This window comes from Corynebacterium jeikeium, from assembly GCF_028609885.1.
In the GTDB taxonomy this organism is placed as follows: domain Bacteria; phylum Actinomycetota; class Actinomycetes; order Mycobacteriales; family Mycobacteriaceae; genus Corynebacterium; species Corynebacterium jeikeium.
The window spans coordinates 1322218-1437560 of sequence record NZ_CP063195.1; the positions used below are offsets into that span (position 1 = coordinate 1322218).

The 115343-nt window shown below is 62.0% G+C and carries 100 protein-coding genes and 2 pseudogenes (2 of these 102 only partly in view); 24 read left to right on the forward strand and 78 right to left on the reverse strand.

The features are described from left to right. The 7 genes from CJEIK_RS05865 to CJEIK_RS05895 all read right to left on the reverse strand — a co-directional run. Window positions 1–1959: the 5' portion of a ribonuclease J gene (locus CJEIK_RS05865; RefSeq protein WP_034964967.1), read on the reverse strand. 138 nt of this gene lie to the left of the window's left edge; the window shows 1959 of its 2097 coding nt (coding positions 1–1959); the start codon lies at window positions 1957–1959; its stop codon lies off the left edge, out of view. Window positions 1960–1966: 7 nt separating this feature from the next. Then, window positions 1967–2869 carry a 4-hydroxy-tetrahydrodipicolinate synthase gene (gene dapA / locus CJEIK_RS05870; protein ID WP_011273672.1) on the reverse strand — a complete coding sequence of 301 codons (903 nt, stop codon included), beginning with the start codon at window positions 2867–2869 and terminating at the stop codon, window positions 1967–1969. A gap of 92 nt (window positions 2870–2961) precedes the next feature. After that, the gene (thyX, locus tag CJEIK_RS05875; RefSeq protein ID WP_005295157.1) at window positions 2962–3714 is read right to left on the reverse strand and encodes an FAD-dependent thymidylate synthase; all 753 of its coding nucleotides are present in this window, start codon (window positions 3712–3714) and stop codon (window positions 2962–2964) included. A gap of 3 nt (window positions 3715–3717) precedes the next feature. Then, window positions 3718–4503, reverse strand: a complete 786-nt coding sequence (gene dapB / locus CJEIK_RS05880) for a 4-hydroxy-tetrahydrodipicolinate reductase (RefSeq protein ID WP_005295159.1) — start codon at window positions 4501–4503, stop codon at window positions 3718–3720. Window positions 4504–4544: 41 nt separating this feature from the next. Next, window positions 4545–6839, reverse strand: coding sequence for a polyribonucleotide nucleotidyltransferase (locus tag CJEIK_RS05885; RefSeq protein WP_005295161.1), 2295 nt, complete (start codon window positions 6837–6839; stop codon window positions 4545–4547). Window positions 6840–7056: 217 nt separating this feature from the next. Then, window positions 7057–7326 (reverse strand): 30S ribosomal protein S15, encoded by a 270-nt coding sequence (rpsO, locus tag CJEIK_RS05890; RefSeq protein ID WP_005295163.1) that lies wholly within the window; start codon window positions 7324–7326, stop codon window positions 7057–7059. A 119-nt stretch (window positions 7327–7445) separates the two neighbouring features. Beyond that, entirely contained in the window at window positions 7446–8426 is a 981-nt protein-coding gene (locus tag CJEIK_RS05895; RefSeq protein WP_011273677.1) for a bifunctional riboflavin kinase/FAD synthetase, read from the reverse strand. 30 nt (window positions 8427–8456) lie between these two features. Between CJEIK_RS05895 and truB the strand changes: the two genes are divergently transcribed. Continuing rightward, on the forward strand, window positions 8457–9383 hold the full coding sequence (truB, locus tag CJEIK_RS05900; RefSeq protein WP_011273678.1) for a tRNA pseudouridine(55) synthase TruB: 927 nt from the start codon (window positions 8457–8459) through the stop codon (window positions 9381–9383). On the opposite strand, the gene CJEIK_RS05905 is transcribed toward truB, so the two are convergent. The 8 genes from CJEIK_RS05905 to rimP form a co-directional block, all read right to left on the reverse strand. Further along, a complete protein-coding gene (locus CJEIK_RS05905; protein ID WP_005295171.1) occupies window positions 9380–10111 on the reverse strand; it encodes a 4'-phosphopantetheinyl transferase family protein in 732 nt (243 codons plus the stop codon). The genes truB and CJEIK_RS05905 overlap by 4 nt on opposite strands. Continuing rightward, complete coding sequence (locus CJEIK_RS05910; RefSeq protein ID WP_005295174.1) at window positions 10108–10929, reverse strand: metallophosphoesterase family protein; 822 nt, start codon at window positions 10927–10929, stop codon at window positions 10108–10110. The genes CJEIK_RS05905 and CJEIK_RS05910 overlap by 4 nt, the downstream gene beginning before the upstream one ends. A gap of 52 nt (window positions 10930–10981) precedes the next feature. Further along, the gene (locus tag CJEIK_RS05915) at window positions 10982–12295 is read right to left on the reverse strand and encodes an MATE family efflux transporter (RefSeq protein ID WP_005295177.1); all 1314 of its coding nucleotides are present in this window, start codon (window positions 12293–12295) and stop codon (window positions 10982–10984) included. Continuing rightward, window positions 12295–12720 carry a 30S ribosome-binding factor RbfA gene (rbfA, locus tag CJEIK_RS05920; protein ID WP_005295180.1) on the reverse strand — a complete coding sequence of 142 codons (426 nt, stop codon included), beginning with the start codon at window positions 12718–12720 and terminating at the stop codon, window positions 12295–12297. Before rbfA ends, CJEIK_RS05915 begins: the two co-directional genes overlap by 1 nt. A gap of 61 nt (window positions 12721–12781) precedes the next feature. Further along, window positions 12782–15550 (reverse strand): translation initiation factor IF-2, encoded by a 2769-nt coding sequence (gene infB / locus CJEIK_RS05925; RefSeq protein WP_077536107.1) that lies wholly within the window; start codon window positions 15548–15550, stop codon window positions 12782–12784. Window positions 15551–15690: 140 nt separating this feature from the next. Next, window positions 15691–16035 (reverse strand): YlxR family protein, encoded by a 345-nt coding sequence (locus tag CJEIK_RS05930; RefSeq protein WP_077536109.1) that lies wholly within the window; start codon window positions 16033–16035, stop codon window positions 15691–15693. Window positions 16036–16068: 33 nt separating this feature from the next. Next, complete coding sequence (gene nusA / locus CJEIK_RS05935; RefSeq protein ID WP_077536111.1) at window positions 16069–17082, reverse strand: transcription termination factor NusA; 1014 nt, start codon at window positions 17080–17082, stop codon at window positions 16069–16071. A gap of 9 nt (window positions 17083–17091) precedes the next feature. Beyond that, on the reverse strand, window positions 17092–17667 hold the full coding sequence (rimP, locus tag CJEIK_RS05940) for a ribosome maturation factor RimP (protein ID WP_005295196.1): 576 nt from the start codon (window positions 17665–17667) through the stop codon (window positions 17092–17094). Between the two features lie 48 nt (window positions 17668–17715). Between rimP and CJEIK_RS05945 the strand changes: the two genes are divergently transcribed. Next, complete coding sequence (locus CJEIK_RS05945) at window positions 17716–18639, forward strand: hypothetical protein (protein ID WP_248623861.1); 924 nt, start codon at window positions 17716–17718, stop codon at window positions 18637–18639. Here CJEIK_RS05945 and CJEIK_RS05950 read toward each other — a convergent pair. After that, a complete protein-coding gene (locus CJEIK_RS05950; RefSeq protein WP_005295203.1) occupies window positions 18605–20395 on the reverse strand; it encodes a proline--tRNA ligase in 1791 nt (596 codons plus the stop codon). The genes CJEIK_RS05945 and CJEIK_RS05950 overlap by 35 nt on opposite strands. A 69-nt stretch (window positions 20396–20464) precedes the next feature. Between CJEIK_RS05950 and yaaA the strand changes: the two genes are divergently transcribed. Next, on the forward strand, window positions 20465–21190 hold the full coding sequence (gene yaaA / locus CJEIK_RS05955; protein WP_005295205.1) for a peroxide stress protein YaaA: 726 nt from the start codon (window positions 20465–20467) through the stop codon (window positions 21188–21190). On the opposite strand, the gene cobA is transcribed toward yaaA, so the two are convergent. Beyond that, window positions 21187–21918, reverse strand: coding sequence for a uroporphyrinogen-III C-methyltransferase (gene cobA / locus CJEIK_RS05960; protein WP_005295208.1), 732 nt, complete (start codon window positions 21916–21918; stop codon window positions 21187–21189). The genes yaaA and cobA overlap by 4 nt on opposite strands. On the opposite strand from cobA, the gene CJEIK_RS05965 reads away from it, so the two are divergent. Continuing rightward, the gene (locus tag CJEIK_RS05965; protein WP_005295211.1) at window positions 21917–23287 is read left to right on the forward strand and encodes a protein adenylyltransferase SelO family protein; all 1371 of its coding nucleotides are present in this window, start codon (window positions 21917–21919) and stop codon (window positions 23285–23287) included. The genes cobA and CJEIK_RS05965 overlap by 2 nt on opposite strands. On the opposite strand, the gene mqo is transcribed toward CJEIK_RS05965, so the two are convergent. Beyond that, window positions 23284–24756, reverse strand: coding sequence for a malate dehydrogenase (quinone) (gene mqo, locus CJEIK_RS05970; RefSeq protein ID WP_011273686.1), 1473 nt, complete (start codon window positions 24754–24756; stop codon window positions 23284–23286). The genes CJEIK_RS05965 and mqo overlap by 4 nt on opposite strands. A 118-nt stretch (window positions 24757–24874) precedes the next feature. Between mqo and CJEIK_RS05975 the strand changes: the two genes are divergently transcribed. The 3 genes from CJEIK_RS05975 to CJEIK_RS05985 are packed head-to-tail and all read left to right on the forward strand — an operon-like array spanning window position 24875 to window position 28139. After that, entirely contained in the window at window positions 24875–25918 is a 1044-nt protein-coding gene (locus CJEIK_RS05975; RefSeq protein WP_005295215.1) for an alpha/beta hydrolase, read from the forward strand. Further along, the gene (gene mtr, locus CJEIK_RS05980) at window positions 25911–27281 is read left to right on the forward strand and encodes a mycothione reductase (protein WP_005295218.1); all 1371 of its coding nucleotides are present in this window, start codon (window positions 25911–25913) and stop codon (window positions 27279–27281) included. The genes CJEIK_RS05975 and mtr overlap by 8 nt, the downstream gene beginning before the upstream one ends. A gap of 18 nt (window positions 27282–27299) precedes the next feature. After that, window positions 27300–28139: an SDR family oxidoreductase gene (locus CJEIK_RS05985; protein ID WP_005295220.1), complete on the forward strand. Its 840-nt coding sequence runs from the start codon at window positions 27300–27302 to the stop codon at window positions 28137–28139. Here the strand turns inward: CJEIK_RS05985 and CJEIK_RS05990 are convergent. Next, entirely contained in the window at window positions 28131–29210 is a 1080-nt protein-coding gene (locus CJEIK_RS05990) for a DUF1648 domain-containing protein (protein ID WP_005295222.1), read from the reverse strand. The two genes, CJEIK_RS05985 and CJEIK_RS05990, sit on opposite strands and share 9 nt — an antisense overlap. Before the next feature lie 10 nt (window positions 29211–29220). Continuing rightward, on the reverse strand, window positions 29221–29592 hold the full coding sequence (locus CJEIK_RS05995) for a GntR family transcriptional regulator (RefSeq protein ID WP_005295223.1): 372 nt from the start codon (window positions 29590–29592) through the stop codon (window positions 29221–29223). Between the two features lie 213 nt (window positions 29593–29805). Here CJEIK_RS05995 and CJEIK_RS06000 point away from each other — a divergent pair, with 213 nt between their 5' ends. Then, entirely contained in the window at window positions 29806–30957 is a 1152-nt protein-coding gene (locus CJEIK_RS06000; protein ID WP_005295226.1) for an HNH endonuclease signature motif containing protein, read from the forward strand. Here CJEIK_RS06000 and CJEIK_RS06005 read toward each other — a convergent pair. From CJEIK_RS06005 to CJEIK_RS06025, 5 genes are read right to left on the reverse strand one after another with little or no spacing between them, the layout of a single operon-like run. After that, window positions 30954–31505, reverse strand: a complete 552-nt coding sequence (locus tag CJEIK_RS06005) for a carboxymuconolactone decarboxylase family protein (protein WP_005295228.1) — start codon at window positions 31503–31505, stop codon at window positions 30954–30956. The genes CJEIK_RS06000 and CJEIK_RS06005 overlap by 4 nt on opposite strands. 25 nt (window positions 31506–31530) lie before the next feature. Next, on the reverse strand, window positions 31531–32400 hold the full coding sequence (map, locus tag CJEIK_RS06010) for a type I methionyl aminopeptidase (protein ID WP_005295232.1): 870 nt from the start codon (window positions 32398–32400) through the stop codon (window positions 31531–31533). 11 nt (window positions 32401–32411) lie between these two features. Beyond that, window positions 32412–34292 carry a penicillin-binding transpeptidase domain-containing protein gene (locus CJEIK_RS06015; RefSeq protein ID WP_005295234.1) on the reverse strand — a complete coding sequence of 627 codons (1881 nt, stop codon included), beginning with the start codon at window positions 34290–34292 and terminating at the stop codon, window positions 32412–32414. A 20-nt stretch (window positions 34293–34312) separates the two neighbouring features. After that, complete coding sequence (locus CJEIK_RS06020; RefSeq protein WP_005295237.1) at window positions 34313–34963, reverse strand: response regulator; 651 nt, start codon at window positions 34961–34963, stop codon at window positions 34313–34315. A gap of 11 nt (window positions 34964–34974) precedes the next feature. Further along, the gene (locus CJEIK_RS06025; RefSeq protein ID WP_011273696.1) at window positions 34975–36069 is read right to left on the reverse strand and encodes a sensor histidine kinase; all 1095 of its coding nucleotides are present in this window, start codon (window positions 36067–36069) and stop codon (window positions 34975–34977) included. A gap of 115 nt (window positions 36070–36184) precedes the next feature. Between CJEIK_RS06025 and CJEIK_RS06030 the strand changes: the two genes are divergently transcribed. Together CJEIK_RS06030 and CJEIK_RS06035 are read left to right on the forward strand one after the other, a co-directional pair. Beyond that, window positions 36185–37105, forward strand: a complete 921-nt coding sequence (locus CJEIK_RS06030) for an FtsX-like permease family protein (protein WP_231913266.1) — start codon at window positions 36185–36187, stop codon at window positions 37103–37105. Next, entirely contained in the window at window positions 37102–37824 is a 723-nt protein-coding gene (locus CJEIK_RS06035) for an ABC transporter ATP-binding protein (protein ID WP_005295245.1), read from the forward strand. The genes CJEIK_RS06030 and CJEIK_RS06035 overlap by 4 nt, the downstream gene beginning before the upstream one ends. On the opposite strand, the gene ispG is transcribed toward CJEIK_RS06035, so the two are convergent. The 3 genes from ispG to dxr form a co-directional block, all read right to left on the reverse strand. After that, a complete protein-coding gene (gene ispG, locus CJEIK_RS06040) occupies window positions 37817–38977 on the reverse strand; it encodes a flavodoxin-dependent (E)-4-hydroxy-3-methylbut-2-enyl-diphosphate synthase (protein WP_005295248.1) in 1161 nt (386 codons plus the stop codon). The genes CJEIK_RS06035 and ispG overlap by 8 nt on opposite strands. Before the next feature lie 91 nt (window positions 38978–39068). Continuing rightward, window positions 39069–40313, reverse strand: a complete 1245-nt coding sequence (locus CJEIK_RS06045; protein WP_005295251.1) for a M50 family metallopeptidase — start codon at window positions 40311–40313, stop codon at window positions 39069–39071. Then, entirely contained in the window at window positions 40298–41488 is a 1191-nt protein-coding gene (gene dxr / locus CJEIK_RS06050) for a 1-deoxy-D-xylulose-5-phosphate reductoisomerase (RefSeq protein ID WP_034965084.1), read from the reverse strand. Before dxr ends, CJEIK_RS06045 begins: the two co-directional genes overlap by 16 nt. A 143-nt stretch (window positions 41489–41631) precedes the next feature. Between dxr and CJEIK_RS06055 the strand changes: the two genes are divergently transcribed. After that, the gene (locus tag CJEIK_RS06055; protein WP_005295258.1) at window positions 41632–42033 is read left to right on the forward strand and encodes a DUF2631 domain-containing protein; all 402 of its coding nucleotides are present in this window, start codon (window positions 41632–41634) and stop codon (window positions 42031–42033) included. A gap of 71 nt (window positions 42034–42104) precedes the next feature. On the opposite strand, the gene rlmN is transcribed toward CJEIK_RS06055, so the two are convergent. Continuing rightward, window positions 42105–43202, reverse strand: a complete 1098-nt coding sequence (gene rlmN / locus CJEIK_RS06060) for a dual-specificity RNA methyltransferase RlmN (protein ID WP_011273702.1) — start codon at window positions 43200–43202, stop codon at window positions 42105–42107. Between the two features lie 78 nt (window positions 43203–43280). On the opposite strand from rlmN, the gene CJEIK_RS06065 reads away from it, so the two are divergent. Beyond that, window positions 43281–43685, forward strand: a complete 405-nt coding sequence (locus CJEIK_RS06065) for a LapA family protein (protein ID WP_005295264.1) — start codon at window positions 43281–43283, stop codon at window positions 43683–43685. Here CJEIK_RS06065 and CJEIK_RS06070 read toward each other — a convergent pair whose 3' ends face one another. The 5 genes from CJEIK_RS06070 to rpsB form a co-directional block, all read right to left on the reverse strand. After that, a complete protein-coding gene (locus CJEIK_RS06070; RefSeq protein WP_011273703.1) occupies window positions 43686–44564 on the reverse strand; it encodes a phosphatidate cytidylyltransferase in 879 nt (292 codons plus the stop codon). A 19-nt stretch (window positions 44565–44583) separates the two neighbouring features. Then, complete coding sequence (gene frr / locus CJEIK_RS06075) at window positions 44584–45141, reverse strand: ribosome recycling factor (RefSeq protein WP_005295269.1); 558 nt, start codon at window positions 45139–45141, stop codon at window positions 44584–44586. 61 nt (window positions 45142–45202) lie between these two features. Continuing rightward, the gene (gene pyrH, locus CJEIK_RS06080; protein WP_005295274.1) at window positions 45203–45985 is read right to left on the reverse strand and encodes a UMP kinase; all 783 of its coding nucleotides are present in this window, start codon (window positions 45983–45985) and stop codon (window positions 45203–45205) included. Between the two features lie 97 nt (window positions 45986–46082). Next, window positions 46083–46901, reverse strand: coding sequence for a translation elongation factor Ts (gene tsf, locus CJEIK_RS06085; RefSeq protein ID WP_005295278.1), 819 nt, complete (start codon window positions 46899–46901; stop codon window positions 46083–46085). A 171-nt stretch (window positions 46902–47072) separates the two neighbouring features. Next, window positions 47073–47906: a 30S ribosomal protein S2 gene (gene rpsB, locus CJEIK_RS06090; RefSeq protein ID WP_005295280.1), complete on the reverse strand. Its 834-nt coding sequence runs from the start codon at window positions 47904–47906 to the stop codon at window positions 47073–47075. 660 nt (window positions 47907–48566) lie between these two features. Here rpsB and CJEIK_RS06095 point away from each other — a divergent pair. Next, window positions 48567–48962, forward strand: coding sequence for a M23 family metallopeptidase (locus tag CJEIK_RS06095; RefSeq protein ID WP_273657786.1), 396 nt, complete (start codon window positions 48567–48569; stop codon window positions 48960–48962). Here CJEIK_RS06095 and CJEIK_RS06100 read toward each other — a convergent pair. The 12 genes from CJEIK_RS06100 to betT (CJEIK_RS06155) all read right to left on the reverse strand — a co-directional run bounded on the left by CJEIK_RS06100 (window position 48937) and on the right by betT (CJEIK_RS06155) (window position 63724). Then, window positions 48937–49842, reverse strand: coding sequence for a tyrosine recombinase XerC (locus CJEIK_RS06100; protein WP_005295284.1), 906 nt, complete (start codon window positions 49840–49842; stop codon window positions 48937–48939). The genes CJEIK_RS06095 and CJEIK_RS06100 overlap by 26 nt on opposite strands. A 17-nt stretch (window positions 49843–49859) precedes the next feature. After that, on the reverse strand, window positions 49860–51050 hold the full coding sequence (dprA, locus tag CJEIK_RS06105; RefSeq protein ID WP_005295287.1) for a DNA-processing protein DprA: 1191 nt from the start codon (window positions 51048–51050) through the stop codon (window positions 49860–49862). Further along, entirely contained in the window at window positions 51047–52588 is a 1542-nt protein-coding gene (locus CJEIK_RS06110; RefSeq protein ID WP_005295289.1) for a YifB family Mg chelatase-like AAA ATPase, read from the reverse strand. Before CJEIK_RS06110 ends, dprA begins: the two co-directional genes overlap by 4 nt. 3 nt (window positions 52589–52591) lie before the next feature. Continuing rightward, window positions 52592–52987 (reverse strand): YraN family protein, encoded by a 396-nt coding sequence (locus CJEIK_RS06115; RefSeq protein WP_011273704.1) that lies wholly within the window; start codon window positions 52985–52987, stop codon window positions 52592–52594. A 141-nt stretch (window positions 52988–53128) separates the two neighbouring features. After that, window positions 53129–53434 carry a DUF2469 domain-containing protein gene (locus tag CJEIK_RS06120; RefSeq protein ID WP_005295294.1) on the reverse strand — a complete coding sequence of 102 codons (306 nt, stop codon included), beginning with the start codon at window positions 53432–53434 and terminating at the stop codon, window positions 53129–53131. A 4-nt stretch (window positions 53435–53438) separates the two neighbouring features. Further along, window positions 53439–54065 carry a ribonuclease HII gene (locus CJEIK_RS06125; protein WP_005295298.1) on the reverse strand — a complete coding sequence of 209 codons (627 nt, stop codon included), beginning with the start codon at window positions 54063–54065 and terminating at the stop codon, window positions 53439–53441. Between the two features lie 20 nt (window positions 54066–54085). After that, window positions 54086–54850: a signal peptidase I gene (lepB, locus tag CJEIK_RS06130; RefSeq protein WP_005295301.1), complete on the reverse strand. Its 765-nt coding sequence runs from the start codon at window positions 54848–54850 to the stop codon at window positions 54086–54088. Window positions 54851–54968: 118 nt separating this feature from the next. Next, window positions 54969–55310, reverse strand: a complete 342-nt coding sequence (rplS, locus tag CJEIK_RS06135; protein ID WP_005295302.1) for a 50S ribosomal protein L19 — start codon at window positions 55308–55310, stop codon at window positions 54969–54971. A gap of 113 nt (window positions 55311–55423) precedes the next feature. Next, on the reverse strand, window positions 55424–57694 hold the full coding sequence (locus tag CJEIK_RS06140; protein ID WP_011273706.1) for a Tex family protein: 2271 nt from the start codon (window positions 57692–57694) through the stop codon (window positions 55424–55426). A gap of 19 nt (window positions 57695–57713) precedes the next feature. Continuing rightward, window positions 57714–59891 carry a choline BCCT transporter BetT gene (gene betT / locus CJEIK_RS06145; RefSeq protein ID WP_005295308.1) on the reverse strand — a complete coding sequence of 726 codons (2178 nt, stop codon included), beginning with the start codon at window positions 59889–59891 and terminating at the stop codon, window positions 57714–57716. Between the two features lie 6 nt (window positions 59892–59897). Then, entirely contained in the window at window positions 59898–61469 is a 1572-nt protein-coding gene (locus CJEIK_RS06150; protein WP_005295310.1) for an aldehyde dehydrogenase family protein, read from the reverse strand. 53 nt (window positions 61470–61522) lie between these two features. Further along, the gene (gene betT / locus CJEIK_RS06155; RefSeq protein WP_011273707.1) at window positions 61523–63724 is read right to left on the reverse strand and encodes a choline BCCT transporter BetT; all 2202 of its coding nucleotides are present in this window, start codon (window positions 63722–63724) and stop codon (window positions 61523–61525) included. Window positions 63725–63968: 244 nt separating this feature from the next. Here betT (CJEIK_RS06155) and betA point away from each other — a divergent pair, with 244 nt between their 5' ends. After that, the gene (gene betA, locus CJEIK_RS06160) at window positions 63969–65753 is read left to right on the forward strand and encodes a choline dehydrogenase (RefSeq protein WP_005295313.1); all 1785 of its coding nucleotides are present in this window, start codon (window positions 63969–63971) and stop codon (window positions 65751–65753) included. A 3-nt stretch (window positions 65754–65756) separates the two neighbouring features. Here the strand turns inward: betA and trmD are convergent, their stop codons facing one another. The 8 genes from trmD to ftsY all read right to left on the reverse strand — a co-directional run bounded on the left by trmD (window position 65757) and on the right by ftsY (window position 74569). Next, window positions 65757–66605, reverse strand: coding sequence for a tRNA (guanosine(37)-N1)-methyltransferase TrmD (trmD, locus tag CJEIK_RS06165; RefSeq protein ID WP_005295317.1), 849 nt, complete (start codon window positions 66603–66605; stop codon window positions 65757–65759). 2 nt (window positions 66606–66607) lie between these two features. Beyond that, complete coding sequence (rimM, locus tag CJEIK_RS06170; RefSeq protein ID WP_005295319.1) at window positions 66608–67171, reverse strand: ribosome maturation factor RimM; 564 nt, start codon at window positions 67169–67171, stop codon at window positions 66608–66610. Window positions 67172–67174: 3 nt separating this feature from the next. Continuing rightward, window positions 67175–68518: an NADP-specific glutamate dehydrogenase gene (gene gdhA, locus CJEIK_RS06175; RefSeq protein ID WP_005295321.1), complete on the reverse strand. Its 1344-nt coding sequence runs from the start codon at window positions 68516–68518 to the stop codon at window positions 67175–67177. A 250-nt stretch (window positions 68519–68768) separates the two neighbouring features. Next, complete coding sequence (gene rpsP, locus CJEIK_RS06180) at window positions 68769–69293, reverse strand: 30S ribosomal protein S16 (RefSeq protein WP_005295323.1); 525 nt, start codon at window positions 69291–69293, stop codon at window positions 68769–68771. A 231-nt stretch (window positions 69294–69524) separates the two neighbouring features. Beyond that, window positions 69525–71108, reverse strand: a complete 1584-nt coding sequence (gene ffh / locus CJEIK_RS06185) for a signal recognition particle protein (RefSeq protein WP_034965000.1) — start codon at window positions 71106–71108, stop codon at window positions 69525–69527. 115 nt (window positions 71109–71223) lie between these two features. After that, a complete protein-coding gene (locus tag CJEIK_RS06190) occupies window positions 71224–71562 on the reverse strand; it encodes a P-II family nitrogen regulator (RefSeq protein WP_005295327.1) in 339 nt (112 codons plus the stop codon). Next, complete coding sequence (locus tag CJEIK_RS06195; protein WP_034965003.1) at window positions 71559–72941, reverse strand: ammonium transporter; 1383 nt, start codon at window positions 72939–72941, stop codon at window positions 71559–71561. The genes CJEIK_RS06190 and CJEIK_RS06195 overlap by 4 nt, the downstream gene beginning before the upstream one ends. A gap of 203 nt (window positions 72942–73144) precedes the next feature. Continuing rightward, window positions 73145–74569, reverse strand: a complete 1425-nt coding sequence (gene ftsY / locus CJEIK_RS06200; RefSeq protein ID WP_034965005.1) for a signal recognition particle-docking protein FtsY — start codon at window positions 74567–74569, stop codon at window positions 73145–73147. A 129-nt stretch (window positions 74570–74698) separates the two neighbouring features. Between ftsY and CJEIK_RS06205 the strand changes: the two genes are divergently transcribed. Beyond that, the gene (locus CJEIK_RS06205) at window positions 74699–75994 is read left to right on the forward strand and encodes an alpha/beta hydrolase (RefSeq protein WP_005295334.1); all 1296 of its coding nucleotides are present in this window, start codon (window positions 74699–74701) and stop codon (window positions 75992–75994) included. Here the strand turns inward: CJEIK_RS06205 and lysX are convergent. The 16 genes from lysX to CJEIK_RS06285 all read right to left on the reverse strand — a co-directional run bounded on the left by lysX (window position 75963) and on the right by CJEIK_RS06285 (window position 98258). Then, window positions 75963–79211 (reverse strand): bifunctional lysylphosphatidylglycerol synthetase/lysine--tRNA ligase LysX, encoded by a 3249-nt coding sequence (gene lysX, locus CJEIK_RS06210; protein ID WP_050760833.1) that lies wholly within the window; start codon window positions 79209–79211, stop codon window positions 75963–75965. The genes CJEIK_RS06205 and lysX overlap by 32 nt on opposite strands. Before the next feature lie 22 nt (window positions 79212–79233). After that, a complete protein-coding gene (locus tag CJEIK_RS06215) occupies window positions 79234–82869 on the reverse strand; it encodes a hypothetical protein (RefSeq protein ID WP_172457281.1) in 3636 nt (1211 codons plus the stop codon). Between the two features lie 21 nt (window positions 82870–82890). Further along, window positions 82891–86379, reverse strand: a complete 3489-nt coding sequence (gene smc / locus CJEIK_RS06220) for a chromosome segregation protein SMC (RefSeq protein ID WP_077536113.1) — start codon at window positions 86377–86379, stop codon at window positions 82891–82893. 28 nt (window positions 86380–86407) lie between these two features. Then, window positions 86408–86809, reverse strand: coding sequence for a GtrA family protein (locus tag CJEIK_RS06225; RefSeq protein ID WP_005295346.1), 402 nt, complete (start codon window positions 86807–86809; stop codon window positions 86408–86410). A 6-nt stretch (window positions 86810–86815) separates the two neighbouring features. Further along, window positions 86816–88291 carry an alanine/glycine:cation symporter family protein gene (locus CJEIK_RS06230; protein ID WP_005295348.1) on the reverse strand — a complete coding sequence of 492 codons (1476 nt, stop codon included), beginning with the start codon at window positions 88289–88291 and terminating at the stop codon, window positions 86816–86818. Between the two features lie 115 nt (window positions 88292–88406). Beyond that, window positions 88407–89273 (reverse strand): bifunctional DNA-formamidopyrimidine glycosylase/DNA-(apurinic or apyrimidinic site) lyase, encoded by an 867-nt coding sequence (gene mutM / locus CJEIK_RS06235; protein ID WP_034965010.1) that lies wholly within the window; start codon window positions 89271–89273, stop codon window positions 88407–88409. Continuing rightward, window positions 89266–90000: a ribonuclease III gene (gene rnc / locus CJEIK_RS06240; RefSeq protein ID WP_005295354.1), complete on the reverse strand. Its 735-nt coding sequence runs from the start codon at window positions 89998–90000 to the stop codon at window positions 89266–89268. The genes mutM and rnc overlap by 8 nt, the downstream gene beginning before the upstream one ends. 24 nt (window positions 90001–90024) lie before the next feature. After that, a complete protein-coding gene (locus CJEIK_RS06245) occupies window positions 90025–90567 on the reverse strand; it encodes a YceD family protein (RefSeq protein WP_005295358.1) in 543 nt (180 codons plus the stop codon). An 18-nt stretch (window positions 90568–90585) separates the two neighbouring features. Continuing rightward, the gene (locus CJEIK_RS06250) at window positions 90586–91341 is read right to left on the reverse strand and encodes a DivIVA domain-containing protein (protein WP_005295361.1); all 756 of its coding nucleotides are present in this window, start codon (window positions 91339–91341) and stop codon (window positions 90586–90588) included. A gap of 59 nt (window positions 91342–91400) precedes the next feature. Then, on the reverse strand, window positions 91401–91886 hold the full coding sequence (coaD, locus tag CJEIK_RS06255) for a pantetheine-phosphate adenylyltransferase (protein ID WP_005295363.1): 486 nt from the start codon (window positions 91884–91886) through the stop codon (window positions 91401–91403). A 10-nt stretch (window positions 91887–91896) separates the two neighbouring features. Further along, window positions 91897–92466, reverse strand: a complete 570-nt coding sequence (locus tag CJEIK_RS06260) for an RsmD family RNA methyltransferase (RefSeq protein WP_005295366.1) — start codon at window positions 92464–92466, stop codon at window positions 91897–91899. A 63-nt stretch (window positions 92467–92529) separates the two neighbouring features. After that, window positions 92530–92757, reverse strand: coding sequence for an acyl-CoA carboxylase biotin carboxyl carrier protein subunit (locus tag CJEIK_RS06265; protein ID WP_005295369.1), 228 nt, complete (start codon window positions 92755–92757; stop codon window positions 92530–92532). Window positions 92758–92811: 54 nt separating this feature from the next. After that, complete coding sequence (locus CJEIK_RS06270; RefSeq protein WP_005295371.1) at window positions 92812–94977, reverse strand: ATP-dependent DNA helicase RecG; 2166 nt, start codon at window positions 94975–94977, stop codon at window positions 92812–92814. 3 nt (window positions 94978–94980) lie between these two features. Next, window positions 94981–96486 (reverse strand): DAK2 domain-containing protein, encoded by a 1506-nt coding sequence (locus CJEIK_RS06275; RefSeq protein WP_248623863.1) that lies wholly within the window; start codon window positions 96484–96486, stop codon window positions 94981–94983. Window positions 96487–96593: 107 nt separating this feature from the next. Beyond that, a complete protein-coding gene (locus CJEIK_RS06280) occupies window positions 96594–97262 on the reverse strand; it encodes a uracil-DNA glycosylase (RefSeq protein ID WP_005295374.1) in 669 nt (222 codons plus the stop codon). Window positions 97263–97271: 9 nt separating this feature from the next. Beyond that, entirely contained in the window at window positions 97272–98258 is a 987-nt protein-coding gene (locus CJEIK_RS06285) for a thiamine-phosphate kinase (RefSeq protein ID WP_005295377.1), read from the reverse strand. Window positions 98259–98319: 61 nt separating this feature from the next. On the opposite strand from CJEIK_RS06285, the gene CJEIK_RS06290 reads away from it, so the two are divergent. Next, window positions 98320–99465, forward strand: a complete 1146-nt coding sequence (locus CJEIK_RS06290) for a DUF3515 domain-containing protein (RefSeq protein WP_005295379.1) — start codon at window positions 98320–98322, stop codon at window positions 99463–99465. Between the two features lie 648 nt (window positions 99466–100113). Here CJEIK_RS06290 and CJEIK_RS06295 read toward each other — a convergent pair. Both CJEIK_RS06295 and CJEIK_RS06300 read right to left on the reverse strand, forming a co-directional pair. After that, entirely contained in the window at window positions 100114–101235 is a 1122-nt protein-coding gene (locus tag CJEIK_RS06295) for a D-alanine--D-alanine ligase family protein (protein WP_005295385.1), read from the reverse strand. 57 nt (window positions 101236–101292) lie between these two features. Then, the gene (locus CJEIK_RS06300; protein WP_005295387.1) at window positions 101293–102297 is read right to left on the reverse strand and encodes an NAD(P)H-dependent glycerol-3-phosphate dehydrogenase; all 1005 of its coding nucleotides are present in this window, start codon (window positions 102295–102297) and stop codon (window positions 101293–101295) included. A 164-nt stretch (window positions 102298–102461) separates the two neighbouring features. Between CJEIK_RS06300 and CJEIK_RS06305 the strand changes: the two genes are divergently transcribed. Further along, window positions 102462–103445: an NUDIX hydrolase gene (locus tag CJEIK_RS06305; RefSeq protein WP_005295390.1), complete on the forward strand. Its 984-nt coding sequence runs from the start codon at window positions 102462–102464 to the stop codon at window positions 103443–103445. A 3-nt stretch (window positions 103446–103448) separates the two neighbouring features. Here CJEIK_RS06305 and leuD read toward each other — a convergent pair whose 3' ends face one another. Both leuD and leuC read right to left on the reverse strand, forming a co-directional pair. Beyond that, window positions 103449–104045: a 3-isopropylmalate dehydratase small subunit gene (leuD, locus tag CJEIK_RS06310; RefSeq protein ID WP_011273736.1), complete on the reverse strand. Its 597-nt coding sequence runs from the start codon at window positions 104043–104045 to the stop codon at window positions 103449–103451. Between the two features lie 109 nt (window positions 104046–104154). Further along, window positions 104155–105576 (reverse strand): 3-isopropylmalate dehydratase large subunit, encoded by a 1422-nt coding sequence (gene leuC, locus CJEIK_RS06315; RefSeq protein ID WP_011273737.1) that lies wholly within the window; start codon window positions 105574–105576, stop codon window positions 104155–104157. A 58-nt stretch (window positions 105577–105634) separates the two neighbouring features. Here leuC and CJEIK_RS06320 point away from each other — a divergent pair, with 58 nt between their 5' ends. After that, complete coding sequence (locus tag CJEIK_RS06320; RefSeq protein WP_005295396.1) at window positions 105635–106369, forward strand: IclR family transcriptional regulator; 735 nt, start codon at window positions 105635–105637, stop codon at window positions 106367–106369. A 162-nt stretch (window positions 106370–106531) separates the two neighbouring features. On the opposite strand, the gene CJEIK_RS06325 is transcribed toward CJEIK_RS06320, so the two are convergent. Continuing rightward, window positions 106532–106810, reverse strand: a complete 279-nt coding sequence (locus CJEIK_RS06325; RefSeq protein ID WP_005295398.1) for a hypothetical protein — start codon at window positions 106808–106810, stop codon at window positions 106532–106534. Between the two features lie 123 nt (window positions 106811–106933). Between CJEIK_RS06325 and CJEIK_RS06330 the strand changes: the two genes are divergently transcribed. The 3 genes and pseudogenes from CJEIK_RS06330 to CJEIK_RS06340 form a co-directional block, all read left to right on the forward strand. Continuing rightward, the gene (locus tag CJEIK_RS06330; RefSeq protein ID WP_005295400.1) at window positions 106934–107626 is read left to right on the forward strand and encodes a DUF1707 SHOCT-like domain-containing protein; all 693 of its coding nucleotides are present in this window, start codon (window positions 106934–106936) and stop codon (window positions 107624–107626) included. Window positions 107627–107887: 261 nt separating this feature from the next. Next, window positions 107888–109588: a DUF262 domain-containing protein gene (locus tag CJEIK_RS06335; protein ID WP_005295402.1), complete on the forward strand. Its 1701-nt coding sequence runs from the start codon at window positions 107888–107890 to the stop codon at window positions 109586–109588. A 392-nt stretch (window positions 109589–109980) separates the two neighbouring features. Further along, window positions 109981–110319 (forward strand): annotated as a pseudogene (locus CJEIK_RS06340) (IS110 family transposase); the annotation flags it as partial. Window positions 110320–110351: 32 nt separating this feature from the next. Here CJEIK_RS06340 and CJEIK_RS06345 read toward each other — a convergent pair. Both CJEIK_RS06345 and CJEIK_RS06350 read right to left on the reverse strand, forming a co-directional pair. Continuing rightward, window positions 110352–111577, reverse strand: a protein-coding gene (locus tag CJEIK_RS06345) for an IS3 family transposase (RefSeq protein ID WP_115597273.1) whose coding sequence is annotated in 2 segments (ribosomal slippage) — window positions 110352–111301 and window positions 111301–111577 — 1227 coding nt in all. Because the reading frame shifts where the segments join, the coding sequence is not laid out codon by codon here. Between the two features lie 125 nt (window positions 111578–111702). After that, the gene (locus CJEIK_RS06350) at window positions 111703–112974 is read right to left on the reverse strand and encodes an MrcB family domain-containing protein (protein ID WP_011273740.1); all 1272 of its coding nucleotides are present in this window, start codon (window positions 112972–112974) and stop codon (window positions 111703–111705) included. 362 nt (window positions 112975–113336) lie between these two features. Here CJEIK_RS06350 and CJEIK_RS11405 point away from each other — a divergent pair, with 362 nt between their 5' ends. Both CJEIK_RS11405 and CJEIK_RS11410 read left to right on the forward strand, forming a co-directional pair. Then, the gene (locus CJEIK_RS11405) at window positions 113337–113552 is read left to right on the forward strand and encodes a hypothetical protein (RefSeq protein ID WP_439647595.1); all 216 of its coding nucleotides are present in this window, start codon (window positions 113337–113339) and stop codon (window positions 113550–113552) included. A gap of 408 nt (window positions 113553–113960) precedes the next feature. Next, window positions 113961–114269 (forward strand): annotated as a pseudogene (locus tag CJEIK_RS11410) (integrase core domain-containing protein); the annotation flags it as partial. A gap of 96 nt (window positions 114270–114365) precedes the next feature. Here the strand turns inward: CJEIK_RS11410 and CJEIK_RS06360 are convergent. Beyond that, the gene (locus CJEIK_RS06360) at window positions 114366–115043 is read right to left on the reverse strand and encodes a CAP domain-containing protein (RefSeq protein WP_011273743.1); all 678 of its coding nucleotides are present in this window, start codon (window positions 115041–115043) and stop codon (window positions 114366–114368) included. A gap of 282 nt (window positions 115044–115325) precedes the next feature. Here CJEIK_RS06360 and CJEIK_RS06365 point away from each other — a divergent pair, with 282 nt between their 5' ends. Then, window positions 115326–115343, forward strand: the start of a protein-coding gene (locus CJEIK_RS06365; protein WP_034965020.1) for a restriction endonuclease. Its footprint extends 882 nt past the window's final position; only the first 18 of its 900 coding nucleotides appear in the window; it begins with the start codon at window positions 115326–115328; the stop codon falls past the right edge of the window.

Consider the following 115343-nt stretch of genomic DNA (forward strand, 5'->3'; position numbering starts at 1 on the left):
AGCCATGCGGTAGGGATCGTTCTCGCCCTCGCCGGCCAGGTCGATCATGATGTTGTCGACCTTCTCCTGGATTTCCTTGAGCATGTCGCGGGCGTCATCGGAGAAGCCCTTGGCCTGCACACTCGGAACCTCCAGCGGACGACCGGTGCGGTTGTCGATGACGGTGGTGATGGAAATCAGGCCACCCTCAGACATGGTGGTGCGGTCTTCCAGAACCCCACTGTCGATATCGCCCATGCGGGTGCCGTCGACGTACAGGTTTCCGACGGTAATCTGGCCAACCACCTTCGCGTGGCCATTGTGCAGGTCGACAACCACGCCGTTCTGCGCCAGCGGAATGTTGTTCGGGTTCACGCCGGTGCTGATCGCCAGCTCCTTGTTGGCGCGAAGGTGGCGCCACTCGCCGTGTACCGGCATCGCGTTGCGCGGACGGGCGGCGTTGTAGAGGAACAGCAGCTCGCCGGAGTAGCCGTGGCCAGAGGTGTGCACCTTGGCGTCACGGCCAGTGATCACGGTCGCACCGATCTGAGACAGCATATTAATCACGCCGAACACTGCTTCCTCGTTACCCGGAACCAGGGAGGAGGACAGGATAATCAGGTCGCCGTCGCGGACGGTGATCTGACGGTGCTCACGACGGGCCATACGCGACAGTGCCGCCATCGGCTCGCCCTGGGTACCCGTGGTAATCAACACGACCTTGTGCGGAGCCATCTTGGAGGCCTCGTCCATCGAGACGATGGTGCCGCGAGGGACGTTTAGGTAGCCCATGCGCTCGGCGATCTCCATGTTGCGGATCATGGAACGGCCGTTGAAGGCAACCTTGCGGTTGGCCGCCACGGCGGCGTCCACGGCCGACTGCACACGGGAGACGTTCGATGCGAAGGAGGCGATAATGACGCGCTGCTTCGCGTCGCGCACCAGGCGCTTCAGTGTCGGCGCAATCTCCGCTTCAGAGCCAGAGACGCCCGGAGTGGTCGCGTTGGTTGAGTCACACAGGAACAGATCCACGCCCTCGTCACCGAAGCGGGACAGTGCCGGCAGATCCGTCGGTCGGCCGTCCAGCGGGGTCTGATCCAACTTGATGTCGCCAGTGTGAACCAGCAGGCCAGCGCCGGTCTTCAGGGCAATGCCCAGGCAGTCCGGGATGGAGTGGTTCACTGCAAAGAAGCGCAGGTCGAACGGGCCGCGGCTCTCATGGGAGTTCTCGTCGACCTCGATCAGCTTCGGACGCTGGCGGTGCTCCTGAGTCTTTGCAGAGATCAGCGCACAGGTAAAGCGGGACGCGATGATTGGAATATCCGCACGCTGCTTCAGCAGCCACGGGATAGCGCCGATGTGATCTTCGTGACCGTGGGTGATGACCAGCGCTTCCACGCGGTCCCACTTGTCCTCCAGGTAGCTGAAATCCGGCAGGATCAGATCCACGCCCGGCTCACCGGAGCTCGGGAACAGCACGCCACAGTCGATGATCAGCAGACGGCCTTCGTATTCGAAGACCGTCATGTTGCGGCCGATTTCGGAGATACCGCCAAGCGCGACAATGCGCAGGCTGCCCTTCGGCTGCTTCGGCGGCTTCGGCAGGCGCTGCGTCAGGTCCGCGCCCTGCATGGCCTTCAGTGCGCCCTTGCGACGGTCGCCACCGCGACCCCGGCCGCGGCCCTTTCCGCCTCCGTTGTTGTTGCGGTTGCCACCGTTGTTGCTGTTGTTGCCGCCATTGTTACCGTTGCCACGGCCACGACCACGGGAGCGACGGTTGCGGTTTCGGTTTCCTCCACCGTTTTTTTCATTGCCGCCGGAGTTGTTGTCGTTGTTGTTCTTAGCGACGCCACCGTCGTTGAAAACCGTTGCAGCCTCAGCGTTAGAGACAGCGGTGTTATCCGATTGTGCTTCCGCTTCAGCGCTCGGCGGAGCGGCCTTCCGAGTAACCTTGCGGCCTCGGGAACGTTGTTCAGTCATATTTTCCCTATACCCCTGCTGCTTGCAGGTCTTGAGCCAACTGATCCATCTCAGCGGCGGTTGGTTCGATAATGGGAAGACGCGGTGCACCCACGTCCTTCCCCTTTAGCTTTAGTGCTGCCTTCGCGAATGTCACGCCTCCGAGGCGGGCCTGTGCCTTCTGCAGCGGCTGCAGTTGCACTGCGATGCTACGAGCGGTGGCGATGTCGCCTGCGTCAAACGCATCCCTCAGCTGCTTGAGCTGTCGCGTTGCTACATGGCCAATCACAGAGATAAAGCCGGTGGCACCTGCGGCCAACCAAGGCAGGTTCAACGGGTCATCGCCCGAGTACCAAGCCAGGTCAGTATTCTCAATCAGCTCCATGCCTGCGGCCAGGTCTCCCTTTGCATCCTTGACGGCTGCGATCTGTGGATGATCGGCCAGTCGGTGCAGGGTTTCTGGCTCCACCGGGACTACGGAACGAGAGGGGATGTCATAGACGCACACTGGAATATCCACCGCGTCCGCAACAGTCGTGAAGTGCTGGTAGATACCCTCTTGGCTGGGACGAGAGTAGTAAGGAGTCACAACCAGCAGAGAGTCAGCCCCCGCCTCCTGCGATGCGCGAGACATTTCTACGGTGACAGCTGTGTCATAAGACCCGCTTCCGGCGATGAGCTTCACGCTGTCGCCGAGCTCGGATCGTACTGCTCTGAGCAGGTCAAGTTTCTCGGTCGCACCCGTGGTGGGTGATTCTCCGGTAGTTCCGGCCAAGACCAAAGAATCGCAGCCCTCATCCACGAAGTGGCCAGCAAGTGCCACACCCGCGTCCAAGTCGATGGAGCCATCCTTCTTGAAGGGGGTCACCATCGCAAGAGAGATAGTTCCGAAGTGCGCGGATCCCCTTGTTGCTGCGTTACCTGTACTCATGACTTCCCAGACTACCTTCCTTCGCGAGAAACTCACGTATTTGGTGTTAATTTCGGCGGGTTGTAGTTAACGGCTTTCGAGGCCCGATCGTCCTAAGATTCACCGACGTATGGGCTCGTCGCCATCTCTCCGCCGTCGTGCAACTGCGTGATCGAAAAGTCCTCGAACACGTTCGGCGCTACTTTCTGCAGCTCGCGCAAGCACGCGACGGCGATCCGCCGGATCTCCGGATCCGCGTGCTCGGCCGCACGCATAGCAATGAAGTGCCGCCAGCTACGGAAGTTACCGCTCATAACGAAGCGGGTTTCGATACAGTTCGGCAACACTGCCCGCGCCGCCTGTCGTGCCTGCTTTGTACGCAGCACAGCGTTCGGTTCCTCGGCGAAGTCCTCGCCCAGGCCATCAAGGATCTCTCGATAAGCGTCGTAGGCCACATCCGCTGCCTGCAGAAACAGCTTCTTCAAGTCCTCGTTGCCGGCTACCGCTTCGGGCACCACGACCCGTGCCTCGTCGGCGGGCACATACCGCTGCGATAGCTGGCTGAAGCTGAAATGCCGATGACGCATGATCTCGTGGCTGCACGAACGGGACACGCCGCGCAAGTACATCGAGGCGCTGGCATGCTCCAGCAGCGTGGTGTGGCCAACGTCCATGATGTGGCGGATGTAGGCCGCATTCGTCGCGGTATGCGGGTTGGGCTTATCCCACGTTTCGTAGCAAGCCCTGCCCGCGAACTCGACCAAAGCGGCGCTATCTTCCGCGTCGGTTTGCCAGTCTAGGTCCGGCACTGAATCGAAGGCAGTGTGACCCACCAGGTCGATCTGTAGAGGTGCAACTGTAGCCATGAACTAGGCCTTAGCACCGCCGTCAGAATTGCCGTTGGCATCACCGTCTAGCCCCAGGAACTTCTCCAAACCGATGGTCAGGCCCGGGTTCTCGGCAATCTTCTCCACTCCGATCATGATTCCCGGCACGAAAGACTCACGGTCGTAGGAATCCTGCTTCAGGGTCAGAGTCTGACCCTTGGTACCGAAAATAACCTGCTCGTGGGCAACCATGCCGGTCATGCGCACAGCGTGCACCGGCACTCCCTGTACGTCAGCGCCACGCGCCCCGTCCAGCGACTGCGCGGTGGCGTCAGGCTGCTCGGGTAGACCGGCGGCCTTACGAGCACGCGCGATGCCTTCCGCGGTGTGCACCGCAGTACCCGAAGGAGCATCCACTTTGTTCGGGTGATGCAGCTCCACGACCTCGGCGGATTCGAAGAAGGGCGCTGCGATTTCCGCAAACTTCATGGTCAGTACCGCGGAGATGGCGAAGTTCGGGGCGACCAGCACACCAGTATTCGGAGATTCCTGCAGCCAACCGCGAACAGTCTCGAAACGCTCTTCCGTCCAGCCGGTTGTACCTACGACGGCGTGAATGCCGTTGTTGATGCAAAATTCCAGGTTGCCCATAACTGCATCCGGAACGGTGAAGTCCACCACGACCTCAGCCTTGTTATCCACCAACGCCTGCAGGTCGTCACCGTGGTCGATAGCGACCACCAGCTCGTGGTTAGCGTCGGCCTCAACGGCGGCTACAACGGCGCTGCCCACGCGCCCGCGGGCGCCCAAAACACCAATGCGAGTCATAGATCAATGTCTCCTTAAAGTAGCTCGTAAATAGCTAGCGGCTAGTTGTCTTCGACCAGGACCAGGGAGATCTTCCCGCGGTTATCGATGTCCGCGATCTCCACCTCGAGCTTGTCGCCCACCGAAACCTCGTCCTCAACCCGCTCGATGCGGCGATCGCCACCCAGGTTGGAGATGTGGATCAGGCCATCACGACCCGGCAGCAGGGAAACGAATGCACCGAACGCGGTGGTCTTCACCACCGTGCCCAGGAAGCGGTCGCCCACCTTCGGCTGCTGCGGGTTGGCGATGGCGTTAATTTTCTCCTCTGCCTCGCGTGCAGACTCGCCGCCAACGGCGGAGATGAACACCGTGCCATCATCCTCGATGGTGATATTTGCGCCGGTCTCCTCGGTGATCTGGTTGATGGTCTTGCCCTTCGGGCCAATGACCTCACCGATCTTGTTCTGCGGGATATTGATACTGGTGATGTGTGGGGCCAGGTCACTCATATCGTCCGGAGAGTCGATGGCCTCTTCCATCAGCTGCAGGATCTCCAGGCGAGCAGTACGTGCCTGCTGCAGCGCCTCCGCCAACACGTCGGAAGGAATGCCGTCCAGCTTGGTGTCCAGCTGCAGGGCCGTCACGAAGTCGGGAGTACCCGCAACCTTAAAGTCCATGTCGCCAAAGGCATCCTCGGCGCCCAGAATGTCGGTCAGGGTGACGTACTTGTCCTTGCCGGCCTTGCCAACCTTTCCAGTCACCAGGCCCATGGCAATACCCGCCACCGGCGCCTTCAGCGGTACACCGGCGTTGTACAGGCTCAGGGTCGAGGCGCACACGGAACCCATGGAGGTCGAGCCGTTGGAGCTCAGAGCTTCGGAGACCTGGCGGATGGTGTAAGGGAAGTCATCGCGGCTGGGAATGACGGGCGTCAGTGCGCGCTCCGCCAGCGCACCGTGACCAATTTCGCGACGCTTCGGGGAGCCCACGCGGCCGGTCTCGCCAGTGGAGTACGGCGGGAAGTTGTAGTGGTGAATGTAGCGCTTCGAGGTCTCCGGACCCAGCGAGTCAATCTGCTGCTCCATCTTCAGCATATCCAGCGTGGTTACGCCCAGGATCTGGGTCTCGCCACGCTCAAACAGGGCGGAACCGTGAGCTCGCGGGATCAGTTGGACAACGATGCCCAGGTCGCGGATCGTGGTGCTGTCGCGGCCATCGATGCGGAAGCCATCCTCTAGGATGCGGCGACGCACCACTGCCTTGGTGACCTCGTTGTGAGCCGCACGGATCTCCGCCTCGCGCTCCGGGAACTCCGGCAGCAATTCATCAACGTTAGCCTGCATGTTCGCAGCCAGAGCCTCGTCGCGCTCCTGCTTGTCAGCAATGGCCATGATGTCTTCCAACGCATCCAGCGCTTCCGCCTGGACAGAGGCGAAAACGTCCTCGCCATAGGGCGGGAACAGCTCAAATTCGCGGGTTTCGGCGTCCACAGCCTTGGCCAGAGCGTTCTGCGCCTCACAGAGCGTGGCAATGAACGGCTTAGCGGCCTCGATACCCTGCGCCACAACCTCTTCGGTCGGTGCCGGTGCGCCCTCGGCGATGCGCTCGACGACGTTATCGGTGGCTCCAGCTTCGACCATCATGACCGCAACGTTCGGCTCGCTGCTGCCTGCACCCTTGCCGCGCCCGCGTCCACGGCCACGGGCAGGCTTCACGGGCTCGGTCACGCGACCGGCTACGACCAACTCGAAGATGGCCTTCTCTTCCTGCTCGCGCGTCGGGAATGCAACCCACTGGCCCTCCGGGTGGTCGGAATCGACAACCAGCGCCATGCGCACGCCACCCACCGGGCCGGAAACCGGCAGGCCGGACAGCTGGGTGGAGGCGGAAGCACCGTTGATGGCCAGCACGTCGTAGCGATCCTTCGGATCCATCGACAGCACGGTCACGATGACCTGCACCTCGTTGCGCAGGCCGCGCACGAAGGTGGGACGCAGCGGACGGTCGATCAGGCGGGCGGCCAGGATCGCATCCGTGCCCGGGCGACCCTCGCGGCGGAAGAAGCTGCCTGGAATGCGACCGACGGAGTACATGCGCTCTTCCACGTCCACGGTCAGCGGGAAGAAATCGATGCCCTCGCGCGGCTGGCGGGAGGCGGCGGTGGTGGACAGCAGCATCGTGTCCTCGTCCAGGTAGGCCGTCACTGCCCCATCGGCCTGGCGGGCCAACAGCCCGGTTTCAAAGCGGATGCTGCGGGTGCCGAAGTCACCGTTATCAATGGTGGCCTCTACTTCCCACACACCGGCATCTGGGTCAACGAGCTCTGCTTGGATGTTCTGCTTCTTCGTACTCATAATGGGGTTTCGCAATCGCCTTTCTGCGTTACCTTGCGTTGCACTCCACGACGGTTGTCTGTTCGTCTGGTCTTCGGTGCCGACGCCACCGACGTGGAATTCTTCTTTAACTATCTGATTGGCTTTTAGGTTTTAACCGGGCTCAACACTAGCACGAAATAGCACAAACGCCCGCCACCTCGTACTTTGCGAGGTGGCGGGCGTTTGTCTTAAAGCTTTAGCGACGCAGACCCAGGCGCTCAATCAGGGAGCGGTAGCGGTCAACGTTGTTCTCAGCCAGGTACTTCAGCAGGCCCTTGCGGCGACCAACCAGCAGCAGCAGGCCACGGCGGGAGTGGTGGTCGTGCTTGTGGTACTTCAGGTGCTCGGTCAGCTGACGGATGCGAACGGTCAGCAGTGCGATCTGAGCTTCCGGGGAGCCCGTGTCGGTCTCGTGCAGGCCGAACTCCTTGAGAGTCTCGGTCTTCTGTTCCTTGGACAGTGCCATGGATGAATCTCCTTGATAGTTATTTCAGTCCGCGCGAAAGGTTTAACCAGCGACTACCGCAGACCACAGTCGCTAGACCTGGGGAGTCTACCACGCCCAGACACCAGTTCCCAAAACGCTTATCCCAGCGCCTTGCGGGTATCGGTGACGTCCCGGCCAATGGCCTCGATCAACTCGTCTAGGGAGTTGTACGTCTCCATTCCCCGCAGGTGGTGTACGAACTCCACCGCAATGTCCAGGCCGTATAGGTCGGCATCGTGGTCCAGGATGAAGCTCTCCACACTGCGCGGTTCGTGGCCGAAGGTGGGGTTAGTGCCGACGGAGATCGCAGCCGGCAGCCGCTCGCCCACCGGCATGGTGCCGATAGTCGCACCAGTGGAAATTCCGTGCCCCGGCAGAATCGTCACATAGCCGGCGTAAACACCGTCGGCGGGCAACGCGAACTTCTCGGCGAAGTACAGGTTGGCCGTGGGGAACCCCAGCGCCCTACCGCCGCGGCCGGCACCGTGGGTCACCTCCCCGGCCACCCGGAAGTGCCTCCCTAGCGCCTCATTAGCGCCGTCTACGTTGCCTTCGGCCAGGGCCTGGCGGATCCACGTAGAGCAGACCACGTGGTCGCCGTCCTCCAGCAGTTCCAGCACGTCCACCCGCATGCCTCGAGCAGCGCCCAGTTCGCGCAGGGTCTCGGGCGTGCCCGCCGCCTTGTGGCCGAAGGTGAAGTTATCCCCCACCACCACGGCCTTGGCGTTCAGCATCTTCACCAGCACCTGGTCGACATATTCCTCCGGCGACCAGCTGGCGATTTGCTTGGTGAACGAGACGACGACCACGTGATCAATGCCGTACTCGTGCGCTAATTCCGCGCGGCGACGCACACTCGATAGCAACGGTGGCACCGCATCTGGCTTAAACACAACGGTCGGGTGCGGGTCGAAGGTGAACATCACGCTCGGAACTCCCCGTTCGCGCGCCAACTCCACCGCACGCTGTAGTAGCTGTTGGTGCCCGCGGTGCACGCCGTCGAACACGCCGATGGTCACAACGGTGCCACCGGCTGCCAGGTGTTCAGGGATTCTGTCCAGTCCGTACCAGATACTCACACGTTGCATGCTAGTCGATAGGCTGTGGGTATGAACCAACGCAGTGCCCGTTCCGTCCTGAGCCGTTCCGGGGTCGTCCTCGTAGATAAGCCCTCCGGCCCCACGTCGCACGACATGGTGGCTAAACTTCGCCGGATCATGGGAACGCGCCGAATCGGCCATTCCGGAACCCTCGATCCAATGGCCACTGGGTTGCTAGTTGTGGGCGTCGAAAGAGGAACAAAGTTCCTGGCCCACGTCGTCACTCACGACAAGCGCTATGAGGCAACCGTCCGTTTAGGGGTCGCCACCCACACCGATGATGCACAGGGCGACGTGCTTTCCACCGCCTCTCCCCAAGACCTGCAGGCGCTCACCGAACAGCAGGTCCGCGAGGCCTTCGCTGCGCAGCGGGGCGACATCATGCAACGCCCGACCTCGGTTTCTTCCATCAAGATTGACGGCAAGCGCGCCCACGAGCTTGTCCGGGAGGGCCACGACGTAGTGTTGCCCGAGCGTCCCGTCACGATCTTTTCGTTGGAGGTGCTCGATGTTGTTGTTGATGACGCCACCTCTTGCATCGACGCCCGCATTTCCGTGCACTGCTCCAGCGGTACATATATCCGGGCGATTGCCCGGGACGTCGGCGAGGCTTTGGGCGTGGGAGGTCACCTGACACAGCTCCGCCGTACCTCGGTAGGCCCTTTCGACGTCTCCGAAGCACGGACGTTGGAGCAGCTCGAGGAGGATCCAAGCCTGACCCTCAATCTGGACGAGGCTATGGTGCGTTGTTTCGATACTCGCGAGATCAGCGAATCGGAGGGCGTTGACCTATCCCTGGGCAAATGGCTGAAACCCGTCGGCAACAAGGGGGTACGCGCCGCGGTCACTCCATCTGGGCAGGCCATCGCACTGGTCGAAGAAAAGGGCAAACGAGCTTCCAGCGTGTTCGTCGCCCGCCCAGCAGGTATGGACTAACGCGCCGGAACGGCCGCGGCGGTGATCACGTAGCCGTTGCGTATCGTCCAGCGCCCCTGGATGAACGGAACCGGAACCGGGCGCGCCAACAAGTAAGAGGTGAACGTACCGTCGGGGCGCAAGTCGATGTCCGCCTGATCGAAGTCCAGGAAACGGTGCGTCAACGGGAACCAGGTCTTGTACGTGGCTTCTTTCGCACTGAACAGCACGGTATCCAGCAGCTGCAGATCTTCGGAGCGCATCGCCTTGTGGATGCGGCGCTGCTCGCCCAACCTGGCGATCGAATTAAACACGCCCTCCGGCAACGGGCGAGCCACCTCTACGTCGATGCCCACCGACGCCCAACGGTCGGATGGAGCAAGCAATGCCGCGCGGAAGCCCTCGGTGTGAGTTAGGGATCCGGAAATTCCCTGTGGAAACAGCGGCATGCCGCGCGGCCCGCGCAGAATCGGCGAGTGTGCGTCCCTGAAGTTCTTCAGAGCCTGGTGCGCACACCAGCGTGAGTCGCCAAAGTCGGCCTTGCGCCTGTCCACTGCCCCATCTACCAGCGCCTGTTCCTCCGCCGAGAGGGTATAAAACTGGGTCAGGTCCCCTTGTATGCTATGCAATTCTGCGCAGGCCGTACCCTGGGGCAGCAATCCGCGCGGAATGGTGGGCTGCTGGGAGCCGAAAGATTCTACAATGGCCAGATCTCCTGGCGCCGTTGCGAGTGTTACGTCGTGTCTCATGCTGTCACCTCCTCGACGAGTACTGGGTAGGGCCACAATTTCGTTTCCAAGCGGGGTGGAAGGCTAACCTTCCTCTCCCTCGGATAACCGAGTGAGACCTCCGTGTGCGTTACATTGCCGAGCGAGAATTGTACCGGAATGTGCAAATGCCCATAGACCACCGTTTCCGCCCGATAACGCTGGGGCCATTCCTGCGTGTGCCGCGTTCCCGACCACAGGCCGATCTCCTGGTGCCGGACGTTAGCCATCGCTTCCCTCGCCAGCGGCCAGTGGTTCACCAGAATGGTCGGTCCCTCCACAGACGCCAGGCGGCGCACCGAATAACGCAGCCGTTCTCGGCACCACAAAATCACGTCCTCATACGGCGCAATTGCCAGGTCATCCATGAGGACAATGCCTTTATCACGGGCTGCCGCCAGCGCTGCGGTGGGCGTCATAGTCGGGTCGCGCCACGAGTGATCGTAAAGAGTAAACAGCGGCACCACGGTGTGGCCCGCGAACATCGGGAAGGGATCCTCCGGGGTAAGTACTCCGAGGCGCTGGGCAGACGCGATAACGGCATCGTATTTAGCTCGGCCGTGGATCGCATCGCTGCTGCGGCTATAAATCTCGTGGTTGCCGGGGGTGTAGATAACCTGAGCGAAGCGGCTCTGCAGCAGCCCCAGGGTCCGCTCGATGGTAGGCAGATCCTCTGCGATGTCCCCGGCCACAATGAGCCAGTCGGCGGGGTTCGTAGGCTTAACGTGCTCGCGAACCAGATCCAGATTGCCGGGGGCGCGCACGTGTAGGTCGCTGACGGCCCATAGGGTTCGGGTCATCGGGCGCTTCCCCCTCTTTTCAATCAAGTCACAACGATTAACAAGCTTAACACTAGTTAATCCACTTATCACCAGCGAAGCGCCAGGTGACGAAAGCCAAACGGATCAAAATAAAGCTGAAAAGGCCCCACCAGATGCCAACCAAACCCCAGCCAAAGATCCAGGAAAGCCACACCAACGGAATAAAACCGGCCAGTACCGAAACAATGGTGGCGGTACGCAAAAAGGCTGCATCTGCCGCCCCGAGCAGTACCCCGTCCAGGGCAAACACGATACCGCCAGCCAGCACCAACAACACCAACAGCCACCACGGACCGCCGATCGTGGCCAGCACATCGGCATCAGCCGTAAAGATGCGCGGGATAACGTTGGCGCCCGCTGCTAGCCCAGCAGCAAGCACCAGGCTGGCAGCAACGGAGAAGCGCAACACGGAGACGCCGACCTTGCGGGCCGTCGCAGCCGAGCCTGCGCCCAGTGCCGCGCCTACTAGCGCCTGGGCGGCAATAGCCACGGAATCCAGCACCAAAGTCAGGAAGTTCCACAGCTGCAGCAACACCTGATGGGCAGCCAGCGGAGCCGGCCCCATACGACCAGCCACCGCGGCTGCAGAAATGAAAGCAACCTGGAAGCTCAGGCTGCGTAGGATCAGGTCCCGCCCCATCACCAGCTGAGACTTGATTACCGCCCAGTTCGGGGCCAGGGACTTGCCGTCCCCCTCCCCGCGCCAATAGACCACTAGTGCCCCGATGAAGCAAGCGGCAATGATGACTTCCCCCAGCACGTTGGCATATGCCGAGCCGACCAGCCCATATCGACGCACGGCTAAAGGCACCATTGCTGCCATCGGGATCACCCCGGCCAGCGTGAACCACAGCGGCAGCTTCGTATTAGACATTCCCCGGAGCCAGCCATTCCCCGCCATGGTGCACAGCGCCGGAATAATCGACGCGCACGTCACCCGCATCCACTTCGTGGCTTCGGAGACGACGGTGGCGTCATTAGAAAAGAAGCCCATGATCACCGGGGCGAAGGCGAAAACAACGCCAGCCAACAACGCGCCCACGGCCAGGGCAACCCACGTCGCCTGCACTCCCTCGTAGATCGCATCGGAACGGCGGCCGGCGCCATAGTGACGCGCGGCGCGGGCAGTCGTGCCATAAGAAAGGAATGTCAGCTGGGTAGTGACAGTGCCCAACACCGTCGCGCCCGCAGCCAACGCGGCCAGATCCGTCGCCCCCAGACGCCCCACGACCGCCGTGTCGAACAACAGGTACAGCGGGGTGGCCGCCAATACAACAAGAGCCGGCCAGGCCAGCCCCAAAATATTGCGGGCATCGGCCTGGCCGGAAGAAGCGTTGGCAGTCACTACGGCTTGTACGGATCCTCGTCGCCTGCCGGGCGGGCACCCGCAGACTGAGCGCGCAGTGCCTCGTCCTGAGCCTTCGCCCGGGCTAGCAGCTCCTCGAAGTGCGCAGAGGCCTCCGGAACCGTATCCAAGCTAAAGCTCAAGGTCGGAGTGAAGCGCACGCTCAGCTGATCGCCGACGATCTTGCGCAACTGTCCCGTAGCCTTGGCCAGCGCCGCCTCCGCCGTAGCGGTATCCGGCTCTGCGTCCACGGTCTTGCCACGCACGGTGTAAAACACCGTCGCGTCGTGGAGGTCGCCGGTAACGCGCGCGTCCGTGATGGTCACGAACTCCAGGCGCGGGTCCTTAATCTGCCGCTCGATGGCCGTGGCAACAATCTGCTGAATGCGCTTAGCCATGCGCGCAGCACGCGCGTGATCAACCATTAACTTCTCCTTCTCAAGACCTAGGCCACTAAACAGTTCCAGTTTTCGAGGTGCGCGGCTTTTAGGTGCGCGGCACCTCGACCAGCTCGAAGACTTCGATGATGTCGTCGACCTGAATGTCAGGGTACGACAGCACCATACCGCACTCGTAGCCAGCGGAGACCTCGGTGACGTCGTCCTTCTCGCGGCGCAGCGACTCGATCGTCGTCTTCTCCGCCACGACGTTGCCGTCGCGGACGAGGCGCGCCTGGGCGTTGCGGCGGACCTTGCCGGTCTCCACCATGCAACCTGCAATGAGACCCACAGAGGAAGCCTTGAAAATCTGGCGAATCTCCGCCGTACCGATCTGCTTCTCCTCGTAGATGGGCTTCAGCATGCCCTTCAACGCTGCCTCTACCTCCTCGATCGCCTTGTAGATGATCGAGTAGTAGCGGATATCCACACCCTCGGCGTTGGCCACTTCAGTGGCCTTGCCCTCTGCACGGACGTTGAAGCCGATGATCACCGCGTCGGAGGCGGCGGCCAGGTTGACATTGGTCTCCGTCACAGCACCGACACCACGGTCGATGATGTTCAGATCCACCTCGTCGTCGACCTCGATCTTCAGCAGCGCGTCTTCCAGCGCCTCGACCGTACCGGCGTTGTCGCCCTTCAAGATCAGGTTCAGAGTGTTGGTTTCCTTCAACACCGAATCCAGATCCTCCAGGGAGACGCGCTTGCGGCTGCGTGCAGCCAGCGCGTTGCGACGGCGAGCGTCACGGCGGTCCGCGATCTGACGGGCGGTGCGGTCTTCGTCGACAACCAGCAGGTTATCGCCGGCACCGGACACGCTGGTTAGGCCGAGCACCTGGACCGGACGGGACGGGCCAGCCTCCTGAACGTCGTTACCGTGTTCGTCGATCATGCGACGCACGCGGCCGTAGGCGTCACCAACGACGATGGAGTCACCGATGCGCAGGGTACCGCGCTGCACGATGATCGTGGCAACTGGGCCACGGCCACGGTCGAGGTGTGCCTCGATGGCCACACCCTGGGCGTCCATGTCCGGGTTAGCGCGCAGATCCAGCGAAGCATCAGCCGTCAGCAGAACAGACTCCAGCAGCTGGTCGATGTTGGTGCCCTGCTTAGCAGAGATGTCCACAAACATCGTCTCACCGCCGTATTCCTCCGGAATGAGGCCGTACTCGGTCAGCTGGCCACGGATCTTGTCCGGCTGAGCGCCTTCCTTATCGATCTTGTTCACCGCGACCACGACCGGAATGTCGGCGGCCTTAGCGTGGTTAATCGCTTCCACGGTCTGCGGCATCACGCCGTCATCCGCAGCGACCACCAGAATCGCAATATCGGTGGACTTTGCACCGCGAGCACGCATAGCAGTGAACGCCTCGTGACCCGGGGTATCCAGGAAGGTAACCAGGCGGTCTTCGCCTTCCATGCTCACGGACACCTGGTAGGCACCGATGTGCTGGGTGATGCCGCCAGCCTCGCCGGAACCGACGTTGGCCTTACGGATCGTATCCAGCAGGCGGGTCTTACCGTGGTCGACGTGACCCATGACGGTAACCACCGGCGGGCGCTGGGCCAGGTCTTCGTCCTCGCCCTCGTCCTCACCAAACTGCAGGTCGAAGGACTCCAGCAGCTCGCGATCCTCGTCCTCTGGGGAGACGACCTCGACCTTGTAATCCATTTCTTCACCGAGCAGCATCAAGGTTTCGTCAGATACCGACTGGGTAGCGGTCACCATCTCGCCCAGGTTGAAGAGTGCCTGGACCAAAGCTGCCGCATCCGCCTTAATCTTCTCAGCAAAGTCCATCAGGGATGCACCACGAGCGAGACGAATCTTCGCGCCCTTGCCGTTAGGCAGCTTCACGCCGCCAACGACGCTCGGCGCCTGCATTGCCTCGTACTCGTTACGCTTCTGACGCTTCGACTTGCGTCCCTTGCGCGGTGCGCCACCTGGACGACCGAATGCACCTGCGGTGCCGCCACGACGCCCACCGCGACCACCGCGCGGGCCTCCCGGACCACCGGGACCACCTGGACCGCCGGGGCCACCGTGACGTCCACCGCGACCACGGCCACCACCGAAGTTGTCGGACTTCGATGGCATCTGAGCCGGGTTCGGGTGGCTTGGCATCATGGCCGGCGACGGACGACGGCCACCGCCCTGCTTAGCTCCGCCCGGCTTCGGGCCGGCCTTCTTAGCACCACCCGGACGGCTGCCCGGTCGTGGCATGTCGCCCGGGCCTGCCTGCCCACCGCGCGGACGCGGTGCAGGGCGCTCGGCAGGGGCACCAGAGGAGAACGGGTTATTGGCCACACGCGGTGCGCGACCACCCGGCTTCGGGCCCGGCTTTGCACCCGGCTTGGCACCACCCGGCTTCGGCCCTGGCTTTGCACCCGGCTTCGGGGTGGGCTTTGCAGCAGTCTTCGGAGCAGGCTTAGCTCCCGGCTTCGGGGCAGGCTTCTCCCCCGGCTTCACAGTGGAGGTAGGGCGGGTGCCAGCTCCCGCAACCGGGTTAGTGTTCTTCACTGGCTGCGGCCCCGGCTTGGGGCCCGGCTTTGGCCCCGGCTTCGCAGCAGCCTTCGGAGCCGCCTTGGCAGCAGGCTTCGGCCCCGGCTTTGCTGCAGGACTCGGGGTAGTTGCACTTTCCTTGGCGGACTCTTCGCCCACCCCATAGTGCTTCTTCATCTTCTTCACGACGGGCGGCTGCACCGTCGAAGAAGCGGTCTTAACGAACTCGCCCTGTTCCTTCAGGGTGGCGAGCAACTCCTTGCTCGTCACTCCGAGTTCCTTGGCCAACTCGTGTACGCGTAGCTTTCCGGCCACTACTCTCCTTCATGTTTGCGGAGCCGTAGTGCGCTTTAGCGTGCAGGTGTGCCTGCAGCCGGGCTACTTACGACTCCCGTACTTGTAGATACTCATCGCTGATGCTGCTTCATCGCGTGCTCATCAGGGTTGGTTGTTCTTCATGTCGACGTAACTTCCTCGTCTTTACTTGTCACTGTCACTGGCAGTGTGACGATGTATTCACGTACAGGGTCTGCATCCACGCTGGCGGATACCCTCAACGCACGGCCAAAGGCCCTGCGCTTAACGGCGATTTCCCATGCCTCCACTGTGGGTGTGATCCATGCGCCTCGCCCGGGAAGTTTCCGACCCGGATCGGGGACAACCTGGAACCCACCCTCGGCGTCTTCCGCACTTTTCCGCACAACGCAACGCAACAGCTGATCTATTCCCATCACCTGCTTCGTTGCAATGCACGTCCTCAGCGGAATGTGCTTGCTCGTGGGACATTCACGGGATACCACTGATCCAGTGTATCGCGCCGGCCCCTAAAACAGTTAACTGGGCGTGTCCTCCGCCGCAGCGTCCGTCTCCGAGCGAATGTCGATCTTCCACCCGGTCAGGCGCGCAGCCAGACGAGCGTTCTGTCCCTCACGGCCGATAGCGAGGCTCAGCTGATAGTCAGGTACGACAGCGCGGGCGATTTGCATCTCCGGGTCGGTGACCTTCACACTGACGACCTTCGAGGGCGACAGTGCATTGCCGACAAACGTCGCCGGATCGTCGGAGTAGTCGATGATGTCGATCTTCTCCCCGCCCAGTTCCTGCATGATGTTGGAGACTCGCTGGCCGCGCGGCCCAATGCAGGCACCCTTGGCGTTTAGCCCCTTGACCGTCGAGCGCACGGCGATTTTGGTGCGGTGTCCAGCTTCGCGTGCGACGGAAACGATTTCCACGGAGCCGTCGGCGACCTCCGGAACCTCCAGGGCAAATAGTCCCTTCACCAGCTCCGGGTGCGTGCGGGACAGGTTGATCTGCACCATGCGGTTGGCATTGTTGATCACGTCCGTAACGAAAGCCTTCACACGCATGCCGTGCTCCAGCTCTTCGCCGGGAATGTGCTCGGCGGGCAGAATCTGCCCGTCTTGGCCGTTCGCCTCAGTACCCAGGTGCACGATGGTCACGCCACGCTCGTTGGCACGGGCGTCGGCGGAAACCACACCGGAGACCACGCGGTAGCGCAGCTCTGCATACTCGTCGTAGCGGTTCTGCACGCGAGCGGATTTGATGCGGAAGCGGATGGCTTCGCGCACAGCCAATGCGCCGTCGCGTCCGAAATTTTTTGGAGTGTCGTCGATGCGTCCGGTGACGTTTCCCTCTTCGTCCTTTTCCACCTGGTAGATAGTCACTTCGCCGCTAATCGGGTCGATGTCCACATCGACCGGACCGGTGAAGTGGCTCTTCGCCCGGTACGCCTCGCGCAGCCCGCGCTTAACCCCCTCCAGCAGGTCGTCGAAATCCACCGACTCCTGCTTTTCGACTGCACGCAGTGCGGCCATATCAATATTCACTTGTTACTCCTAGTCTTCAGCCGGACTATCCTGTTGATCTTCTGCACCGGGCAACCCGTAGGCGTCAATAGCCAATCCGACAAGATCGGCTTCGGCGGCGGGTGCCTGTGAGAATTCCACTTCTACCACCGCACCAGCTACATCTGCGAATCGCACCCGGCGAACGCTGGGCTGTTTCTTATCTGGTGTGATCAAAACGACATCTTCGCCTTCTACCTGCGCGATGCGCTCCACCCCGTCGGCCAACCGCACGAGGCGCCCGATGTTGCGCACCCAGTGCCGTTGCTCCACGAGAGGGAAGTCGACGCCAGGTGTCGTCAGCTCCAGGGTGTATCCAGCTCCGAAGCTCATCTCCCCTGATGCTTCGGCGTCATCCAAGTGTTTAGATACCTCGCGACTCAATTCTTCCAACTGGTCCAGATCCGGGCGCTCGGCACGGGGGTCGGCTGTATCCACTGCGATCCTGATCGCCGACTTCGCTCCGGCCTTCGTGATCTTGATGCCCTCAATCAGAAGCCCAAATTCGTTTACCAATCCCCGCAGCGAATCTTCGAGCTGCTCCTTGTTTGGAAATGCCATGACCATGCAGTCTAGCAGCACCGGCCTTCTAGTAGACTTCTAGTCTTGATGAATATGACCAGCTCTCGCCCGCTCCTCACTCGCCGCCATTTCCTGGGGGTTGGCACGCTCCTCGGCGCCAGCCTGACGATTTCCGCCTGTGACTTCGGCGAGGAGCCGCAGGCCAATGAGCAGCTCATCGAGCTCGCAGCGGCACTGCGCAGTGCTCAGAAAAATTTTCAGGCCAAGCGGGCGAAGAAGTGGTCCGGGTTCCTCAGCAAGCAGTACGACCTGGTCACGGAGGAAACCCTGCGCCAGTGCGGCACCGATAGCGAGGGCAACGCGCCCCAAGGCTGCCAAGAAAAAATTTCCGAGACCAAGAACGCGCCCAGGAAAGCTGTTTCCCTGGACAAGGCCTACGATCGCGCCCTCACAAGCGAGCTGGGAGCACAGGCGTCCCTCATCGCCGGGCTATTCGCCGCCTACAAGGCCGCCGGCGACAACGAGCGTCCTAACCACCCCACCGAGGTCAGCGCTGAGGTCGTCGACGGCTTTTCTAACCCGGATGTCGATGTGGCAGCAGAGTTTCGTACTTTGTTGACGCTTACTTACGGCGCGATCTACGCCTCGGGCGTCGCGCTGGCCAAGAACCCCGAGGTCCAAGTACATTCGCAAATCCAGTCCACGGCCAATCAGTTGCGTGTGCTCCGCAACCTTACAACTGACGTCTTGGAAGAGCTAGGCTCGGAGACCCCCACCCCGGAGCCCGGTTACACACAGGGCGAAGCCGATGCGAAACAAAACGCCGCAGAGTACTTCCACCCCACTCTGCTTCCCATCACCACCCAGCTTCGCCGCATCACGGAGCTAGCTACCAACGAACAGGCCGTCGGCTACGCTGCCAGCTGGGTAGAGGCCAATGCCTGGGCTGAAGCCGCCCTAGAGCGGCTCCAGAGCAAAGACCCTAAGGACGTGCCTCTCCGCGGAGAGCCCGCTTAGCCTCCGGCAGTGCGTCCGTGTAGTCGACCTCGTAGGTCTCACCGGTCAGGCGGTTGCGCAGCTCTACCTTGCCGTCGGCGAACCCGCGGCCAACAACAACCACCAGGGGCATGCCCAGCAGTTCGGAATCCTTGAACTTCACTCCGGGAGAAACCTTAGGGCGGTCGTCGAAGAGGACCTCCAGCCCATCGTTGGACAGCGTCTCCACCAACTCCACTGCGGCCTCACCCGCGGCTGCGTCCTTATTGGCGATCACAACGTGCACGTCGAAGGGAGCCACGGATGCCGGCCAGCGCAGCCCGGAATCGTCCAACATCTGCTCGGCGATCACGCCCACTAGTCGGGAAACCCCCACGCCGTAGGAGCCCATCGTCGGCACGGAGCGCTTGCCGGACTCGTCCAGGATCTTCACGTCGAAGGCTTCGGTGTACTTGCGGCCCAGCTGGAAGATGTGGCCGATCTCGATGCCTCGGGCTAGCGCCAGGGTGCCCTTGCCGTCCGGCGACGGGTCGCCTTCCAGCACCTCGGCGGCCTCCACGAAGCCGTCCGGAGTGAAGTCGCGGCCTGCCACCAGCCCCACTACGTGGCGGTTCTTTGCATCCGCACCGGTGATCCAGGAAGTTCCGTCCACTACGCGCGGATCGGCCAGCACGCGCACGCCGTTCGCAGCCAGTCCCTTTGGTCCTACGTAGCCCTTCACCAGGAAGGGGTTCTTCTTGAAGTCCGCCTCGTCGGCCAGCTCCACCTGCGCGGGCTCCATAGATGCCTCGAGGCGCTTCATGTCCACCTCACGGTTACCCGGAACCAGAACGCCGGCCAGGGACTCGCCCCGCGGCTTGCCTTCCTCATCCAACGTCGGGTCGTTGACCTTGATCACGATGCACTTCAGCGTGTCCGCGGCTTCCACGGCACGGCCGTCGATAGTGATGCCCTCGCTGTTGGCCCATTCCACCAGCGCTTCGATGGTTTCACTATCCGGGGTTTCGTACTCCTTCGCCTCCGGCTGGCCTTCGATCGGCTGAGCCGGCGGTACCTGCGTTACTACCGCCTCGACATTCGCGGCGTAGTCGCTCTCGGTGGAGCGCACGAACGTATCCTCGCCGTTAGCCGCAACGGCCAGGAACTCCTCGGATGCGGAGCCGCCCATAGCGCCAGAGGTCGCAGAGCAGATTGCGTACTTGATGCCCAGACGGTCAAAAATGTTCTGGTAGGCCTTGCGGTGCAGCTGGTAGGACTCTTCCAGCCCCTCGTCGTCCATGTTGAAGGAGTAGGAATCCTTCATGATGAACTCGCGGCCACGCAGGATGCCGGCGCGCGGGCGCTCCTCGTCGCGGTACTTCGTCTGCACCTGGTACAGGATTACGGGGAAATCCTTATAGGAGTTGTACTCGGACTTCACAACCGAGGTGAACATCTCCTCGTGCGTCGGCCCCAGCAGGTAATCTGCGTTCTTGCGATCCTTCAGACGGAACAGCGCGTCACCGTACTCGACCCAGCGACCGGTCGTATCGTAGGGCTCACGCGGCAGCAGCGCGGGGAAGGAAATTTCCTGCGCGCCGATTGCGTTCATCTCTTCACGTACGACCGCTTCGATATTGCGTAGAACCCGCAGGCCAAGTGGTAGCCATGAGTACACGCCGGGGGCCACGCGGCGGATGTATCCCGCGCGTACCAGCAGCTTATGGCTGGGCACCTCTGCGTCTGCGGGGTCGTCACGCAGGGTGCGCAAGAATAGTTGTGACATCCGAGTAATCATGAATCATGACTTTACCTTTCCCCCTTTTAACTTGTGTCGTTTGGTAGGGGTTTTAGCTAGTCTGTGGGAATGCTGATTGTGCTTCCTCCGTCCGAAACCAAGGCGCCCGGTGGCTCGCTGCCCGCCGGAGAACCGCTGCACTTCCCGGAACTCGACCCCATCCGCGAGGAAATCACCCGCGATCTGGTCGCCCTGTGCACCGAGGATCCGGAGGCAGCAATGCAGGTCCTGGGCCTATCCAACAAGCAGTACGGCGAGGTCGAAGCTAACCAGCTGCTGCGCACTGCCCCGACGATGCCAGCCCTTCACCGTTACACTGGCGTGCTCTACGACGCGCTCGATGCGTCTTCTCTTTCTGACGCCACCACGCCTCACCTAGCCATCGGCTCAGCACTGTATGGCCTGGTCATGGGTGGGGATCCGATCCCCCACTACCGGCTTTCGGGCGGCACCAAGCTCACCCCCGGAACCACCATGAAGAAGCGCTGGGGTTCCGCCATCACCGAAGCACTGCAACAAGCAGAACAGGAGCACGGCCTGGTGGTGGACTTGCGTTCCGGGGCATACCAGCAGCTCGGCAAGCTGAAGACTGCGGTAACTGTGCGGGTTGAATCCGTGCGGCCCGATGGCAGTCGCAAGGTCGTCAGCCACTTCAACAAGCATTACAAGGGCTTGCTTGCCCGCGCGCTGGCTCAGGATCCCAACGGCACCAATGCCGCCGAAGTTGCCGATATCGCGCGCGCGGCCGGTTTCACCGTGGAGCAAGACTCCACGGAACTCACTCTCGTCGTCTAGAGGCCCGCAACCTCGCCGATCACGTACACCGCCGGCGAGCCGATCGCGTTGGATTCAAAGGTTTCGGCCAGAGTGGCCAGAGTACAGCGGAATCCTCGCTGCTGGTCAGTGGTGCCCTCCTGAATCACGGCAGCCGGCGTGTCTGCGGCCAATCCCCCAGCCTGCAGCTCCGCGGCGATCGCGCCGACGTTCCGCACACCCATGATCACGCACAGTGTGGCCCCCGAGGCCGCCAGCGCGCGCCAGTCCACCAGGCTGCTCGAATGATCCGGCGCTACGTGGCCAGAGACTACGGTAAACGCATGCACCACACCCCGCTGGGTCACAGGTACGCCTATGGCCGCGGGCACGCTTACGGCACTAGTGACGCCCGGGATCACCTCGCAAGCCACGCCCGCTGCAGCGCAGGCCTGCACCTCCTCGAAACCACGTCCGAACACGAACGGGTCCCCGCCCTTGAGCCGGGCAACGGTCTTTCCTGCCCGAGCGTGCTCCACCAGCAGCTCGTTGGTCTTTTCCTGGCTGACCTGCCTGGAGTATGGCAGCTTAGCCACGTCGATAACTTCCTTGGTCTCCACGTCGCACAGCTTGTCCAACTCGCTAGCGGGGCCCAGGTGGTCGGTCAGGATCACGTCGGCCGCCTGCAACGCGCGCATTCCACGCACCGTAATCAGGTCCCATGCCCCCGGCCCGCCGCCGATCAGCACCACTTTCCCTGTGTCACTCATGGCAATTCAGCCTACCCCTACAATGGGCAGCACTATGAATACGTTCGCCGAACAGTTCCCGGAACTCGCTCTCCCCTGCACCGGGGAGGCCTTCCCAGAACCGCAAATTCTCGTGCTCAACGAGTCCCTCGCCGCCGAGCTTGGCCTGGATCCGCAGTGGCTTCGCAGCCCTGAGGGAATCGCCTTCCTCACCGGCCAGAACGGAGGCCATGCACTCGGCTACGCCGGCCACCAATTCGGCCAATTCAACCCACGCATGGGCGACGGCCGCGCACTGTTGCTATCCGAGCACACGGATCCCCAGGGCAAGGTATGGGACATCCACGCCAAGGGCTCTGGTCGTACCCCCTTTTCCCGTCAAGGCGACGGTCATTATCCCCTTGATTCCGCCCTCAAAGAGTACGCCTTCGCCGAGTCCCTTCACGCCCTGGGTATCCCCACCGCCCGCTCGCTGGCGGTCCTTTCCACCGGCCGCACCGTGCGGCGAAACCACTTCCACCCGGGCGCGGTTGGTGTGCGCGTCGCCAGTTCCCATATTCGCATCGGCACCTTCCAATACGCCGCGCTCATGGGTCCACAGGTCACCGAACGCCTCGTCGATTACACACTCGCCCGCCACTTCCCGGATGCCTCGTCGCCGCTCGATCTTTTTGACGCCACCGTCTCCCGCCAAGCCCAACTTGTCGCATCCTGGATGCGCTTCGGCTTTATCCACGGTGTGATGAACACTGACAACATCGCAATTTCAGGGGAGACCATCGACTTCGGCCCGTGTGCCTTCATGGATTACTTCGCCACCGACACGGTGTACAGCTCGATCGATACCCGCGGTCGCTACGCTTACGCCCAGCAGCCCGCCGTCATGATGTGGAACCTTGCACGCCTAGCTGAGGCTCTTGTGCCGCTGGTGGATGAGGGCGTCAAAAAATTTACAGAGCGCCTGCAGCGCTTCCAACTGCAATATGCCGCGGCGTGGGACGAGCAGATGGCGGCCGCGCTGGGAGCCCCCAATTGCGCCGAACAGTTGCTAGACCTGCTGCAGGTCGCGGCTCCTGACTACTGCGCGTTATTGGCTAACTTGACCCCGGGCGAAATCCCCCAGGGCTTGGAGCACACCCCGGGCGCCGCAGAATGGACCGAGCGCTGGACGGCGCAGCACCCTCAACCGCGCAACCCCATCTACCTGCCCCGCAACCACGGCATGCAGGCGGCGCTTGAACAGGCCGAGGCTGGTGACCTTAGCCGCTACACGCTAGCTCTGGAGGCGCTTCGCAGCCCGTTCGAATGGGACGATAAATACGAAAAACTCGGCCTCCATGCGGCGGTGCCGCGCGAGGAAGCCGAGTTCACGACCTACTGCGGTACTTAGACCAGCTTCAGGGCCTTCTGGGAACGATCCCACTGCTCGTTGAACAGGTTGGCATCCTTGGACAGGCGGGTGCCGTAGGAAGGAATCATCTCCCGCAGCTTCGGTGCCCAGTCGGCGATGCGGTTGCCGAAGCAGCGCTCCAGCACCTCCAGCATTGCGGACGGAGCAATGGAAGCGCCCGGGGAAGCGCCCATCAGGCCGGCGATGGAGCCGTCATTGGAGTTGATCAGGGCGGTGCCGAACTCCAGAGAGCCGAACTTCGGCGCGCCGATCGGCTTGATGACCTGCACGCGCTGGCCGGCGGTGACCAGTTCCCAATCCTCGGCACGTGCCTCCGGCATGTACTCACGCAGGGATTCCACGCGGGCTGCCTGGTCCTTCAGCACCTCCTCGATCAGGTACTTGGTCAGGCCCATCTCCTGTACACCCACGCCCAGGTAGGACGGGAGGTTGCCCACACGGAGGGACTTAAACAGATCCAGGTAGCTACCCTTCTTCAGGAACTTCGGGGTCCATCCGGCGTACGGGCCGAACAGTAGACCCTTCTTGCCGTCGATCACACGGGTGTCCAGGTGCGGCACAGACATCGGCGGGGCACCGACAGATGCCTTACCGTAGACCTTGGCCTGGTGCTGTTCCACCAGCTCTGGGTTGGTGCAGCGCAGCCACTGGCCAGACACTGGGAAGCCACCGTAACCCTTAATCTCCGGGATGCCAGCCTTCTGCAGCAGCGGCAGAGCCATGCCGCCGGCGCCTATGAATACGAAGTTCGCGGTGACCATGGAGGTGTCGCCAGTGTGCAGGTTCTTCGTGGTGATCTTCCACTTAGAACCGTCGCGGTTGATGTTCTTGACCTCGTTGCCGAAGCGAACCTCGACGCCCTGAGCGGTGACGGCGTCCAGGTACTGGCGGGTCAGCGCGCCATAGTTGATGTCGGTGCCTTCATCGAACCAGGAGATCGCAACCGGGTTGTTGAAGTCGCGGCCACGGGCCATCAGCGGCAGGAACTCGGCGAACTTCTCGTCGGAGTCGCTGTACTGCATGTTCGGGAACAGCGGGTGGTCCTTCAGCGCCTCGTAGCGGGCCTTTAGGTAATCCACCTGGTCCATGCCCTGTGCGAAGGAGACGTGCGGAACCTTGTTGATGAACTCGGACGGGTCGCCCAGCACGTTCTGCTCGACCAGGTAGCTCCAGAACTGGCGGGAGACCTGGAACTTCTCGTTCACACCGACGGCCTTGGAGATGTCGATCTTGCCGTTGACCTCAGGGGTGTAGTTCAGCTCACACAGTGCGGAGTGGCCGGTACCAGCGTTGTTCCACGGGTCGGAGGATTCCGCACCAGGGGTGTCCAGACGCTCGATGATCACCTGGCTCCAGTCCGGCTGCAGCTGCTTCAGCATGACGGACAGGGTGGTGGAGATAACACCCGCACCAATTAGTGCGACGTCCACAGAATCTTTATGTGCCACTATCTATTCATTCCTTCAAAGGCGAAAAAAGTCAGACCGTTATTGTGTCATATTTACTCTACGCCTATAGGCCGATGTTTCAACGATCTTTACCTATCCGTGGCGCTAGCATGGGTACATGCCTAATAGCTCCGCATCTCTCGCCTCCGCCGCAGATCTTGAATTTCTTCCCGATGAGCTGGGCGAAGGCTTCGGCCAATGCTTCCTCGAGCTGGGCGACGACCCGGATGGCGAGTCCCCCATTCGTTGCACCCTGGTGCGTTACTGCCCGGATGCGCCCGACGATTCCTTTTTCTCTCGCCCCGCCATGCTTTTTGTCCATGGAATGACGGACTATTTCTTTCAGGACCATGTAGCCCGCCATTTTCACGACTCCGGCTTTGCCGTCTACGGTCTGGATCTGCGCAAGTGCGGTCGCTCCTGGCGCGAGGGGCAAACCTGGCATCACGTCAGCGATCAGTCCCTCTACGACGTCGATCTCTCCACCGCCACGTCTCTGCTCGCCGCCGCCCACGCCGCGGTCGTTCCTGTTGGGCACTCGACCGGCGGGTTGGACGTCACGATGTGGGCTCATCGCCTTTTTGACGCCGGTTCCCCCCTACACAATTCCATCGCCGCCATCGTTTTGAATTCGCCGTGGTTTGGCCTGCAGTTCAACCCGGCCGTTCGCTTCGTCATCAATCGAGTGTTGCCGATCGTCCACAAACTGAAGCCCAACATGCTACTTCCCGGTGGGATCAACCCGACTTACGGTAGATCCCTGCACGTCACCGAGGCAGGCGAATGGAACTATAACCTGCGCCTCAAGCCGCTCGAGCCACGCCCGAAGTATCTGCAGTGGCTCCTGGGCGTGGCTCGCGAAATCCGCCGCCTCCACTCCGGCAAGGGCGACACAGGCGTGCCCACGCTGCTGCTGACCAGCCACACCCATCACTTCTCCAAGAAGCTATCCCGCGAGTCCTACAACGCCGACCTCATCCTCATGCCGAGCCAGATGTGGCAACAGGCCTCCAATGCCTCTTCCCTGTCCACCACCGTCGTCATCGAGGGCGCGCTGCACGACGTGTTCCTCTCCCGCCCCAAGGTCCGCGACCAAGCCTTCGCCGCCACCGACGAGTGGCTTAGCGACGTATTCAAAGAAAGGAAGGTCCACCGTGCCTGATTTCGACCTCATCATCGTCGGCACTGGGTCCGGCAACTCCCTACCCAGCCCCGCCAACGAGCACCAGAAAATCGCCATCGTGGAGAAGGGCACCTTCGGCGGCACCTGCATCAACGTGGGCTGCATTCCCACCAAGATGTTCGTGCACACCGCCGACGTCGCCCGCAGCTTCTCCGAGGCCTCCCGCCTGAGCCTCACCGGCGAGCTCCAGCACGTCGACTGGAAGGACATCCAGCGCCGCGTCTTCGCCGACCGCATCGATCCCATCAGCGAAAGCGGCGCTGCCTACCGTGCGGGCGACGAAACCCCGAACATCACCCTGTTTGAAGGCACCGCCCGCTTCGTTGGCCCCCGCACCCTGCAAATCGGCGACGGCCCCACCATCACCGGCGCCAACATCGTGCTGGCTACCGGCGGCCGCCCGCGCATCCACCCCGTCCTCGCCGACGTGCGCTACCGCACCAACGAGGACATCATGCGCCTCGATGAACTGCCCGAGTCCCTTATCGTCGTCGGCGGTGGCATTGTCGCCGTGGAGTTCGCGGCCATGTTCTCTGGCCTTGGCACGCAGGTTACGCTCATCAATCGCTCGGAGAAGCTGTTGCGGAAGCTGGACGCCGACGTCTCCGAAGCCTTCACCACCCAAGCCAAGCAACAGTGGACCAACCACCTGGGGCGTACCATCACCGCCGCCGAAGAAACAGCCGATGGCCAAATTTCCCTCACCCTTGATGACGGAACCACCGTCACCGGCCAGGAGGTGCTGGTCGCAATGGGGCGGGTCAACAATTCGGACACATTGGACTGTGAAACGGGTGGCGTCAAGACCCGAGAAGACGGCCTAATCAAGGTCGACGAATACGGCCGCACCAGCGCCGACGGCGTGTGGGCGCTAGGCGATGCGTGCAACGACTTCGAGCTCAAGCACGTCGCCAACGCGGAGGCACGCGTGGTGGCGCACAACCTAGCTCACCCCGACGACCTGCGGAAATTCAACCACGACGTGGTACCCAGTGGCGTGTTCACTCACCCGCAGATCGGCGTGGTGGGCATGACCGAACAGGAGGCCCGCGAGACGGGCCGCCCCATTACTGTGAAGATCCAGAAATACGGAGATGTGGCCTACGGCTGGGCGATGGAAGACACCACCGGATTCTGCAAAGTCATTGCCGACCGCAACACCGGCGAGATTCTCGGCGCGCACATTATCGGCCCGGAGGCAAGCTCGCTGATCCAGAGCTTCGTCACCGCCATGACCTTTGGGATTAATGCCCGGGATTTCGCCGAAAAGCAGTATTGGCCCCACCCTGCTCTGACAGAATTGGTCGAGAACGCCCTGCTGGGGTTAGATCTCGAAAACTAACAAAGGAGCCTTTTCGCCATGTTTGCAGTAGTTACCGGAGCAGCCTCAGGTATCGGCCGGGAGGTGGCACTGCAACTAGCTGAACGCGGCTATGCGGTGGCCATCAGCGACCGCGACGAGGAAGGCCTGGCCACTACTGCCAGCGACATCACCTCCCGCGGGGGCACAGTCGCCGACCAGCGCACTGTAGACGTAGCCGACGTGGAGGCAGTGAAGGCCTGGGCGGACGACGTGGTCGCAACCCACGGTGCCCCGGACCAGGTGCACCACGTGGCAGGCATCGCCATCTGGGGTGATGTGCGCCAGATGCCGCACGAAAAGTGGCAGCGCGTGATCGATGTGAACCTTATGGGTTCCGTGCACATGGTGGAGGCCTTCGCGCCGAAGCTCATGGAGAGCCAGCCGGTTCGACGGCGCCGCCGCGATCGCCGGAAATTCGTGTTCGTCTCCTCCGCCGCGGGCATCATCGGACTGCCGTGGCACGCGGCCTATTCTGCTTCCAAAGGTGGCGTGCTGGGCATGTGCGAAGTGCTGCGCTTCGACCTAGCCCCTTACGGCGTGGATGTACACGCCGTCGCCCCGGGCGCGGTGGACACTCCCCTGGTTCGCACCATCGACATCCACGGCGTGGATCGCTCCAAGAAGCGCATCCAGAAGGCAACGGCACTGTTCCAGGGCCACGCCGTCACCCCCGCCAAGGCAGCTCAAAAAATTTTGAAGGGCGTGGACAAGGGCAAGTACCTCATCAACACCAGCCCCGACATCCCTGTAGCCCGGTGGGCGCAAGTAAACGCCCCCTGGGCCTACAAGGGCGTGATGAAAGCGCTTAACGCTGGGTTCCGATGGGCGTCAAAGTAAGAAGGGCAACGAGATTGAAGCGAGCAGCACGAGCGCAACAAAAGCGAGGAACGCCTTGCCCTGCCAGTGGGCGTAGTTGAAGTCCACCCCCACCCCGTGGCGCTTGTCGACCATCACGGCCGGGTCGTCCGGGTTGTGGTAAAACATGCCCCACTTGTAGTGCTCGTCGTTGTCCCGACCCTCGCCGCTCGTGTTCGCTAGCGCGGACTGCTTCCTCGCCAGAGCCACGACCATGGCCAGACAAACCGCAAGCACGAGCACGAGCGAACCGATTATGGCCGGAGCCACCCAGTCCGTGTGCAGCACGGTCACAACCTGCAGGCTAGCGAGCATGATGGCCCCCGCAACGTTCATCACCGCCAGCCACATCGCCGTATGACGCCGAACAATCTTCTGCGAAACCTTCCCCCGCAGCGACGTATCCGCTCGGGCCGGCACGCTAACGCGCAACAGTGCGACCGTAATCAGCGCAAAAAGCAGCACCATTCCCACACCAAAGAACGTCGGGAAGAACACCGAACCCACAGATTTGTTATCCCAGCTATCGGGTTCGAAACCACTGCCGAAGTGAGTGGCGAAGCGCTCGGGAATATCACCCCACCGCGCGGCCACGTACCCAGCCGCGACGGCGAGCACAGCCAGCGCTGCCCAGGTGAAGGCCCATGCACGTTGCGGGAGTGTGTCCTCTGCCGGCGTGATCTCCCCGGCCACGACCGTGCGCACGCCGTCGAACCAGCCCTCCCGCTGCTTGGCCTCGCGTATTGGCTGCCCAGCCTGGTTGAGATTCCACATGAAGAAGCCCACCGGTACGAGGGTCAGCATTGCGCCAGCCACTGGCACCACAGCGGCCGGTATCGCCAGCAGCGCAGAGGCCACAGTCGCCGCAACCTGGCGTTTAAGGAACGTACCCTCTTGTCGCCGCACAACATCGTCGCCCCAATGATCCTCCGGCACGCGCACGCCCAACCGAACACCCGGCGACGACAGCTTCGGCGTGTACACCAGGATCAGCCCTACAAGCAGCGCTGTTACGCAGAACACTCCTGCTAGGAATGGATCGAATGCAATCATGATGGTTCTCCTATTCCCACTTCACCGCGAGGTCGTCAACCGTCGCGCAAATGTCATCTGTCTTGAAGCCTTGAGCGAGCGCCCGCCACACCGTGGCTCGGAGGTCCTCACGCAGTTGTTCACGCTGCTGCGCACTAGGCCGTTTAGGCCGGGTAATCACGGTGCCCGATCGCGCCGCCGTGAGCACTAGCCCGTCTTCTTGCAGCTGGTCGTACGCCTTCTTCACTGTTGCGGGATTGACGCCATATTCCACCGCCAACCGCCTCACCGAAGGCAAGGGTTGTCCGTCTTGCAGTTCGCCGGAGATGATCCCCGCCACGATGCCGTCGTGGATCTGTTGAGCGATCGGCACGGGCGAGTCGGGCTCCACGATGAGATACATGGGACGAGAACCTCCTTCAGAATCTGTATCACTAATACTAGCACAAACTGTATCACCATGAGTGACACAAAAGACCGCTATGCCCGCTGTTCGATTTTTCAGCTTCTGCGAAAGGGGGTTGTCCGAAGCGGTTTATATAATGCACGCACAAGCCGGGAAAAATTTTTGGCTGCACCACAAAACAACCTCCGAACAGGCAATAAGGGGAAAACCATGTTCGAGCATTCCACCACCACACCCTGCTGGCGCATCACCGACCCGAACGATCCGCTAAGCGCCGCCGCGTGCGAAGTTAACCGCGGGCACGTGAACCTCGCCGTGGCCTGCACGCCCGAGATGAACGAGTGCGTCATCGACGTATCCACCCGCCTGGCTGTGCGCCTCGGACTAACGGAATACCGCGCAGTCACACTGGTGGAGATCGGCCACATGTTCCGCCGCTTCCCCACCATCCTCGAGCTCGCCCGTTCCGGTGCTTACTCGCTTGACCTGCTGCGATGCATGGCGGAGTGCCTCAGCCCCGTGAAAGCAGACGTCCCCGAAACCTTCGAGGAAAAAATTTTTAAGGCGATCTCCCCTACCGTCCCCAACCAAGCAATGCTTGCCCGGGCAACCATCCGCGGCCGCATCGAGCAGGTGATCCGCAAACACGATCCCCAGGCCCTGCCGGAGGAGCCGAAGGATGAGGATGCGGGCTCGTCCGCGCGCCTGGACATCGACGATCGCCCCGATACCACCACTGTTTTCTTCTTGACGCTACCTAAGCTCGAGGGGCTGGAGGTGCTCAAAGCGGTCAACAGTGTGGCCAAAAGCAATTCTTGCTCCCGCGCCGAGGCACTAATGCGCTTGGTTCGCAGGCAGACCAAGGCAGAAATCACACTGAACCTTTATCAGAGTACGGATCAGCCAGATGCCCAGATCTGGGCCGCAGGTGGTTGGGTCAGTTCAAAGGCCACGCAGAAGTGGAAGGATCGCGTCACACACGTCCAGTTCCCCGGTACCACGAGCAACGAGGGCTACTCCCCTACGCCTTTGGTGCGGGCCAGCGTGGAGGGGCGCGACGGAACCTGCCGCTTCCCTGGATGTTCGGTGCCCGCACATAAGTGCCAGTTGGACCACGTACAGCGCTATAACCATGAACACCCACAGGCAGGTGGCCCTACTTCCACCTCAAACCTCCATTGCCTTTGCACCAAGCACCACAACGCGAAGACGACTGGCTCCTGGGACGTCACCATCCATCCCGACGGCAATGAAACTTGGACTAGCCACGGTGACGGGCACACCGTCATGACGGCACCCAACGGGCCGTTGGGGCGAGAAACCTTTGCCCAACGGGCGGAGAATCGCCGGCGGGCGGCCTAGCGCGGCTCGTCGACTGAGACTCCCATGACATCCAGCGCCGTGGCCAGGCCGTCGTAGTTGGTGACCAACATGACGAACGCGACCTGCTCGCGCTCGCTCAGCAGACCCCGTAGCCGCTGGGCCATGTCGTCGGAAAGCCCGCGGTCGCGGACGAGCTGCTCGGCGGCGTCCAGCAGAGTGCCGTGGCGCCCGGTGCGGCCGTGTTCGGGCTGGAACAGGGCGTCAATATCCTTGACCCCAACCTTGGCTGCGAGCGCACGGTGCTGGTCGGCTTCGTAGGCGCTGCCGCGCAGGTAGGCGACGCGCAGGATGATCATCTCGGTTTCGACGCGCGAAAGGTAACCGAAGGGCATCATCGAGCCGCCGTACAGCAGCCAAAAGAAGAACAAGCGCGGGGCGCGGCCAATGGTGGCGAACACTCCGAGGTTCTTCTTTTTGGTGACCCGGGCGCCCACGCGCGTGGCGAAGGCGCCAAACGGGCCGAGGCGACGCAGGTGTTGTTTACGTGCAACGGGGCCAGGCCCCAAAGGTGTAGTTTTGTCTCCCATACTTCTGGGAGGTTAGTCGGGCGGATTAGCTCTCGCTGGGAATTGTCAGAACCTCGTAGCCGTCCTCGGTAACGACGAGGGTGTGCTCGAACTGCGCGGTCCACTTGCGGTCCTTGGTTTGGACGGTCCAGTCGTCATCCCAGACCTCGTAGTCGAGGCCGCCGAGGTTGATCATCGGCTCGATGGTCAGGGTCATACCCGGTTCCAGCAGGTCGGTGTACATGGTGGGACGGTCGTAGTGCAGCACAACTAGGCCGTTGTGGAAGGTCGGACCAACGCCGTGGCCGGTGAAGTCCTCCACGACGTTGTAGCCAAAGCGCTTTGCGTAGCTTTCGATCACGCGGCCAATGATGTTGATCTGGCGGCCTGGCTTGACGGCCTTGATGCCACGCCACATGGCCTCCTCGGTGCGCTCGACGAGTAGGCGGTGTTCCTCGGAGACGTCGCCAGCTAGGAAGGTCGCGTTGGTGTCGCCGTGCACGCCGTTCTTGTAAGCGGTGACGTCGATGTTGACAATGTCGCCGTCCTGAATCACGGTGCTGTCCGGGATGCCGTGGCAGATGATCTCGTTGAGGCTTACGCAGCTGGACTTCGGGAAGTGGCGGTAGCCAAGCGTGGAGGGGTACGCACCGTGGTCGCACATGTACTCATGCGCCACCCGGTCGACCTCGTCGGTGGTCACACCGGGGGCGACGGCAGCTCCTGCTGCCTGCAACGCATCGGCGGCGATGCGGCTGGCTTCGCGCATCTTCTCGATAGTCTCGGGCGTCTGCACCCACGGCTCGCCGATGTTCTCCTGCACGCTGTCCTTCCAGGCGTACTCCGGCCTTTCGATGTGGGCCGGGACGGAGCGGATGGGCGTGGGATTACCGGGGGTCAATGGTGCTCGAGTCATGGGTCCCTATCTTACTCTTGACGCCCTTCCGCCTCCGCGGCCGGGCCATCCAGATTCTTGAAGAAGTCGGCGGTCACGGAAGTAGCGTGCTCGGATCCGCCGCCAAGGACAATGAGGGTGGCAAAGGCCAAGTCTCCGCGGTATCCGGCGAGCCAACTGTGGGACCCCTCGTTGATCTCGGCCTCACCAGTCTTGGCGTAGACCTCGCCGGCGCCAGCCACACCCGAGCCCGAGCCGTTGGTGACCACGGCGCGCATCATGCGGCGGAGCTCCTGGATGACCTTCGGATCCAGCTTCTTCTTCGCGTCCTTCTTGGCCTCGTCGTTTTTGGCCTCCGTGTGGTGGTTGTCTCCGGCGATGAGGTACGGGGTAGGCGCCTTGCCCGCCGCCACAGCGGAGGCCACCATCGCCATGCCGAAGGGGCTGGCGAGGTCAAGGCCCTGGCCGTAACCAGCTTCAGTGCGGTCAAGCATCTTCTCCCCCTCGGGCACGGAGCCGGTAATAGTATCCAGCCCCTCGATGTCGTAGTCCGCGCCGAGACCAAACTGCGCCGCGACGTCCTTCAACTCCCCCGGCTTTAGCTTGGTCGAGATGTCCGCGAAGGTGGTGTTACACGACTTAGCGAAGGCATTCTCCAGCGGGGTGCTCCCCAGGGAGAAGCTGTTGTAGTTGGTGACGATACGCCCGCCGATATCCTGGGTGCCGGGGCAACCGACGATCGAATCCGGAGTAAGCCCCTGCTTCTGCAAGCCGGCGTATGCGGTGAGCATCTTGAACGTCGAGCCCGGCGGGTACTGCCCCATCAGGGCAACGTTGCCGTCCTCATCGGCCTTCTCCGACTGGGCGACCGCCAGCACCTCGCCGGTCGATGGGCGCATAACCACCATCATCACCTTGGAATCAGCGCGGGTATCCACGGCCTTTTGAGCTGCCTCCTGCACCTTACGGGACAAAGAGACGTGGACGCTCGGGGAAGACTTCGGATCTTCGCCGCCGACCTTAGCCACTTCATTGCCTTCACTGGTGGCGGCGACGACCTTCCAACCACTCTCCCCCTGCAAATCGTCCTCCACCACGCTTCGTACGCGAGACATGATGTCGGGGGCAAAGGAAGGATCGGGTCGCACTAGGGAGGGTTCCTCATTAAGGCGTATACCTTCGACCTTGCCGAGGACCCCTTGCAAGCGCTTACCCTGAGCCTGGTTGACGGTCAGTACGGAATACTCCCCGTCTACATCGGCAGCCTCCTCGGCCTTCTTCTCAGGGTCGATGCTGGGCACGGATTTATCGCCACCCCGCAGCGAATCCAACTCGCCGGCGATGCGCCGCATGGTGCCCAAAACACTAGAAACCTTTGACGGATCGACGAGGACCCGATACTGGGTTCCCGGCTCCAGCAGCACCGCACCATCGGAACCCACCACGTTGGCGACGGTGGCGGGAACGCTACGCAGCTCCAGATGCTGGTTGGCACCCAGCTCCGGGTGCAGCACGGCAGGCTGCCAGCGCACAGACCAGTCGTCGCCAGTCCGGGTGAGGTTCATCGAGGAGTCATAGGAAAACTCGCGTCCGCCCGGCAAGTCCCAACGCATCGAATACTGCGCGGTGGCCTGGTTGTCCTGGGTATTGACGCTCTTCAGCTCCGTCTGCAGGCCCTCGGCCTGCAGAGACTGCCATGCCTGCTCGATAGCCTTCGTCGCTTTGTCGGGGTTATCGGTCTCCCCTCCGGCCTGTGAGGCTTCGCCCGGGTTGGATAGGGCGGCTAGGAAGGCCTGGGCGGCGTCATCAGCAACATCGGGCTTAGGTGTACAAGCCGCAGCGCCCAGCACCAGGCCGACCGTCGTAACGGCTGCGGTGATGCTCCGGCGAGGGGTCCAAGAGGTGGTGCGCATAGGCACAGAGAATAACAGGGTTAATCGATGATTCCGCGTTCCCTCGCCACAGCGACGGCAGCTGTTCTGTTTTTCACATTCAACTTTGAAAAAACGTGCGCCATGTGGGACTTCACGGTCGCTTCGGTAAGGACGAGGTCCTTTGCAATCGCCCGGTTAGACTTACCCTGGCTAGCGAGCACAAGCACCTCCTGCTCGCGGTTGGTCAGCGATTCGAAAGGGTTAGCCAGCCGGCCGCGGAGCTTGCCCATGATGTTCTTATTCATCACCGTCTGCCCGCGGGCTGCCTGGCGAATCCCCTCGGCCAACTCATCGGGGGCGCAGTCCTTGAGCAGGTAGCCCACCGCGCCGGCGGAAATGGCACCTAGGACGTCGCTATCCGTGGAGTAGTTCGTCAGGATCAGCACCTGCGGAGCGGGCTTGCGCTTACGGATCGCGCGGGTGGCGCGCACTCCCCCGGACTCGGCGCTCTCGCTGCCGGGGCCTTCTCCGAAGCGCAGGTCCATAAGCACCACATCGGGCTGCTCCTCGGCACAGATGACGACAGCGCGGTCGGGGTCCCCTACGGAGGCCACGATCTCCACGTCCCCCGCGCCGCGCAGCATCGCTTCGATACCAGCGCGCACGACGGGGTGATCGTCGCAGATCAAGACACGTAGCTGGTCTGGCACTGTTTAAACTCCTAGAGAATCGGCACCTGGATGGATACGCCGCAGCCAGCGCCCGGCGAGCTTTCCACGTGCATGGTCGCGCCGATCAGGTTGGCGCGGCGCCGCACGCCAGCCAGGCCTACCGGCGACAGGCTCATCCTCTCGGCGGCGATCTTGCTCACTAGCTCTTCGTCCATGCCCCGGCCGTTGTCCACGACGTCGAGGCTGAGCAGGTCGCTCTGGTAGGTCAGGGTGACCCGGGCGCGCGTGGCCTCCGAGTGCTTCACCACGTTAGAGACGAGGGACTGCGCAATGCGGGTGAGCTCCTGCTCCACCTTCTCGTCCAGGTCGTAGGGTTCGCCCTCGACCTCGAAGCTCAAAGCCTCGCCAAGTGGCGTGCCGGAGCTTACGCGCGCTAGGGCGATTGGCAGGTCGCCGCCGACCAGTGGCCCGGGCTGCAGCGCGGCGATAATGCGCCGGGTTTCGGCCAGGTTGTCCTCGGCAGTGGTACGGGCGAGACGCAGATCCTCCAGAACTTCCGGATCCTCCACCCGCTTCTCTACAGCCTGCAGAATCATGTGGATGGAGCTTAGCCCCTGGGCGATCGTGTCGTGAATCTCCCCAGCCAAACGCGTGCGCTCGCCCATTTCGCCTGCGTGGCGGCTGGCCGCCTCGCGAGCGCTGGCCTCGTCGCGCAGCTCCTTGAATCCCACCCCGACGACCGTAGCGACCACGGCGGCAACGATCGGCCCCAATGCCTCGCCACCCTGATAGACCGACAGAGTGGTCACCACTGCATTACACACGATCGCCGGCCACAGGGGTAGCACGCCCACGCACAGGAAGAACAGCGCGAATGCCATGAAAACGGCGCTCGGCGCCACCAGCAGCAGGCACGCCCAGGTCGCTATAACCAACGTCAGCCATAGCCATGTGGGACGCAGCCACAGCCCCATGACGTAGATGAAGCACAAGGCCACCGCATTCCACGACCAGCCGTCCCTGACAATTACTACGGCCATCAGTAAGGCCATCAGCAAGTGGAGCCCCATACTCAGGTAAGCCCAGGCGCGGTTCAGCGCAACGACTTTATTCGACTTGGAGTCCGGCTTTTCTCTGTGCATCATGATCGCTCCCAAGTCTAGCGACCGAAAGGTGCTGTCCGCCTCCACCAAAAGTATGAGGCGAAGACTACTCCTTAGCCCGATGTGTCCCTTCTATAACGCGCGAAGAATGGGAACCATGCTAAGCACGAAGTCGTTAACCCCGATCCGGGGATTCATGTTTCAGGGGATGCGCGAACTGCGCGTATCCCGTGGCAAGACGGCGCTCATTATCACCACCGTCCTGCTAATTACCGCTATGGTCACGCTCCTGAGCTCCCTGTCGGCGGGCCTGAGTTTCCAGTCCGCCTCCGCCTTGGAGCACAAGGTCGGAAGCGATCGCCAACTCGTGCTGAACGATGCCGGCGGCACTGTGAACTTGAGTACTGGTTCTCTTACTGACGCCCAAGTCAGCGAAGTTGAGAGCCGTGGTGGAGAGGTCGTCACGATGGCCCGCTCGAAGGATGAAGAAGGTCAAGCTTTCATCGCAATGTCCTACAAGGGTGACAAGCCCAGCGAGGACCTCTACCTCGAGCACCAGCCAATCCACTGGATGAGTACCAGCGAGGTTGAGAACTTGCCCGGCGCCTCCGCCTTCGGTGTCGTTGCCGCGGATGCAGAGCCAGTCGACGGCGCGGTCATGTTGAAGGGCAAGGATGCCCTGGAAGCCAGTGCCTCCTACAAGGGCGAGCAGTCCTCCCTGAACCTCATGATCGTGCTGCTCTACGTGATCTCCGCCCTGGTGCTGGGTGCGTTCTTCACCGTGTGGACGATGCAGCGCCTGCGCGGCGTGGCGATCACCGTGGCGCTCGGCGGCACGCGCTCCAGCATCCTGAGCGACGCGGTCGGCCAGGCTCTGGTCGTGCTCTTCGTGGGCATCGCCGCAGGCACCCTCCTCACCGTCGGCGTCGGAGGGTTCCTAGATGGCATCCCCATGGAGGTCACCGCCAATACAACCCTCGTCCCGGCTACCATCCTGCTGGCCGCAGGCCTGCTCGGCGCCGGCCTGTCCATCATCCCCGTAATGAAGGTCGATCCGCGAAAGGCAATGAACTCATGATTTTCCCAGCACTCGAAGTAAAGAACATCTCCCTCGAGATCACCGACGGAACCACCAAGCGCAACCTGCTGACGGACGTCACCTTCAACGTGGACCCTGGCGAGGTCGTAGGCATCACCGGCCCCTCCGGCTCCGGTAAGTCCACCCTGCTGTCCATCATCGGCTGCTTGGAGACCGCCACCTCCGGCTCCGCCACCCTTCACGGCGCGGACACCCTTGAGCTCGGCACCGTCTCCGGCCGCCAGGCCGCGGAGATCCGCCGCCGTCACCTGGGCATCGTGTTTCAGCAGCCGAACCTGCTGCCGGCGCTGACGGCCAAGGAACAGCTCCTAGTGATGAGCCGCTTGGATAAGCCATTCGGTATCAGCGGCAAGACGTGGCGTCAGCAAGAACAAAAGGCCGAGCGTCTGCTCAAGGAAGTTGGCCTGGAAGGGCGAGAGAATGCAAAGGTCCCCGAGCTATCCGGTGGCCAGCAGGCCCGCGTAAACCTGGCTCGTGCCCTGATGAACGACCCGGCGCTGCTGCTGGTGGACGAGCCGACCGCGGCGTTGGACACCGCCAACGCGAAGCGAGTCACTGAGCTGATCGTGGACCTAGCACGCGAGCGCAACACGCCAGTGCTGTACGTCTCCCACGACCAGGAGCAGCTAGCCACGCTGGACCGTCGCATCGAGCTGGTCGACGGCAAGGCCAGCGAAGTAAAGATGGCGACTACTTAGTCACCCGCACCTCGGCCTTCTGGCCCTCGACGGCCTCCAGGCCCTCCTCCTCGGCGATGCGCATAGCTTCCTCGATGAGGGTTTCCACAATCTGATCCTCCGGCACGGTCTTGATGACCTCGCCCTTAACGAAGATCTGGCCCTTACCATTGCCGGAGGCCACGCCCAGGTCTGCATCGCGGGCCTCGCCTGGGCCATTCACGACACAACCCATGACGGCAACGCGCAGCGGGAACTCCATGCCCTCCAGGCCCGCGGTGACCTCGTCGGCCAGCTTGTACACATCCACCTGCGCGCGACCGCAGGAGGGGCAAGACACGATCTCGAGCTTGCGGGGGCGCAGGTTCAGCGACTGCAGGATCTGGTCGCCGACCTTGATCTCCTCCACCGGGTCCGCAGACAGGGACACGCGGATCGTGTCGCCGATGCCCTCGGCCAGCAGAGCTCCGAAAGCCACAGAGGACTTGATGGTGCCCTGGAAAGCCGGGCCGGCTTCCGTGACGCCCAGGTGCAGCGGGTAGTCCGTCTGCGCGGCAAGCTGGCGGTAGGCCTCCACCATCACGACCGGGTCATTGTGCTTCACAGAAATCGCAATGTCGCCGAAGCCGTGCTCTTCGAACAGGCTTGCCTCCCACACAGCGGACTCGACCAGCGCCTCTGGCGTGGCCTTTCCGTACTTCTCCATGATGCGCTTATCCAGGGAACCGGCATTGACGCCAATACGGATCGGAATGCCCGCATCCCCGGCCGCCTTCGCAACTTCTTTGACCCGGCCATCGAACTCCTTGATGTTGCCGGGGTTCACGCGCACTGCAGCACAGCCCGCGTCGATGGCGCTGAAGATGTACTTCGGCTGGAAGTGTATATCCGCGATCACCGGGATCGGGGACTTGGCGGCGATGGCAGGCAGTGCCTCGGCATCCACCGTCTTCGGGCAAGCCACGCGGACGATGTCGCAGCCGGAGGCAGTCAGCTGGGCGATTTGCTGCAACGTCGCGTTAACATCGTGCGTCTTCGTGGTAGTCATCGACTGCACCGAGATCGGGTGATCGCTGCCGACCCCTACCCCGCCGACCATGAGTTGGCGCGTCTTGCGCCGCGGAGCCAGCACGGGGGGCGGACCGTCGGGAATACCCAGGGAAATACCAGACATGTACGAAGACAACCTTTCAGTCGTGAATGCCGTTCAAACTCTTTCCAAGTCTACGCTCCGTCCAGCGGGCGCAAAGGTGGGCGTCACTTAACTAGAAAATACGGATCGGATTAACCACATCGGCGACGATCACAATAATGCCAAACACCAGCAGCACCGCTGTAGCTGCGTACGTCAACGGCATCAGCTTCGTGTAGTCGGCGGGACCTCCCGGCTGCTTGCCGCGCAGTCGGCGGAAGAAATCGCGGATCTTTTCGTAGATAACCACGGCGATATGCCCGCCGTCCAGTGGTGGTAGTGGCACCAGGTTGAAGGCGGCCAGGAAGAGGTTCAGGCTCGCCAGAGTCATGAGGAAGCTCATCCACTGTTGGTACTGCACCAGCTCACCGCCGACGCGGGAGGCACCGACCACACTCATCGGGGAATCGTCCTCGCGGTTGCCGCCGAAGATAGACTCCACCACCCCAGGCACGCGCTGCGGCAGGCCAATCAGGCCATGGAAAGTGTCGTTGACCATACCGCCCGTGAAGGACAGAGTGCCACCCACCGCGCTGGCGGGGTTGTACTGGTTGATCACGAAATCCGGGCGCTTGGCGCGGATGCCGACGGCGCCGGAGGTCATGGTGTTGCCGGCGGTATTGACGCGCTCGACCAACTCGATCTGCAGGTCGAGGTTTTTGTGCTGCCCGTTGCGGTCAACGACGGCCGGAACCGTGATGCGGTCGCCGACCTGCTTGCCATCGTCGGCGGCGCGCTCGGCCTCGTCGGCGATGGCCTTGGTGAACTCTCGGAAGTCTTTCGTCTCTTCGCCGTTCACGGAGAGGAAAGTATCCCCAGTCTGGACGCCGGATTCCGCCGCTGGCCCCTCGCCCGTGCACTTGGCGAGCGTGCCATCCGAGTTCTGCTTCGCCGGTGCACACTGGGTGGATTCGACGGTGGGAGTAAAGACCACGTTGCGGTCCGGCAGGCCCCAGGCCAGCGCCACCCCGTAGAGAATGCCGAGAGCCAGCAGGATATTCATGATGATGCCGCCGAGCATGACAAAGATTCGCCGGTGCGCCGGCTTGTCGTACATTGCGTACGGGCGCTCCTCGTCAGTCATCTCGTCGAGCTTCGTCATGCCGGCGATGTCGCAGAAGCCACCTAGCGGGACGCCCTTCAGGCCGTACTCGGTGTGGCCCTTGCGGAAGCTAAAGATCGTCGGGCCGAAGCCGATAAAGTATCGCCGCACGCGCATGCCGGACATGCGGGCAGCGATGAGGTGCCCCGCCTCGTGCAGGGCGATGGATAGGGCAATGCCTAGGGCGAAGAGTAGGATCCCTAGTCCGAAAGCCACGTGGCCATCCTTTCGTGCGCCTTGGCGCGGGCTTCGCGCTCTGCCGCCAGCACATCTTCAAGATCGTTGGGTTCGGCGGACAGATGCTGGCAAGCCTCCATGGTTGCCGCAACAGTATCCACAATCCGGGGGAAGCTGAGCCGACCGTTGAGGAACTCTACGGCCGCTTCCTCGTTCGCAGCATTATAAACCGCGGGCATCGTTCCCCCGGCAGTGACTGCCTGGCGCGCCAAGATCACGGCCGGGAAGACTTCGTCGTCCAGTGGCTCAAAGTGCCAGTCGGTTGCTTCGGTAAAGTCCAACTTGGGCTGTGCATCGGCAATGCGGTCTGGCCAGCCGAGGGCGAGGGAGATCGGCAGCTTCATCGACGGCGGGGATGCCTGGGCGATCGTCGCCCCGTCGATGAAGGTGACCATGGAGTGGACAATCGACTGCGGGTGTACCGTCACGTCGATCTTTTCGGCGGGGATGCCGAACAGTAGGCTGGCTTCGATCAACTCCAGCCCCTTGTTCACCATTGTGGCGGAGTTCAGAGTGTTCATCTGCCCCATCGACCAGGTCGGGTGGTTCGCCGCCTGCAGCGGGGTGACATCCTCCAGCTGGGCGCGAGTGTAGCCCCGGAAGGGACCACCCGACGCAGTAAGCACAAGCGAGTCGACCTCGTCCACCCGCCCAGAGCGCAGGCATTGAGCCATCGCGGAATGCTCGGAATCCACGGGAATCAGCTGCCCCTCGTCCGCCGCCTTTAGCACCAGCTGGCCGCCGGCGACGAGGGATTCCTTGTTAGCCAAAGCCAGCTTCGCCTTCGTTCCCAAGGTGGCCAGCGTTGCGTCGAGCCCCAGAGAACCAACCAGGGCGTTCAGAATGACGTCGCACTCCCCCAGTTCCGGCCCGACAGCCTCAACCAATTCGCGGGCAGAATCCTTGCCACGGATGCAGTGGGCGCCGAACTCTCCGTCCAGCCACTCCGCCGTGTGCTCGGAAGCCACCGCCACACGCCCGAGGTCCAGCCCAAAGTCGCGGACCTGCTGCGCCAGCACGTCCGGCTTGGAGCCGTGCGCGGAAATGCCAACCAGCTCGAAGCGCTCTGGGTTATCCGCCATCACCTCCAGCGCTTGGGTGCCGATGGATCCGGTGCTGCCTAGTACTACTACTCGCGTTTTCACGCGGTCTATTCTATTTCTTTTCTTGGTGACGCCCCGTCTCCCCACCTAAATTGGGTACTTTCCTGGCCACGCCTGTACACGGATAGGGACATTCTTGTCCTGATGTGTCAAAATAGCGGGGATAGAATTTTTTTGACTTTCAGGAGGAAACGGTGGCGCACCACTCTAAGGAAGCTGAAGTTTACAACGGCGTATCCACTGCGGACGTTCCGTCTGCGGCCTGGGGCTGGAGCGAGCTTCCGCGTCGCGGAATCATTACCGCCGGTGTCATCGGCGGCCTGTTCTTGCTGGGCATGCTTTTCGGCAACCACAAGGGCAACGTTGAGAATATCTGGCTGATCGTGTTGGCAGTCGTGGTCTTCCTCGGCGTTGGTCTGTGGGTGGCCCGCCCGACTTTCAAGCAGCGCACGACCGTTACCGCTCGCAACAAGCCCGAGGGCCATGTGGAGCCGGTGTGGTCCGCTGACCAGCTGAACCTGACGGGTGCTTACGCCGACCTGAGCGACGATGAGCTGCGTAGCCAGAACATCGACCCGGCTACGCTGAACCGCTAACTCTGACCGGCTAGTTTATAGCCCCAAGAATTTTTTAACTGCGCAGGCTCTTTTAGAGTCTGCGCAGTTTTTTATCGCTCTTCTGCCGCCAGCTGACCACAGGCAGCCGCGATCTCCTGCCCCTTGGTATCACGCACAGTGCAAGGCACCCCCTGGGCTTCCACTCGCCGGACGAACTCATCCTGCCGATCCTTCGGGGAAGCATCCCACTTGGAACCTGGCGTGGGGTTCAGCGGAATGAGATTGACGTGCACCTTCGTGCCCAACGCACCGCGCAGCTTCTTCCCCAGTAGGTCCGCGCGCCAGGGCTGGTCGTTCATGTCGCGAATCAGTGCGTACTCGATGGAGACACGACGCCCAGAGGTATCCGCGTAATAGCGCGCGGCGTCCAGGACCTCCTCCACCGACCACCGGTTGTTCACAGGAACCAGCTCGTCACGCAGCTCATCGTCGGGAGTGTGTAGGGAAACAGCCAGGCGAACCTTCATCTCCTCGTCCGCCAGCTTGCGGATCGCTGGGGCCAGCCCGACAGTCGACACGGTGATGTTGCGTTGTGAAATGCCGAAGCCATCCGGCGCGGGTGCGGATACCTTGCGGATGGTCTCAACCACGCGCTTGTAGTTGGCCAATGGTTCGCCCATGCCCATGAACACGATGTTGGACAGGCGGCCGCCCTCCTCCTGCATCGTACTTGCCGCGGCACGAGCTTGCTCCACCATCTCACCGACGGAGAGGTTGCGGTCCAGTCCGCCCTGACCGGTCGCACAGAACGGGCAGGCCATACCGCAGCCGGCCTGAGAGGAAATACACAGAGTTGCGCGCCCCGGGTAGCGCATCAATACGCTTTCCAGCATCGTGCCGTCGTGCAGCCGCCACAGCGTCTTGCGCGTCTCCCCATCGTCCGCATCCATGTTGCGCATGGGCTGCATCAGCTCAGGGAACAGCGCCTCCTTCACCGCGGCCCTCTTGGACTCGGGCAGATCCGTCATCTCCATCGGGTCGCCCTGCAAGCGGCCGTAGTATTGACGCCGAATCTGATCCGCCCGGAACTTCGGCAGACCGAGCTCCTGTACACGCTCCTTGAGCGTCTCCTCATCGAGATCCGCCATGTGTACCGGCGGCATGCCCCTTTTAGGTGCTGCGAACTGAAGTTTTACTGGTGTAGCCATGATGCGACCCATTATTGCACGTAACGGGGGTAACCCTCACATTGCAAAAATCTGACCCCAACCAGGTTATGCCGTTGAATGGGAAGCATGAGCGACAACAACCAACCGAACTCTGTCCCCCAGCCGACCAATCCAAAACCGGTTAACACTCCCCAGAACCCTCCGACCACGCACACAAAACCTGTAACTGGAGCGCCGGCGCAGGAACCGGCGTCACCAAAAAAGAACAGCGAGCACCGCGAGGTAAAGAAGACCCTGGCGGGAACGACGTGGGTGGGCCTCATCATCGGCGTGCTGCTGCTGATCCTATTGCTGGTGTTTATCCTGCAGAACCAGGAATCCGCGGAACTACAGCTACTGGGGTGGACGATGACCTTCCCGATCGGCGTGGGCATGCTGATCGCCGCAATTGTCGGAGCATTGATCATGGCGCTGGTCGGCGGCGTGCGCATCGTGCAGTTGCGCAAACAGGTTACCCAGTAACTACACTCCGCTGAGCATATTCAGCACGACCCAGGTAATCATCGCCGACGGCAACATACCGTCCAGGCGATCCATCAGGCCCCCGTGGCCCGGCAGCATGCCGGACATGTCCTTGATTCCAAGGTCGCGCTTGAACTGTGATTCCACCAAGTCGCCGAGGGTAGCGCAGCAAGCCAGACCGGGCCCCAGCAGCAGGCCGACCCAGAACGGGCCGGAAAGCAGCAACGTCACGCAAGCCACGCCGATGGCAGTGGACAGAATCACCGATCCGACAAAACCCTCCCAGGACTTCTTCGGGCTCACGGCAGGTGCCATTGGATGGGTACCGAAAAGCACACCTGCGATGTAGCCGCCCACGTCGGATCCCACAACGCACAGCATGAACGTGACGATAAAAGCCCAGCCGTCGATGTGATCGCGTTGCATTCGAGACAGCATGGCCGCGAAGCTGCCGAACAGAGGGATCCACGTCAGTACGAAGACGCCCACCGCCGTATCACGGAGATAGTTATGTGGCGGCGAAGAGCGCCCATAGTGGAACAGGCGCGTCACCATCAACAACAATATGCTGATGACGAAACCCGCTAGCGCGCCTGTCGGCCCAAAGGGCCACGAAAGCCAGACGATAACCTGCGCGCCTAAAAAGAGGACGGGCAGGTTAAGCACATAACCGCCCTCGTAGAGTCGGCGCCAGACTTCATAAACCGCCAGAGACAGGGCGAGAGCCACCAGCGGATACCAAGCGAATGGCGTGAAGAGCCCCGCAATGGCGATGGCACCGAGAATTACGCCAACGCCGATGGCCTGTTTAAGATCCCGGCCGGGACCATTCTTGGGTTTCGGGCGAGCAGCGATAAGAAATCGGCCTTTCGTGCGCAGGGGCTAGCGGAGTATCGAGTTAAACCTCGAGCAGCTCCTTCTCCTTGGCCTCGACCAGGGAATCTACCTGCTCGACGTAGCTGTGGGTGATCTTCTCCAGATCCTTCTCAGCCGCGCGGACCTCGTCCTCGCCGGCCTCGCCGTCCTTCTGGATCTTGCCCAGCTGCTCCATGCCCTTGCGGCGAATGTTGCGGATGGCGATCTTCGCATCTTCGCCCTTGGACTTGGCCACCTTGACCATTTCCTTGCGGCGTTCTTCGGTGAGCTGCGGGATCGTTACGCGCAGCACCTGGCCGTCGTTGGTGGGGTTGACGCCCAGGTCAGAGTTGCGGATAGCGTTCTCGATCGCATCCATGGTGGACTGCTCGTAGGGCTTGATCAGCAGCATGCGTGGCTCCGGGACACTGATGGTGGCCATCTGGGTGATCGGAGTGGGAACGCCGTAGTACTCGGCGACAACGCCGTTGAACATGGACGGGTTCGCGCGACCGGTGCGGATGGTCGTCAGATCCTCGCGGGCGTGCTCCACGGAGCTAGTCATGCGCTCTTCGGACTCAAGCAGAATATCGTCAATCATGATTAGGAATTTACCAGCCTACGGTGGGAAAAGTGTTAAGGGATCGGGTTGTGTTGGCGCTTTAGCGGGTGCTGACGTTGCCGTCGACCAGGGTGCCGATGCGCTCGCCAGCGACTGCGCGAGCAATATTGCCGTCGGTCAGCAGGTTGAACACCAGAATCGGCATCTTGTTGTCCATGCACAGAGAGAACGCGGTGGCGTCGGCAACCTTGAGGCCCTTCTCGATAACCTCCCGCGGGGTGATCTCGTGGAAGAGCTCCGCCTCCGGGTTGGTCCGCGGATCGTCGCTGTACACGCCGTCGACGGCCTTGGCCATCAGCAGCACCTCACAGCCGATCTCCAGAGCGCGCTGGGCGGCAGTGGTGTCGGTGGAGAAGTATGGCATACCCATGCCCGCACCGAAGATAACGACCCGCCCCTTCTCCAGGTGACGGGAGGCGCGCAGGGGCAGGTAGGGTTCGGCGACCTGGGTCATCTGGATGGCGGTCTGTACGCGGCAGTCCACGCCCTCCTGCTCCAGGAAGTCCTGCAGGGCCAGGCAGTTCATGACCGTGCCGAGCATGCCCATGTAGTCGGAGCGAGAGCGATCCAGACCGCGCTGCTGGAGCTCTGCGCCGCGGAAGAAGTTGCCGCCGCCGATAACCACGGCGACTTCCACGCCGGACTTGGAAACCTCCGCGATCTGCCGCGCCACGTTCTGCACGACGTCGGGGTCGATGCCGACCTTGCCGCCGCCGAACATCTCACCCCCCAGCTTCAACATAACGCGCTTGTAGCCTTCGCGGTTTTCGGCTGTAGTCACCGGGGAATCTCCTTTGTCGACGTGTTTTGCACTGCTGGCCATACTACCCCACCCAAGGCATGGAAAAAGGCCCCGGCACCCTTTCGTGTGCCGGAGCCTCTACCGAAAAAATTTTCGGAGTGTACAGACTGTGCAGTCTTTAAGCCTGGCCAACCTCGAAGCGCTTGAAGCCCTTCAGGGTCACGCCGGCCTCGTCCATAACCTGCTTAACAGACTTCTTGGACTCGGTGACGGACGGCTGATCCAGCAGGCAAACATCCTTGAAGTAGCCCTTCAGGCGACCCTCGATGATGTTCGGCAGAGCCTTCTCCGGCTTGCCCTCTTCGCGAGCGGTAGCCTCGGCGATCTCGCGCTCCTTAGCAACGGTCTCAGCCGGAACCTCGTCGCTGCTCAGGTACTTAGCCTTCAGAGCGGCAACCTGCATAGCGGCAGCCTTGGCTGCACCCTCGTCGTCGCCCTCGTAAGCGACCAGCACGCCAACTGCCGGCGGCAGGTCGGCGGAGCGGTGGTGCATGTAGACAGCAACCTTGTCGCCCTCGATAGTGGTGGCGCGCTTCAGCTCCAGCTTCTCGCCGATCTTTGCGGACAGCTGCTGCAGAGCGTCAACAGCCTTCTGGCCGTCAACCTCAACTGCCTCGAGCTCCTCGCGGGAGTTGGCCTTAGCCTCAGCTGCAGCAGCAGCGACCTTGTCTGCGAACTCGATGAACTCAGAGTTCTTAGCAACGAAGTCGGTCTCAGCGTTGACCTCGATCATGGTGTTGCCGGAAACGGCAATCAGACCCTCGGAGGCGGAGCGCTCTGCGCGCTTGCCGACGTCCTTAGCGCCCTTGATGCGCAGGATCTCGATGGCCTTGTCGAAGTCGCCAGCGGCTTCTTCCAGGGCCTTCTTGCAGTCCATCATGCCGGCGCCGGTGATCTCGCGGAGCTTCTTAACGTCTGCAGCGGTGTAGTTCGCCATGTGGGGCGATCCTCCTTCTGGTGGAAGTGTTCATAGTGGCTGAAATAACAGTTTCTATATTCAGTCCTGGTTTCCAGCCTAGGTTACAAGTAACGCCCACGCCCGTCGGACACGGGTCTTAAACTGTGTCCCATACGGGGGTGGGCGCTAATTCGCTAGCTCTAAAGCAGCTTAGGCCTCGGTGTTGCCCTCGGCCTTAGCTTCAGACTGAGCCTCAGCCGGTGCCTCTTCGGCGGGAGCCTCGGTCCTCTCAGCCTCAGCCGGTGCCTTGTCGGCATCGCCGGCAGCTTCCTTGGCTGCAGCCTCCTGGCGCTCAGCGCGGGCCTGGCGGCCAGCCTCTACTGCGGAGGAGATGATGCTGGTCAGCAGGTTTGCGGAGCGGATTGCGTCGTCGTTGCCCGGGATCGGGTAGTCGACAACATCCGGGTCACAGTTGGTGTCCAGGATTGCGACAACCGGAATGTTCAGCTTCTGCGCCTCGGAGACAGCGATGTGCTCCTTGTTGGTGTCGACGATCCACAGAGCGGACGGGGTCTTGGTCATGTCCGCGATACCGCCCAGGACGCGCTCCAGCTTGTTGCGCTCGCGGGTCAGCATCAGAACTTCCTTCTTGGTGCGGCCCTTGTAGCCGTCCTCAGCTGCGTCCATTGCCTGCAGCTCCTTGAGACGGTGCAGACGCTTAGCAACGGTCTGGAAGTTGGTCAGCATGCCGCCGAGCCAGCGGTGGTTGACGTAGGGCATACCCACGCGCTCCGCCTCGTTGGCAACGGCTTCCTGAGCCTGCTTCTTGGTACCGACGTACAGGATGTTGCCACCGTGGGCAACGGTCTCCTTGACGAACTCGTATGCTTCGTCGATGTAGGTCAGGGTCTGCTGCAGGTCGATGATGTAGATGCCGTTGCGGTCAGTGAAGATGAAGCGCTTCATCTTCGGGTTCCAACGACGGGTCTGGTGACCGAAGTGGACACCAGCGTCCAGCAGCTCGCGCATAGTAACAACAGCCATGGTGTTACAGGGGCGTATTTCTTCTAGCCGACCATTTGGTCGGCGCCGCCCCTTCCTCGCTTTCAAAGTTTAGGGTTTGACGGTTTTCTTCACGATGCACTCGACACTCACTGTACGTGCGTGGCTTGTGCACCATCCTGGCAGATAGTCCCCGGTGTAGCTGTGGTTCGCCATGTTCGCCCGCTTCTCCTAGCGGGACCGTGCTGGTGAGCCAATAGGTGGGGTGCGAATATCTACGCGTAGTCAGTAGCCTTACTCCGCCTCTCGACCTTCGCGAAACCGAGCGCACCTTCTTAGAAGGGTGCGGCAGACGAATCCGGACATACTGCGCCTGCTACCCTACCCCTACTCACGCTGCCAAAACAAGTCCCATTCCCGCGCGTTTTGCCGTTTCTGTGGACAACTTTTAGTTATCCACAGGCTCGCCGGTTCGCCCTTTCTTTTTGGTGACGCCCCTACGCATCATCTGTAGACATGATCCTACGGCTTGACCGCGCCATATCCTTTACGCTTGCGCTGGCTTTCCTCTGCGTAGGCATTCCGCCTACCCCCTTGACCTTTGCGGCTTCCCAGCCTGATGCTGCCCAGCCTGCCACTCCCCGACCCGATACGTCCCACCTCGTCCGATCCCATCGGTTGCCAACTGCCAAGGATGCACAGGTGATCCGCGACGCGGACATTCCCGATGCTGTATGGGAACCGGGTCACCGGGGCGTGGATCTGCAGGCATCTCCCGGGCAGGTGATCGTTGCCAGCCGAGGAGGAAGCGTTGCCTTTGCAGGAGTCGTCGCAGGCACACCGGTGGTCTCCATCAGCCACGCGGACGGTATCCGCACCACCTACGAGCCCGTCGTGGCGCGCGTGCGCACTGGTCAAAAAGTGCGCCGGGGCGAGGCCATCGGCGTGTTGGCGGATGCCGCCGCTTTGCCTGAATACGCCCGAAAGTCGCCGGGGCTGTCCTGGGGCGCGCGATTCGAAGGCAAGGGGCGGGTGTACATCGACCCGATGACCCTTCTCGGTTCGGTGCGGGTCAGGCTCTGGGATGCGCCTGGTTAAATACGGCCTTCAGCCGCTCGGTGCCAACGTGGGTGTAGATCTGTGTGGTGGACATGTTCGCGTGGCCAAGGAGCTCCTGCACCACTCGGAGGTCTGCTCCGCCTTCTAGGATCGCCGTGGCTGCGGAGTGCCGTAGCCCGTGAGGAGACAGGCGCGGGCCAGGGCCGGCCTGGGTCACACGGTTCACCACGGTGCGAACCTGTCGGGGATCAATGCGCTTGCCACGGACACCAACGAAGAGGGCCGGAGTTTCCTTTGCCATGTCTTCGCGCACCTCTAGCCACTTTTCCAGGGCTGCCACCACGGTTCCTCCGAAGGGAACAACGCGGGTCTTGTTGCCCTTACCCGTCACACGGAGGAGGCGGTTGGAGAAGTCCACGTCATTCACGTCACAGCCCGTCAACTCGGACACGCGGATGCCGGTGGCGTACAGCAGTTCAACCATGGCCCAGTCGCGGATGGCGCTAGGCGTGGCGGCATCCCCCTCGGGTTGCAAACCATTGAGCATGTCGGAGGCCTGGTCAGAGCGCAGCACACGCGGCAGCGTGCGCTGCGGCTTTGGAGCCTTCAGCGCGGCAACGGGGTTGGCCTGTACGAAACCGCGGTGTGCAAGGAATGCTCCGAACCCCCGCATGCTGGAGGCAAGTCGGGAGAGACTGGCCCGGCTCGCTCCGTTGTCCACCGCCCAGCCCAGTACGTCGCGAGCACGGTCCAGGTCAAACTCCTCGATGCGCTCCAGGCCCTCTAGTGCACTGTCGAGGTTCTGTCGGTAGGCGCGGATCGTGTTTTCGCTGCGTCCGACCACGTGGCGCAGGTGCTGCTCGTAGTCGTCCAGCGCAGACCACAACGGGGTGGTGCCAGCGGGACGGGAGTTACTCATGTGACCAATCTAGCGGGTCACTCGACCCTAATCCAGCGGTCCGCCTCCCTTCGGAGCCTGCCCATTGCCTCCAGGTCACGCAGGCAACGGATCACCGTGCGGGCGGGCAAACCGGTGGCTTCCACTAGTTGCGGCAGTCTGCCTTCGGGACCTTTGCCGCTCGGCAAGGCTGCGGCGTCAATAATGGCGAGGTGCTCCCAGCTTGGCAGGAACGAACGATCCTCCTGGCCTAGCCCCAGCGCCATCTGCTCACCGAGAGGGGTGAGCTCCTCGATCAGGTCGCGGGCACTAACAGCCAGAGTTGCACGGGCTGTGCGGATACGATCCAGGCACCCGAGTGAAGCGTGGGAGGTGACGGGGCCGGGGACGGCGAAGATGGGCTTCACGAAAGCCTCGGCCCAATTCAAGGTATTGAGAGCCCCGCTGCGCTGAGGAGCCTCGACCACCAGGGTCGCCTGCCCGAGCGCCGCTGCTAGGCGGTTACGGGTGAGGAAGCGATGGCGGGCAGGCGGGGTGCCCGGCGGATACTCGCTGATGAGCATTCCGCCGGAGCCTACGATCTGCTCAAACAGATTCGCATGCGCCTTGGGATAGGAAACATCGAGCCCGCAGGCCATGACCACGACGGTGGGCATCTTGGAATCGAGGGCCGCGCGGTGGGCGATTGCGTCGATGCCGATCGCACCCCCGGAGATCAGACTGAAGCCCGCATCCGCTAGATCCCCAGCGAAGGACCGGGTGACTTGCTCGCCGTAACGTGTAGCAGCGCGAGTACCCACGACCGTGACCGAACGGCGCACTAGGGTATCTAGGCGCGCATCTCCGCGTACCCAAAGGGCGAAGGGTGCGGCCGCCTGGCCGCGGACAGAAGAATCGTGATCTGCACCCGAATCAGCCATTCGCACAAAGCTAGCCGTGAGCTCGGCGGGCCACTCGTCATCCTCCGGGGTGACCAGCCGCCAGCCGCGGGCGGAAGCTAACTCTGCGTCACGTGTGGGATCTTGCTCGTAGCGCTGCGACGTCGAACCTGCCAGCGCCTCCGACAGCTTCCCGCCCCGGCGCGCCAAGGCGGCTGCGACAGCCTGCACCTCCGCGGGACCGGCCTGCTCCCAGCCGTCTGGCCAGAGCATGTCCAGGACATCGATGCGCGAGGCCTCTATGACTCGGCGCACGTAGACCCACTCCAAAAAATTTTCCTGGGTCGTCATCGCTGCACCTCTACCAATTCTCTGTCTGCTCCAAAGAGTTCCACCGCATCGCTGATGTGTCCCAGGTGTGGAGCGGAGGCGCGGTCGAGATCTGCAAGGGTCCATGCGACCCGTATGGCTCGGTCCACTCCCCGCTGTGTGATGGTGCCGGTGCGCAGCATGTCCTCCAGTAGAACGGAGCCGGATTCATCCACGCCTACCTGCCGCAAAATTTTTCCGGGCACTAGTGCGTTACTGGCGGTACCCCACCGCTGGCGGGCACGCTCCCTGGCCTCGGCGACACGTTCGGCGACAGCGGCGCTGGTCTCCCCCGGACTGCTAAGCGCCTCAATCTGGGGTCTGCCCGTTGTAGTGGCGAACACGTCCACTCGGTCGCGCAGCGGTCCGGAAAGCTTCGCCTGGTACCGCAGCCGAGCCCCGGAAGGACAAGTGCAGTCTATCGGCAGCTCTGCGCCACACGGACAGGGGTTGGCTGCCATCACCAGTTGAAAGTCGGCGGGGAAGCTGGAGATCCGATTTGCTCGCATGAGCTCCACTCGGCGCAGCTCCATGGGCACGCGCAGGCTCTCTAAGCTATCCCGGCGCGCCTCGCTGACCTCGTCGATAAACAGCACCCCGTGGTGGGCTAGGCTCACGGCCCCGGGCACGGGCACGCGCCCGCCGCCGATAAGTGCCGCCGGGGTCACGTTGTGGTGCGGGGCGATGAAGGGCCGCTGCCCCGCGAGCACCTCCGGCAGGCTCCCTTTCGCCCCGGCTAGAGAATGCACGCTCGCGGCCTCCACCCGCTCGGTATCGGTCATGGGCGGGAGTATCCCCGGCAGGCGTTCGGCCAGCATTGATTTGCCGCTGCCCGGCGGCCCCGTCAGCATCAGGTTGTGTCCCCCGGCCGCGGCAACCTCCACCGCGCGGCGGGCGGCGGGCTGTCCCACAACCTCCGCCAAGTCCCCCGCTTGCCGAGGCGGGGCGTACTCCCCCGGGCACGCCTCCGGTAGCTCTCCCCCGCGCAACCAGTCGATAACCGTACCCAGGTTCGGGGCCACCAACACGCTCACACCCCCATCGCTCGCTGCCGTTGCCTCCGCCGCCTCCGCTGCTTCGCTCTCGTTTCCCACGGGGACTACGACAGTGGAAAAGCCCTCCATCGCAGCGGCCAAAACCAGTGCGAAAACTCCCTGCACCGGGCGGATCTGGCCATCCAATCCCAGCTCCCCCACCAGGATCGTTTGTGCCAGCCGCCCCGCCCCCAGTGCGTCGTCTGCCACCGCGGAGAGCATTGCGCACACCATCGCCAGGTCATAGCCGGCCCCCTGCTTCGGCAGCCCAGCGGGCGACAAGCTCATCACGGTCCGCGACCCCGGCCACCCCACACCGGAGTTCTTCAGTGCCGACCGGATGCGATCCTTCGCTTGCACCACCGCAGTATCCCCCATACCCACGATTGATATGCCGGGCAGTCCTCTGCTCACGTCGCACTCGACGGTGATCACCGTCCGCTTGGTCCCCTCCAGCGCCATCGACTGCGCATGTCCCACGGCCATCGGTCACCACACCCCCTCAACGTGCTCACGCACCCCGTCTGGCCCTACGTCGATCACGTCCACACGCAGTCCCCCGGAAAACTGCACCCCCTCGCGATTCTGCTCCAGCCACAGTCCGGCAAGCGTGCGAATCCGCCTGAGCTTACGCGGCCCTACCGCCGCCACTCCGCCCCCGTCGGAGGCCGAGGTGCGATACTTCACCTCGATGAAAGCCAGGTCATCTTCGGGTGTTCGCGCCACCAAGTCCAGCTCGCCATAGCGGGTATAGAAGTTGCGGTCTAGCACCTCATACCCCGCCCGGTGCAGATACTCAGCCGCCAGGTCCTCCCCCAGATTCCCCACTGCTCGCCTATTCGCCGCCGTCACTCGTCGCCCCTCCCCTTCTTGGTGATCCGGCACCGGGTCTTTACTCCCGGCACCTGGTTCACAAGTGTGGGGCATTATCCCCGTGGGGTGGCGTCATAAAAAGAAAAGAAGATAACAAAAGCCCAGGTGGTTGTGGATAACCCCTGGGCTGTGAATAAAAGGAAAAGGTGCAGGTCAGTCCGGCAGTTGCAGCTCGGGCTTGTCGAGCTCTTCGATGTTTACGTCCTTGTAGGTGATTACGCGCACGTAGCGCACGAAGCGGGCGGGGCGGTACATGTCCCACACCCATGCATCCGACATGCGAACCTCGTAGTAGACCTCCCCGCCGGAGTTGCGAGGGATCAGCTCGACAGCATTGGCCAGGTAAAAGCGGCGCTCAGTCTCCACAACGTAGGAAAACTGGCTGACCACGTCGCGGTACTCGCGGTACATCGACAGCTCTACGTTTGCCTCGTAGTCGTCTAGTTCCTCAGCGCTCACGGACTTACCCTCGATCCTTCCCTTTAAGCCACTGCTCGTGCGCAGCGGCCACGTTCTTGTAACTGTAACGGTGATAAGGGGTGCCACCGTGTAGGCTCACCGCAGTCATGTGCGCCTTGGTGCCATAGCCCTTGTGACTAGCCAAACCATACCCCGGGAATTCCTCGTCAAGCGTTCGCAACACTCGATCCCTGGAAACCTTTGCCAGCACACTCGCCGCGCTGATGCACTTCGCCATCTGGTCACCCTTCACCACGGGCAAGTGCGGCATGGGCAGGCCAGGGACCTTCACCGCATCCGTCAGCACATAGCCGGGCTGTACGTCCAAAGCAGCCACGGCACGCCGCATGCCGGAGACATTCGCGTGCTGGATGCCGAAGCGGTCGATGTCTTCGGCGCTGATGTGAATGATCGAGTAGGAAACGGCGACGTCACGGATGACGTCGTACAACCGCTCGCGGGTCTTCTCCGTTAGCTTCTTCGAGTCGGTCAGACGGTCCAGCCCCACCCCGTCCAGATCAGACGGCAGGATGCACGCTGCAATAGAGATCGGCCCGCAGCATGCGCCGCGCCCGGCCTCGTCCACGCCCGCGACAGGCCCTAGCCCTGCGGACTCTAGTTCGCGTTCCAACTTAACTATTGAGAGCGGTTCTAGCCCTGGATCGGCAGGGAGTCCACGCCTCCGATGCGGCTGAACGGCAGCAGAATGGACTCGACCTCGCCGACGATGTTCTCCACCGGGATGGTGCCCTGGTGCTCGTCACCCATGTGCGCGCGGGAATCCAGCGAGTTGGTGCGGTTGTCGCCCATCACCCAGACCGCGTCGTCCGGCACGGTCACCGGACCGAAGTAGTCGCCCTGGCATTCCTTGGAGCCCGTAGTCGGGTCGATCGGGTTCACTGGCGGGTTCATCGTGTAGGAATCATCGACCTTTTTGCCATTGACCATGATGCCCGGGTCACCTTCCTGGCACTGCACGGTCTGCCCACCGGTCGCGATCACACGCTTGACCAAGGTGTTCTCGTCCGGCGCGACGATACCGATGGTGGCGCCAAGGTTCTGCAATCCGCGCACCACACCGTTGGTGCTGCGGCGGGAGGTGTATTCCTCGTTCCAAGACTCAGTTCCGACAAAGACGACGACATCACCCGGGTCGGGCATCTTGTCGCCGCGGTAGGCCAGCTTGTTCACGAAGATGCGGTCGGGTGTGCAGCCCACGCAGCCGTGCAGCGTCGGCTCCATCGACTCGGAAGGAATCAGGTACATGCGGCCCACAAAGTTATTGAAAGCGCCCAGTACCAGCATCGTCACCAGGATGATGATCGGCATCTCGACCCACCAAGGGTAGGTCTTTTTCTCCTTCTTCTTTTTTGGTGACGCCCCCTGCTCCGGCTGCGCGGCAGCCTCATTGGGCACGTTAGGGTCGTTAGGTTCCTGTCGATGAGTCACAAAGAACGAGGATACCAGTGGGGCGAACAGCAAAAAACCCAGCCACGAAAGTGTGACTGGGTTGATAGCACTTAGGGGGTAAGTACTAGATGCGCTCCTTGATGCGGGCTGCCTTGCCGCGACGCTCGCGCAGGTAGTACAGCTTCGCACGGCGGACCTTACCGCGGGACAGGACGTCAATGCGGTCGATGTTCGGGGAGTGAACCGGGAAGGTACGCTCCACACCGATGCCGAAGGAAACCTTGCGGATGGTGAAGGTCTCGCGGATGCCGGAGTTCTGGCGGCGGATCACAACGCCACGGAAAACCTGCAGACGGGACTTGGAGCCCTCGATAACCTTGACGTGAACGTCCAGGGTATCGCCGGCGCGGAACTCGGGAATGTCGTCGCGCAGCTGAGCTGCGTCAACCTTATCAAGAATGTGCATGGATGAAATCCTTTTGCTCGTCTGGATAGAGGATCCTCGCGGCTTTTCGCGTGACGTGCGCGCCTACGGGTTCGTACCCACAACAGAAATTAACTTGAGTAGTATGACACCGACTAGTGGCTTTGTCCAAATCCTGCGTTCTTCAGCGCGGCGGCCATACTGCCCTGCGGGGCTTGATTGCGGGGTTTGGGCTTCCTCCGCGCACCCTTCTTCGGCTTGGACTTGCCGTTGGCTGTGGGGGCCTTGGGTTCGTCCTGCAGGCGCAGGGAAAGGCCAATGCGGTTGCGCGGAACATCCACGTCAACGACACGCACCTTCACCACCTCGCCGGAGCTGACCACGTCGTGCGGATCCTTGACGAATTGCTCGCTCATAGCGGAGACGTGAACCAGGCCATCCTGGTGCACGCCGATATCCACGAAGGCTCCGAAGGCCGCAACGTTCGTGACCGTTCCCTCTAGCACCATGCCCGGCTTGAGGTCCTTGATGGTCTCGATCCCCTCGGCGAGCGTGGCGGTCTTAAACGTCGGGCGCGGGTCGCGCCCCGGCTTGTCCAGCTCCGCCAGCACGTCCGTGACGGTGGGGATGCCGAACTTCTCGTCGGCGAAGTCCCCCGCGCGGAGCTTGCCCAGCACGGCGGAGTTGCCCACTAGCTGCACGACCTCCACGCCGGTGGCGTCCACGATGCGGCGCACCAGCGGGTAGGCCTCCGGGTGTACGGCTGAACCGTCCAGTGGGTCGGCAGCGCCGTTGATGCGCAGGAAGCCTGCGGCCTGCTCGAACGCCTTCGGCCCCAGGCGCGGCACCTTCAACAGTTCCTTGCGGGACTTGAAAGCGCCGTTCTCATCGCGGTAGGCCACAATGTTTTCCGCCAGGGTCGGGGTAACACCCGCCACCCGGTTCAGCAGCGGCGCGCTAGCAAGGTTAACGTCCACGCCGACGGAGTTCACCGCATCTTCCACCACGGTATCCAGCCCGGCAGCCAGCAGCGCCTGGTTAACGTCGTGCTGGTATTGCCCAACGCCGATGGACTTCGGGTCGATCTTCACCAGCTCCGCCAGCGGATCCTGCAGGCGGCGGGCGATGGAAACGGCCCCGCGTAGCGAAACGTCCATGTCCGGGAACTCCTGGGCGGCGACCTCGGAGGCAGAGTAGACCGAGGCGCCGGCTTCGGAGATTACGACGGTCTGAGGCTTGGTGCCGTCAGCCAGCCCGGCGATCTCTTTGGCCAACTTCTCGGTCTCGCGGCTGGCGGTGCCATTGCCAACTGCGAGCAACTCCACACCGTGCTTGTTCACCAGCGCGCTGAGGATCGTACGAGCCTTATCCCACTGGCCCGAGTGCGGGTAGACGACCACCGTGTCCAGTACCTTGCCAGTACCGTCCACGACGGCGCACTTCACGCCGTTGCGGTAGCCCGGATCCATGCCCAGGGTCGCCCGGTGGCCCGCGGGGGCTGCCAGCAGCAGATCCTTCAGGTTCTTCGAGAACACGCTCACGGCGGCCTCGTCGGCCTTCTCCTTCAGACGCATGCGCACATCCACCGCGGAGCTAACCGCCAGTTTCGTGCGCCAGCCGAAGCGCACGCATTCGGCGCGGAACTTATCGGCAGGATCGCCCTGCGCCTGCAGCCCGGTGCGATCGGCAATGATGCCCTGGTAGAACTCGTCGTCCTCCCCCGGCGCAAAGTTCACCCGCAGCACGCCTTCGTTCTCACCGCGCAGCAGTGCCAGCACGCGGTGGCTCGGCAGATCCCCGAAGGGTTCGTCGAACTCGAAGTAGTCGCGGTACTTCTGGCCTTCTTCCTCCTTGCCCTCAATCACGGCGGACTCGGCGCGGCCGCGCTTGAAGTATTCCTCGCGGATCTCCCCCACCAAATCCGGGTCAGTGGAAATGTCCTCGACCACAATGGCCCTGGCGCCGGCCAACACCGAGGTGGCGTCAGCAAAACCCTCCTGGACGTAGTCCGCGGCCAGATCGGGGCTGCCTCCGGCGAGCAGCTTCTCGACCAGCTCGCCCAAGCCGGCCTCGCGCGCGATAGCGGCCTTGGTGCGGCGGGACTTCTTAAACGGCAGGTACAGATCCTCGAGGCGGGCCTTCGTATCCACGGCCAGGATCTTTTCACGCAGCTCGTCGGTGAGCTTGCCCTGCTCTTCGATGCTCTTGAGGATGGTCTCCTTGCGGGCGGCGAGCTCGCGCAGGTAGTCGAGGCGCTGCTCGAGCTGGCGCAGCTGGCTATCGTCCATACCGCCGGTGACTTCCTTGCGGTAGCGGGCGATAAACGGCACGGTCGCCCCGCCGTCCAGCAGGTCGATGGTGGCCTGAACTCGGGGCTGGTCCACCTCGAGTTCGTGGGCAATGATGCTAGCGATGCAATCGGTCATTCCCCACATTCTAGAGGGGCTACTGCTTACCGAAGTCCTCGCCCCACTCGGGCGCATCGCTGGTGAACTCCGTCAGATCCCGCTCGCCGCTGAAGCCCTGCTGCATGTGCAGGTACTCCAGGTGGCGATCGAACAGATCCAACACGTTATTGATCAGCTGCGCGCGGGTGTAGCCGAACACGTCGAAGCCCAGGGAGCCGTTCATACCGAAAACCTCGAGGCGGACGTAGTTCTTGCCGTTGTCGAGTTTGTCCGACGCACCCTCGCGAACCGCGAACTCCGGGGTGGTGGAGATGACCGGGTAGAGCTGATAGCGGAAGACCGGGTCCTCCCCGAAAATCACGGACAGATCCAACTGGGGAACCTTGGTGTCCTTACTATCGGCGACCAACAACGTGGCGTCATAATCCCTAGCCCGCAGCGCCGTAGCGACCGATTCGAGGGCGGGCTTGGCAATCTGCACCACATAGCGGTGCGCGGTCTGCTCCGACGGCCAGGTAGAGGTGCGATCGAGACGGTTCTCCCAGTCCAGGTCGTTGCCAGAGGGCAGAGTGCGCCCGGAAATCGCGGAGTGCAGAGCGATGGCACGGGAATCCACCTGGGCGGTCTCCATGCGTATCGAACGCATCAAGCCCACCATGATCAGGTACACCACCACCATGAACGGCAAGCCCATGATCAGCGTGGCCATCTGCAGCGTGGCGATGCCGCCGACCTGCAGCATGGCGATCGTCAGCACGGCGACGGCACCCGACCACATCAGGCGCATCCACGGCGCACCGTCCTGCTGCGGGTCCTGCGAGATGGAGGAGAATTTCGCCATAACCAGTGCGCCGGAGTCCGCGGAGGTCACAAAGAACAGCAGGCCCACGAGGATGGCGATAAACACCACGATCGTGCCGCCGGGCAGGCCATCGAGCAGGGTGTAGAAGCCACGCTCCGGGGAGTCCACGGCGGTCTGCAGGAAGTCGTGATCCTTGCTATTCACCGCACGATCCAGCGCAGTGTTACCCAGGATGGAAGCCCACAGCGCGACGAAGATGAAGGGCACGCACAGGGTGCCGATGACAAACTGGCGGAAAGTGCGGCCACGGGAAATGCGAGCCAGGAACAGGCCCACGAACGGTGCCCAGGCCACCCACCAGGCCCAGAAGAACAGCGTCCAGTTAGCCATCCAGTCCGCAGTGGCGGCCGGGTCCTGGGAGTAAGAGAAGGTCTCGAATGTCCAGCGCGGCAGCCAGGCTAGGTAGTCGCCCATGTTCTTCACCACGGAGTTCAGCAGCCAGCCAGTGCGGCCGGTGAACAGGACGAACAGCAGCAGTGCGGTAGCGAGGTAGACGTTCGCCTCACTGAGGCGCTTAATGCCCTTGTCCACACCGGATACTGCGGAGATCGCTGCGACGCCCACTGCCAGCGCCACCAGGGCGATCTGCATGCCACGGCCTTCGGGCAGGCCGAACACCATGTTCAGGCCGAAGTTCAGCTGCACCACGCCGATACCCAGGGAGGCTGCCACGCCGAAGATCGTGCCGAGCAGGGCGGCGACATCTACCGCGTCGCCGATTGGTCCGTTCACCCGCTTGCCGATCAACGGGTACAGGGCGCTGCGGATGGCCAGGGGCATGTTCAGGCGGTAGGCGTAGTAGCCAAAGGCCAGGCCCATCAGCGCGTACAGCGCCCAGCCGGACACGCCCCAGTGGAAAAGAGTCCAGGCGATGGCCTCGTTGTAGGCCTGCTCCGTCATCCCCTCGCCCACCGGCGGGGTGGAGTACTGCGCCAGCGGCTCGGCCACGGAGTAGAACATCACGCCGATGCCGATACCGGCGGCGAAGAGCATTGCCGACCAGGAGAAAAGGCTGTACTGGGGCTTGGAGTGGTCGGGACCCAAGCGGATAGCGCCCGCCTTGGACAGGGCGATCCAGATCATGAAGATCAGCGCAATGGCAACGGTGGCGATGTAGAGCCAGCCCAGGCTCTCTGTCAGCCACCCGGTGATTCCCCCGACGACGGAATCGAAGTTATCGCTGGCGACGGCGGCCCAGATAGCGACCAGCAAAGTGATGACCATCGTGACCGCCACCACGGGCCAGTTGGCCTTGGGAGGCTCCCCACTGCGCGAGCGGTCCGCCCCCGCAGAGTACGTACCGACGATGGCCCGAGGGCCAGCTGACAGTCTGGCTCGCTTCTTGTCCGCCAACTTTTCCTATTCCTTAAACCACCCCGTCACCGCTGGCGCGATGTTGGTGTAGACGTGCTTGTGCTCCTGGTACTCGGCCAGTCCGGTGGGGCCGAGCTCGCGACCGTTGCCGGACTGCTTCATTCCGCCCCACTCCGCCTGTGGCAAGTAGGGGTGGAAGTCGTTAATCCAGATGGTACCGTGGCGCAGCTTACGTGCGACCCTTTCCGCCTTTCCGGCGTCAGTGGTCCACACGGCTCCGGCCAGGCCGTACTCGGTGTCGTTGGCGATGGCTACGGCCTCGTCCTCGGTGGTGAAGGTCTCGATGGTCACGACCGGGCCGAAGGCCTCGTCGTGCACGCAGTCCATCTCTTGCGTGCAGCCATCGATGATCGTCGGCAGGTAGAACACGCCCTGGGTCAGATCCGTGTTACCCGTGGCGTGGGAGCCCTGGTTGTCCTCGGCCGTCGGGATGCGCCCGCCGCAGAGGATCTTCGCGCCCTGCTCGCGGGCGCGGTCGACGTAGGACGCAACCTTGTCGCGGTGATCGGCGGAGATCAGGGCACCGGTCTCGGCGGCCTCGTCCAGCGGGCCGCCGACCTTGATCTTCTCGGCCTTGGCCACCAGAGCCTCGACGAACTGGTCGTGGATGGACTCCTCCACCACGATGCGGGAGCCCGCAGAGCACACCTGGCCGGAGTGAACGAACGCGCCGTTCAGTGCGTTATCCACCGCAGCGTCGAAGTCCGCGTCGGCGAAGATGACGTTCGGGTTCTTGCCGCCCAGCTCGAGGGCCACGCGCTTGACGGTCTCCGCCGCGTTGCGGGCGATCAGCTTGCCGGTGACCAGGCCGCCGGTGAAGCTGACCATATCCACATCCGGGCTCTGCGACAGCGGGTTGCCGCAGTTGGCGCCCGCGCCGGTGATCAGGTTAGCCACGCCAGCCGGCAGCCCCAGCTGGTCCAGGACCGTCATCAGCATCATGGCGGTGTGCGGGGTGAGCTCCGCCTGCTTCAGCACAAAGGAGTTGCCTGCGGCCAGGGCCGGGGCGACCTTCCAGGCCACCTGCAGCAGCGGGTAGTTCCACGGGGTAATCAGGCCGCATACGCCTACCGGTTCGGCGTCAATACGAGAGCGAACATTTGCATCGCCCGGGTCCACGACGCGACCGGCCTGGTGCTGGGCGAGAGTGCCGAAGTACTCGAAGGAGTTGGCGATGTCGTCCATGTCGATCTCGGACTCGGCCAGGCGCTTGCCCGTGTCGGCGGACTCGGCGCGGGCGAAGGCATCCTTGTTCTCGCGGATCTTGTCGGCGACCTGTAGCAGGAGCTTGCCGCGCTCGGCGGCGGGCACGTCGGCCCACACGCCGGAGTCGAAGGAGGCACGGGCAGCGGCGATGGCCTTGTTCGTGTCCTCGTCGGAGGCCTCAGAAACCAAGCCCACGGTGGAGTTATCGGCGGGGTTTGTGATCGTGCGGGTCTCGCCCTTTTCAGCCGCTACCCACTCGCCGTTGATGAACAGCGAGGCGGGAGCGCCCTCATTCTTGTGCACCCCGGCCAGCAGTTCGCAGGTGGTGGGGTCGAACAGTACAGCGTTCATGGTTGTGATTCTCGCTTTCTGTATTTGGCCTTTTAGTCCAGTTGGTCCAGGTTTTAGTCTTCAGTCCAGGTGCGCACGGGATCCGCGCCGTCGGACATGTCGGAGGTGCCCGGAAGATCGCGCTGCATGTGCAGGAACTCCAGGTGGCGCTCGTAGAGGTCCAGGACGTTATCGATCAGCTGCTCCGTGGTGTAGCCGTAGATGTCGTAGCCCAGCGAACCGGTGTTGTCGAAGACCTCGAGACGGTAGTAGTTCTCCCCATTACTGGTGCTGCGGGTGAAGCTCGGCACCGGGTGCTCCAAGGGGTAGATCTGGTAGCGGAAGTCTTGCTCTTCACCCAGGTGGATGGTGAGGTCCAGCTGGTTTACCGGCAGGTTCGGCACGTCGGCAGCCACCAGCGTAGTGTCGATTCCCTCGTCCTTCAGCTCGCGGGCAACGGCCTCCAGCGCAGGCTGCGCCACGTTAGTGAGGTACTCGTTGGCCTTGGCCTGGCTCGGCCAGGTGGATGCTCGAGACAGGCGCTTGCGCCAGGACTGCTTGTCCCCACCGGCACCGGAGCGGCCGGACATGGCGCTGTGCAGGGAGATACTGCGGGCCTCCGTGGCGTAGCTCTCCAGGCGCAGGGAGCGCCATAGTCCGAACATGATGAGGTAGATCACGATCGTGAACGGCAGACCCATCACGATGGTTGCCAGCTGCACTGTTTCGACGCCGTTAACTTGCAGCATGACCAGCGTCAGCACGCCGACCAGCACGGCCCAGAAGATGCGGGACCACTTGGCACCGTCCTGGCGGGAATCCTCGATCTTGGAGGTGAAGTTGGCGGTCACCAGCGCACCGGAGTCGGCGGAGGTGATGTACAGCAGCAGGCCAATCATGGTGCACAGGACGATCAGCACCGCGCCGCCGTTCATGTCCTGCAGCAGTGCGTAGAAGCCCTGCTCCGGAGCTTCCATGGTGTTGTTCGCGAAGTCCATGTCGCCACTGACAACGCGCTTCAGGGCGGTGTTACCGAACAGGCTCATCCACAGCAGGATGAACAGGAACGGAATTGTCAGTACGCCGACGACGAACTGGCGCAGGGTGCGGCCGCGGGAAATGCGAGCCAGGAACAGGCCGACGAAGGGCGCCCAGGCTACCCACCAGGCCCAGAAGAACAGCGTCCAGGCGCCCATCCATTCCTTGGTGGCCTCCGGATCCTCGGAGAAGGCAAACGTGTCCATCGTCATGCCCGGGAAGGAGGAGACATAGTCGCCGATGTTCATCACGAGGGCGTCAAGAAGGAAGGCAGTCTGGCCCGTGACGGTGACGTAGAGGACCAGCCCGATGGCCAGCAACACGTTGATCTCACTCAAGCGCTTAATGCCCTTATCCACGCCGGAGATGGCGGACAGGGTGGCGATGCCGACGGCGAAGATGATCAGGCCGGACTGGACGGCCACGCCCTGGTCCCAGCCGAAGATGAGGTGCAGGCCGTAGGTCAGCTGCACCACGCCGATGCCCAGGGAAGCTGCGATGCCGAAGACGGTGCCCAGCACGGCGGCGATGTCCACTGCACCGCCGATGGGCCCATGGATGCGCTTACCGATCAGCGGGTACAAGGCGCTGCGGATGGCCAGTGGCATGTTCAGGCGGTAGGCGTAGTAGCCGAAGGCCATACCCATCAGGGCATACAGGGCCCAACCTGTGATGCCGTAGTGGAACAGTGCCCACACGACTGCCTGCTCTGCAGCCTCGCGGGTCTGCCCCTCCCCTACTGGCGGCGCCATGTACTGAGTCACCGGCTCCGCGACGGCGAAGAACATCAGATCCACGCCAATGCCGGCGGCGAAGAGCATCGCCGACCAAGAAAAGAGGCGGAATTGCGGGCGGGAGTGGTCCGGCCCCAGGCGAATGTTGCCCGACTTCGAGAAAGCAACCACTAGGACGAAAATCACGGCTACCGTCGCGGTGACGATGTAGAACCAGCCGAGGTTCGTGGAGATCCAGCCGGTGACGGTGCCCAGGGTGTCCTTGGCCTGCTCGCGACCGAAGAAAGCGTAGAGGGCGACGGCCAGGATGCCGAGTGCCGAAACGATGAAGACGGGCCAGTTGGTCTTGGGGTCCGTTACTTCACCCGGCGAATAGCTATCACGGTCGTTAACATCAAAAGAGCCGACGATCACTCGCGGGGCAGAGGCTTTTTTCCTGCTCACGAGGCGCCGGGAGGCGCTTTCGGCCGCCTCCGGCTGGTGGTCGTTTTCGGGATTTGTCATGTAATTCTCCTCTTGTTCTCCACGATCGCTACTACGCCAAAGGGAGTTCATTTTCTCAGAAATACAATTCCCTAGAATACACAGGTCTTTCTAATTTTCCAGCATTACCCCTCACATAGGTGTCTATTTACACTTCACTAGTGAGGTATATTAATCATGCCTTTTACCTGCCATCTAGCGATCTGTAAAAGAAAATGGCATACTGGTTTACGTTCAGTCATTTAACTAGGAGGCGAGTGAATAGATGAGCTTCATTGACAAGCTGATTCCAGGAAAGAAGAACGACACCACAGGCCAGGTAATCGAAGACCGTCGTCGGGACATCGTCATCGTTGGCGGCGGTTCCGCAGGTTCCGTATTGGCCAACCGACTCTCTGAAGACTCCACCAAGGACGTCATGGTCCTGGAGGCCGGCCGCCCGGACTCCCTGTGGGATCTGTTCATCCACATGCCGGCGGCGTTCTCCTTCCCCATCGGCGACAAGCACTACGACTGGCAGTACGAATCCGAGCCGGAACCGGAGATGAACGGCCGTCGTATCTACCACGCCCGCGGCAAGGTGCTGGGTGGCTCCTCCTCCATCAACGGCATGATCTTCCAGCGCGGCAACCCGATGGACTACGAGAAGTGGGGCAAGCTGCCTGGCATGTCCAACTGGGGTTGGAGCCACGTCCTGCCCTACTTCAACAAGATGGAAACCGCTCTGGGCGCCGACGCTAACGACCCGCGCCGCGGCCACAACGGCCCGCTGAAGCTGACCCGCGGCCCGGCCACCAGCCCGCTGTTCCAGGCCTTCTTCAAGTCCGTCCAGCAGGCCGGCTACAACCTCACCAACGACGTCAACGGCTACCGCCAGGAGGGCTTCGCTCCCTTCGACCGCAACATCTTGGGCGGCAAGCGCCTCTCCGCCGCTCGCGCCTACCTGCACCCGGTCATGAACCGCAAGAACCTGGACGTGCGCACTCGCGCCTACACCACGCAGGTCATCATCGAAAATGGCAAGGCGGTAGGCCTGGAGTACCAGTGGAAGGGCCAGACCCACCGTGTCTTCGCCGACAAGGTCATCCTCTGTGGCGGCGCCTTCAACACCCCACAGCTGCTGGAGCTGTCCGGCATCGGTGACCGCGAGGTCCTGGAAAAGGCTGGCGTCGAGGTCAAGAAGCACCTGCCCGGCGTGGGCAACAACCTGCAGGACCACCTCGAGGTCTACGTGCAGTACAACTGCACCCAGCCAGTGAGCTCCCAGCCGTACTACAAGATGATCAACCGCCCGTTCATCGGCCTGCAGTGGCTGCTGACCCGCCGCGGCCCGGTTGCTTCCTCCCACTTCGAGGCCGGCGGCTTCGCCCGCTCCAACGAGAACGAGGACTACCCGAACCTGATGTTCCACTTCCTGCCGATGGCGATCCGTTACGACGGTTCCCAGCCGGAGGGCGAGCACGGCTTCCAGTTCCACGTCGGCCCGATGTACTCCGACACCAAGGGCCACGTGCACATCAAGTCGAACGACCCGAAGGACAAGCCGGAGATCCTGTTCAACTACCTGGCCACCGAACAGGACCGCCGCGAGTGGGTCGAGGCCGTGCGCACCTCCCGCAAGCTGCTGGATACCCCGGCAATGAAGGAATTCACCGACGGCGAGATCTCCCCCGGCTCCGCTGTGGAGACCGACGAGGAGATCCTGGAGTGGGTACGCAACGACGCAGAGACCGCTCTGCACCCGTCTTGCACCGCCAAGATGGGCCCGGCGGACGACGAGATGGCCGTTGTCGACCCGGAGACCATGCAGGTCCACGGTGTTGAGGGTCTGTACATCGCCGATGCATCGGTCATGCCGATCATCACCAACGGCAACATCTACGCGCCGGTCATCATGCTGGCAGAGAAGGCCGCCGACCTGATCAAGGGCGACAAGCCCCTGGATCCGATCGACATCCCCTTCTACCACGCCAAGCAGGACATGCCGCTGTACGCAGAAGGCGACGAGCCCCGCGATCACGTCAACGCCATCCCGGGCGCTGACCACTAGTTGCTAGAGCTCCAGCCCGTCCAGATACGCCCGATCTGCCTTGGATAGCTCCACGCTATCCAGCAGGTCCGGGCGTATTTTTTTGGTTCGGGCGAGGGATTGTTCGCGCCGCCACTGCGCAATCTTCGCGTGGTTGCCGCTAAACAGCACGTCCGGCACGTCCAGCCCGCGCCACTGCCGGGGGCGCGTGTAGCTGGGGCCTTCCAGCAGCCCGTCCTGGAAGGAATCCTCCTGGTGGCTGGCTTGGTTGCCCAGTACGCCCGGGATCAGCCGCACCATCGCCTCGGCCATGACCAGCACGGCGACCTCCCCGCCGATCAGCACATAGTCGCCAATGCTGACTTCTTCCACGCGGTAGCGGTTCTGTGCATCCTCCACCACTCGCTGGTCGATGCCCTCGTAGCGGCCGCAGGCAAACACGACGTGTTCTTCGGTGCTCCACCGTTCTGCCATGTCTTGGGTGAACGGTTTTCCTGCGGGTGTGGGGACAATAAGCAGCGGTTTTGTGACGCCACCTGCCTTCTCCCCTAAAGGCTCAGCATCGCCATTGGTAGTGGCTGGCCGCAGGTTTCGCTTGTGCTCCGCGGAGCTTTCCAGGTCGCTGACTGTGGCCGCCGGGCCGGTGCCGGCCGCAACGTCGTCGAGGGCTGGCCCCCAGACCTCGGGCTTCATCACCATGCCGGGGCCACCGCCGCACGGGGTGGAATCCACTGACTGGTGGACGTCGTTGGTCCAGGCGCGCAGGTTATGCACGCCAACGCTTAGAATCCCCTGCTCTATGGCCTTGCCTAGCAGCGCGTGGCGCAGCGGCTCTAAATATTCGGGGAAGATCGTTACTACATCTAGGCGCAAAACTAGCTCAGCTCCAAAAGCCCCTCAGGCGGGGTGAGTACGAGGATCTCCTCTTCCAGGTCTACAACCGGGACGATCTGGTGGCGGAAGGGTACGAGCACTTCCTTTCCAGCGGTCGGCAGCTGGGATTCGGCGTCAATAAGAATAACGAGCAACTGCCCGGCCGGAGTGTGCTCAACGGCAACAACTTCCCCGACCAGATCCCCAAGCTGGATCTCGTCGCCCTTTAGGTCTGTGCCGGGGGCGAGGAGGTAGGCGGTGAGACCTTCGAGTTCGTGGTCGTAGAAACCATCGTCGTCCTCATCGTGCACGGGAGCGGCGAAGAAGCGCACGCCGCGCAGGGACTCGGCAGCCGTGCGGTCGGCGATCTCCTCGAAGGTGACCAGCAGGCGCCCCTGGTGCGGGCGGAAGGAACGGACGGTCAAGGACAGCTCCTTGCCCGCTTGCTTGCCTTTCAGAACCTCGCCAGTGGCGAAACGCAGTTCCGGGGTGTCCGTCGTGGGATCAACGACCACCTCTCCCCGCACGCCGTGGGGCTTGATCACCCGGCCGATCTGCAACTCCATAGGCTAGATAACACCCTGTGCCAGCATTGCATCGGCCACCTTGCGGAAGCCGGCGATGTTGGCGCCGAGGACGTAATCGTCTTCGCGGTCATATTCCCGGGCCGTCCTATCGCAACGCTTGAAGATTCCACGCATAATGTCGCGCAGGCGCTTGTCCGTGTAGTCGAAGGTCCAGGAATCGCGGGAGGCATTCTGCTGCATCTCCAGTGCGGAGGTAGCCACACCGCCGGCGTTGGCGGCCTTACCCGGAGCGAAGAAAACCTTGCGCTTGCGGAAAGTCTCTATAGCCTCCGGGGTGCACGGCATGTTCGCGCCTTCGGCGACGTAACGGCAGCCGTTATCGGCGAGCATGATGGCCGACTCACCGTCCAACTCGTTCTGGGTGGCGCACGGCAGAGCCACGTCGGCTTCGACCTCCCAGATGTTGCCGCCCTCGTGGTACGTCACCCCGTCGGTCTCCTTGGCATAGTCGGACAGACGGGCGCGGCGAACCTCCTTAACGTCCTTCAAAAGCTCGATGTCCACGCCCTCCGGGGTGCACACATAGCCAGAGGAATCAGACATAGCCACGACGGTAGCGCCAAGCTCTTGCGCCTTCTGGGCCGCGTAGATGGCGACGTTACCGGAGCCGGAGACGATGACCTTGGCACCGTCGAAGCGATCGTCGTGGGCGCCCATCATTTCCTGGGTGAAGTACACGGTGCCGTAGCCAGTGGCCTCGGTGCGCACCAGGGAGCCGCCCCACGTCAGCCCCTTACCGGTGAGCACGCCGGACTCGTGGCGGTTCGTCATGCGGCGGTACTGGCCGAACAGGTAACCAATCTCGCGACCACCCACGCCGATATCACCGGCGGGAACGTCGACCTCTTCGCCGATGTGGGTGTGCAGTTCCGTCATGAAGGACTGGCAGAAGGACATGATCTCGCGGTTCGACTTACCCTTCGGGTCGAAGTCGGAGCCGCCCTTTGCGCCGCCGATCGGCAGGCCGGTCAGGGAGTTCTTGAAGATCTGCTCGAAGCCCAGGAACTTGATGATGCCCAGGTTCACCGAAGGGTGAAAGCGCAGGCCACCCTTGTAGGGGCCGAGCACGGAGTTGAACTGCACACGGAAACCGCGGTTCACGCGCACCTCACCCTCGTCAGTGATCCACGGGACACGGAAGATGACCTGCCGCTCCGGCTCACACATGCGCTCGATGAGTGCGTAGTTTGCGTAGTGGTCGTCCTTCTTCAGGACGTACGTCAGGCTGTCCAGCACCTCTGAAACGGCCTGGTGGAACTCTGGCTCCCCCGCGTTGCGTTGAATGATCTGCTGGTAGTAACCGCTGACGGTTTCTTCGACGTTCATTGAGGATGCCTTCTTTGCCTCTCGCGAAAAACTCAATGGTCGGCGCACGGCCGGCCTGTGATGACAGTCATTTAGTCTACTCCCCATGACCGACAACACATTCAAGTGGTGCGTTCCGTGGGCAATTGCCACAATGGATAGCTTGAAGGACACCCTGGAAGCCACCTTACAAACAAAGAAAACCCCAGGTGAGCAGTAAATACTCAACCTGGGGTTGGAAAGCTGGTGGCGGTGCGCACCGCCGCTGCTTTTACTCTGCGGACTCGGCCTCAGCTTCTGCCTCGCCTTCGGAGTCAGCCTCAGCCTTCTCGGCCTCCTCGGCTGCCTTGGCAGCAGCCTCTTCCTCAGCGGCAGCCTCAGCAGCGGCCTTAGCCTCTGCCTCTTCCTTGGCCTTGCGCTTCTTCTCGGTGATGGCCTCAGCGGTCGGGCCGTCGGCAGCCTCAGCCAGAGCCTCGTTGAACAGGTCCAGCTTGGACTTCTTCTCCTCGGCCACCTTCAGGGTGCCCTCGGCGCCCTCGATACCCTTGTGCTTCTGCCAATCGCCGGTGACCTTCAGCAGAGCCAGAACCGGCTCGGTCGGCTGTGCGCCGACACCCAGCCAGTACTGTGCGCGCTCAGAGTCGATCTGGATGAGGGACGGCTCCTGGGTGGGCTGGTAGATGCCCAGGTTCTCGATAATCTTTCCGGAACGCTTGGTGCGAGCGTCCTGAACGACGACGCGGTACTCCGGGGTACGGATCTTACCCAGGCGCTGCAGTTTAATCTTGACGGCCATGTGATGGCTCCTTTTCTTCTAGTTGGTCACTGGGCAGTTCAGACACTCTGCGAAGAATCTCTGTGGAAAACCCGCTAAAAAATTTTTCTGGCCAGAGCCGGTTCAACCCTTCGTATTTTTGCTGCGCGTGACCACCGGCCGACCGTGGTCGGGGACGGTGTTACACAGACAACCTGCATAAGTGTAGTAGCCGGCACCCGCGGGAACCAAATCCTCTGCTGGCAGTGCCCGCTACTTCTTCGGGAAGTTCATCTTCGACAGGTCAATGCCCTCGAAGCCCGGGGGAAGCTGCTCCTGCATCTTCTCCAGGTCCTTCATGCTGGGCATTCCGCCGCCCATACCCGGCATCCCCGGCATGCCAGGCATCCCCTGGCCGCCGCCCATGCCCTTACGCATGTTCTTGCGCTTCTTGGCGTTTTTGCCCTTCTTGCCCTTGCGGTGGTTCTTCTGCTTCTTCGTTGCAGAGCGTCCGCCCATGCCGAACTGGCCGGCCATCTTGCCCATCATCTTCTTGGCCTCGAAGAAGCGCTCGACCAGCTTGTTCACGTCGGAGACGCTAACACCGGAGCCGTTTGCGATGCGCTTACGGCGGGAGGCGTTCAGGATCTTCGGGTCCTGGCGCTCAGCCGGGGTCATACCGCGGATGATGGCCTGGATGCGGTCCAGTTCCTTCTCATCCACCATGTCGGCCATCTTCGACATCTGGGACCCACCGGGCATCATTTTCAGGATGTTGCCCAAGGGACCCATCTTGCGGATCATCAGCATCTGCTCGAGGAAATCCTCCAGCGTCAGGTCACCAGAGGCCATGCGCATGGCGGAATCTTCGGCCTTTTCGGCGTCCAGAACCTGCTCGGCCTGCTCAATCAGGGTGAGCACGTCACCCATGCCGAGGATGCGGTTGGCCATGCGATCCGGGTGGAAGACGTCGAAGTCCTCCTGCTTCTCGCCGGTGGAGGCGAACAGGATCGGCTTGCCGGTGACCTCACGGATCGACAGTGCGGCACCACCGCGGGCGTCACCATCCAGCTTCGTCAGGACGACACCCGTGAAGTCCACGCCATCGCGGAACGCTTCGGCCGTAGTAACGGCATCCTGGCCGATCATGGCGTCAATAACAAAGAGCACCTCGTCGGGCTCCACCGCATCGCGAATGTTGCGCGCCTGACGCATGAGCTCCTCGTCGATGCCCAAGCGACCCGCGGTATCGATAATGACGATGTCGTGCTGGCTGCGGTAAGCCTCCTCGATACCGCGCTGCGCGACGTCGACCGGGTCACCGTGGCTGGTGCCCATCTCGTGGTCGTGGGAATCCAGGCTGGTACCCGGGTCCGGGGCGAAAGTCTTTACGCCGGCGCGCTCGCCGACGATCTGCAGCTGCTGCACCGCACCCGGGCGCTGCAGGTCACAGGCCACGAGCATGGGAGTGTGGCCCTGCTTGGCCAGGTGCAGGGCCAGCTTGCCGGCCAGGGTGGTCTTACCGGCACCCTGCAGACCGGCCAGCATGATGACTGTCGGCGGGTGCTTAGCCAGGTTCAGCCGGCGGGTCTCACCGCCGAGGATCTCCTTGAGCTCCTCGTTGACGATCTTGATGACCTGCTGGGCTGGGTTCAGCGCCTCGGATACCTCTGCCCCGGCGGCGCGCTCCTTGATGCGCTTAATAAAGGCGCGCACCACCGGGAGGGATACGTCTGCCTCCAGCAGCGCGAGGCGGATCTCGCGCGCGGTGGCATTAATATCAGCCTCGGACAGCTTGCCCTTGCCACGAAGGCCCTTCATGGCAGATTGCAGGCGGTCTGACAAAGACTCAAACACTACTTAGTGCTCCCTTGTAGGTATCGGAGGTTGGCTTATAACTCCCCTAGCTTAGCCAGTGGCCTACACGACAGTCACATTTCACAGGTGTTTTAGCGCGTTTTAGAGCGCCGTTTTACAGCGCATCCTCTCCGCGCTCGCCGGTGCGCACGCGGATCACCTCGTCCACCGGGGTGATCCAGATCTTTCCGTCGCCGATCTTTCCGGTGCAGGCGGCGCCGACAATCGCGTCTACGACGCTATCTACCGAGGCGTCCGCCGCCACGATCTCTAGCTTTACCTTCGGCACGAAGTCCGCCGCGAACTCGGCGCCGCGGTACACCTCGCTGTGGCCGCGCTGGCGGCCGAAACCTTGGGTCTCGCTGACGGTCAAGCCGTGGATCTCGATGGCCTCGAGGGCCTGGCGAATATCTGGCAGTGTGAAGGGCTTGATTACTGCGGTGATGAGTTTCACGATTCTTCTCCCTTGTTCTGGGCGCTGTTCTGGGGGTTCTCGGCGCTGTACATACTGCGGATATGCGAGCTCGAGGTGACGTTAAGATCGTAGGCGGACTCGCGGTGTTCCACCAGGTCGATGCCCGTATCCTCGCCTTCGTCGTCGACCCTCCAGCTGATCGTGACCTTGATCACCAGCGCGATCAGGTAGGTAGCCACACCGGAGAGGATCATTGCCACCACTGCGATCACGATCTGCACCACCAGCAGTTTGAGGCCATCTACCCCGCCACCGGTGAACACACCGTTGTCCTTCGACAGCAGCGCCAGGCCCACCGTGCCCCACAGCCCTGCGGCCAGGTGCACACCCACGACGTCGAGGGAATCGTCGTAGCCGAAACGGTACTTGAGGCCGATTGCCATGCAAGCGATGACGCCACCAATAAATCCAATGACGATGGAAGTTAGGGGCGTCAACGTTCCAGCCGCCGGGGTGATCGTAACCAGACCTGCCACGGCGCCAGACGCGGCACCCAGAGAGGTAGCGGCGCGGTCGCGGATAGTTTCACAGAGCATCCAGCCAAGCATCGCGGCCGCGGTAGCGACCGTAGTGTTGATCCAGGCCAGACCAGCCATTCCGTCGGCGGCGAAGGCGGAGCCGCCGTTGAACCCGTACCAACCGAACCACAGCAGAGCGGCACCGAGCATCACCATCGGCAGGTTGTGCGGGCGCCCCACCTTGGAGGGGAAGCCTGCGCGCTTGCCAACGAGTAGAGCCAGAACCAGCGCCGCCGTGCCGGCGGAGATGTGCACCACGGTGCCACCTGCGAAGTCGATGGGCGTGATGTTGGCTTCCCCGTCGGTGGAGCCGAACATCCAAGCAGCGATGGAGTTCTCACCGTCGCCGAGCAGGCCGCCGCCCCACACCATGTGGGCCAGTGGGAAGTACGCCAGGGTCACCCACGCGCCGGCGAAGGCGAACCAGGCTGCGAACTTCACGCGCCCGGCCAGTGCGCCGGAGATGATGGCGGTCGAAATGATCGCGAAGGTCACCTGGAAGCCGATGTCGATGGCGTTGGGGTATCCGTTGGCACCTTCGATCGGCTGGCCCGCGGCGTCAGTAATTTCGCCAGAAAGACCGAATGCGGTGAAGGGGTTACCGAACAACCCTGCGATGTCCGTGCCGGCGTAGGACATCGACCAGCCCCACAGCACGTAGAGGACGGGGACGATGGCCATCACGCCGAAGGACATCATCATCATGTTGAGCACTTGGCGGCGGCCAGTCATGCCGCCGTAGAACAGTGCAAGGCCTGGGGTCATGAGCAGCACCAGCGACGCGCTGATGAGCATCCAAGCCGAATTTCCGGAGGTCAGTACAAGTTGATCTGGGGTCATTTTTCACATCCATATCTGTGAGTCTCAGCACTTGTGCTGCAAAGAATAAGATGCTGAGAATGCACTTTCCGGAAAGAAAAAATTTTTTGAGACGCAGATCACTAGGATCTCGGCCGGACAACGCGAATAACCCCGTACGCTGCACACATACGGGGTTATTTACGTAAATTCTTAACTTTTTGCTGTCCGAAGGGGCTTATTTTTTACCCCAGCAGTGCATCGACGAAGCTCTCGACCTCGAACGGAGCCAGGTCGTCCGCGCCTTCGCCGAGGCCCACCATCTTCACTGGCACGCCGAGTTCTTCCTGCACCTGGAAGACGATGCCGCCCTTTGCGGTGCCGTCGAGCTTGGTGAGCACCACGCCAGAAATGTCCACGACCTCGCGGAACGTGCGTGCCTGCATGAGGCCGTTCTGGCCGACGGTCGCGTCCAGCACCAGCAGCACTTCGTCGACCTTCGCCTTCTTCTCCACCACGCGCTTCACCTTGCCCAACTGGTCCATCAGGCCCACGCTGGTGTGTAGGCGGCCGGCGGTATCGACCAGCACGACGTCCACGCCGGAGTCGATGCCCTTCGCCACCGCGTCGAAAGCGACGGAGGCAGGGTCTGCGCCCTCTGCACCGCGTACGGTTTCTGCCCCCACTCGACGCCCCCACGTCTCCAGCTGGTCAGCCGCGGCCGCACGGAACGTATCCGCCGCGCCGAGCAGAACCTTGTGACCCATGCCGATGAGCACGCGGGACAGCTTACCGGTGGTGGTTGTCTTACCGGTTCCGTTGACGCCCACCACCATGATTACGGCTGGCTTGCCCTCGTAGGGCATGGCCTTGATGGAGCGATCCATGTCCGGCTTGCAGGCGTCGATCAGCGCCTCGCGGAGCATGCCGCGGGCTTCAGCCTCGCTAGAGACACCATTGACGGCGATGCGCTCACGCAGGTCGTCGACAACCTTCATGGTGGTTGGGGTGCCCAGGTCGGCCATCAGAAGGGTGTCTTCAATCTCCTCCCACGCGTCCTCGTCGAGGTCGCCGGCACTCAGGATGCCAAGCACGCCACGGCCGATGACATTCTGCGACTTGGACATGCGACCGCGCAGTTTACCCAGGCGGCCCTGGACGGGCGCGATCTCCTCGCGCTGTTCCGCGGGGGCTGGCTCTGGTTCGGGTTCCGGCTCGGGCGTCGGCTCGGGTTCCGGTTCAGGCTCGGGCTCAGCGACTGGCTTCGGTTCCTCAACCGGCTCTGGCTCGGCAGTGGGTGCCGGGGCCGGAGCGGACTTCGGAGCCTCCGGCTCGGGAGCTGAATTAGGTTCGGGGGTAGCTTCCGGTTCCGGCGTCGGCTCCGGCTCCGGAGCGGCCTTGGGCTCCGGGGTTGCTTCGGGCTTCTTCAGCTCCTGGTCGGAACGCAACTCCGGCTGCTTCTCGGCAGTCGCGGCACCGGCTCCGGCACCACCACCGGCGGTGAAGTTAAATCCGCCCTGGGCCTTGTAATCACCACTGCTGGGCTTCTTCTGCTCGATCTCATCCTTCTTCTCGAAGGAAACCTGCTTCGCCTTGTTCCGGCGCAGACCCAGAACAACAAGAATCGCCACGACAATGGCAAGAATCAAAAGGCCAATAAGGACCCACATCAAAACACTATTCATAGCCTCCAGTGAATCAGAACTTCGTCCACAATGCCGAGTCCAACGCCAACTGCAATACCGTGTCTCAGCACAGCAAAGTAGGTTCTCGCATCTTCCGGCCTAATATAAACCTTCGTGACTGAGTTTGTCCGCAACATTCCCCTCACCGGCACCTGGCCGGAGGTAATCACCTGGGTGCTCATTTTTGCCACCCTGACCGCCCTGTTTTACTCACTGCCCACCGAGCCTGCAGGCCGTCGGAAAAGGGCAATGATCTGGTCAACAGGTGTCACCGCCATTCTCACTTGTGGCGGACTCGTCCTCCTCATGTGGGGCACCACCACACCTTGGTCGGAGCTCGGATTCAGACTGGTAGCGGGCACCGCCGCGCTATTCCTCGCCGCAAACTTGGCGGGTTGGTGCGTAGGGGCGTCATTAAAGAAGATTTGGACGATCCTGCTGGTGGCCGTACTAGCGGTCGGCAGCGCAGCAGTAGCGAACCAATCCTATGACCTGTTTCCGGATGTCGGGCAGATCGATCCCGTCAAGCTGCGAACCTTCAACAATGTGGACGAACTACCGAAAGCGCAATCGGTACCCCTCAAGGAATGGCGTAAGACAACGCACGATAACATCCCGGCCGAGGGAAGCATTCTGAAAGTTTCGGCTCCGAAGAAGAAGTCAGGCTTCCAAGCACGCGACCTACGCATATACCTGCCACCGGCGTGGTTTACCTCTCCCCGTCCCCAGCTACCGGTACTGGTTCTGCTGGCAGGTATCCCCGGAGACCCCGACCAATGGTTCGATACCGGTGACGCTACCGACGTAGCCCGCAAGTACCAGAAGGCACACGGCGGGGTCGCCCCTATTATTGTTTCCGCCGACGCAACCGGCGGTACATGGAATAACCCGGTGTGTACGGACTCCAACAAGGGTAAAGTACAGACCTTCCTGACAGAGGATCTGCCTTCCTGGGTGCAGCACCACCTCTCCCCCAACCCTGACCAACGCACATGGACCATCGGCGGGCTTTCCTACGGCGGAACCTGCACGCTTCAGGTCGTCACGAACCATCCCGATGCCTACGGCAGCTTCGTGAATATCTCCGGGGAGCGCACACCCGACGATGGCAATAGCCACGAATCAACAGTACGGAACTTCTTCGGCGGATCGGAAGATAAATTCAAAGCGCATAACCCCGAGGACCTGCTGAAGACCCGCACTTATCCCCATACTGCAGGCATGTTTATCGCCGGACGCGACGACAGTCAGGCCGTCAAAGACCTCAAGCACCTTCACCAACTGGCTGTGAAGGCGAAAATGGAGGCCAGCTATAACGAGGTCGACGGCGGACACAACTTCCGGACTTGGCGCTCCGGCCTAGCCTTGGCTTTCCCGTTTATTGCCCGCCGGGGTGGGCTGGGAAACTGAGGACCTCGCGGATTGAACGGCCCGTGAGCAGCATAATGAGGCGGTCGACGCCAAGCCCCAACCCGCCAGTCGGCGGCATGCCGTCTTCCAAGGCACGCAGAAACGCCTCATCAACTTCCATCGCTTCCGGGTCGCCACCCGCTGCCTTCAGCGACTGCGCCTCCAGGCGGTCACGTTGTTCCAGTGGGTCGGTAAGCTCCGAATACGCTGTTCCGAGCTCTACTCCCCAGGCAACGAGGTCCCAGCGCTCGGCCACGCCCGGCTGGCTTCGGTGCTGGCGGGTCAGCGGCGAGACACTAGTGGGAAAGTCCGTGTAGAACGTCGGCATAGTGGTGGTGCATTCGACCAGAGCCTCGTACATCTCCTGCACTACCTCACCGGAATCCCACCCTGGCTGGGTAGCAATCCCATGTACAGCACACAGCTCTAGCAGCGTCTCGAAATTCGTCTCCGGGGTGATCGATTGCCCCACTTTCTCGCTGATGGCCTCGTAGACGGTCTTCACCGGGAAGTTCTCGGCGATGCTCACCAGGTTGCCTTCCGGGTCCAGCACCAGCGGCTCCCCGTGGTAAGCAGTGGCGGCCGCCTGAATGATCCGCTGAGCTACCCAGCGCATCGACTCGTAGTCGCTGTGCGCTTCGTAGGCTTCCACAGTTGTAAATTCCGGGTTGTGGGTAGCGTCCACACCCTCGTTACGGAACACACGTCCCAGCTCGTAAACCTTTTCCGCCCCCTGGGTCAGCAGGCGCTTCAGGTACAGCTCCGGGGCGATGCGCAGGTAGAGGTCCTGATTCGCAGCGTTACTCCGCGTTCTAAATGGGCGCGCATTCGCACCACCGTGAACACGCTGCAGAATCGGGGTTTCCACTTCCATGAACCCCAGGTCCCCAAGCGTGCGGCGGATCGCGGCGTTCACCACCGACCTGGCACGCAGTCGGGCGTTGACCTCCCCGATCCCCGCGCCACGGCGCGTCAGGGGGTGCAGATCCTTCGCCTCCAATTCGATGGCCTCTGCCAGCAGAGAAGGCTCGCCAGTCCGTGAATGCCCGCGCGTTCCTACTACTGCAATCAGGTCGCCCAGATCCAGGGCACGCATCCTCGCGGCCAGTTCTTCCCCCGGCGCCTCGACTAGAACTTGGCATTTGCCGGAGGCATCCCGCAGGTCGATAAAGGACACTGCCCCGAACTCGCGCTTGGCCACGATACGACCTGAAATGCGCAGCGGGCCGGAAGTGGTGGCGTCACTACCTTCGGCAATCTCAACACACTGCACCACAGCAACGTCCAAGCGTTCTCCGGCACCACGCGCCGCGACCGGCCACGGCTCTACCCCAGCTTCGCGCAATGCCAGTGCCTTTTTGATTCGCACGGCGGTCTGCTCGCTGGCGGTTTTCTTGTGGGCATCCGTTAGCTGTTCAACGTAGTTCAGCGCCTGTGCTGCTTCGGGCTGCCCACTGGTGGCGTATTCACGATGCTCCTCGGTTCCCCGCCCAAACAAACTACCAAACGCGCTGCCGAAAGTGGGTACGAAGCCCTCCGCAATGCCAGATGCAATGCCCACGCGCGCCATCGACAAGGAATCCGGGTAACAGACATACCGCGGGATCCACACCGGCTTGTACTTCTGGTTGGAGCGATAGAGCGTCTCCATCTGCCACCACTTCGACAGATATGTCAGCACCCGGCGTGTCTGCCTGCGAATAGGCCCCACGGCCACGGCATCCTCGCTGGCGAACAGTTCGCGGAAAACTGCGAAGTTCAGAGAGAGCTTGTGCAGGTTCGCTTCAGTGCACAGCGCCACGATCATAGTTTCGACCGTGCCGTTAGGAGCCTCCGGGCTGCGACGCATAAGGTCCAGCGAGGTGCCGCTTAGCCCCCAGGGGATAAACGACAGCACTGCCACAATCTCGTCCCCCACCAGGGCCTCTGCCAAGAGGCAGTCCTTGTCCTGCGGATCGCCGAGCCTTCCAAGCGCCATAGAGAAGCCACGTTCGTCGGTTGTATCGCGCCACTTTTCTGCCAATTCCTCTACGCGCTGCATCTCTTCGATGCTCAACTCGCCGTGGCGCCGGATACGCACCCGCACTCCTGCCTTCTGCGCATGGGCCCGCGCCTGACGCACTTCTCGTAGTTCGGAAAGGTGGAAGCTCTGCGTATCAATCACTGCTTCGTCGCCCAAGTGGATAGAGCTTAGCCCCTGCTTTTCGTAGGCCCTTGCTCCTTGTTCGGACGCCCCCATCACCGCCGGCACCCACCCGAATTCCCGTGTACGATCCAGCCAAGCGGTGATTGCCTGGTCCCAGAACCGCGGGTCGCCAATGGGGTCTGCGGACGCCAAGCACACGCCGGCCTCGATGCGGTATGTCACCGCTGCCCGCCCCTTGGGTTCGTAGACCACGGACTTATCGCGACGGGTGGCGAAGTATGCCAACGAGTCGTTCGTGTTGAAGCGCCGGATCAGGGCGCGCAAGGCGGTTTCGTCCTCTGCACTGATGCCATATTCGTCGCGGTGGGAGCGCAGCAGCATCAGCCCCGCGGCGAGGAGCACCAGCGCCGACAGAGCGGAAACCAGGAAGGTGATGAGCTTCGGCGGGTGGCCGCCTGTGTGTACGTGGGTGAACAGGGAGAATCCGGCGGAGTGGTTCAGCGCCCACAGCGCTCGCCATTCCGGCGCCAGGTTGCCGTGGAAGAAGTGCACCAGCACCAAGGCAATCAGGAACACCGCGACGGTGCCGCCCAGCCAGAGCAGGAAGGCCGCCAGGATCGCACCTTTCACTGTGTGCGTGTAGAAATCTTTGCGCTGCCGAAGCATCAGGAGCAGCAAGAGGAGTTGTACAACCATTCCCGCTACAAACAGCGAGTGCGCCCACTCAGGGCCGACGTAGAAGTATTGCGGTAGCAAAAGCAGCAGCACATTGCTGCAGTTAAGGATCAGCAGCGCGGCCACGGCTACCACCCAGGCTGCACGTTTGGCCCGATAGAGACCTATGCCCAGCACCAGCAACGCGGCGGACCACGCGACGGAGGGCACGGGGACTGGCAGGAAGACGTTATCCATCACCACTAGCAGTTGGCGAACATGCACACGTGCTGCGGTGGAGATGCTCAGCGCCAGCGCCATCAGAGCATAGGCGCACAGGATGGTTCCGATGAAGCGGGGAAAGAAACCACGCGATCCCGCCAGCGGACGCAGAGTGTTTTTGCGATCAACATTCACTCCACGAATTATGCACCTTCCGTCAGACAGTCGGCCCGAACACGCCGCGCACCATGGCATCTGCCATGACGATGTCCCCGGTCACTAGGTCTGGCACCAGCCGCGCCATGGCCGCCCACCCCGGGTAGGCGCTGAGCAGTTTGCCCAGGCTGGACATCTTCTTGTGCGCGTACATGCGGGTGGCCAGGGCGAACACCATGGAGATCACGGGCGTCAGCGCCCAGCGGTTTTCCGGAGTGTCGGTATCCACGCCCTCCAGGCGGTCGAAGCGCACGCGCGCGGAGAGGTACAGCTGACGGTTGGCGGCCTTCACCTTGCGCAGCAGCGTAACTGCGGTCTTCATCAGCTCCGGGTCGCCCAGCAGTTCGGAGAGCTCGGCGCGCTTGTTGAAGGTCTCGAACACGGCGATGAGGCGACTGTTTTCCTCGCTCAGCGCGCCCGGCACCACTCCGGCCTTGCCGAAGAACATGTCCAGCACGGCCTTCTGCTGTGCGGGGTCCATGTGCGCGATCTGCACGGTGGTGCTGTCGATGCACGCGGTGTCCAGGGACACGTCGCGGCCGGTATCGACGGTCTGCACGGCGGGTTGCCCGGCGACCTTCTTGAGCTCCTGCCGCAGGCGCTTGTCTTGTTCTTTTTCTTCTGACGCCCCTTCGGGGTCAACCAGCGACATATCCCCCAGGATCTCGAGGGCTGCGATCCACGGGGGATTCGAGCGCTCGGCTTCGGCTCCCACCAGGGTGGAGTGCACCAGTCCGGAGAGGATGAACTGCGCGGGGCGGTCGGCAGCGGGGACCAGGGACTGCGACATGGCGTGCACGGATTCCCGCGGGTTGTTCGTCAGCGCGGTGCGCAGGTTGTCCAGTACGTCGAAGCGTCCGCGTAGCCAACCGGCCTGCACGTCCCAGAGGGTGGAAAGCGTTGCAGTATCGCTGGGGAGTTCTTCGGATTCGCCCGCCAGGAAGGCGGCCAGCTGCACCCACGGGTCGGTGTCGGCGTCTTCCTTGTTGGCCCCGAAGTAGCCCTCGGCCTGTGCGACGGCGGCGTGCTGGCCGGCGGCGACGGGAGCCCGCAGGTAGTTGAAGCGGTCGCGGCCGAACAGCTGCACGCTCAAGGGGCCAGCGCCCACGAGCTCGGCGGGCAGTGTGCCCTGGGCTAGAGCACTCTTCTCTAGGGTGCCTGCTGCACTGGGCGTAGCCTGCAGCTCCACGAAGTATGCGGGCTGCCAGGGCGCGGTGATGGGCCAAACCCACGCTCCGGCACCCGGCGCGCCGAACTGTACCGGCGTCTCTTCAGATTCGTCCCCGCCGTGGATGAACAGGGCATCCCCATCGACTGAGGCAGTGTAGTCGAACCCGGGCCCGATACGGGCCAGGCGCACGCTCACGCGGCGGTCCTCCACGAACTCCAGCTCGATGGCTCCGGAGGTCAGTGTGGCCAGGGACCCGGCGGCGCTGGCGAGGTCCACGAACCAGGTGACCTCGTCTATCGTTTCCAGCTTCAGGGTGCGCACGGGCGAGCCGTGGTGGTTGCGGATCACCACGCGGGCGTCGTCCATCAGCGCCAGGTTCTCCGCCTTGGAGCCCATGCCCGGACGGAATCCAGGGCGCACGCGGAAGCGGGTCTGCGTATCGATGGAACGGGCGGAGACTTCGATGGGGTCGGTGCGCCACATCGGATCCTCCCCCTGCATCGTCAGCTGGTAGCGCAGGCGGGAGGGCTTGACGATGACGGGCAGGGCATCGCCCGCGTCGGTCTGCACGACGGTGGTGCTGAAGCGATCGGTGGGCCCGAGCTTCTGCGGCGGGATCTTCTCGAAGGGCTTCTCCCCCGGCAGCAGGCGCACCGTCACGGGGCTTAGACCGCCAGCCATCGGCAGGCGCGTTTGATTGCTGGGGCCGCCGAATTCCATCTCCAGGGAAAGCCCCTCTACCAGGGCGTATTCGTGGCGGAAGGATTCGTTGCGGGGGCCGCGCAGGCGCACCAAGTACTCGCCTACCCAGGGGCTATCCCACGCTTCGGGGTCGAAGACGTCGAACACGCCGCCTTCGGCGGGAACCTCCAGCGGTTCCTCGTCGGAGACGGCCTCGCCGGTCTTGCCGGGCCCCGCATAGGCGGAGACGGAAAGGTACCAGATCTCGTCCGCGCCGGAAATCGTCGGCGGGAATTCCACCTGCAGGCTCTGGGAGTGGATCACCTTGCCGGAGGTGGTCTCCACGCCACCGACCACGTCGTCGGGCTCCACGAACTGGGCGCGCTGGCGCGGGTCCACGGCACGAACTCCGGCCATGGACGGGCTGCGCTCGCCCGGCTTGGCGATGTGCAGGCTCAGACATTCGCTTAAGTCCAGCAGGCGGATGACCCAGCCGTTCCAGCTCTTCATCGGCTGTTCTTCCAGCACCGGGATGTCCGCCCCGGTCACCGGATCCACAGCGGCAGTCTCGGAGGGAACCACCACATACACCTGCTCGTGGTGCAGGGAAACCCGGTCCGTCAGGTCCGTGCCGCGGATGGTGAACACCAGCACGGGGTCCTCGGTATCCACCAGCGGTAGCTGCCAGTGCTGGCCGTCGTTGGCGTTGCGCACGCTGACCTTGCGCAGCGGCTGGCGCACGGGAATGTCCAGGATCTCGGTCACGGCCCGGCCCGCGTTATCCGCATGCATGGTGCGGAAGGCGGCGGGTTCGCCGTCGAAGTCCACCCGCCAGCGCACTTCGGTGTGTACCTTCCCCTCACTCTCCAGGGGCTGCGAGGGCAGGCGCAGAACCACGCGCTGGCGCAGCGTATCTAGCTGCAGGCGCGGCTGGTCTTCGCGGTGTGCCACGCCCACGCTGTGACGCCGATCCTGCGTGCCCACCGGCCTCTCCCGCAGCTCTTCAATCACATCCTCCAGGATGAGTGCGGGCAGCTCCACGGCGGGAAGCGTGTACTCCCAGGAGTCCGGGTGCGCGGCGGCGTGGGAGACGATCTCCACGATCGGGGCGATCAGCTTCACCGCCGCCTCCGGCAAGGTGGCACACAGCGGACCTACCTGGCGCGGTTCATCGGCCAGCTCGGCCACAACTGCCCGCGCAATGTCGGCGGCGTCGGCTCCCTCCCCACTGTCCTCACTGGCTTCACTGTCCGCCCGGCGGTTATCCACCAGCTCGATCAGCTCCGGCACCCAGTCAGAGGCAATTCCTACGTGCGCAAATAGTCGCCCGAGCTCCCCGTCCGGCCCGCCGGATACCGCATCCATGGGATCCAGCCCAGCGGCGGAGAGTAGTTCCCCAAAACGCCCCTCGATCAGCTGGGTACGTGTGGGCGTCGGCTCCAAACCAAGGCCGTACCAGTACTCGGCTGGCAGTTCCGAGACCTCGTGGAACCGCGCGGCGCGGGAGAGCAACGTGGCGATTGTCAGCGCGGGACAGGCCTGCAGCAGGGCCTCCTCTGTGGAACCGGCGGCGACTTGGCGGGCGATGAAGGTGCCGAAGAAGCGGCTGGTGCGCTCCAGCTCGTCGCCGTCGATGTCTAGCTCTACGAAAAGTTCCACGTCGGCCAGCTTTCCGGCCAGAGCCGCCTCGGTGGACGAGGCCCACGGCAGGAGCGAATCCTGCATGTCGGAGATCGGGCTGGTGGTAGGTGCTGCGCTGGCTGGGATCTTCTCGCTGGAACTCACGCAACCATCCTACGTCACCGGTCAGGCGGTCTTCTCGGGAGCCATCCTCTGCGAAATCACCCTGGTCACGCCATCGCCGCGCATTGTCACGCCGTACAGCACATTGGCTACGTCCATGGTGGGCTTCTGGTGGGTGATAACGATCAGCTGGGAATCCTTCCGCAGCTCCTCGAACAGGGCAATCAGGCGCCGCAGGTTCACATCATCCAGCGCGGCCTCGACCTCGTCCATCACGTAGAACGGGCTCGGGCGGGCCTTGAAGATCGCCACCAGCATCGCCAGGGCGGTCAGGGACTTCTCGCCACCGGACAGCAGCGACAGGCGCTTGACCTTCTTGCCCGGCGGGCGAGCCTCGACTTCGATGCCGGTGGTCAGCATGTCGTCCGGGTCAGTGAGCACCAGCCGGCCCGCGCCACCCGGGAACAGGGTGCTGAAGACCTGCGGGAAGGCGACCTCGACGTCCTGCCACGCCTCGGTGAACAGTTGCAGGATCGTGGCATCCACGTCCGCGATGACCTCGTGCAGGTCATTGCGCGCCCGCTCGACGTCGTCCAGCTGCTGGGCCAGGAAGTTGTATCGCTCCTCCAGCGCTTTGAACTCCTCCAGCGCCAGCGGGTTCACCTTGCCCAGGGAGTTCAGCGCCTTCTCGGCCTTCTTCAGCTCGGCCTTGGTAGCGGCCGCGTCGAAGTCCTCCGGCAGCTCCTCGGCCAGCAGCTGCTCGGCGGTGAGTCCCAGCTGCTCCATCGCGCCGGCCACCGCCTGCTCGATCTTGACCTGCGCCTGGGTGCGCGCCAGCTCAGCGGAGTGCGCGTTGTCGTTCATGCGCCCCAGGTGCGCGGTCAGCGCGGAGACCTTGTCGCGCTGCTGCGCCATCGTGGACTGCCACTGCTTGTGCGCCTGCTCGGTGTGCGAGCGGTTGGCCTCGGCAGTGGCCAGCGCGTCGGCGATGCGTTCGGCGATGCGCTGGGCCTGTTCGCGCACGCACGTGGCCATCTCGCGGGCGGCGGCGCGACGGGCCTGTTGCTGCTGGTGGTGTTTACGCGCGGCTTCTTCCGCCCGGGCTTGCCGGCGCAGGTTCTCCGCCTTGCCACGGGTAGATTGCGCGCGTTCCTCGGCGGTGCGCTGGGCCAGGCGGGCTTCCATCTCCATGGTCTTGATCTGCGAAAGGTGCAGCGCGGCAGCATCTCGTTCAGCCGAGGACGGCTCGGTCGTGTGCTCCTCGTCGTCCACGCGCGCCACGCGGTCGGCCAGCTCGTCGAGTTCCTCAGTGGCCTTCGCCAGGCGCTGTTCGGCGGATTGTTGCTCGGCGGTGCTGCGCTCCAGCTGGCGTTGCGCTGCCTCGCCCTGCTTCTGCAGTGCGCTCAGGCGCTTGGCCGCCGCATCACGCAGTGCCCGATGCTCCTGTTCCGCCGCGCGCGCCGCAGCCGCGGCGGTACGCAGGTCGCTGGCCGCGTCGAGTGCACCGGATAGTGCGGCCTGCAGGTCGCCTAGTTCCTTCTTTTTCTTTGTGACGCCCTCTGTCTCCGCCGCAATCTTATCCGCCAACTCGACAGGGGTTGTCCCGCCGGAGCCGCTGGCGACCCACCCGGCGCCGTAGACGGAGCCTTCCTTCGTCACCGCGCGCAGGCGCGGGTCCGCGGCCACGACCTTTCGGGCTTCCGCTGCACTGCCCACGGCCACGACGTCCACCAGCAGGGCTGTCAGGGGGCGCAGCAGGTCGGCGGGCACGTCCATCAGGTCCAGCAGCCACTTGCCTGCGGAGACGTCCGTATCCAGGCGGAACGTCGCGCTCGTGTCCCCCTCCGGGGCTCCCGGGTCCAGCAGCACCGCGCGGCCTTCGCGGGCATCGGTGAGGGCGGAAATGAGGGCGTCAGAAAGAGGGGCAACAATTCCCGAGCTCGCCGCATCGCCCAAAACGGCGGCCGCGGCGGCACCCCATCCGTCGTGAATGTGCAGCTGCTCGGCCAGGCGGCGGGTAGCGATGCCCTCCTTGTCGGCGGCGCGGACAACCACCGCAGCGCCGTCGGTGGGTGTCAGGCGGTCCTGCCAGGCGGCAATGGTGGCCTCGGCGGTGGCGATGTCGCGCTCCAGCTGCAGCTGCTCGGCGCGCAACTGTTCGGCGCGCTCCTCCGCGCCTGCGGCCTCGCGGTCGGCCTGGGTGCGGGTTTCCTCCAGGTCGCCGCCCGAAGCCTCGGTCTCGCGCAGAGCCTCCTCCGCCTCGGTGATGTCCTCCATCAGGCCGTCGAGGGTTTCCTGCTGCTCGGCAGCATTTTCTTGCAGGCGCTCGACCTCCGCGGCGGCGTTGTCGCGCTGGGTGGCGGCGGCCTCGTGCTGGGCCAGCAGGCGCACCACGCCCTCGCGCCGGTCGGCAATGGCGCGGACCTGGGCGAAGTGTTCCTGCTCGGCGGCGTGGGCGGCCTCCTCTGCCTCCGCGACCTGTTCGGCGATCGTCTCCAGCTTCTCAGCGGCGATCTCCACGTTCTCTTCCAGCTCCGCCTGCTCCTCGGCGGCGCGCTCGGCGCGTTCCAGCAGCTCTTGCGGGTCGGGGCCCGACCATTCGGCGACCTGAGCCTGTTCCGCGCGGTCGGTGGCGATACGCAGGGTGGCGGAGTTCTTCTCCTGCACTGCGGACAGCCGGTACCAGAGGTTTTTCGCCGCCTCGGCTTCCTCCAGGGCTGTGCGTAGTTCTTCCTCGGTGACGGCCAGAGTCTCGCTGTGTTCCTCCAGCTCCGCCTGCAGTTCAGCGCGCTGTTCGGCCAGCATTTCGCTGCGCCGCGTCGAGTCGTTGAGCTCCTCGGATAGCTGCTTGACCTTGTGCGCAGCCAGCTGCACGCGCGTGCTGCGGATGGTGGCCTGCACGGCGGAGGCCTTCTGCGCGGCCTCTGCCTGGCGCGCCAGCGGCCCGAGCTGTTTGCGCAGCTCGTCGGTCAGGTCGTGCAGACGGTCGAGGTTGGCCTGCATGTTGACGAGCTTGCGTTGCGCCTTTTCTTTTCGACGCCGATGCTTCAGCACACCAGCGGCCTCCTCGATGAAGGCGCGGCGCTCCTCGGGGCGCGATTCCAGGATCTGCGATAGTCGGCCTTGCCCGACGATCACGTGCATTTCGCGGCCGATGCCGGAGTCGCTCAGCAGCTCCTGGATGTCCATCAGGCGGGCCTTGGCCCCGTTGATCTCGTATTCCGAAGCGCCGTCGCGGAACATGCGGCGCGTGATGGAAACCTCGGAATATTCGATGGGCAGCTTGCCATCGGAGTTGTCGATAGTCAGAGTGACTTCCGCGCGCCCCAGCGGCTTGCGGTCCCCCGTTCCGGCGAAGATGACGTCTTCCATCTTCCCGCCACGCAGGGTCTTCGCCCCCTGCTCCCCCATGACCCAAGCCAAGGCATCCACAACATTGGATTTTCCGGAACCGTTGGGCCCCACCACAGCGCAGATGCCTGGCTCTAATTTCAGGGTCGTCGCGGACGCGAAGGACTTGAATCCTTTGAGCGTCAACGACTTTAAGTGCATTGCCTGATGCTATCAAAGCGATCCGGCGCTAAGCAGCTTCCTGCGCCCTAAACACCCAAGTGTTTTGCAACACGAAGTTGAGAACTGTAGCGACGGCCTGGGAGACGAACCACGACCAGAACAGTATGTGTGGCAAGTCAGTTCCCCAGTTCCGCATCAAAGCATCGACGACAACCGCTGTTAAGAAACAAATGGTGTAAACCACCGCGGCGCGAGCCTTCTCAGTTCCCGAACGATCCCCCTGGAACGTGAAGAAGCTGTTGAGGTAGTAGGCAACCGTGCTTCCCACAATGTAACTGCAAGCGCGCGCGACGAAGCCAATGACTCCGAGATTGAGCAGCAGCGTCCTCGTACCGAAGTCAAAGCACGCCCCTACCACGCCGACGAGCGTGAAGATTACGAGTTTCCTGGTTAGCGCGGGCAGTTCCATCTGTTCTTAGGCGGTTGCGCCGTTGTGAACCTCACGGCGCTGGCACTCCGGGTCCGTGCCATCCCAGCACTCGACGTTCTTCAACTCCGGCAGGCTGTCGCGGTGGAAGATCGGATCCATGCCCGCGGCCTTCTGCTGGGAGAAGTCCCGCAGCAGCTTGATGGCCACCCCGCCCAGCGGGACGATGGCGCAGAGGTTGATCAGAACCATCGTCGCGGCGAAGGTGTCGGCCAGAGACCACACCAGTGGGACGGTACCGATGGCGCCGCCGAACACGCAGAGCACGACGAGCACGCGGAAAATGTTCAGCTTGGTCTTGGACTTGGTGAAGTACTCCACGTTCGCCTGAGCCAGGTAGTAGTTGCCCAGCACGGAGGAGAACGCCAGGAAGAACAGAATGATCGTGATGAAGTGAGTGCCCCACTCGCCCACCTGAGCCGACAGCGCGCTCTGGGTCAGGTTGGCAGTCTGCACGCCTTCACCATAAGCCGGATCGGAGAGCAGGATGATGAAGGCCGTGATGGTACAAACCACCAGCGTGTCGAAATACACGCCCAGGGTCTGCACCAGGCCCTGCTTGACCGGGTGCGATACTGCCGCGGTGGCGGCGGCGTTCGGTGCAGAGCCCTGGCCGGCCTCGTTGGAGAACAGACCACGGCGCATGCCGTTCATGAACGCCGCACCCAGGGTGGCACCGGCGATCTCCTTGATGCCCAGGGCGTGCTCCACGATGGTGCCGAACATCGCCGGAACCTCGCTGATGTTGATGGCCAGAACGATCACACCCAACACGATGTAGGCACTGGCCATGAGCGGGACGATCACCTGGGTGGCATTAGCGATGCGCTTCACGCCGCCGAAGATCACCAGTGCGGTCAGTGCGGCCACCAGCAGGCCCGTAGCGACCTTCAGCCAGGTGGCGTCGGGCGCAATGTTGGGGTTCAGGGAGTGCAGGGACGAGCCCGCAGCCTCCGCGATGGAGTTAGTCTGCACGGCGTTGTACACAAAGCCGTAGGTGATGGTGATGGCGATGCCGAAGATCAGAGCCAGCGGCTTCGCGCCCAGCCCCTTGGTCATGTAGTAGGCCGGGCCGCCCACGTAGCCGTCCTTATCGCGGGTTTTCCACAGCTGCGCTAGCGTGGCCTCCACGAATGCGGTCGCGCCACCGACCAAAGCCACGACCCACATCCAAAACACCGCGCCCGGCCCGCCGAGAGTGATGGCGATAGCCACGCCCACCACGTTGCCTGTACCCACGCGCGACGCTGCCGAGATGCTGAACGCCTGGAATGCGGAGATGTTCTCTCCGCTCTTGCCGACCGCCGGTTCCTTCACCGAGCGGAACATGTCCGGCACCATGCGGATCTGCACTACCAGGGTGCGAATGCCGAAGTAAGCTCCGGCTGCGAGCAGGAAGACGGGGATGATCTTCCAAATATTTTCGTTCAGCGTATTCGCCACGAAATTTTCAATTGTTTCCATGCGCAGAAATTTACCCGAAACTAGTGCCAGAAAATAAATGCGACATGTTCACTTTTCTTGGCCTATCCTTGCAGCTCAGGAAGCTTTAAGGTTTAGCCGTCCACCCGCGCTACCCCTACTTCTGGCACGTCGCGCAATAGTGCGTCGATCGCCCGCCAACGACAACCCGCTTGATCGGCGCCCCGCACCTCTTGCAGGCTTCGCCGCCGCGCCCGTAGACGTTCAGCGAGCGCGAAAAGTACCCCGACGCACCGTTGACGTTCACATACAGCGAATCGAAGCTGGTTCCGCCCTGCTCCAAGGCACGCTCCATCACCTCCGCCGCCGACTGCAGAACCCGGTGCAGGGTGGGCCTACTCAGCAGCGCCGCGCTGCGCCGCGGACGCACTCCGGCCAGGAACAGCGCCTCGTCGGCGTAGATGTTGCCAATCCCGGAGACGACCTCCTGGTTCAGCAACACCATCTTCACCGCCGCACGCTTGGACTTCATCCGCTCCACCGCAGCCTGCGCGTCGAAGGCAGGCTCTAGCGGATCGGCACTGATGTGGCTGACATTCTGGGGTAAAAAATTTTTTGGTGACGCCACCCCGGCCCCCACTGCCCACGGATCCGGCACGGCCTTTTCCAGCCGCCACTCGCCGAAGGTTCGCTGATCCACGAAGCACAGCTCACGCCCATCGGATAGCCCCGCCCGGATGCGCACGTGCGGGGATTGCACCTGGCCGGGCTCGGCCACGAGCATCTGGCCACTCATGCCCAGGTGCACTTGCAACAGGAAGTCCTCGCCGAAATCCAACCACAAGAATTTTCCGCGGCGTTTAACTGCGGAGACGGTGGCGTCACGAAGAAAAGAAACAAGAACTTCCGGTTCCCCAGAGCGCACGGCGCGCGGGTGACAAACCTCGACGTCGGTAAAGCGGCGGCCAACCAGATGTTCTTCGAGGCCGCGGCGGACGACCTCAACCTCTGGGAGTTCAGGCACGCTCGTTGAGCTTCTGCACGGCCTGCTTAGCAGCGGCGTGCTCGGCGACCTTCTTGGTGTGGCCCTCTCCGTGGGTCACCAGATCCTCGATGGTGACGGTGGCATAGAAGGTCTTGTCGTGCTCCGGGCCTTCGCCGCGGACCTCGTAGGTGGGCAGGGGCAGCTTCATGTCGGAGAGCTTCTCCAGCAGCACGGTCTTCCAGTCCATCGTCAGGCCGGTGGTGGGAGCCTCGGTGATCTTCTCGGCGAACAGGCGCAGCACCGTGGCGCGGGCAACGTCGAAGCCGTGGTGCAGGTAGATCGCGCCGAGCATGGACTCCACCGAGTCCGCCAGGATGGAGTGCTTGTCTTTACCGCCGGTCAGCATCTCGCCGCGGCCGAGCAGGATGTAGTCGCCCATGCCGAGGTGACGTGCGACATCCGCCAATGCGTACATATTCACCACGCCGGAGCGCATCTTAGAAATGTCGGATTCCGCGCGCTCCGGGAACTGGCGGTACAGCTGCTCTGCGACGGCCAGGCCCAGCACTGCGTCCCCCAGGAACTCCAGGCGCTCGTTGTTCGGCAGGTGGCCGTTTTCGTTGGCGAAGGAGCGGTGGGTCAGCGCCAGTCGCAGCAGGTCGTCGGGCAGGTCCACGCCCCACGCTTCCAGCAGCGGTGCGTGGTCGGACTTGCCATAGGCGGCGTTGAGCGCGGCCTCGCCGGTCAGTCGGCGTTTACGAGCCATTGGGTTTCGGGTTGCCTTTCCTTTTTAGAGGTTCTTGAACTTCTCCAGGCCGGCCCAACGTGGGTCCGGGCGGTCCTCTTCCTCGACTTCCTCACTGATGCCGTCCGGAGCCGGGGTTTCCTCTCGGCACTCAGCACCGTAGTCAGCGCACACGGGGCTGAACGGGGCATTCAGGCCAGCCTCATCGATGACAAGCTGGGTGATGTCGATGGCGTTATCTTGCACCAGCAGCGGCTCTTCCTCGTCCTCTGCATCGTCGCCCTCGGCACTGTCATCGGTGATGAAGTCCGGGGTCAGGCCGAAAACGTCGCTGATGGAGTACTCCAGGGTGGTGGAAAGCTCCTGCAGGCAGCGGGAGCACGTTCCCTTGGCCTCGCCGCTGACCTGCAGGTTGGCCATAATTGCCTCGCCCAAGTTCGCCAGGGTTCCATGAACTTCGACGGGTGCGCCCTCTGCCACGCCCAGCATATTGCCGCCCCACGGTACGGGTGACGCCCCTTGGGCATCGACCGGCTCGCTGAGTCCAGTAGGGATGTCGCCGACTGCAAGAACGAAGGGGTTACTCATACCCTTCTTTTTACCCGTCTATCGCTGCTGACGGTAACCGCGGGGGTCGGAATCGTTCTGGTATCCGGCAGTGCCGTTCTGGTATCCGGAAGCACCGGCACCCTTGCGCAAGGCGGACCGGTCGCGGTTGACGGTGCGCAGCGTGGTGGTGAGGGTGTCCTCGAACTCGGCCAGGGTGGAGTCAACGTAGCGGTCGCACTCGGTGCGCAGTCGGTCGGAGTCCGCGTGGGCGGATTCGATGATGCGGTTGGCCTCGGCCTCGGCGTTGCGGACGACCTCGGAATCGGAAACGAGGCGGCGCTGCTCGGCCAGGCCTTCGTCAACGGAGCGCTGGTAGCTGGCGTTACCTTCGCTGACCAGACGCTCGGCTTCGTCGGCGGCGCGGCTGGTAACCGTCTCATACTCGCGACGGGCATCGCTGACCAGGCGATCTGCCTGGTCCTCGGCCTGGGCGACGGTGTTGGTCGCACGATCCTGGGCTTCCTGGAGGATCTGGTTGGCGCGCTCCTGCGCGTCCTGCACGATCGCGTCGGCCTCGGAATTTGCGCTGGAAATTGTAGCGTCAGCCTGGTCCTGAGCGTCGGCAATAATGTCCTCGCGGTGGTCGAGGACGTCCTGCGCGTCATCCATCTCGATGGGGATCGCGTTGCGCATCTCGTCGAGGATGTCTAGCACCTCGCGCCGCGGAACCATGCAGTTGGAGGTCATGGGCACGCCATAGGCCTGCTCCACCATTTGCTGTAGGTCATCCATACCCTGGAATGTCTTGTACATGGCATCCACTGTGCCATCACTTGACCTCAACTACAGGTTTAGACACGCCTTCGCGGGCGCTAGCCGCGGAACTTCTCCTCCACCGCCGCGACTACCGGCTCCGGCAGCAGCCCGGAGACGTCCCCGCCGTACTTAGCTACCTCCTTGCACAGGGTGGAAGACACATACCCGTACTCCGGGGAGGTCAGCAGGAAGTACGTCTCCGCACCCGACAGGCGCTGATTCATCTGTGCCATCGGCAGCTCATATTCGTAATCCAGGGAGCTGCGCAGCCCCTTGACCATCGCCTGAATATTGTTCTCATTCAGGTAATCCACCAGCAGCTTGTCCCACGTATCGACCGTGATGTTTTTCGGCCCATTGGGGATGGCAGCGATGGACTTTTCGATCAGCTCGACTCGCTCCTCAGCCGTGAACAGGCCGTTCTTGTTCGGGTTATAGGTCACCAGAACCACGACCTCCTCCCAGTTGGCAGCGGCGCGGGTGAAGATATCCAAATGGCCCAGTGTGATGGGGTCGAAAGATCCGGGGCAAACTACTCGCATGGCACCTAACCTAACCCTCGCCCCGCCAAATCGCCATGTCGAACCGGGCGATTCCGTACGTGCGCTTCTTTAGCTTCTGTCCGGTCGGCTCGAAGCCCTCCGGCCACGCGGTTTCGGGTGAGGCACTATTGCGCTCGACCACCACGACGGCGTCACTAGTAAGAACAGGAATCAGCGCCTCCACCATCTCGGCGACAGCCTCGTCGGCTAGCTCGTAGGGTGGGTCAGCCAGCACCATCGTGTAGTGGTTGCGTGGGGCACCGGCCAGGAAGGATGACGCCTTCGCCTCCACTACCTGCACTTTCGCCTCGGGCACCACACGCGCGTTGTCCTTGATTACCTTGACCGCCGCGTCGCTGTTATCCACCAAGGTGACCTCCTTGGCTCCGCGGCTGGCGGCCTCCAGCCCGAGGGCACCCGAGCCGGCGAAGAGGTCCAGCACTACCTCGTCGACGAAGCCGAAGCGGACCTGCAGGGAGGAGAACAGTCCCTCGCGGGCGCGATCCGAGGTGGGGCGGGTCCCTTCGCTGGGCACCTTAATGCTGCGGCCGCGGGCGGTTCCGGAAATGATGCGTGTCATAGTGCTATACAGTCCTGCCTAGTTTTTCTCGTGATGGTTGCTCGGGGTTCTTGCTCGTGGTCGTTATTGGTGCTTGTCTTTTTGGGCCTCGACCCACAGGATCACGTCTCCTCCATGCACATCCACATAGTCCTGAGAGTTCGTCCTGCGTACCACCCCTGGCCCCGGCGCGAGGACGGGCGCTTCCAACTTCAGCGATTCCACCGTGCACAGCGCGTCGCCGGTGTTTACGGTTTCTCCGTCGGCGACGAGGAAGTGCACAACTCCCGCGAATGGGGCACAGATTTCCATGCCCCAGAGTCTAGCAACTGGGTTGGCTAGCTCTTCTCCCCTAGCTCTTCTCCCCTAGCTCTTCTCGATGTAGTCCTGGTCGTCGATCTCGATGTCCACCACCAGCGAGCGTGCCAGCTGCTCGTCGTACGCCACCAGTGCCTCTGCGTAGTCGCGCGCCGATTCGATGATCTCGCCGTCGGTGCTGAGGTCTAGTAGTGACGCCCTTCGCGCCGACCGCCCCGACTGATCCTGCCCCAGGATGTCTCCTTCGGTACGCATCTTCAGGTCTTCCTCCGCCAGGCGGAAGCCGTCGTTGCTTTGCGCAACCACCTGCAAGCGGTGGAAGGAGGGGCTATCCGGCGCGGCGGTGGTGTGCAGCAGACACAGCGAGTCCCGTCGCCCACGGCCGATACGGCCGCGCAGTTGGTGGAGTTGGGAGAAGCCGAAGTTCTCGGCCTCCAGGATCATCATCATGGAGGCGTTCGGCACGTCCACACCGACCTCGATGACGGTGGTAGCGACCAGCACGTCGATCTTCCCGGCGGCGAAGTCCTGCATCACCTGGTCCTTGTCAGCGGGGTCCATCTTGCCGTGCAGCATCGCCACGCGGCAGCCGGGTAGTTCCTCGGTGGCGATGCGCTCGCACCACTGTTCCACGCCGGAGTGGCCTTCGATGCGGGGCGCAACCACGTAGGCCTGGCCGCCGGCCTTGATCTCCTCACCCATGCGCTCCCATGCGCGCCGCACCCAGCGGTACTTATCGGCGGGCACCACCACTGTCTCGATGTCTCCGCGCCCGCCGGGCTTACCGACCAGTGTGATGGGCGTCAGGTCGCCGAACATCGTCATTCCGACGGTCCGCGGGATCGGGGTGGCGGTCATGACCATCATGTGCGGAGTGGCATCCACCGGTGCGGATTCCCGCAGCTTGTTACGTTGCTGCACGCCGAAGCGGTGCTGCTCGTCGACAACCACCATGCCCAGGCGGTAGAACTCCACCGAATCCTGAATCACCGCGTGCGTGCCGACCACAATGTCGGTCTGGCCGGAGACCAGGTCCAGGAGCGTGCGCTGCTTGTCTGCCTGCTTCTGGCTTCCGACCAGCACGGATACCCGCACGTCGGTGTTCTCCAGCATCTTCACCAGGCTGCGGGCGTGCTGCACGGCCAGGATCTCCGTCGGCGCCACGAAGGCGCACTGGTAGCCGGAGTCCACGGCCCACAGCATGCTGATCAAGGCCACCATCGTCTTGCCGGAGCCGACCTCGCCGTGCAGCAGCAGGTTCGCCGGGGTGGTTCCACCCAAGCGGGAGCCGATGTCCTCCAGCGCCATCTTCTGGCCGGCGCTGAGGTCGAACGGCAGCCCCGCAATCAGCTTTTCCACGTTCTCGCCCGGCGCGAGCGCCATGCCGGTGCGCTTGGTGGCGTCATTGCGCCGCAGAGCCATGACCAGCTGCAGTTCTAGCGCCTCGTTAAACTTCAGCCTGCGTCGGGCGGGTTCGGGTCCGGCTTCGCTCGGCTGATGGATGTGCCGCAGCGCGTCGGCGAAGCTGATCAGGGGGCGGCCTTTTTCATCCGTGGGCCAGGCGGGCGCGCCGGGGTTGCGGCGCGGCAGGGGCAGGAACTCGCCGGGGTCGTCCATTACCCGCAGTACGTGGTCCATCACTCCCAGCATCTCCGCGGTGGAGGTGCCGGGGCGGCGCTTGTAGCCGGCCATCCACGGCTTGGCCAATAGTTCCTGGGCAGCAGTCTCGGAGCCCATGACGTCCACTATTGTCTTTAGCGGCCCGAACATGCCGAACTCCGCATCCAGGGCGGGCAGGATGGATACGTAGCTGGGGTTTTTGAGCTCCCACTGGCCGTTGAACTCGGAGAGCTTGCCGTGCAGCAGCATCATCGAGCCCCTCTTGATGCGCTTCCGGTGGTAGGCCACGTTCCCAAATAGCGCGGAGCGGAAGGTCCGCACACCGTCGGTGAAGGTGAAAGCCAAAAATTTTCTGGGGCCCCGCCCGGAGTGGTTGTCTTTCTCCCCTACGCTGAGGATTTCCCCTGCACAGGTGTACTTCTCCCCCACCCTCAACTCGTCGAGCCCCTGCGGCGAGCCGAGCCGCGCGTAGGTGACGGGGAAGTTCAGCACCGCATCGGCGATAGTTTTGATGCCGGGTTTATCGGCCAGCCGCTTCGCGCGATCGTTGGAGATCGCAACCGACAGCGGGCGCGAGTCCTGCCATCCCAGCATGGGTTACTCCACCCCGATCTGCACCAGGCACGGGTCGTGGTCGTTGCCTTGCAGCTCGATGTGGTGGTCGTCGATCTGCACGTCCGGGTACAGCTCGGCGAAGGTGGCCTTCAGCCCTTCGATGGTGGCCTGGTCGGTTGCCGGGGCGCTCCACAGCAGGGTCACGAGTTCGCCGCCGTCGGCCAGCATGGTGCTGAGGGTATCGACCATCGTGTCGGGCGGACAGGTGGCGAAACGCTGAGCTTCGACCGCGTCGATCATTTCTTCGACGTTGTCGTCCCAGTCCACGGTGGGGTCGTTCACCGCTAGTGCCGCTAACCCACCAACCAGCGATTTCGTGTCGATAATGTCGACTTCCCGCGCCCCGTCCAGCCCCTGCAGCGCGGCGACATCCTGTCCGTTGGTCAGCACGGCTATCGGCCCTGCGCCCAGCCCCTGCACTGCTTCGCCCAGGGTTTTATTGTTTGGTGACGCCACCGCCACTGCCCCCGCAGCCTCGAAAAGTCGCGCGACTCCGCCGGTGGGCGTGAGCGCCACGATGAACGGCCCCTGGTCTTCCGCCTTAGGCTCACCGGTCGTCGGAGCAGGCGTGCCCTGAATTCCGGGGTGGCTGGCTTCCCCGTCGGCCGGCAGAACCTCGATGCGCAAGTCGGTGACAGTTCCAAGGGCGAAGGCCTTCTCGATGACCTCGCCGGCTCGGTTGGTGTGTACGTGCGCGGTGCCTGACTCCGGGGCCAGTGGTCCTACGATCACCGAGTTGCCGTGAGCCTCCAGCAGCTCCCGCAGGGTATCCAGATTCCCCTCGAAGAAGAACATCACTTCGACTTCTTGCTGGGTTCGGTCGTGGTCGGGCGTGGGGGCGTCATCAACGAGACCCGCACCGTCCAGAACATCGACCAGGGCCTGCAGGATCACCACCAGGCCCTGGCCGCCTGCGTCCACAACCCCCGCTTCGGCGAGGACGGGCAGCTGGTTGGGGGTGTTGGCCAGGGCTTCCTCGGCGGCGTGGAGGGCGCGGGTGGCGACGTCCGCGAGGTTCGGCTCGGCTTCGTGGGCGGCGGTGGCGGCAGCATCGAGCACGCTGATGACGGTGCCCTCGACGGGCGTGGAGATTGCGGTGCGGACAAAGCCCACCGACTGCGAGAGAGTATCCGCCACAGCTGGGCCGTCGATGTGACCCTGCGAGGCCGCCTCGGCGAGAGCGCGCATCACCTGGCTGAGCACCAGGCCGGAGTTTCCGCGGGCGCCACGAACTGCGCCGGTGGCCAGGGCGATGGTGACCTCGGGGAGGCTGGCGCCTTCCTCCAGAGCATCGACCGCAGAGACTGCGGTGGTCATGGTGTGCGCCATGTTGGAGCCGGTATCGGAATCCGGGATGGGGAAGACGTTCAGGGCGTTAATCGCCTGGCTCTGCTCGCGCAGCCGGCTGGCCGAGAGGCGCGCCCACTGGGCGACAACGCGCGCGTCGAGCTGAGCGGGCGCCTGCTCCACCGGTTGCGCTTCAGCCACCGGTTGCGCCCCTGCCTTCCTGGATTTCACTCCCACTACCCTAGCGAACCAGCCGGACAGCAGGGCGGTTTGTGGGATCGTGGCGCGTTAGGGGTGTGCACGGCGGGCTAGAGCCGCCAGTCGACGCGCGCGCCGCCGGATGCCTCCAGGATCGCGTTTGCCCTGCTGAAAGGGTGCGAACCGAAGAAGCCACGGTAGGCCGACAGCGGCGAGGGATGCGGGGACATCACGCAGCGCTCCGCGCCGATGAGCGGTGCCAGCTGCTGGGCCTGCTTGCCCCACAGGATCGCGGCGAAGTGCGGGTTGGCGGCGACTTGGCGGACGGCAGCTTCGGTGATGGCCTCCCAGCCGCACCCACGATGGCTGCCCGCGTTCCCCGCCTGGACGGTGAGCACGCGGTTGAGCAGCAGCACCCCGCGACCGGCCCACGGAGAAAGATCCCCGCTGGTGGGGGCCGGTAAGCCGAGGTCATCTGCATACTCGGTGTAGATATTCTTCAGCGACTTCGGCAGCGGTTCGCCTTGGGGAAGCTCCGCGGAAAACGCCAACCCCACCGAGTGCCCGGGCGTGGGGTAAGGGTCTTGCCCGACGATCAGCACTTTCACCTGCGTGGGGTCGGCCTCGAAGGCCCGCAAAATTTTTTCTGGCGCGGGCAGGATCCGCGCCTGCTGCCCCTCAGCCAGTGCGCCCTCCAGCACCGACTGCAGCCCCGGCAGATACCACGCCGGGTGGATCCGCTCGATCAGCTGGTGTGCTTGCTTACGTACGGAACTCATGCCTGCTCCTTACACCGACTGCCAACCGGACGTAAACGGCGGACGGCCGCCGTCGACCAGCACATAGTCCCCCTCACCGTCCCCCTCATCCGAGAGGCTGCGTACAGTCCCGATGCGGCGGTAGCCACTGGGCATGCGGGCGTCCGTAGTTCCCAAAAGAGTATGGTCCTCGCCGCCGGTGTAGATCCATTCCAGTGGGTTCTTGCCCGTCATCTGCGCGGCATGCCGCAGCTTCTCGTCGGGCACCAGAGCCGCCCCATCGAGGTCCAAGCACACCCCGGAGCGCTCCGCGATGGCACACAGGTCCACGATCAACCCGTCGGAGTTATCCGTCATGGCGCTCGCACCCGTAGCGCGGGCGACGGATCCACGGCCCGGCTCCAGGCGTGGTGCGCAGTGCCAATCCGCCAGCTCGTTGAGGATCGGATCGTTCGCCGGGATCGCCTTGCGCGAGCCATAGTGGCGCAGAATCGCCAGACCCGCCGCGCTATAGCCGATCGGTCCGCTGGCGATGACCCTCTGCCCCACGCCCGCGCCGTCCAAAGTCAGCGCTGCAGCAGGCCCGGAGATCTCGCCCAAGGCGGTAATGGAAATGACCAAGTCTTTGCTGGTCACAACGTCCCCGCCGACTAGCTCCGCCGCCCACGGGGAGGCTCCTTCGTCGATGCCGCGCGCAATATCCGCCACCGTCTGCAGCGGCAAATCCCCCGGCGTGGCGATCGCCATCAGGATCGCGGTGGGGCGTGCTCCCATCGCCTGAATGTCCGCGAAGTTCTGCGTCACTGCCTTCACCCCGACCTCCCACGGAGTCGAGTAGTCGAACGTGAAGTGCCGCCCCTGAACGAGGATGTCCGTCGAGCACACGTGCCGTGAATTGGTGCCTGTGGGCTCCAACACTGCGGCGTCATCGCCATTAAGAGAACTCGGTGCAGCTTGGCGGATCGCCGCGATGGTGGCGGCCTCCCCTGCCTCTGCCACGGTCAGTGAAGTGCGCATGCAGCCTTTCGGTCGAGTGATGCTTGGGGTACCGCGATAAGTTTAATTAAGATGGTGCGCTATGAGTGACGAATCCACCTCCCCCGTGTCTACCCCGCGGTACCTGCTGGTGCTGTCGACGGTGCTGGCCCTTCTGCTGATTGTTGTGGTGATCGTGGCGGCGAAAATCACGATGGATAAGAAGGTTTACGCGCCGGTGGCAATGGGGCCGGTGGATGCGCCAGAGGCATCGTCGCAGGTGTGTGCCGATTTCGTGGCTGCGCTGCCGCGGGATTTGGATCGTTTCCGTTCTGTGGAGGTGCGCGACCCGGCGCCGGATGGAGCCGCGGCTTATCGTGACTCTTCGGGCGCGGAGCTGTCTGTGCGGTGCGGGGTGAATGTGCCGGATCAGTACACGGTGTTGTCGCCGGTGTTTACTTCTGGTGATGCGCGCTGGACCGCCGTTTCCGATGCTACACCGGGCTCTGACCTGCGTACTTGGTACGCAGTCGGGGGTTCGCCCGCGGTCGCGGTGACGGCTTCTTCCGATGTGGGCAGCGCGCTCGAGGGGGTTGGTTCTACTCTTTCTTCTCTTTATGACGCCAACTCTCCAGCAAAGCCCGCCCCCTACCCGCTGTCGGAGGCTCCGGTGGCCGGCAGCTCCGGTGGTTCCGGCGAGGCTGGCGGTTCCGGTGAGGCTGATGGTTCCGGTGAGGCAGGCGGTTCCGGCAAGACTGACGGTTCCGGTGAGGCAGGCACATCCGGTGGTGCGACCGAGTCCCCGGTGTGCCGCAAGTTCCTGGAAACTCTGCCGGATTCGCTGGGCGACTGGCGACTGGTTCACATTTCTGCCGGCAGCTCCAAGCTGAAAAACGCTGATGCGCTACCCGAGGGTGTGGACGAGTCGGTGTTCGACAAGGCACCGAGCGGCTCGGCGACTTACCTGGCCGAAGGACATGAGCCGGTGGTGATTCGCTGTGGCCTCGAAATACCCGAGGCCTATGAGCCGGGGGCCAACCTGACCCAGGTAGATGACGTTCCGTGGTTCTCCGATCCCTCGCTGTCGCGCGGGTCAACGATGGGCCACTGGTATGCCCTGGGCCGGGAGCAGATTGTGGGTCTGGCGATGCCGCAGTCCGCCGGCGAGGAGGTCATCACTTCCGTGACCAGCGCAATCTCCGATTCCCTCAAGAAGACTGAGAAGCAGCCCGCCGCTGCCCAGCAGTAGCCGCCCGCCCCTGCAGTAGCCTGCCCGGCATTAGCGACACTCCACACCTGCCACAGGATCCCCCCGGCCCCGCCACCCAACTCCCGGGTCCACCAGAAGCAGCCTGCCCAGTGGAGTCCGTCAGAGGCACCCTGACCACTTCAGCCCAGCACACCCCACCTGCCACAGGAGCCTCACGTGCACCATGCCAAAAGTGCCAAATGTCGGAAAAGTTGCAAAACGTCGGATCGCCTCTCCCGACATCGTGAGCATAAAGATTCTGACCTGCATATTTACACTATTGACAATGTACCCCAGTAACAAATTGCAACTTTTCCAACACTTTCGCCCACCGCAACCCAAAAACCTGCACCTGTTCCGGCGCCCCCTCTCACGCAGGCCGGTAATGGGCACTCCGCGTGGTCAAATGTCGTTAGAACGGGAATACGTCGCCACGACTGGAGCCATGCAAAATCGCGCAAGCCCCTGACCTGCACATTTAGGTTAAAGAAAACCGGTAGCAATAACGGATTCCCGTTCTAGCGACATTTGCAGGCCACGGCAGAGCCAGCCAGCCAGCAGAGCCAGCCTGCTAAAGCCACGGTGCAGCCAGCCAGCAGAGTCAGCCAGCCCCAGCCCCAGCCAGCCAGGGCCAGCCAAGCGAGCCAGCTAAGCCAGGGCGCGGGCGATCAGCGCACTGACCAGGTCACCAAAGCTCACGCCGTCAGCGGCGAACATCTTCGGATACATCGAGATCGGCGTAAACCCAGGCATCGTGTTGATCTCGTTCAGCACGGGCCCGTTCTCCGTGGCAAAGAAGTCCACGCGCGCGATGCCGTCGCACCCCAGCGCGTTGAACGTGCGAATGGCCAGTTGGCGGATCTCCTTCAGAGTCTCCGCAGGTAGCGGCGCCGGGATGGTGGCGGAGACGGTCGAGTCGACATACTTGGCGTCAAAACCATAGAATCCTTCGGCACCGTCCTCAGTGCCATTCAGCATCGCCGGAACAGAAGACACGATCGAGCCATCCGCGTGCTGCAGCACACCGCACTCAACCTCGGCGCCGTGGATCATGGCCTCCACGATCACCTTGTTGTCGTGGGAAAAGGCCAGGTCAACGGCGGCGTCGAACTCCTCCCAGCTGTCCACCTTGGAGATGCCGATGCTGGATCCGCCGCGTGCCGGTTTCACGAACACGGGCAGCCCCAGCCGCGCCTTCTCCTCGGCAGTCAGCTCGCGCGGCTGAAGCAGGATCAGCTCCTCGCCCACCGGGATGCCAGCCTCGCGCGCCAGCCGCTTGGTGAAGTCCTTGTCCATGCCCGCCGCCGAGGCCAGCACGCCGTTGCCGACGTACCGCACACCAGCTAGATCCAGCACGCCCTGCACGGTGCCGTCCTCGCCGTTCACGCCGTGCAGCACCGGGAAAACAACGTCCACCTGCGCAAAGACTTCGCCTGCCTGCGGCCCGGTCACGTAGCGCATCTCGCCCGCCGCACCAGAGCCCGCAGAGCCGGCCGTACCAGCACCGCCAAACGTCAGCTGCACGTGCACGCCCCCGTCTTCCACGCGCGGCATGTCCCGCCCGTCCGCGCGCAGCTGCGAGGTGTCGGTCGTCCCGGGCACCCATGCGCCGGCTTCGGTGATCCCCACGGGAACCACCTCGTAGATCTCCGGGTCCAGGTGGTCGATCACCGCACCTGCGCTGATGCAGGATACGGAGTGCTCAGTCGACTGCCCGCCGTACAGAACGGCGACGGTGGTTCGTGCGTGCTTCTTGGGTTCGTTACTCACGGGTTTTTACCTTAGCCCTTTTCTGGACGCCACATCCCCACCGCCCCGCAGTTTCCCCTACTCTGCCTTCCGGCTGCGCCCAAGCAGCCCCATCATCACCTGCTGCACGTCTGCGGCTTCGTGGCACACTCCCACGACGGCTTCCGTGATCGGCATTTCCACGCCGACCTTCCCCGCCAGCTCGAACACGGACTGGCTGCTGACCACACCCTCGGCAACCTGGCCCTTAGTCGAGGCAGCAGCCTCTTCCAGGGTCTCCCCCTTGCCCAGGTGCTCGCCGAATCGGCGGTTGCGCGACAGCGTAGAGGTACACGTTGCCACCAGGTCGCCCATGCCCGCCAGGCCACTGAGTGTCCGCGCGTCGGCTCCGACTTCCAGGGCTAGGCGGGTGGTCTCCGCCAGGCCGCGGGTGATCACGGTCGCGGCGGTGTTGTCGCCGAATCCCATGCCCGCGGCAATGCCCGCTGCCAGCGCGATGACGTTCTTGCAGGTGCCTGCGATCTCACAACCAATGACGTCCGTGTTCGTGTACGGGCGGAAGTAAGGCGCGGCCACGGCCGCTTGGATCAGCTTCGCGCGGTCCATGTCGGTGCAGGCCACGACGGTTGCGGCGGGCTGGCCTTGTGCCACCTCGCGCGCCAGGTTCGGCCCGGTCAGCACGGCCACGCGTTCACTGGGCACGCACGCCACTTCGGAGATCAGCTGGCTCATCCGCAGGCCGCTGGAATGTTCGATGCCTTTGGCCAGGCTCACCAGGGAGGCGTCTGGGCCGATCAGGTCGGCATCTGTCCATTTCTCCAGATTCCCGCGCAGCGATTGCGAAGGCACACCCAGCACCACGATCTCCGCGCCGTCCAGGGCCTCGGCGGGGTCGGAAGTCCCGGTCAGTGATTCCGGCAGTTCGATATCCCCCAGGTAGGCGCTGTTGCGGTGATTGTCGCGTACGTCCTCGGCGACTTCGGAACGGCGTGCCCAGAGGCGGACCTCGTTACCGGCGTCGGCAAATACCTTGGCAACAGTCGTGCCCCAGGATCCTGCGCCCATCACTGCTACTTGCACCATCTGCTTGTTGCCTTCCCACCTGCACTGCGTGCGCTTATTTGTCTGCTTGAGTTCGATATAACTTTTGGGTTCGTTATACGATTGTCGGCAATAGTCTATCGAAAGGGATCCCTTTAAAAGTGATCACTCACACAGGAACTGGCGATCTTTCTACGTCCCTGGCCATGTCGCGGCACGATCAGGGGCACGTGACCCGCATCGGATCCCGCCCCAGCGAGGAGTTCGCCCGCCCCACCTTCGCCGCGGGTGCCGTTATTTGGCGCTTTTCTAAGGACGCCGCCGCCTCCGCCCCTTCCGCCCCAGAGTCCACGGACGTGGAGATCGCCCTGATCCACCGCCCCCGTTACGATGACTGGTCCCTGCCGAAGGGCAAGGTCGATCCGGGCGAGAACTTGCCGGGTACCGCCATGCGCGAGATCTGGGAGGAGACTGGCTTTGACGTGCGCCTGGGCTGGCTTCTGGGCTACGTCCACTACCCGGTCGGTTCGCGCACGAAGGTGGTGTACTACTGGACTGCCCAGCACCTGTCCGGCGAGTTCGAGGCCAACGAGGAGTCCGACGAGCTGCGTTGGGTCTCCCCTGCCGAGGCGAAGGAGCTGCTGAGCTACGATGCTGACCTCAAGGTCGTGGATGCCGCCATGGGGCTGTTGCAGCTGGGTTGCGACCGCCGTGTGCTGTACGTCCGCCACGCGAAGGCGCACGCCCGCGAGGGGTGGGCTGGCGATGATGACCTGCGCCCGTTGACGAAGAAGGGCCGCCGCCAGGCGGAACTGCTGGTCTCTGAGCTGTCGGGTTACCGCCCGGAGGCGATCGCGTCTGCAGTGCCGGTGCGCTGCGAGCACACGGCTGCGCCTATCGCTGAGGACTTGGGCCTGGAAGTTTATTATGACGCCAACCTGGGCGATGCCGGGTGGGCCGCCGATTCGGATGCAGCGGTGGATGCGTTCCACGCCGCCACGACCGCGCCTGTGTCGATGGTCGTTGCCCAGGGCACGGTGATCCCCGGCGTGCTGGCCCGCGTTGCGGGCGAGCACGACGTGGAAATTGAGGATATGCGGGTGAAGAAGTCCAGCACGTGGGTGCTGCACTTCGCCGGGGACAAGCTGCTGGGGCTGGATTACCTGGCCAGCCCGCTGTCCGTGAAGTAAGCGCTAGCTGGCGGGGATGGTGCGTGGCTTGAAGCTGGCGCGCTGGGATTCGAAGGCCTCGATGGCTTCCTCGTTGCGCAGGGTCAGGCCGATGTCGTCCAGGCCTTCCATCAGGCGCCAGCGGGTGTAGTCGTCCACGTCGAAGCCGAAGGTGTGGGTACCCAGGGTGACGGTGCGGTCCTCCAGGTTCACGGTGATTTCCGCGCCCGGCTGCTGTTCCAGCAGCTTCCAGATCAGCTCAATGTCGCTTTGTTCCATCTGGGCGGCCAGCAGGCCTGCCTTCCCCGAGTTGCCGCGGAAGATGTCCGCGAAGCGGGAGGAAAGAACCACGCGGAAGCCGTAATCCATCAGCGCCCAGACGGCGTGCTCGCGGGAGGAGCCAGTTCCGAAGTCCGGGCCGGCCACCAGCACGGAGGCGTTCTTGTAGGGCTCCTGGTTCAGGATGAACTCCGGGTCCTTGCGCCAGCCGGCGAACAGGCCGTCTTCGAATCCGGTGCGGGTCACGCGCTTCAGGTAGACGGCGGGGATGATCTGGTCGGTGTCGACGTTAGAGCGGTTCAGGGGTGCCGCCACGCCAGTGTGGGTGTTGAACTTTTCCATGGTGTTCTCTTCTGCTTTCTGCTCCCCCACCTGCTATTTAGGTCGCTGGCGGGGAGGCTCGAAAAAAAAATTTTTGGGCGGGTCTTGTGCGGGTATCTAGCGGTCTGTTTTACAGATCCGCCGGACCTGCAAGGTGGCCCGTCACGGCGGTGGCGGCGGCAACTGGCGGGGAGACCAGGTGCGTGCGCCCGCCCTTGCCCTGGCGGCCTTCGAAGTTTCGGTTGGATGTGGAAGCCGAACGCTCGCCCGGGGCAAGCTGGTCCGGGTTCATGCCTAGGCACATGGAGCAACCTGCGGTGCGCCACTCCGCCCCGGCGTCAATAAAGATCTGATCGAGCCCCTCTTCTTCCGCTTGCATCTTCACCCGCGTGGAGGAAGGAACAACGATCATGCGCGTGCCGTCGGCGACGGTGCGGCCCTTGAGGACGTCCGCGGCGGCGCGCAGGTCCTCGATGCGGGAATTGGTGCAGGAGCCGAGGAAGACCGTGTCGATCTTGATGTCGCGCAACGGGGTGCCGGGCTGAAGGTCCATGTACTCCATGGCGCGTTCGGCGGCGAGGCGGTCGTTGTCGTTGGTGAAGTCCTCCAGCTGCGGGATTGCTTCCGCCAGTGGAAGGCCTTGGCCGGGGTTGGTTCCCCAGGTGACGAAGGGGGTCAGCGCGGAGCCGTCGATGTGGACGACGGTATCGAACTGCGCGTCGTCGTCGGTGCGCAGGGACTTCCAATACTCCACGGCTGCGTCCCAGTCCGCGCCCTTCGGCGCGTGCGGGCGGCCTTCGAGGTAGTCGAAAGTCACCTGGTCGGGGGCGATCATACCCGCGCGGGCGCCGGCCTCGATGGACATGTTGCACATCGTCATGCGGGCTTCCATGGACAGCTTCTCGATGGCCTCGCCGCGGTACTCGATGATGTGCCCCTGGCCGCCGCCGGTGCCGATCTTGGCGATGATGGCCAGGATCAGGTCCTTGGAGGTCACGTCCGGCTGCAGTTCGCCGGAGACCTCGATGGCCATGGTCTTGAAAGGCTTCAGTGGCAGGGTCTGGGTGGCCAGGACATGCTCGACTTCGCTGGTGCCGATGCCCATGGCGATGGAGCCGAAGGCGCCGTGGGTGGAGGTGTGCGAGTCACCGCAGACGACCGTCATGCCGGGCTGGGTCAGGCCCAGTTGCGGGCCGACGGTGTGGACGATGCCCTGTTCAATGTCGCCCATGGAGTGCAGGCGGATGCCGAATTCTTTGGCGTTGTCGCGCAGGGTAGATACCTGCAGGCGGCTGGTGGGCTCCTGGATTTCCTGCAGGTCGCCGGTCTTCACGCCGATGGTGGGCACGTTGTGGTCCTCGGTGGCGATGGTCAGATCCGGGCGGCGGACTTTGCGGCCGGCCTGTCGCAGGCCGTCGAAGGCCTGGGGCGAGGTAACCTCATGAACCAGGTGCAGGTCGATGTACAGCAGGTCGGGTCCGCCGTTTTCGCCCGCTGCGACGATGTGGTCGCGCCAGACTTTTTCCGCGAGGGTTAAGGGTTGGTTCGTCACGGTCTCTCCTCTGTGTCCGCTATACAGTTCCACTGGATGGAATGTATAGTATCAAATCATGGGACACAATACGGAAATTCCCGCAACTAGCGGCATTCAAGTTTTGGACCGAGCGATCTTCATCCTATCGGTCATCGCAGCAGAACCTCGCAACCTTTCCGACCTGTGCGCCATCACGGGCCTGCCGCGCGCCACTGCGCACCGTATCGCCGTCGCACTGGAAAAGCACCGGTTGATCGAGCGCGGGGCCGACGGTGCGTGGGTCACTGGCCCAGCCCTGTCCGAGATGGCACCGTCTACCTCTTCTCGTTTGGAGGACGCCGCAGAGTTCATCCTCCCCGACCTCATGGCAAAGACTGGCGAGTCCGTGCAGCTATATCGCCTTTCCGGAATGGAACGCGTGTGCATCGCCAACGCCGAACCCGCCACCGGTCTGCGCGATACCGTGCCGATTGGTCACCGCATGACATTGAACGCGGGCTCCGCAGCCAAGCTGTTGGTTGCCTATGCGCCGGAGGCATTCCAGAACCAGGTTTTGCCGGACGCCGCGTACACGCGCGAGGACTTGGAGAAGATTGCCGACGAAGGGATCGCAGAATCCTCCGCCGAGCGCGACCCCTCCCTGGCTTCGGCCTCCGTGCCGATCTTCGGGTCGGATATGCCGAACCGCACAGTCATCGCCTGCCTTTCCATCTCTGGCCCCGTGGCGCGCATGGGCGACCACCCGGCGGAGAAGTTCGGCGCGGACTTAAAGGAATCCGCCCGCCAGCTGGAGAACCTGCTGCGGAAGTAGCTACTCCCCGAGACCGTTTGGGGTTCCGTGTGGACCCGCGACGGCCTGGCCCGCCGCGACCGCAGCCTGCTGCCCTGTCGGCTATGAAGGTCGCCCAGGAGATCTTGGTCGCGGAGCTCGGCCCGCTGGAGAACGACGACAAGTAGCGGCGGGCTGGATGCGCTAGGTCCGTGGCAGCTCACGCCACTCCACGGTCAGCTCGCTGGCGCCGTGGGGTTCCCCAGCCTCGGCGCGTTCGGCTAGGAACTCGTAGAGGTTCTGAGTGCCGTCCTCGATTCCGTCGGCCACGTCCTCGCCGGCGGAGGTGATGTCCACCAGCGCCGGGCCGGACGTATCGGTGGGGTTGGCCAGTTCGGCGCCCCAGCCGCCCTCACCCCGCCGGCCGTCCTCATCCGCAGAAAGGGTACGGAGCCAGGCTTCGGCTGAAGTGTGGGCGTCCATACCAAAAACAGCGGCGCGGACAGTGGCGGGCGTGCCATCGTTGCCGGGTGGGGTGCCCCAGAGCCAGTCCAGGTTTACGCGATATGGGGAGAGAATGGGGGACTCCTTTAGTAGGGTAAAAATATGAGCGATTACAAGGACAAGCGCTGCACTGACCAGGAACGATCCGCCGCTGTGGAGGTGCTGTCCGGTGCCATGGCCGATGGGCAGTTGACCCTCACGGAGTTCGACGAGCGGTCGGGCAAGGCGCATGCTGCGACCCAGCGTAGCGAGTTGGTGGACTTGCTGGATGATCTAGTGGACGAGCCTGCGGGGTTGCTCTTTGGACCTGGCGCGAGCACTGCGGTTGCGCACCGCGCGCCGAGTGACGCGGAGTGGACTGCTCACCAGGCTTCGGACGCCCAACGCCACCGCGAAATGGTACTTGCGCGGTCGCGTTCACTGGTGACTGGCGGGGGCTCCGAGACGGGCTTCAGCCTGGCGATATTCGGCGGGGTGACGAAGGCGGCGTGGCAGGTGCCGAAGGCTCACTGGAACTTCAATATTTTCGGAGGTTCGGACTTTGACCTGCGGGATTGCCGATTTAACGATCCGGTTACCACGCTGTGGCTGAATAGCTGCTTTGGCGGTGCGGATGTTCTGGTGCCGGAGGGCGTGCGTATTGAAATGGGTGGCCTAGGCATTTTCGGCGGCAACGAACTGGTGGTGGAGAACGGCGCGATCCACCCGAATAGCTTGCCGGAGGACGCTCCCCTGCTGTTGATCCGCGGGCTGTCGATCTTCGGCGGCGTGACCGTGAAGGTAGTGCGGGGTTAGGTGCAACTTAGAACAGTCACACCGTCAGCCAAACCGAAGAAACCTTGCACGATAGCCAATTAAGCTCCTTCTCGAGGTAAGTCAAGCTATAAATCAGCGAAACCCCGATTTTCAACTACCAGCAAGAACTAGGTTTCCGCAAGAACCAACTCGCGACAAAACAACCCCCGAGAAAAACTTTTAAGGAGAGTACACTGCCAACGATTCGACTTCGGGGTAAAATTGATACCAGTCTTAACTAACGAACCACCTGGAGCACCAATGACAAGAACTACGAACTTCGACCACGACACGCTCGCCCATCTACTGCAAGACAGGAAGCTGTCAATCCCTGATTTTCAGCGTAGTTACTCCTGGACCGAGGAAAACGTCGATGACTACTGGAACGATATTACACGCGCAATGGAGGATCAGGAAGACTATTTCCTAGGAACAGTAGTCCTTGCCGATATCAACCAGTCAGACGGAAGACAATTCATAGTCGACGGACAACAAAGAATAGTAACAACCGCACTAACCCTGTATTCCATTAGCCGAGCTGTAGGTGAACTCGGTAAAGAAAAAGCACAGAAAAAGATTTTTAGCGATTTCATCGCAGACTATGACCTCGAAAAAGAAAAAGAGGAAGCTAAGCTACAACTAAGCAGAGACGACCAATTCTACTACGATAGAATAATTAATGGCGCATCTTTAGATGAGCTCATTCAGGAGTCCAAAAATGATCGAAACAGGTCAAATCTAATTAATGCGTACGCAAGAATAACGGAACAGATTGAAATCTATAAAGGGAAAGATCATGCATATGAAAAACTAATTTCCCTCAAAAACTTTCTTGCAAAAGACGCCCAAGTTCTATTGGCCGTTGCCTCCGGACTTTCTGAAGCCTATGTCATTTTCGAGACCCTTAACGATCGCGGAGCTGCCCTTACTACCGCAGATCTTTTAAAAAATTTCTTCCTCAGCTCCGCCGGCGACGATAAGGTGGCAGACGCTTTGAAAGCTTGGACGACAATCGCCTCATACTTCGACAAATCCGACGAGCTGGTCAAATTCATTAAGGCAGACTATACATCACGGTGGGGTCAAGTAAAGAAAAAGGATCTATATAAAGCCCTTCAAGCAAAGCTCGAAAGAAAAGGAGATGCTACCTTAGATTACCTCCGGAATCTTGAAAGCTCATTAAAGATCTACGACGCACTACGCTCTTTTGATTCCCCGTATTGGTCGAGCATTTCCGAAGATGTAAGAGATGAGATCATTGCACATCGTCGCTTCGCCCTAGAAGCTCCCAATGCAATGTTCCTTGCTGCACTGCGAAATTGGAGACCCAAAGAGTCTACCAAACTCATCAAAATTGCTACCACTTGGTCCATCAGGGCAGCCCTTTCAGGAATAATGGGTGGCGGAACAGCTGAGAGAATTTATGGCGATGTTGCTGCTAAGATCGACGCCGGAGAACTTAAAAATGCCACAGATGTAGAAGCGTGGTTCTTTGACAAAAACTTCGTTCCATCCGATAATCAATTCCGCAGCGCTCTGCTCACCGTTAACGATAAAAGCATGAGCCGAGTCAAGTATCTGCTAGCTAAGATCGAACTCGCATACTGGAAACGCATCGGAAAAAATGTGGAGTCTTTCCCTTCCTGGGACGCAAAGTCTATCACTGTCGAGCATATCGTAGCGAACTCCAAGAAGATTGCCGTCGATATAAATGATAATAGAAGTGTCGTCAAGGAGTATCAGCATGCACTTCCAAATTTGACGCTTTTTGAACGTTCACTCAATAATGCAGCAGCCGATGCCGAATTTTCCATTAAGAAGGAGACTTATAGAGAATCTGGGTTCGAGTTGACAAAAAAGTTATATGACTTGGACTCATTTGAGGACCAGGAAATGGAAGATCGCTGTGAAATGATTTTGGATCTTGCTCTAGAGGCTTGGCCGTTCCCCCACAAGCGATGAAAGCCCTAGCGGCACTATTAGAACACCTGACAATCTGTGGTCAAAATACGTACAATCGAGTTTCATGCTATGAGGGTTGGTCTAACCTTTATAATGACAGCAGATTCAAATGGGCATTATGATGGGTACACTAGAATAAAAAATCATAGCCCCGTTACCTTGTGAGCGTCCCTGATAATGGGGATAGTCGCTGGTCCCGGTATGGCTTACTTGCCCTGTAGTTTCCATAATCCGGGAGTGTTGCCGCCGGGTGCCAGGACTTTCGATGACAGCTGATAGGGACACGGCCAGTTTCAAACTAGGTCTCTTTGTAACGTGGGTGCTTGCAACGAAGGTCATGACGCCAGCGACTGGAACAACGCCATACCCATCTCGTTTTCTAGGAGCTCATCATGTCTCCGGAGCATTCCATCGACATATTCCTTGGCCTAGACGTCGGCAAATCTGAACACCACGCCTGCGCCTTAGACCGTGATGGCAACAAGGTCTTCGACAAACCGTTGCCCCAACTCGAATCCGAACTAGCAGGCGTTTTTCACCAGCTTCAGGAGCTTGGAACCGTGCTCGTGATCGTCGACCAACCCAACACCATCGGCGCACTACCGATTGCTGTAGCCCGGGACTGCGGCTGCGAAGTCGGATACCTGCCAGGTCTTGCGATGCGCAAAGTCTCAGATCTCTACCCAGGACGTGCAAAAACAGACAAACGCGACGCATTCATCATCGCCGACACTGAAGCGTCCAGGGTTTAGTTCCGCTTCTTTTACGACCCTGTGTTGATGGGCTCGGTGAGATAGTACTCGGTTTCCACTTCCTGTGGGGTGGCGTAATCCAATGCTTCGTGAAGTCGCTTGGTGTTCCACCAATGAACCCACCGCAAGGTGGCCAGTTCAACTTCTCCGACCGATGTCCACGGACCTTGGGCATGAATCAATTCTGCTTTGTAGAGACCATTAACCGTTTCGGCGAGAGCGTTGTCATAAGAATCACCGACCGTTCCCACACTGGGCCGAATTCCGGCTTGCGCCAAGGCCGTGGAATACTTCAACGACACGTACTGACTACCCCGGTCACTGTGGTGAATCAGCTGGCTTCCATGAACCCGGCCGGCCGCCGTGAGAGCATGCTCCAACGCCTCCATCGGCAGCGCATCGGTACGCATCGTCGAGCGAGTGGCAACACCAACGATTTTCCGGTTGTAGACATCCACGACAAACGCGGTGTAGGCGAAGCCAGACAAAGTACGAACGTAGGTAATGTCGGACACCCACAGCCGCCCAGGGGCCTGGGCACGAAAGTTGCGTTGAACCACATCGGGGCGACGATCCGATACTTTCGCACTCATCGTTGTTACTGGATTACGCCCACGGCGCCGACCGCTGACACCCGCTAGGTTCATCAGGCGTGCGGTCTTATCGCGGCCGATAGGAAAGCCCTCGCGGTTCATCGCGTGCCACATCTTGCAGATTCCGTAAACCGAGAAATTCTCTGCATGCACACGCTGGATCTCTGGGATAAGCAGGCTATCACTTAAAGCCCTCGCACTGGGCGCACGTGTAGTGGCTTTACGGTAGCCGCGTGAGGTGATGAATCCACGATCTGCCTGTTTCAAAACACGGCAGATGGCCTCGACCCCAAATTGCTCCTTGTATTCATCGATGTAGGAGATCATTTGGTCGTGGGTCGGTCGAGTTCCGCTGCGAAAAAAGCCCAGGCAGTCTTGAGGATTCCATTTGCTCGTTTCAGCTCGCGGTTTTCGCGGCGTAGCCGTTTGAGCTCTTCTTCCATGGTTTCACCATCAGAAGGTGATGTCTGCTCTTCGGCTGCGATGCTGTCGCGGTACCAGGCGCGCAACGTGTGGTGGGACACGCCAAGGAGTTCGCCGACTTCCTCGTAAGCGCGTTGCCGTGAACAAGACTCCAGACGCACGATCTCATGGATTTGACGAACCGCCTTTTCCTTGAATTCGGCGGAATACTTTCTGGGCATAGTGCCAATCCTTCCTCAGCAGAGGTAGGAACTAAACCCAGGACACTTACCATAGCCAATCTCACCGCGCCACATACCCTGAACAATTTGCGTGATAAGACCGTTCATTTATGGAATCGATCAAACTAATCTTGAACTAGATCGCTTACAGCGCCATGTGCCTTATAAGTTGTAGGCATCAGCTCCACCGAATCGCGGATGTCTCCGTAGAGAATATATAGACCCCATGCTTCTCGCTGTGCGGAAAGGTTATATACTCTATAGAGGGCATAATTTCCGGCGTTTTCGCCAGAGAATTGAACTTCATTCTTGCTCAGAAAGAAGCTTTCTCGAATAGATCCTGTTGTCGCCTTCACTTCGATAAACAGCTTCTCGCCCTCCTCAGTAAATGAGAGGATATCGTATCCAGCGCCGTCGCCGTGTTCAGTCGACTCATGTACAATCTTTTGCGCCAAGTCATTTCGGTTCGCCAACCTTAACTTCTGCCGCTCATAGTCTATAACGGCCTCTTCAGCTAGTAATCCAATCTTCTTTTGGCGACGTTGCTTAGCTTCATAGTCGACTTTACGAGCTATTCGCTCCTCGCCTTCGCGAATTGATCGAAGAGCATCCGGAGCTTGCTGCAAACTCAACTTCGCAGCTGCTCCAGATAGCAATCTATCGTTTAGACTAGCGTCTTCAGTATCGTTCTTCTCTTCTAGCTTTCTTGCTCCAGGATTTTGTTCCGAATTGCTAGTTCCTGACACTTCAGTTTCAAGATTGTGGCCAACGATGCTGTTCGCGATAATTTCAGCATTTTTTTGGTCGAATCCCTGAGTTCCAATCTTCCCTTTTAACTCCCGAAATACCCCGATAAGATTACGAAGGTCACTGACCATTTTGAAATCTTCAGGAAGATCGTCGGCGGGATAGTATTTTCCACATATGTGCCCCAACTCGTAACCACGAGGTCGCTGTTTACCTTCTGCCTTTAGGTCGATCGATTTGGTTTCAAAATCGCTTAGAGATGATGCTAGTTCTCCCCTCCAATACCCGGCAATTCTCTTTATATAGTCGCTCCCTAGCTTAACGCCATACTTGTTCTCAAAGTGAGCCCACCCCTGATTTAATGATAGATACACGCCGCTCATATCAGCATTGAATAGATAGATAATGTCGTAGCCATGCGTCGGTGTTGAAGTAATTGACTTATCTAACACAGACAACCATGGAATTTGCGCCCACGCACCCTGACCCGCCGAGCCAGATACCTTGTATATGTCTGTTTCAATACCTACATCAGTTATTAAAGTCTGGACAGCTTCTTTACGTATATAGCTAGCTAATGGATGGCCAGCAAGCTTTTGCGTTTTCGCTTGCCCATAATCAGATAAAATTTTCGAAAATATATTCTTCATATCTTAGGTTCCTGTTCATTAGTGTCTCTTAGTCCTCCAAGGCATCGATCTGGAATTTTACCTTCGTCTAGATGCCAACTATCGTTTGATATCTTACACGCATGCACTCTTCTATGATCGGTTTTTCACATCACCCCAGCCTTACGACTTTCATGTTCCGATAAGGTCTGTAAAGCAAGTATCCCTGCAACCTTGAATCGTCCTGGGTTTAGTTCCTACCTCTGCTAAGGAAGGATTGGCACTATGCCCTAAAAGTATTCCGCCGAGTTCAAGAAATGGCGGTCCACCAAGTCCATGAGATGGTGCGTCTTGTGTCTTGTTGACGGCAACACGCTTACGAGGAAGTCGGAGAACCCCTTGGTGTGTCCCACCACACGTTGCGCGCCTGGTACCGCGGCAGCATCGCAGCCGAAGATCAAGCAGCACCAACAAGCGGCGAAACCATGGAAGAAGAGCTCAAACGACTACGCCGGGAAAACCGGGAGTTGAAACTAGCAAACGGAATCCTCAAGACTGCCTCGGCTTTTCCGCAGCGGAACTCGACCGCCCCACGACCAAATGATCTCCTACATCGATGAACACAAGGAGCAATTTGGGGTCGAGACCATCTGCCGAGTCGTTAAACAGGCAGATCGTGGATTCATCACCTCACGCGGCTACCGCAAAGCCACCACACGCGTTCCCAGCGCAAGAGCCTTAAGCGAAAGCCTGCTCATCCCAGAGATCCAGCGTGTGCATGCGGAAAACTTCTCAGTTATGGCATACGTAAAATGTGGCACGCGATGAACCGTGAAGGATTTCATATCGGCCGTGACAAAACCGCCCGGTTAATGGAATTAGCAGGTGTTTCCGGCCGCAGACACGGACGAACCCCAATTACCACGTTCAGCCCTATGGTGCCGGATCATCGTCCGGATCTTGTGCGCCGAAACTTCCGTGCACAAGCACCAGACGTTCACACCCCATCAGGATTCGCCTACACCGCGCTAGCGGAATCCGGAGTTCGGTCAAGTGTGGGAACTGTCGGCGATTCTTATGACAATGCTCTAGCCGAAACAGTCAACGGTCTCTACAAGGTGGAACTGATTCATGCCCAAGGCCCGTGGACGTCGGTCGGAGAAGTCGAACTGGCCACCTTGCGGTGGGTGCATTGGTGGAACACTAAGCGGCTTCACGAAGCGTTGGACTTCGACACCCCAGGAAGTGGAAACCGAGTACTAGCCCACCTAGCCCATCAACACAGGGCCATAAAAGAAGCGGAATCAATTCCAGGACGCTGCCAGCCGACTGGGTAAAATCCCAGGCGGCTAGCAGCCCTGCCCGAAAGCAACACGGCCAAACAACCCCTGCTGAGCCACACGCGAGGTTGACAAACTATTTAGGAACACTCCCTACCGGCACATGATCAGAGTGGAATAGTAGGCTCCATTACCGAACTTGGTCGACAGCCCAATGTCCTTATATTCGGAGACCAGCATTGTCTGATTGTGCCCGGGCGAATTCTTCCATGCATTCATTAAGTCTTCAGCACTAGGCGCGGAGTAATGCATCATGAGGTTTTCCTGGCATACCCTGCCAGAGATCTTCGGGCCATGATTGTAATTTTGAGTCCTAGCCATCGTGGACGACCAACCATCAGCATAGCTGTTCAGAGTATCTTCGTAATGGATGGGTTTCTTCGGATTAATCGTATTCCCTGGAAAACCATTAGCCGCCCGGTGAGCTCGCAACTGACTAATGAAATCTGAACGAAGATTTGCCAGGTATGCACGTTCATCAGTTGGGGGGTTCGTGGCCGTACCACCAGAGTTTCCGGAGCTATTATTTCCTCCCGACTTATTCATCACTGCGGAAACGATTGTGACGATCAACGCGATAACTCCGAAGCTTACCGCGCTAAGGATTCGAGGATCCAACTCCAGACTTAGCGCCGGAGGCGCGGGCACACCTTGAGCTGAAGTGGATACGGTCTCTGCACGCACTTCAGGCTCGTCAACAGCGTGCACTCCGGCAAAAACAAGACCGACCGAAAGCCCGATTGACAGAGCTTTCTTCGTAGTTTTGCGCATTCTTTAAATCCTCCAACACTGTTCAACGACCAACCGAGCAAACAGGAGGTTGATCGAAAAATCGTTCCCCGAGTGCTGCGAGAAACGGATCTGCGCAGCCACTCCAAAGGGGAACCCTACAATAACTGATCTTACATTCCCCTTAGGGGAATCATGGCTTATTTTTACCATAGGTAAAGTTAGCTTGAACACATCCGGCGTTCCCTCTCGCGTGACCACATACTTTGGGAGAATCATCAACATGGAAGCTGAAAACCCAATGGATCGTTCACTGAACTAGGCATACCCACCCACCAGCAA

Excerpts from the sequence above, each read along its gene's own strand:
- dapA (WP_011273672.1), bottom strand. The coding sequence starts at position 2,869 with ATGAGTACAGGTAACGCAGCAACAAGGGGATCCGCGCACTTCGGAACT.
- thyX (WP_005295157.1), bottom strand. The coding sequence starts at position 3,714 with ATGGCTACAGTTGCACCTCTACAGATCGACCTGGTGGGTCACACTGCC.
- dapB (WP_005295159.1), bottom strand. The coding sequence starts at position 4,503 with ATGACTCGCATTGGTGTTTTGGGCGCCCGCGGGCGCGTGGGCAGCGCC.
- CJEIK_RS05885 (WP_005295161.1), bottom strand. The coding sequence starts at position 6,839 with ATGAGTACGAAGAAGCAGAACATCCAAGCAGAGCTCGTTGACCCAGAT.
- rpsO (WP_005295163.1), bottom strand. The coding sequence starts at position 7,326 with ATGGCACTGTCCAAGGAACAGAAGACCGAGACTCTCAAGGAGTTCGGC.
- truB (WP_011273678.1), top strand. The coding sequence starts at position 8,457 with ATGAACCAACGCAGTGCCCGTTCCGTCCTGAGCCGTTCCGGGGTCGTC.
- CJEIK_RS05905 (WP_005295171.1), bottom strand. The coding sequence starts at position 10,111 with ATGAGACACGACGTAACACTCGCAACGGCGCCAGGAGATCTGGCCATT.
- CJEIK_RS05910 (WP_005295174.1), bottom strand. The coding sequence starts at position 10,929 with ATGACCCGAACCCTATGGGCCGTCAGCGACCTACACGTGCGCGCCCCC.
- rbfA (WP_005295180.1), bottom strand. The coding sequence starts at position 12,720 with ATGGTTGATCACGCGCGTGCTGCGCGCATGGCTAAGCGCATTCAGCAG.
- rimP (WP_005295196.1), bottom strand. The coding sequence starts at position 17,667 with ATGGTCATGGCATTTCCAAACAAGGAGCAGCTCGAAGATTCGCTGCGG.
- CJEIK_RS05945 (WP_248623861.1), top strand. The coding sequence starts at position 17,716 with ATGACCAGCTCTCGCCCGCTCCTCACTCGCCGCCATTTCCTGGGGGTT.
- CJEIK_RS05950 (WP_005295203.1), bottom strand. The coding sequence starts at position 20,395 with ATGATTACTCGGATGTCACAACTATTCTTGCGCACCCTGCGTGACGAC.
- yaaA (WP_005295205.1), top strand. The coding sequence starts at position 20,465 with ATGCTGATTGTGCTTCCTCCGTCCGAAACCAAGGCGCCCGGTGGCTCG.
- CJEIK_RS05965 (WP_005295211.1), top strand. The coding sequence starts at position 21,917 with ATGGCAATTCAGCCTACCCCTACAATGGGCAGCACTATGAATACGTTC.
- cobA (WP_005295208.1), bottom strand. The coding sequence starts at position 21,918 with ATGAGTGACACAGGGAAAGTGGTGCTGATCGGCGGCGGGCCGGGGGCA.
- CJEIK_RS05975 (WP_005295215.1), top strand. The coding sequence starts at position 24,875 with ATGCCTAATAGCTCCGCATCTCTCGCCTCCGCCGCAGATCTTGAATTT.
- CJEIK_RS05985 (WP_005295220.1), top strand. The coding sequence starts at position 27,300 with ATGTTTGCAGTAGTTACCGGAGCAGCCTCAGGTATCGGCCGGGAGGTG.
- CJEIK_RS05990 (WP_005295222.1), bottom strand. The coding sequence starts at position 29,210 with ATGATTGCATTCGATCCATTCCTAGCAGGAGTGTTCTGCGTAACAGCG.
- CJEIK_RS05995 (WP_005295223.1), bottom strand. The coding sequence starts at position 29,592 with ATGTATCTCATCGTGGAGCCCGACTCGCCCGTGCCGATCGCTCAACAG.
- CJEIK_RS06000 (WP_005295226.1), top strand. The coding sequence starts at position 29,806 with ATGTTCGAGCATTCCACCACCACACCCTGCTGGCGCATCACCGACCCG.
- CJEIK_RS06005 (WP_005295228.1), bottom strand. The coding sequence starts at position 31,505 with ATGGGAGACAAAACTACACCTTTGGGGCCTGGCCCCGTTGCACGTAAA.
- map (WP_005295232.1), bottom strand. The coding sequence starts at position 32,400 with ATGACTCGAGCACCATTGACCCCCGGTAATCCCACGCCCATCCGCTCC.
- CJEIK_RS06015 (WP_005295234.1), bottom strand. The coding sequence starts at position 34,292 with ATGCGCACCACCTCTTGGACCCCTCGCCGGAGCATCACCGCAGCCGTT.
- CJEIK_RS06025 (WP_011273696.1), bottom strand. The coding sequence starts at position 36,069 with ATGATGCACAGAGAAAAGCCGGACTCCAAGTCGAATAAAGTCGTTGCG.
- CJEIK_RS06030 (WP_231913266.1), top strand. The coding sequence starts at position 36,185 with ATGCTAAGCACGAAGTCGTTAACCCCGATCCGGGGATTCATGTTTCAG.
- CJEIK_RS06035 (WP_005295245.1), top strand. The coding sequence starts at position 37,102 with ATGATTTTCCCAGCACTCGAAGTAAAGAACATCTCCCTCGAGATCACC.
- ispG (WP_005295248.1), bottom strand. The coding sequence starts at position 38,977 with ATGTCTGGTATTTCCCTGGGTATTCCCGACGGTCCGCCCCCCGTGCTG.
- rlmN (WP_011273702.1), bottom strand. The coding sequence starts at position 43,202 with ATGGCTACACCAGTAAAACTTCAGTTCGCAGCACCTAAAAGGGGCATG.
- CJEIK_RS06065 (WP_005295264.1), top strand. The coding sequence starts at position 43,281 with ATGGGAAGCATGAGCGACAACAACCAACCGAACTCTGTCCCCCAGCCG.
- frr (WP_005295269.1), bottom strand. The coding sequence starts at position 45,141 with ATGATTGACGATATTCTGCTTGAGTCCGAAGAGCGCATGACTAGCTCC.
- pyrH (WP_005295274.1), bottom strand. The coding sequence starts at position 45,985 with ATGGCCAGCAGTGCAAAACACGTCGACAAAGGAGATTCCCCGGTGACT.
- tsf (WP_005295278.1), bottom strand. The coding sequence starts at position 46,901 with ATGGCGAACTACACCGCTGCAGACGTTAAGAAGCTCCGCGAGATCACC.
- rpsB (WP_005295280.1), bottom strand. The coding sequence starts at position 47,906 with ATGGCTGTTGTTACTATGCGCGAGCTGCTGGACGCTGGTGTCCACTTC.
- CJEIK_RS06100 (WP_005295284.1), bottom strand. The coding sequence starts at position 49,842 with ATGAGTAACTCCCGTCCCGCTGGCACCACCCCGTTGTGGTCTGCGCTG.
- dprA (WP_005295287.1), bottom strand. The coding sequence starts at position 51,050 with ATGACGACCCAGGAAAATTTTTTGGAGTGGGTCTACGTGCGCCGAGTC.
- CJEIK_RS06110 (WP_005295289.1), bottom strand. The coding sequence starts at position 52,588 with ATGGCCGTGGGACATGCGCAGTCGATGGCGCTGGAGGGGACCAAGCGG.
- rplS (WP_005295302.1), bottom strand. The coding sequence starts at position 55,310 with ATGCACATTCTTGATAAGGTTGACGCAGCTCAGCTGCGCGACGACATT.
- CJEIK_RS06140 (WP_011273706.1), bottom strand. The coding sequence starts at position 57,694 with ATGACCGATTGCATCGCTAGCATCATTGCCCACGAACTCGAGGTGGAC.
- CJEIK_RS06150 (WP_005295310.1), bottom strand. The coding sequence starts at position 61,469 with ATGAACGCTGTACTGTTCGACCCCACCACCTGCGAACTGCTGGCCGGG.
- betT (WP_011273707.1), bottom strand. The coding sequence starts at position 63,724 with ATGACAAATCCCGAAAACGACCACCAGCCGGAGGCGGCCGAAAGCGCC.
- betA (WP_005295313.1), top strand. The coding sequence starts at position 63,969 with ATGAGCTTCATTGACAAGCTGATTCCAGGAAAGAAGAACGACACCACA.
- rimM (WP_005295319.1), bottom strand. The coding sequence starts at position 67,171 with ATGGAGTTGCAGATCGGCCGGGTGATCAAGCCCCACGGCGTGCGGGGA.
- gdhA (WP_005295321.1), bottom strand. The coding sequence starts at position 68,518 with ATGAACGTCGAAGAAACCGTCAGCGGTTACTACCAGCAGATCATTCAA.
- rpsP (WP_005295323.1), bottom strand. The coding sequence starts at position 69,293 with ATGGCCGTCAAGATTAAACTGCAGCGCCTGGGTAAGATCCGTACCCCG.
- CJEIK_RS06195 (WP_034965003.1), bottom strand. The coding sequence starts at position 72,941 with ATGACCCCAGATCAACTTGTACTGACCTCCGGAAATTCGGCTTGGATG.
- ftsY (WP_034965005.1), bottom strand. The coding sequence starts at position 74,569 with ATGTGGGTCCTTATTGGCCTTTTGATTCTTGCCATTGTCGTGGCGATT.
- smc (WP_077536113.1), bottom strand. The coding sequence starts at position 86,379 with ATGCACTTAAAGTCGTTGACGCTCAAAGGATTCAAGTCCTTCGCGTCC.
- CJEIK_RS06225 (WP_005295346.1), bottom strand. The coding sequence starts at position 86,809 with ATGGAACTGCCCGCGCTAACCAGGAAACTCGTAATCTTCACGCTCGTC.
- CJEIK_RS06230 (WP_005295348.1), bottom strand. The coding sequence starts at position 88,291 with ATGGAAACAATTGAAAATTTCGTGGCGAATACGCTGAACGAAAATATT.
- rnc (WP_005295354.1), bottom strand. The coding sequence starts at position 90,000 with ATGGCTCGTAAACGCCGACTGACCGGCGAGGCCGCGCTCAACGCCGCC.
- CJEIK_RS06245 (WP_005295358.1), bottom strand. The coding sequence starts at position 90,567 with ATGAGTAACCCCTTCGTTCTTGCAGTCGGCGACATCCCTACTGGACTC.
- CJEIK_RS06250 (WP_005295361.1), bottom strand. The coding sequence starts at position 91,341 with ATGTACAAGACATTCCAGGGTATGGATGACCTACAGCAAATGGTGGAG.
- coaD (WP_005295363.1), bottom strand. The coding sequence starts at position 91,886 with ATGCGAGTAGTTTGCCCCGGATCTTTCGACCCCATCACACTGGGCCAT.
- CJEIK_RS06260 (WP_005295366.1), bottom strand. The coding sequence starts at position 92,466 with ATGACACGCATCATTTCCGGAACCGCCCGCGGCCGCAGCATTAAGGTG.
- CJEIK_RS06265 (WP_005295369.1), bottom strand. The coding sequence starts at position 92,757 with ATGGAAATCTGTGCCCCATTCGCGGGAGTTGTGCACTTCCTCGTCGCC.
- CJEIK_RS06270 (WP_005295371.1), bottom strand. The coding sequence starts at position 94,977 with ATGCTGGGATGGCAGGACTCGCGCCCGCTGTCGGTTGCGATCTCCAAC.
- CJEIK_RS06280 (WP_005295374.1), bottom strand. The coding sequence starts at position 97,262 with ATGAGTTCCGTACGTAAGCAAGCACACCAGCTGATCGAGCGGATCCAC.
- CJEIK_RS06285 (WP_005295377.1), bottom strand. The coding sequence starts at position 98,258 with ATGCGCACTTCACTGACCGTGGCAGAGGCAGGGGAGGCCGCCACCATC.
- CJEIK_RS06290 (WP_005295379.1), top strand. The coding sequence starts at position 98,320 with ATGAGTGACGAATCCACCTCCCCCGTGTCTACCCCGCGGTACCTGCTG.
- CJEIK_RS06300 (WP_005295387.1), bottom strand. The coding sequence starts at position 102,297 with ATGGTGCAAGTAGCAGTGATGGGCGCAGGATCCTGGGGCACGACTGTT.
- CJEIK_RS06305 (WP_005295390.1), top strand. The coding sequence starts at position 102,462 with ATGTCGCGGCACGATCAGGGGCACGTGACCCGCATCGGATCCCGCCCC.
- leuD (WP_011273736.1), bottom strand. The coding sequence starts at position 104,045 with ATGGAAAAGTTCAACACCCACACTGGCGTGGCGGCACCCCTGAACCGC.
- CJEIK_RS06320 (WP_005295396.1), top strand. The coding sequence starts at position 105,635 with ATGGGACACAATACGGAAATTCCCGCAACTAGCGGCATTCAAGTTTTG.
- CJEIK_RS06325 (WP_005295398.1), bottom strand. The coding sequence starts at position 106,810 with ATGGACGCCCACACTTCAGCCGAAGCCTGGCTCCGTACCCTTTCTGCG.
- CJEIK_RS06330 (WP_005295400.1), top strand. The coding sequence starts at position 106,934 with ATGAGCGATTACAAGGACAAGCGCTGCACTGACCAGGAACGATCCGCC.
- CJEIK_RS06335 (WP_005295402.1), top strand. The coding sequence starts at position 107,888 with ATGACAAGAACTACGAACTTCGACCACGACACGCTCGCCCATCTACTG.
- CJEIK_RS06350 (WP_011273740.1), bottom strand. The coding sequence starts at position 112,974 with ATGAAGAATATATTTTCGAAAATTTTATCTGATTATGGGCAAGCGAAA.
- CJEIK_RS06360 (WP_011273743.1), bottom strand. The coding sequence starts at position 115,043 with ATGCGCAAAACTACGAAGAAAGCTCTGTCAATCGGGCTTTCGGTCGGT.